Raw genomic sequence first — 114,688 nt, forward strand, 5'->3', positions numbered from 1 at the left:
CTCTCTCGCAAGGGCCGATAAGCGATACCGTTGCCCACAACATGGCACGCAATGGTCTGCTGCAAGCAGCGCGTTGCAATGCCGACTTGCGCCTGCAGGTGCAATCGGCCATTCTTACCGTCGGTGCGTACCTTGTCGTCAGGCAGGAGGCTACGGCCGGGGTCATGATTGTCAGTTCGATAATGATGGGGCGTGCGCTGGCTCCGGTCGATCTGGCCATTTCAAGCTGGAAACCCTTCCTCATGGCGCGCCAGAGTTGGGCGCGGCTGGAGGACCTCTTGGAAAAGGTTCCTGAAACCGCTCCTGTTGTGCCTATGCCTGCACCTGAACGCGAACTGCGCCTCGAAAGCGTGACAATTGTTCCGCCCGGCGAAAGCAAGCCGACCGTGACCGGCATTGCGTTTGCCATTCAGGCGGGAAGCGCACTCGGGGTCATCGGTCCATCGGGCTCGGGCAAGTCGACACTCTGGCGCGCCATTGTCGGCGCATGGACGCCGGTCGCCGGGAAGGTTCGCATCGACAGCGCAAGCCTCGATCAATGGGACCGGGAAGCACTAGGCCGCCATATCGGCTATCTGCCGCAAGGTGTTGAACTGTTCGACGGCACCATTGCCGAAAACATTGCTCGTTTTGAACATGATCCTGACCCTGAGGCTATTGTCGCCGCGGCGAAAGCAGCGGGCACGCACGAACTGATCCTCCGATCTGAGCACGGATACGAAACTCCGATTGGTGAGGTCGGATCGGCACTTTCCGCCGGGCAGCGCCAGCTTATCGGTCTTGCCCGTGCCCTTTATCGAGACCCGTTCCTTGTTGTGCTGGATGAACCCAATATCCATCTCGACGCGGAAGGCGAAGCTGCAGTCGCTAAGGCGATCGCCTCCGTGCGCGAGCGCAAGGGCATTGCGGTTGTTGTCTGCCATCAGCCGAGCGTCATCCGCGCCGTGGATTTGGTGTTGGTGATGGAAGGTGGACGGCAGCGATCATTCGGTGCGCCTTCCAAAGTCCTGAAGGCCATCGAGTCTACACAGGATAACGTGGCAGAGCGCGCTGACATGGAGGATACCGGTGTCCGGCATTGATCAGAACAATGACGTTTCAAGCTCCATTCGCCGCCACCTGGTGGCGGGCTTTCTGGCGAGCGTGATCTTTGTGGGAGGAGCCGGAGCCTGGGCGACCTTCACGAATCTCTCCGGTGCGGTTGTAGCGTCCGGACACTTTGTCGTCGTTTCCTATGTCAAGAAGGTGCAGCACCCGACTGGCGGGGTGGTGGGAGAAATCCTGGTGCGCGAAGGCGATAAGGTAAAAGCCGGCGACATCCTCATGCGGCTCGATGCCACCCAGGCGCGCGCTAATCTCGCCATAGTCACCAAGCGGCTCGATGAGCTGGCCGCCTACCTGGCACGACTCGATGCTGAGCGTGACGATCTCGCGGAAATCCCCTTCCCGGACTGGCTACTCGCCCGAAGAGATGTTCCGGACGTAGCTTCGGCAATAGATAGCGAGACGTTGCTGTTCGAATTCCGCAGGCAATCCCGCGACGGGAAGCAGGCGCAATTGGCGGAACGCATTACTCAATATCACCACGAGATCGAAGGACTCAAGGCGCAGGAAATTGCCTGTGAAAAAATGATCGAGGTTCTCCAAAAGGAAATTGCTGTTCTAAGTGGGCTGCGCAACCAAGGCATTGTCTCGGACCAACGGTTGAACAGCCTGAAGATCCAGGTTGCCACTTTCGGTGGCGAACGCGGTGAGAAGATCGCAGATCAGGCACAGACGGCAGCCCGCATAGCCGAAACGCGCCTGCAGATCCCGCAGATCGATCAGGATTTCAAGTCGGAAGTGGGCCAGGAGCTCAGAGAGGTTCAGGCGCAGGTCGGGGAGTATGTTGAGCGCAAGGTGGCGGTTGAACAGGAACTGCGGCGGATCGATATCGTCGCGCCGCAGTCAGGCACCATTCAACAACTCGCAATTCATACGGTCGGCGGAGTGATCACGCCCGCCGATCCGATCATGCTAATCGTGCCGGAAGGCGACGATCTTGCGCTTGAAGTACGAATCACCCCGAAGGACATCGACCAAATCCAGCTTGGTCACAAGGCCGTGCTGCGGATGTCAGCCTTCAATCTGAGAACCACGCCGATATTGAACGGATATGTCAGCCGGATCGCAGCCGATCTGGCGACGGATGAAAAAAACGGCATTTCGTACTACCTGGTGCGCCTGTCGGTTCCGCAGGCGGAACTGACGAAGCTCAAGGGCCTGACGCTCGTGCCCGGTATGCCGGCCGAAGCGATGGTCCAGACGGGTGAGCGTACGGCGCTTTCCTATTTCGTGAAGCCGCTGTCGGACCAAATCAGTCGGACATTCCGGGAGGAATGAAATAACCCACAGGAATCTATTGTTGCCATTTCTGTTGGTTGTCCGCATGCTATGTGCGTGGTAAGATCTGAAAGCACAGACAATTCTACTTGCCTCTGGGCACCGCTTGTTTCTGTAATATTCAGCTCATGTTGCAACTGAGTATCCTTGGTTTCCAACGGTTTTTACTGGTGCGCGGCTGATGGACGCGACATGAAACGCGACATGAAAAACCCGCCACCAGCCGCAGCGGGCTGTTCGTTTCTCTTCTGCGGAATGAAAGTCAGTCAGTGCCGCGTGGCTGACATCGCCTCGAACATATCCCAAGCCGCATCTCGGTTTCGGTGCTTGCCGGATTGACGGCAGCATTTCTACTCGGCTGCACCGCTTCCGCATACGCTGATTGCTTGGGTGAAAGCGACTACAGGGTCTGCACAGATTCCTATTCCGGTAAAAATGGGGATCAACATGTGAGATCGTAGGATACCGAAGGGAATAACTATTCGATTGACACCGAAACTCTTCGCTTTCCGAACGGAGGCCAAGAGATCACCAGTAGCGATAGCGAAGGAAACTCCACTCCATTCGCTCCTGGACAGACAGCACCGGAACTCATTCCGTGGACACTGAAGGCAACGAATGCACCATCACGCCATCAGGTACTATGATGGGATGCGGGGAATAGGTGCGATGCGATGAAGAAGTTCGGCGTCTTTGGCTGCACTGGTTGCGTAGCCGCCATTATCATAGGGTGGCTGCTCGGTGTGCGCATATTGGTAGTTCAACCGATCGGAGCCATTCCTGAGGGTGTAACTGCCATAGTATATGGGGTTCCGGATCTGCATCTCGTTGACAGTCCGGATGCCATCTGCCAACGAACCCAAGGGGGCGTCAGTCTCCTATGTAGAGGAATGACAGCTGCAATTGCTAACCACGGCAAGATCCTTGCTCGGCTACCCTACAGCGAGATGCTTTTTCGTCTTAGCGGCGCTCCCGTTCTTGACCGGTAAGCCGGACGGCTTTCGATTTGCGCATATGTTGTTGTTGCACATCAGGGTATACTTGGAAGTGACACCAAAGCGTCGGGTTCAGCAGGGTTGCGCTGGGCAGCCCGGTCAGCGTCCGACACTTGCGGACGCTCCGTTATAAGACATTCCCTCTTCCTCTCGGGGGCGCGCGCGCCACTGTTCGACCCGCTCGTCGACCCATCCTACGGATGGAGCCCAGGACTTCGACTTGCTGGCCGTTTATGGACCGGCCGCTGGGTTGCTTTTCGGCATCGGCACACCAAGAAGCTTTGGACGCCTACGAGGTAGTGGCAGCTCGCTGAAGCGCCTAGCGGCTAGGCTAGCGTCGCGATCATCATTCACCTTCCGGCGTGGGGGTCTTGTTGTCAGCCTTCGAACGCATGCACACACACCCCCCGGAACTTTTGCCGGGTCGCCGTGTTCGTTGGTGATGACGAAAATTGTTGACCTTGGACCGCCTAAGCCCGGCAAGCCACATGACGCTGAATGGCCGGAGCATTTCCATGCGTGCCCCATCTGCGGCCAGCAGGTAGACCGACACGACTTCCGGCAGGTGATGTGGCACGAGCAGCCCGATCACGAGCCGCTCGATCTCAACCAATAAAAAGCCTGCCGCCCTTCCGGCCGCGCGGGCTGACGACAGAGACGTCACACCGCAAGCCTCACCAGCAATGGAACAATCGGCCATCACCGTCGTGGCCCTGAGGGTACCCAGCCGCAGAAGGGTCCTAAAGCCGCACAACCTTGTCGAGATGCAGGCGTATCCGCTGGCCTTCTGCGAAGGCCAGTGCGAACGATTCCAGGGCGAATGAGCGTGTAATTTCCTGGTCAGTTTCAATGATGCGGACGACCCATTCGCCACTGGCTCCGACCACTTCCACGCAAGGCGCGGCCTTGCAGATTGGCACCACGTTGCCCATCACGTCCTCCCTACGAAAAGCAATGGCGAGTCGAGTTAAAACCGTCGTAGCCGGTAGATCAATAACAATTGCTTGTTCGGATCGGACGAACCAACCTGGATGGGCAACACGACCGGGGGCTAATGCCACTTCGGTCAGGCGAACCCTCCGGGGAACCTACCGTGAGATAGCCTCTGCTTCAGGTCGTTGGCATTCAGGATGGCGGCCAGCTCTTCGGCATACTCCATGTCGGGAAGGTCGACAGATGGGTGGCCCGCTACAATAGCCGGGAGCCCGGTGAACACGTCGAATACCGTCCACGTCCCATCCGGTTCCTGCCTTTCGTCGTACCGCAGAGTTGCCATGAGGGGATCATATAGTCACCCTTAGGTGTTGGGAATATTTGGTCCACGGAGGCTCGCGATCCGGAGCGCTGATTTCGCCGCTTTGAAGATTGCCGATCTCGTCGACAGAGATCAGGCCGCTCAATCTGCGATCGAACTTTATGGGATGGAAGCACCGACCGCCGTGGCGCACTGCGCTTTGGAGGCGCATTTCGACGGTCGACCAGATGACTACCGCTTTTGGTGCGATGTCTTTCACCAACTGAGAAAACCAAACTGACGGAACTTTGCCGCAGCATCTTGTTCGGTCGCGCATGGCTAGAATAGCCGACCTTGGACCGCCTATCCCCGGCAAGCCACACCAACCGCAGGACTGTGACGATCGATTTCACGCATGCCCGATCTGCGGTCAGCAGGTCGACAAACGCGATTTCCGCCAGGTGATGTGGCACGAGCAACCAGATCACGATCCGCTTGAACTGGATCAGTGAGGCAGGAACAACTTGGCAGCCTTCAGGGCCGCGTCACACTAGGAAGGAAAGCGCGGGCCGGACCCTTTGCCGCCGGCCGGCAGCGGTAAGGCATCCTCACGAGCGCTGCGGTGGACCAACTTTTCCATTTACGCGTTGTTCCTAATGCAAATGAAAGGTCGTGTCCCATCAGGTGGGTGTAGCTCGGCGGTAGCGAAGCCGCTCGCGAGCGCGCCGTTAGTAGCGCTGTAGCCAGCGAGCGGGGTGTGGGTGGTCATCGGCGCTTTCCGGTAGGGTTTGGTTGTTGACGCCAACCCATTTCGGAAGGACCACCGATGACCGACGACATGATGAACCTGCGCACGCTCGTGGAGAAGACCCCGGATGCCGATCTGCTGCGGGAGATGATCGGCTTTGCCGCCGAGCGACTGATGGAAATGGAGGTGGGCGCGGCCACCGGCGCCAGCTATGGCGAGAAGAACCCGCTGCGGCTCGCCCAGCGCAATGGCTACCGCGACCGGGACTGGGAGACGCGGGCCGGCACGGTCGAGCTGCGCATCCCGAAGCTCAGGAAGGGAAGCTACTTCCCAGGTTTCCTCGAACCGAGCCGCATGGCCGAGAAGGCGCTAACCGCCGTCATCCAGGAAGCTTATGTGCAATGCATCTCGACCCGGTCGGTTGACGACCTGGTCAAGGCCATGGGTATGAGCGGCATATCCAAGAGCCAGGTCTCGCGGCTGTGCGAGGAGATCGACGGGAAGGTGAAGGCCTTCCTCGAGCGGCCGATCGAGGGCGATTGGCCATACCTGTGGATCGACGCCACTTACCTGAAGGTCCGCCGCGGTGGGCAGATCGTCTCGGTCGCCGTTATCATCGCCGTCGGCGTCAACGCGGACGGCCGGCGCAAGGTACTGGGCATGGAGATTGGCACCTCGGAGGCCGAGCCGTCTGGACAGTGTTCCTGCGCAAGCTGACACGTCGCGGCCTGCGCGGCGTTAAGCTCGTCGTCTCCGATGCTCACGAAGGCCTCAAGGGGGCCGTCACCAAGGTGCTGTGCGCGACATGGCAGAGGTGCCGCGTCCACTTCATGAGGAACGTGCTGGCCCATGCCGGCAAGAGCGGCCGCAGGGTCGTCTCAGCCTTCATCCCCACCGCTTTCGCCCAGGAAACGCCCGAGGCCGCGTCCGTACAATGGCGCGCCGTCGCCGACCAGATCCGGCCGAAGGTGCCGAAGCTGGCGACAATCATGGACGACGCCGAGCCCGACGTGCTGGCCTACATGACCTTCCCCAAGGAACATCGCGCCAAGCTCCACTCGACGAATCCGATCGAACGTCTCAACGGCGAGATCAAGCGGCGCACCGAGGTCGTCGGAATCTCAGGCCGAAACGATTGTCAACCAGAGGCGCTGAGGGAGCTATACCTCACGTTTGGGTGTTGCTCTTGCGCAATAGCTAAGTCGGCAAAGGAAAGAAGTCGCTCGGTTTTCAATAGCCGGGCGCTCTTGCTCATGGAACAATCAGACTCAGCGCGAGTTTGAATGCGACGATGAGCAAAGATTACGCAATAGAATCATCCGTTTGTATCGAAATGGCACGGTCGCTCCGATCATGTCTGGCGGAAGAGCGAGCGCTCATGCACCATTTCCGGGAGGAACTCGCCTCGGCACGGAGTGACAGTGTTTACTCCCGCCAGGACCGCATCAGATCCGAACAGCAAAAAGCCCCTGCCGTGGGGCTAGGGCTTGATGGGATGGCCCGCGCCTGCTTCCGAGGCTGCGCGGGCCATCCCATGACGAGTGAGGGACGCATCTTGGTCACCGGCACGGACCGCTGAAGAACGAGCCGGTTGTAGCCAAACAGCCTCAGAGCGGGAATGTTCCCGCCTGACGCAAAAACACCCGTGGCTCAGCCGGCGGGCTCTGTTGCAGGGGCACTGTGCACGGGGGCGGCGTCTGCCGTCAATGCAGTTTGCCGACTAGCCGAGCGTATTCGGCTTCAGCCCTGCCATATGACCCATCAGCCAGCGCAATTAGACGCGCGCGATCAAGAATGACTACCTCTCCTCGCATTGAGCGTATCAGACCTTGGCCCTCCAAGGTTTGCAGCGCTATGGTGACGCCGGGCCGCCTGACACCGAGCATAACTGATAAGAACTCGTGCGTAATCGCAAAGCTGTTCCCGTCGACGCGATCATCACACATCACCAGCCATCTTGAGAGCCTGTCGACTATGCCGCCTGCTCGTCATCCGCCGCGCAGCACGCGCCAGATAGACCAACAGGGCGTAACTAAGCGAGGCGAGCGCCGCCGCTGCCAGCCAGTGACGCCCAATGCGCCGAGGCCCATCAACTTCCACCGGGTCACCTCGGCAGAGACCGCCTCCACCTCGGTCATGTCTTCGCTGAGCGATTCACCGCGTCTTCAGTCTCGGCAAAACGCTCCGCCAGCTTATCGGTCTTGGCGTACATCTTCGATTGGCTGGCGGCTGGGCGCTGCTCGGATTGCTCGTAAGAGAGCGCGGCTGAAGCATCGCCGTCCTTTAATGTCGCGCCGAATCTCAGTTGCGTCTCGCTGAACGCCCTCCATGGACGCCCCTCATCGTTGGGCCACCAGGGTCTTTCTTGTTGTTTGAATAGCCGCCTTCGTGCGCGAGCACTTTGGCAGGCGCTTTCTTTTCGCGCGAAATTGCCACCGTTTTAAAGCGGGAGGGTCGGGATGCAGGTTTTCGATGACATCGAGGCGCTGCTGGATGCGGGTGAAGCCTCGACGGCACTTAAGGAAGTGCTGGCGCTGGTGCATCAATTTGGGCGCGGGTCCAGTGTCTTGGCGGGCGCGATCGACGACCTCATTATCGACCTGTCGACGCTATCATTCGTCGCCGATGCTTACGGAGACCGCATCGCGGAGGCGGCGCGCATGCTGGCTCGAAAAAGACTATTGAAGATCAAGTTGCTCGCACCTCGTCAGAGCATCGGAGCGGCCAGCTAGAGATTGGTGGTCGCTACGAAAAACGTGTCGACCTGCTCGGTGCTCCGACGCATCGAAACCTCTCGCCATCATCGGTTCCGTACGGACGAAAGAGCCGCCTGACCCTGCGACCAGATGAAAGCTTGGACTTGCGGCAGACCGCAAGCAGTTGGAGCTTGAATTGCCGACACACTCTCAGGAACCGTTGCCGGGATCGCACTCCATTGGTCGTCGGCCCAGATCCGGCGCGCCTCGCTTAAGGTGCCGGTCGAATATGGCCAGCTTCTCTTCGTAGCCGAGCCGCACTCTGGACCTGCAGCTATCGCATTTGAAACCGGCAATCGTTTTCAGCCAGGATCCCCTTCTCACCATAGGGCGTGAACAGGAGGGGCATTGGAATTCTAAAGGTACGTCGCGCAGTTCGTTTGATAGAGGCACTGTGCATGTTCTCCTCAGCGGCACGGCCACTGCAACAAAGTAGAAGGAGAAATGTTTCCGGCTTCGGCCATTTGCGCGAAAGAATCGGACCTAAGTCTAAATGGTGAGCGGCCTGAAACCCATTCGCCTTGCTATCGGCCTTTGCGTCGGAAAATGAAATAGCGAGGGTGATCGAAGGCGGCCCCGGGCGTGAGGCTGGCAAGTGGGGCCAAGACAGCGGCGGTAAAGCGGAGCCTGTGGCGATCAAATAACCGGTTCGCCCAGAATCTCGTTCACCCAGCTCATAGTTCTCAGCCCGTATGCCATTCCGGCGCAGTCGGCAAACCAGTCGAAGACACTCATGTCACGGCCTGTGACGCATTGAAGGATTTCGATCGCTGCGCCCGTTAAAGCAAGTAGAACCGCCAGCCGGACCACCTGTTGGGGCCAGCCGAGGCTACCCAAAGCCGACAAGGTGGCGAACGCGGCGGCGTGGTTGAGCTTGTCGTGATGAGACGTAAGGGCCAATCCGAGGGCGTGCAGCAAGTGGTCTGGCAATAGCGCGAGCAACAGGACGACCGCCAACGTGGAGAGAAAGGCAGCCCTTGCCATGCGCTGATAAAAGCTCCACTGCGGCAATCTATCCGCAGCACTCCCGGTTCCTAGTTCTCGCTTCCGATACTGGTGCACTAGGCAGAGCTCCAACCTGCATCTGAGCTACGAGCGCGAACAACTGGCATGCTTAACAGGCCTCCTGATGTCATCAGGAAGTTCCATGAAACAGCCTATGTCACTCTGGATGGTTCCATAGGGCGCTGCGAATGTCGCCCTCCATTGTGATGAGGCCGAGGGTTTCCTGCCGAAAAGACGCGGCGGAATAGGCGAGCCATTGGTACCGCTTGCGGCCAGGTGCGATGCGTATCGTGCTGGGCGGGAGCGGAACTCTTCCAGCCTTGGCCCGGCTGTGCAGCCGGGCCGACGCCCTTCTGAATTCAATTATCGCCGGCGTCGCGGCTAACAGACGAAACCGCTGTTTAGTCTGGCCATTCCTGCCTTGGTGATCTCGCCTCTACGTATTCCAATCCTAGACGCTAGGCCAGCAGCGGCCACTCGCGGCTGTCCATCAACAATCCCAAACATCAGGTCGCGGTTATATACAAAAAAGCCGGCCACCTTTCGGCAGCCGGCCAGTGCAAACAAGGAAGGGAACGTTGCACTGATGGGGCAGTGCACCGTCCGAAGCGTTTCCAGGCGACAATGTTCCACCGATGAGAGAACAAAGAAGGCTTCACCGCCAGCGCACAATCCCCTTAGCCGAGCTGTGTTGCCGTCGCCTAGTGTCTAAAGGCCTTTAACCAGCCACGGATCGGTGTCGTATCCGAGGCGCGGCTTTTCCGGCGTTCCACCGGCCGGCAATTTGGCGGTTCCGGTCGGCCTGCAGTCCAGCTCGAGCACCTGCTTCTTGGCCGAGTGCTTCGTAGAGCAAAGGTCCGTGGCGTCACTCACCACCACCTTCTTCTCCTTGGCAACAGCGACACCAGTCACAGCGATCACGATCGCCGCGCAAAACACAGCTGCTCTCATCATACTCCCCACCGTTGCTCCTCCCCAAAAAGGCTGAGCATGACGTTACGGCACATTTAAATTAGCGCAAGCGAATATTAGCTTGGCTAGTCCCCTTCACATCGGCTCTGGTCGCCTCCCCCTTGCTGCTGCGCCTTGCGAAACCGGGAGCGCGATATGGTAGGATGGGCGCATGCCTGCTCATGATCGGAGGGCCGATGTTCATGACTTGAGCTCGACATGGCAGAGGGCTGCAACCGTCAACTTTCCCAAGTCGTCGTGGCGATGAACGATCGCGTCGAGGATCGCTTACTAAGCGGCGTTTACTAGGTTCCGCTGGTGCAGCCCTGCGCGATCACACCATAACCACGTGATGACAAATCAGCCATGTGTGTGGCGCGGCGGGCTTGTTCCGCCTGTGGCCGGCGCCTACCCACCCGGGTTTCCCAACCATGGCGTCGGCCATTTTCGTTCTCTCAGCGATTATAGGCCTTTGCTATCGGCCTATGTGTTGGCCTTGGATGGCGAGATCGCGGTTAGATCGCCTCGTTCGTTTGGATGTTTCGCTGGCGTTGGGAGGAGGCGTATATGTTCGCCAGCCGGCGGATACCACACCGCCCCACCGGTCAGGCCCAGCGCGCCCGCTGCAAAGTCCCGCAGACGGCTGCTGGGCCGCTGGCGGGCAGCGGCTACTTGCTGACGATCCAATCCACCAAGCCAGTTTCGATCAGCTCGAACCAATCGTGCACCAGGGCCTTGGCTAAATCGCGCCATTGACACTCAGGCGTACGGGAGACGGCAACAGTAGAAGGGTCGGCATCTTCCCAGCCCTCGCGCCACGTCATCGCGATGACGTTGACGAAGGCGCATCAGCAAGGTGGCCGTAGTGGCCGCTTGAGCGATATCTATGGGCGTTGCAACCATCGCAGCCTCCCTCAAAGCGATGGCAAACCCCTCACTAGTAAGCCCGCTCAGACTCTCTCTGCAATCAAAAAAGAGTTGTCCTCGCTCCCTGTTCTGTCATCGCAATGAAGGACGACATCTTCGAGCACCCGCAGCACACCTGTCGCATGGAAAAAGCTGTAGGCGTTTATAGGTGCTTGGGGAATCCGCCGTTTGTTTGCGTTGTGGAGCGGGACAAAGCAAGTTACTCACTCAGGCTGGCTACCGTGAAGCGGGGCACCAGCCCGACTTCCACGCGTTGCCGTGGGAAGCTGAACACAGGGCCGTCAAAGAAAGGCAAGGTGGACGCGACGGCGCTCGCTGAACGCATTCGGGCGCCGGCTGCGTTCGCGTTCACACCCGGCGCTATGTCGCTTCTAGGCCCGCTCTGTCGCTACTTTGTGCGCAGATATTGTGGGAACTCTGCCTCGGCCCACGCACTCAGTGGCTGACCAGAACGAGCGCATCATCGGCCTAACCGTTTAGGCTGTAGAATTTGTGTGTGCGCTCGTATCGAGATGCGGGTGATGTCGCAGCCGAAACGCGCTGCTTCCTTCTCGATCCGCCCCATCAGTTTGGCGCCGATACCAGCACTGCGCATCTCGGCGTCGACAACCACATGGTTGGCCTACGCCCACTTTCCGCCCATACCCGTTTTGCTGATAGAGCGGGTAGATAGCCGCGATCTCTTCGAGCTCCATGGCTGAGTGTCGATGCCTATGTCGGCGAGGTGATGAGTGCGGCCTTGCCGCCGAACACCAGCCCCAACTGGGCAGTCGCATCGCTCGACATTACGGGCGATGCAGCCACTGCGAAGGTCGAGGACGAATTTGGAACCACAAGGTTCACCGACTATCTTTCTCTGCTCAAGATCGCAGGAGAATTGAAGATCCTTAGCAAACTCTACCACCTTCACTAATACGACCGTCCAGATCAGAGGCCAAATACCGCAAAACTGACCAACCTGTCGTAGGTCTCCCAGCGCCTTTAGAGCTTGAGCTCAGTCCTTAGCGCGTCGATTCGCTTCGAGGCCTCGGCTTTGCTTAGATCTTCGGCGTAGCTTCTGTCGTCGCCCGCCTGCTCACATAATGTTTTCAAGTAGGAAGCTTGCGACGGAGTCATTGGCTCGTCTCCCGTCGTCCATTCGTCAGGATCCTTGCTGATAGCTTCGCCTTTGGCTCGGGGTGTAGTTTGCATGACGCTCTCCATGTTGGGAACGGCACAACGTATTTGATCTGCTTTTGTTCCACATGCTTGAAGTGTCTGAGATTGCGATGGCAGGGGTGTTCACGAACGCAAGTTTACCCGTGCTGGAAGAATCCGACGAGATTGCTTAGCTTCCGCTCGCGGTCGCCAACGATGAACTCAACGCCAACTCTGCGCGAGACATCGAAAGATCCTCCGCGCCCGCAATTTACCCCAACGGTGAGGAGACGCCCCATGAAAGCAATCGTAGCGACGGACCAGACTGCAGGAACGGCCGGGATGAAGTTGGTGGAGTTGCCCGAGCCTCGGGCGGCAATTAACGACGTGGTCGTACAGGTTCATGCGGCAGGATTCGTCAACACCGAACTGGAGTGGCCCTCGACGTGGGCCGACCGAGCCTTCCGTGACCGGACCTCTTCGATCCTCGGCCACGAACTGGCTGGTGTGGTCACTGCGCTCGGCTACGGCACTACGGGGCTTTCTATAGGTCAGCGGGTGTTCGGCCTCGCGGACTGGCATCGCGACGGCACCCTCGCCGAGTATGTTGCCATGGAGGCCCGTAACCTCGCGCCGCTGCCCGGCGATGTCGACTTTACGGTGGGCGCTAGCCTGCCGATCTCCGGCCTGACCGCATGGCAGGGGCTGTTCCAGCATGGCCGCATCAAGGCCGGGCAGAGCGTTCTCGCGCATGGCGCTGCCGGTGCCGTCGGTTCGATGGTGGCGCAGCTTGCCAGGGAGGCCGGAGCCTATGTGATCGGCACCGGGCGGGCCGCCGACCGCCAGAAAGCGCTCGACTTCGGTGCAAATGAATTCCTCGACCTCGCAAAAGACACCCTTGAAGATGTCGGCGGCGTCGATCTGGTGTTCGATGTCATCGGCGGCGATGTCCAGAAGCGATCCGCAACGCTCGTCCGGGCCGGAGGTATCCTTGTCACAGTCGTCGGACCAACGGATATTCGACCTGCAGACGGCCTGGCGGTTGACTTCGTCGTCGAGGCTGATCGAGCCCAGCTTTCTGAGATAGTGCAGCGGATCCGCGATGGACGACTGCGGACGAACATCGGCAAGGTTTCGAGCTTGCATGATGCCATCGGCACCTTCAACTCAACGGACCGACGCGCGGGCAAGACCGTTGTTCGCGTTCGTCCGTGAGAACTTGGGAGAGAGGCGGGCCCTCGCTCCTTATGGTCGCGTCGGCAGCTGACACGGTGAGGTGCAAATCAGCGCCTGTCGCGGGATTTAGCCATCGTAGGGCGGTGTTTGCGGGAACCTACTTTGTACGTTTCCGACTCTTGCCTTTTTCGGAAAGTGACCCACAGAATAGCTGATTGAGGTTCTATCTCTCTGGGAGGATGGGATGGACATTCAAGCACCTGTTCGGCCTACGCAGCAAACGGCCAAGGAGCTGGTCCGCGAGGTCCTGTTGGGCTCTCAACCCGGCGACATTATTTCCGTCAAAGCGACCATTGTAGCGGTCCGTGAGCGCGGCGGCGATCTTCTCGAAACTGACTGCCAGTTAGTCGAAATGATCGTCAAATCAGCCTCCGTTTGGGGACTGTTCATCGCCTTTGACGTTCGAGAGGCGTGATGCCCCACCGTTGGTTCAACCCTCCGGTTTATGTGAAGACTGAGCGCCCGGGGCTTCGCCTTGGTGTCAACCGGGTTGATGCCGCCGCCGGGGAGCTCCTAAAGTGGTCCAATCGTGGCCCCAAGTGGCGGCTGGCGGCCGAGGCTTGCCTATCTGCGATGGATGGCAAAATGCCGGGTAATGACTTCCGGCTGCTGTTCGAAGCCGCGGCCGATGAAGAGGAGATGCTGCTGCCGGATTAACAACGCTATACGACGAGCCCATTCGGGTCTGTTCGCGTTGCGAATTCACCGGCGCAACGGGCATTTATGCTGTCCGTCTCCGTCGTCAAACTTTAAAGTGAGACACTAACGAGCGACGACCTAGATGGACAGTTTATTCGCCGGTGCGCGTACCATATAGGGCCGCGGGTGACCGATGGAGGTCACATGGTTGATGAAGAGCATCGCCGCGAACGGAGGCAGCGGGTGCTGAAAGGCGCCTCAATCATCAGCGGAATCACAAACTCCGAGATCAGTTGCACCATTCGGAACCAAAACAGTGGCAGAGCTGAGCTCAAAGTCCCGGTGGAATCGCGTGTCCCTGAGCGGTTCGTGGTTTACGTGCCGACCGACGGCGTTGCCTACCAGGCAGTCCTGCGGTGGCGCAGGAACGACCGAATTGGGGTTCAATTTATAGGAACGTTGCCAAAGCCGCGTCTCCACTATGGCTGAGCTTGTGCCCGGGATGCACAGACCGGCGAATTGGACACTCTCCGGCGCTCGGCACGTGTTCCATGGCAGTCGCACTTTAGAGATTACCCCCCGGCGAAACTTCGCTTCAGGTCGACGCGGTCAGAAGGCTTACAAAATCGCGGGAATATTCCCCGTCCAGATATTTAGCCGGAGCGCCCCACGCCTCGGCTGGTTGGCCAGTGAACGCGTCAAACACCGCTCAGGTTTCGTCGAGTCCCTCCTGAGGTCGTATCTTTGAGAAGCCATGCCGTCGCTAGGTAAGTCTGCGGTCCAGTTCTCAAGCGGTGATCGACATTCCTGTTGGAGTGCGGGTTCTACAGGAGATTCGGTTTTGAGGATCGCGAGGGCTCAACGGATCATGAGCGACCCAGCAGGATCAGAAACCGGCACCCGTCTGCGCAGCCCTTTGATGAAGATAGGTAGAGTCAAAATCTGCGGCGCGAACGAGCCCTGCCCAGTCGGTCGCATGAAAACGCGAGCCAACGGTGGATATCAGACCGTCGCGTCTAAGGTCCTGAAGCACTCGGTTCACGTGCACGGTAGAGAGGCCAAGTGCGTCGCCAAGTGCAGCCTGCGTTATGGGGAGATAGGCCACATGATCTTCAATGCGGCCTACCGAGCGAAGGCGAACAATGAGTTCGCAAAGAATGTGAGCCATACGCGAGTAGGCGTCGCGCCTACCGACGTTGGTGACCCACTCTCGATAGATCGCCGCATCGATCACCGTCGAGCGCCAAAACACTCTCGTTATCGAAGAGTGCTGGTCGCAAACGGCGCGAAGTTCGTCGTGCCGCATGAAGCCCACCCTAGCGGGCATGAGAGGGGTGAAAGTGCAATCCATGACCGACAAATGCAAACCATGCAGGTCGGGAATGTCGCCCGGAACAAAAAAGGAGGAGATTTGACGCTTCCCCTCCCCGGTTAGTTTGATCGACCCTATTAAGCCTTCAAGAACGACGAACGAAAGGCTCGGCTTATCGCCCTCGCGCAGAATGTCTTCGTTGGCCTGATATCTCTTCTCCTGAATCGAGATGTTCCCCAAGGTCGCAATGTCTGATTCTGCGAGTTCCGAGATGGCTTGGAGCTTGCGGATCAACATTTTGAAAGAATGATCATGTGCCATCAAGAACCTGTTCGTGTTTGCTCCCAACTTTTAGTTGGCGCTAATGTTCCCGCTGCCTAGAGGAGACGAAGGCCAATGGTCAGTGCGTCGATGATGCGCGCAAAGTTCAGCTGTCCTCAATCCTTTTCGCCTGCCGCAACCTGTTCGAAACGGCTGGATCACAACCTGCTTTCCACCGGATTAACGAGTGCTATTGCGCGCCAGGAACCTTAAGAGTTCGCAGCCGTTCAACTGTTGGGGCGCACGAAGCAGGCTTTCAATGTCATCGGGTTCCGTGCTGATCGTGGAGACGTCGAGAACTCTCTCCGGGAGGCCGGGTTCGAGGTGGTCGCCGGCTTAAAAGGGCCTTCAAGCGATTGCGACTTTCGATCGTGAGCCGGAGCGAGTTGTGGCTCTCCTGAGAGATATCAGACTTGGGGACGGCCCAAGCGGGTGGGATGTGGCCCGGCACCTCCGAGGCGCCGATCCTACTATGCCAGTTATATGACAGCGTTGGTCGATGCCATGGCCTGCTACGCAATTGACCGACATCAAATCGACATCCTGTCTCTCGGCTGCGTTGAATTGGAGTTCGCCTTCACCAAGGGCCAAATCGCCAAGGGCGGTATCAGGCACTGGCGCGAGATCATTTCTGCCGCCATGCGCCTGCAAAGCCAGAATGCACTGGGCCAAGCTGGGCTGCTGGTAGGACGAGACCGTCTACTACGCGTCGACGGAGCACCTATGAAGTCTAATCCGATCGACCTCGACGACTACACCGGTCCGCCGCAGAGTTACCTGTTATTGCTGCCTCACTGGTCAAGCAACATGAGGAACGGCTGGCCGCGCTTTTCGTTGCGCCGCGTCCACCCTACAAAGCGGTGTATGGGCCAAGGTCTCAGGACCCGTAAATAGCCACCTGTTCTTCGCACGATGTCGGCTTTCAGAAACCGCCTAAAGCGATCCCGATATTGAGCGCAATGGCCATCCGTTCTGATTAAGTCGTCTTGGCCAGCCGTGGTCTTCACTCGACCCCGCATGATGAGGTATGACCAAGAAGGATGTAGACTAAACCGGAAGAGACAAGGTGCAGGTGCAAGGCATTGAGAGAAATAGCAGGAACCGAACCAATCCACAGGAATATTTTGTTGGTATTTATGTTGGTATCAGATGCGGCTAACATTCCCCTAAGTATCTGAAAGCAAAACGGGATTTTCTTCACTTGAATTCCGCCTCTGGGCACCATCACCCTAGGGGTCCATTCCGGACACATAGCTGAGCAATGCCTCCGCGCTGCACATCGCGGTGTCAGCGCCGCCAGTGAGTTGAACTCCGCCTGCAGCCATCCGAAACGCCGCGCCGATTAGCGCCGGTTATTTCAGTCCGAACTCGACCGGCGTCGGCTGACCGCCGGCCGGCCCATCGAACAGCAGAAGCACGCGCAGCCTGCCATCGGCCTCGCCGAGCGGCAGCAGCGCTTCCGGCTTGATCTCGGCGCCATAGCCTTCGAGATCGAGAAGCTTATCGGCCTGATCGCCATCGGAGAACACTGAGTAGTCGCCGAGCTTGATGGGCTGGCCTTCGGGCGGGTCGTTGACGGGACCGGCGAGCACGAGCAGCTTTCCCTGATAGGCGAGAAGATCGCGCACGCCGCGCGCATGTCCCTCGCCGTCGACTCCGAGTTCCAGCTTCAGCAGGGTCGCGCCGCCCGGCCCGTGATCGAACAGCATGCCGAGCGGCACCGACAGGATGACGGCCCGGTTGCCCTCCAGAACCGGCCCGCGCAGCCCCGCCAAAAGGGCGCCGTCGCGCACCGCCACGCCCTCTATGGTGAGGCCGTTTTCCTCAAGCGGGCTTTGGGCGAAGGGCGCGAGCTCGGGCTGGGCGCGCACGATTGCCGGCAGTTCCGTCGATCGCCTCTTTTCCGGCTCGGCCATGAGCTTGCCGGTCGTCATATCGATCGAATCGGGCGCAAAGCGAATGCGGAAAATCTCACTGCTCGCCATGACCCTCGCCTCGACCTCGGCGGCGGCGTCGACGCCGGATTCATGGCGCGGCCGGCCATGTGAACCTATGACGTAGAAGGCTCCGCCGGCGAAGGCCACGCCCTCGGCGTCCAGTTCGAGAGGCTTGCCGACGAAACTGTCGTCGATCAGCCGCACGAAATCCCCGGCGATCAGCTTACCGTCCTGCAGGATGATGATCTGTGCCCCTTGCGTCTCGTCATCGGCAATGAGGCAAAGCCGCGGGAAGCCACTTTCCGTCGCGCAGGCAATGCCGCTCACATCCTTGGAATTCTTGCTCTCCGATCCCTCGAGATTCTTCGGCTTGCCTGTCAGCTTGCCCTGGATCGTCCAAGGTTGCGGAGCCTGCGCAAGCGCCGCTCCGCTCCAGCCAACCGCCAGGCACGCAGCCACAAGCGAGGCGCTTAGTTTGCGAGAGTCAATCGACCATGTCATGGCGCTCAATCCATCCGCCCGCCCGTCAAGAACATGCCAAACGCGCGATGCGGCACAGCCGTCGGGAACGGGTGGAGCAGACGATTGACTTGCTTTGTCCGTTTTGAACAGCTTCTTCCGAGCGCGTCGTATTTAAACGGGATCCTGCGACGCACTTCAAGTCTTTGTCTCGATACACGCTCAATTCCTTCCATGGCATTCAGGTATTTTCGAAGACGCTGAAATAGCCACTGGATTTTTACAATAGATCAAAGTAACCTTCTCCTGTCGGCTTCTCACTTTTGAATGATCGTTGTCTATTTTCGTGCGGCGCAGTAGCACTGTGCTGGGCAAATTCTGATATTTATGGAGGCACTGGCATGTCAGGCATTGTGCGCGTGTGGATTTTTGGAATGTCGGTGCTTTTCCCGATCGCCATGAATTCGCCGAGTGCCGCGAAATCGCTCGAATGTACCTATGAGGGGCAGGCTGGCGTCGATGGCAGCCGGCTTATCGAAATCAACACAGAGCATTCGAACTATTCTTACCAGATGGTCGCATCAAACCCCGAAGATCTTGAGGCAGAGGGCAGCACTTCCTCTGACGCCACATTCGTTGAACTGGACGGCGCCCTCGCCGCTCTCGTTCATGTGAAAGGTTTGATGCAAGCGGGCGAAATCACCACCGAGACGCCGGCCCTCACAATTTTTTACGCCGGAGCGGACGGTAAGTTCGTGGAGGTGACGGACGGGGCCATCGCCAAGGGTACCTGCGTGGCCGGCAATGGCGAGGAGGCTGCACGGCAAGAGGCGCCTTCCGATACTTCTGATCCTTTTTCAGCGCCTTGGGAAAATTCGCAGAACGCAATCGTGCTCGATCCGTTCAAGGGCAACGGCATCGTCTGGCACAAAGTAAAGACGGACCGGCGCGTCGCCGCGGTTATTCACAAGGCGACGCAGGGGCTCGGCAGAGATTCCGCATATGCCACCCGCAAAGGCGAGGCAAAGGCGCTCGGTCTCAAATGGGGCTCATACCACCTCCTGACAAAAAGCGACGTTGACCGGCAGATCAGCAACTACCTCCAGGTGGTCGGAAACGATACGACAGAGACCCATGCCGTTGATGTGGAATGCCTTTCCACGTCCTCAGACTGCCAGGATGGAACGTTCAAGGTCACTTTCGTGCAGATCGAGAGCGCGCTTCGCAGGATGAAGTCGGAGACTGGACGGTTTCCGCTGCTCTATGTGAACCATTCCGTCGCCAAAGAGCTCTCCCGCCACTGGCACGGCTCGACCGAGTTCGGCGGCGTCCCGCTCTGGTATGCACGCTTCAAGCGGCACGTAACCGACTTCCCCGAAGGGCCTTGGCACGGCTACACGCTCTGGCAATTCTCCAGCGAGATAAACTGCTCTGCTGCTTCCTGCCCATACCGAGTACCGGGGACCGACCCTGACATGGACCTAAATGTCTACGGGGGGACCGTTGCGGCACTTCAGGCAGCGTGGCCTCTCGATCATTGAGTAGGCCGGGAAGCCACGGCCTGTGCCCCACAGCACGATTTGAACTGACTTGAGCGGTGGCCGCTCAAGCCTAGGCGTCGCGTTCAACGAGGATATCGGCCTCGATCGCCGCATTGACGAAGGCAGCGCGGGCATAGTGCGCCTCTTTCAGGCCTTCGAGAACGCCGAGGCAGGCCTTGCGGGCGGCGACGTGATAGCGGCCCGTCTTCGCGGGCCAGCGGTTCATCAGGATGTCGGCGGCCTGCGCCACGCGCTCCACCTTGTAGATGGTGTTTCCGGACCTGCCGAGCGCCACGCGAACCGGCTCATCGACATGCTGGTCTTGCATGCTTCCCCTCCCGAACGCGATCGCGAGTCAATTCGGCATGCACTGAAATGGTTCCAGAAACGAAAGAAGCCCGCCAGCCTGAGCCAGCGGGCTTTCTGTTGATCAGCAAGTCTCGCGCTCAGTGGAGGTCTATATCAAGTCTCGTCAGTGGATGGCGGAACGTCAATGGTTCCGCCGCCACCTGACGTAGGCGAAGCAACATGCGCCGCAAGTTTGCCCTTCCGGTGCAGGACCGGCTTTTCGTATACTTCTTTCATTGAAATATGCCCCAAGGCCCAAACGCCCGGCGCAACCCGCGCCTCCATCAGCCCAATGTCAAGCAAATACGAAAACCGGCGCAACGCGAATGACAGGCTTGCCGCGATAGGAGATGGCGGCGTCCAACATTTGCCGCCCAATGAAATCACTTTGCGCCCATCGGCCAAATGGCGGATTCGCTTTGCTTGGTGATCCCCTCCACCTAGGGCAAACTGCCTGCCGGGGCTGCAGGAGGAGAAATGCGAGCACGCGCAGCTACGATCGGCGATCTCGAAAGTGTCTTCCGTGATCTGTCCACGCGGATGTCGGACGAGTATGTGGCCGCCGGCAAGGACAGCAAGGTCGCCTACGACAATCTGATGATGAATTTGAAGGAAGGCCGAGCGCACGCGCTGGTCGAGGGCGACAAGACGGTGGCGATCGTCGCCTGGCACGAGAACAGCGACGCCGCCGACACGCTGTTTGCCGCGCAGGAGGGTTTCTTCAGCGCCGCGACGGTCCGCTTCTGCAGGCGCCACATCCGCCACATTCAGGCGCTGGCCGGCAACCTTCCCATCCACTCGCGCAGCTGGCTGCAGCGGGCCGACGTCGGCAAATGGTTCCGTGTCATCGGTTATGTCGAACGCGGCCGAGAGAACGGCGCCACTGTGTTCGAATTGCCGCCGGCACGGGGAGCGTCAGCTGCGCGGGCTGCCTAGGGCTGCGCACCCACGGATGCCATCACGGAAAAGCCCCCGCCAGGATGGCGATGGGCCAATATCGCCTGCAATGGGCTCATATCGGGGGCTCAGATATCGGGCTGATCCAGCGCCTCGAAAATCACCCGTTCCAGCGGACCGAGATCCTCTTCGATCTCGCTGACCTCAAGGCCTAAATGCCGAGCATCCAGGGCAGCTCGCGTGGTCAGGGTTCGAGCCGTTGCCTTGTCGGCAGGCAGTTCGCCCGGCAGGTGCTCGTGGATCCAGCCCTGCAGGAAATCAACGCCGCGCTCGCTCATCGATTTATCCCTTCCCTTATCTGGGGGATCATTCCCCCAGAATGACCCCAGAAGCGACGATCTGAGCCGTCAGGCTGGTGAGCCTGCCTCGCTTCACGAGCGTCGGCTTTTGGTAGATTTTCTTCATGGCGGTGCCTTTCGCGACAAATCGCTCGTCGGCAACAACGTCCGTCGCGGGGCAGCGTTCCATGGCGGGCTGTTGAGCCCGACCCCCTGACACATCGTATTTGAGAACAGCCCCGCTCCCGCGACCCGTGATGTTGATGCCGCGGCAGGTTGCGAAGCCAATGCGGGGCGTGGCATTTGTCGATGCCGATCATTGGGATGGCAAGCAGGACATGGCACGGCCACCAGACATCGCCCGACACCAGGCCGCCAAGGCAGGCGTCAGCCTGAACCGGGCGCTTTCCAAACTCGGCCTGTGTTCGCGCAAGCAGGCCGAGCTGCTGATAGCCGAAGGGCGCGTGCGGGTTGGCGGCAAGGTGGTGCGCGATCCGTCGCTGCGTGTCGATCTCGGCCGCGACCGCATCGCTGTCGACGGCGAGCAGATCGTCGGCGAGGCAAAAGTCTACCTGATGATCAATAAGCCGCGCGGACAGGTCACCACGCGCGATGACCCGCAGGATCGTGGCACCGTCTATGACTGCCTGGTGGAACTGGAGTTGCCTTTCGTGTCGCCGGTCGGCCGCCTCGACAAGGCCAGCGAAGGCCTGTTGCTGATGACCAACGACACGCGCTGGGCCAACCGCCTGCTCGATCCGGCCTCGCATGTCGCCAAGACCTATCATGTCCAGATCGGCACCGCGCCCGACGAAGCGATGCTGGCGCGCTTTCGCGACGGAGCGATCGTCGACGGCGAACTGCTGACCGCAAGTTCGATCGAACTGCTGCGCAGCGGCGGCCGCACTGCCTGGCTGGAAATCGTGCTCGACGAGGGCCGCAACCGCCAGATCCGCCGCCTGCTCGGGGCATTCGACATCGAGGTGCTGAGGCTGGTTCGGGTGGCGATCGGCGGTTTGCAGCTCGGCGAACTCGCCAAGGGCAAGGCGCGGCATCTGACATCGGAGGAATTGGCGGTGCTCGCGCGTTAAGAGGCAGGCTTGCCGCGAACCCTACTTCTGGTTCCACCTGCGTATCACCGGCTCGCTCAGATCGTGCTCATAGCCGAGGATGCTGAGGCTCGCGGTATCAAGTACGAAGTGCGCACCGCCTTCGGGTGGCAGACCGAGCCAGCGCGCGGCCAGCACGCGCAGGAAATGCGAGCTTGAAAACACCAGCACATTGCCCTCGATTGCCCGCAGCCCGGCGATGATCCTGTCGGCCCTGGCGCCAACATCCGCTACCGACTCGCCGTCGGGACAGCCGTCACGGAACAATTGCCAGCCGGGGCGCTGCACAACAATCTCCTTGGTCTTAACGCCCTCATAGGCGCCATAGTCCCATTCCTGCAGGTCGTCCTTCTTGACGGCAGCAGCGCCGAAGCCGGCAAGCGTGCAGGTGCTGAAGGCGCGCTGCGACGGGCTCGACCACACCGCCTGGAAGGACAGATCCTTGAGCCGGTCTGCCACGCCGCGAGCTGCCGCCTCGCCCTTTGCCGTCAACGGTATGTCGGTGCGGCCGGTGTGTTTTCCCGAAGCGCTCCACTCCGTCTCGCCGTGACGGACGAGGTAGATTTCGGGGTACGGATTGCTCATGCGCCGGCCTTTCGGTTTTACGTCCGCACCCTACCCGGGAGGGCCCGGCCAGCGCCAGCCACGTGCAGGCGGAAAAGGAAAGGCCGCAACCGAATCGGCTGCGGCCTTGTGCTCAAACGTCAGTGCCCGGAGCGGTCAAGCGGGCTGCAGATCGCCCGACAGCGCCAGGTCGGCTTCCTCGGACAATGTGCCGGCCATGGCGGCGGCGAACTTGGTCTGGTCGAGTTCGCCTTCCCAGCGCGCCACAACGATCGTCGCCACTGCATTGCCGACGAAGTTGGTCAGCGCCCGGCATTCCGACATGAAGCGGTCGACCCCTAGGATCAGCGCCATGCCGGCAACGGGTACCGTAGGCACGACAGAGAGCGTGGCGGCCAGCGTGATAAAGCCGGCGCCGGTGATGCCGGCGGCACCCTTGGAGCTCAGCATGGCAACCAGCAGCAGCAGAATCTGGTCGCCATAGGTGAGCGGCGTATCGGTCGCCTGGGCGATGAACAGCGCCGCCAGCGTCATGTAGATGTTGGTGCCGTCGAGGTTGAAGGAATAGCCGGTCGGGATGACCAGGCCGACCACCGAGCGGTTGCAGCCGGCGCGCTCCATCTTGGCCATCAGGCCGGGAAGAGCGGCTTCCGAGGACGAGGTGCCGAGCACCAGCAGCAGCTCTTCCTTGATGTAGCGGATCAAGGCGAGGATCGAGAAGCCGTTGTACCAAGCGACAGCGCCGAGCACGACCAGCACGAAGAGCAGCGACGTCAGGTAGAAGGTGCCGATCAGAAAGGCGAGGTTGGCAATCGCGCCGATGCCGTATTTGCCGACGGTGAAGGCCATGGCGCCGAAGGCGCCGATGGGGGCGGCCTTCATCAGGATGGCGACCAGGCGGAAGATAGGCGAGGTCAGCGCCTGCAGGAAATCGACGACCGGGCGGCCGCGCTCGCCGACCAGAGCGAGAGAGATGCCGAACAGCACCGAGAAGAACAGCACCTGCAGGATGTCGCCTTGCGCGAAGGCGCCGGTGATGGTGTCGGGGATGATGTTGAGCAGGAAGCCGACGATGGTCGTGTCATGCGCCTTCTCGGTGAAGGTGGCGACCTTCGAGGGGTCGAGCGTCGCCGCATTGATGTGCATGCCGGCGCCCGGTTGGACGACGTTGGAGACGACCATGCCGACGACCAGCGCCAGGGTCGAAAAGACCAGGAAATAGATCATCGCCTTGCCGGCGACGCGGCCAACCTTTTTCAGGTCGGAGACGCCGGCAATGCCTGTGGTCACCGTCAGGAAGATGACCGGCGCGATCACCATCTTGACCAGCTTGATGAAGGCATCGCCGAGCGGCTTCAGCGAAGCACCGAGTTCGGGATAGAAATGACCGAGCAGGATGCCGGCGGCGATCGCCGTCAGGACCTGCACGTAGAGATGACGGTAAAAGGGTAGCTTGCCGCGCGGTTCGGCGGCAGCGAATGCTGGCTGCATGACGTCCTCCATGGCGCCCCGATCGAAAGCTCGACCTCCCGGGGCAAGTTGTTTCCGCAGCCTCGCGACTGCTGTACTGGTCACTGCAACTGCCGTGCCAGACTGAGCGGCATTACCGTATCCATTGATTTTGTTGGAGATCTTTGTCGACCGAGCTGGTGCGCCGCAACCGCAAGTGCGGACATCCGCATGACTGAATTGTGCTTTGTGCGAAATCATGCACAAATAGGGAATGCTGCAACGCCCTGCCGCGGTCCTGTCGCCGACGCCCGAGCAACTCGGCAAACGCGCGCGTCGCGCCTGGCTGCTGTTTGCGGCGATCGCGCTGGTGATCGTTGCCACGGCGCTCACCGGCGCCGGCCTCTACTCGCGCCGCGCCGAGGTCGCGGCACTGGCGGCGCAAGGCCGCACCGATGCCAATCTGAAGGTTGCGTTGCTGCGCGCCGTGCTGGAAAGCCCGCGGGCGCTGCCGCTGCTCTTGTCCGAGGACCAGCAGGTGCATGACGCCCTGCAGAACAAGGGCGCTGTCACGATCGACGTGCTCAACCGCAAGCTCGAAGGGCTGGTCTCCGGCACCAAGGCTTCGGTGCTTTACGTCACCGGCGTCGACGGGTTTGCGATCGCCTCCAGCAACTGGCGCGAAACAACCAGCTTCGTCGGCAACGACTATGGTTTCCGCGCCTATTTCTCCGGCGCCATGCAATCGAGAACGGCCGAATATTTTGCGCTGGGCAACATCAGCAAGCGCCCGGGCCTCTATATTTCGCGTCGCGTCGGCAATGCGGCGGCACCGCTCGGCGTCGTCGTCGTCAAGATGGAATTCGACCAGCTTGAAGCCGACTGGCATGAGGCCAACCGGCCGGCCTATGTCAGCGACGACCACGGCGTCGTGCTGATCACCAGCGTGCCGTCCTGGCGCTTCATGACCACCGCGCCGCTGACCGGCCCGGTGGCTGCCGCCATCCGGAGCAGCCAGCAATTCGGCAACGCGCCGCTGATCCCCTTGCCGATCACACGCCCCGAGGCATTGAGCCCTGACGTGTCGATGGTGCATGCGATAACACCGGGCGGCAGCGATGCCGAATATCTCAGGCTTTCGACACTGGTCCAATCGACGCCATGGCGGCTCGATTATCTCGTGCCGGTCGAAGCGCCGATCGCGGCTGCGGTGCGTGAGATGCGGCTGCTGGCGCTGGGCGTCGTGGTGCCGTTGCTGGCGCTGGCCGGCTATCTCCTGTGGCGCCGTCAGTCGGCGCAGATGCGCATCGCTGCCGAACAGGCAGCGCGCATCGAGCTTGAGCGCCGCGTCGTCGAGCGTACGCATGACCTCAGCCTGGCGCGCGACCGGCTGCAGGCCGAGATCACCGATCACCGCAGCACCGAAGCCAAGCTGCAGGTCATGCAGCAGGAATTGGTGCAGGCCAACCGTCTTGCTACCCTCGGCCAGGTTGCCGCCGGGGTCGCGCATGAGATCAACCAGCCGGTGGCGACGATCCGCGCCTATGCCGACAATGCGCGTGTGTTCCTGGAGCGCAAGCAGACCGCCTCGGCCGAGGAGAACCTTGGCGCGATTGCCGCGCTGACCGAGCGCATCGGCGGCATCACCGAAGAGTTGAAGGTCTTTGCCCGCAAGGGGCGCACGGCAGCCGAACCGGTCGAATTGCGCGGCGTCATCGAGGGCGCCGTGGTGCTGCTCAGAAGCCGCTTTGCCGGTCGGCTGGACGCACTCGATATCACGCTTCCGCCGGTAACGCTCAAGGTGATGGGCAACCGGCTGCGGCTCGAACAGGTGCTGATCAACCTGTTCCAGAATGCGCTGGAAGCGCTGGACGGGCGCGACGGCGCCAGGGTGCAGGTGTCGGCCCAGGAGACGGCCGACGGCGTGGCGCTTGCCGTCGCCGACAATGGGCCGGGCATTTCGCCTGCCATCCTCAAGTCATTGTTCACGCCGTTCAACACCTCGAAGGAAAAAGGCCTCGGGCTCGGCCTCGTCATCTCGCAGGACATCGTCGCCGACTATGGCGGACGCATCGAGGTGGCGAGCGACCAGGCCGGCACGCGCTTTACCATTCACCTCGCCAGGGCAGCATGATGGACACCGCACCGGTCGTATTGATCGACGACGATAGCGAATTGCGGAGGGCCACGCGGCAGACGCTGGAACTCGCTGGTTTTTCCGTCTCGGCCTTTGCGGTGGCGAACGAGGCGCTGGCCGGGCTCGACGCCAATTTTCCCGGCGTGGTGGTGTCCGACATCCGCATGCCCGGCATTGACGGCCTGCAGCTCTTCGACCGCGTCTTGCAGCTTGATGCCGACATTCCGGTAATCCTGGTCACCGGGCATGGCGACATCGCGGTTGCGGTCAAGGCGATCAAGGATGGCGCCTACGACTTCATCACCAAGCCTTTCGCCGCCGACCGGCTGGCGCAAAGTGTGGCACGGGCGGCGGAAAAGCGCCGGCTGGTGATGGAGAACCGCGCCTTGCGCGAAAGCGCCGAACAGGCGCAGGACGGCCTGCCGCTGATCGGGCAGACGCTGGCGATGGAGCGATTGCGCCGGACGCTGCGGCAAATCGCCGATACCGATGTCGACGTTCTGGTGACCGGCGAGACCGGCTCCGGCAAGGAGGTGGTGGCGAGCCTGCTGCATCGCTGGAGCCGCCGCGCCAGGGGCAATTTCGTGGCGCTGAATTGCGGCGCGCTGCCGGACACGGTCATCGAAAGCGAGCTGTTCGGCCATGAGGCCGGCGCCTTCACCGGCGCACAGAAGAAGCGCATCGGCCGGATCGAGCATTCGAGCGGCGGCACGCTGTTCCTCGACGAGATCGAAAGCATGCCGGCCTCGACCCAGGTGCAGATGCTGCGGGTGCTGGAAATGCGCGAGGTGACGCCGCTCGGCACCAATGAAATCCGGCCGGTCGACCTGCGCGTCGTCGCCGCCGCCAAGGTCGATCTCGGCGACGCCAGCCGGCGCGGCGCCTTCCGCGAGGATCTCTACTACCGGCTCAATGTGGTGACGATCTCGATCCCGCCGCTGCGCGAACGCCGCGACGACGTCGCCCTGCTGTTCTTCTACTTCGCCGAGCGTGCAGCCGGCCGCTTCCGCCGGCAAATGCCAGCCGTGCCTGCCTCAGTGCACCGCCATCTGAGCCAGCACGACTGGCCGGGCAATGTGCGTGAACTCGCGCATTTCGCCGAGCGTTTCGTGCTGGGACTCGAGGAAGCGGCGCAAGCGCCACCTTCCGCCCCGGCGGAGCCGGATGACGCCAGCTCACTGCCGGAACGGCTGGAACGCTATGAAGCCAATGTCATCCGCGAGGCGCTTGGCCGCAATGACGGCGATGTCCGGCGCACGATTGAAGCGCTCGGCATTCCGCGCAAGACCTTCTACGACAAGCTGCAGCGGCACCGCATCGTGCGCAGCGATTTTTCCAGGTAATTCATTTTCCAGGTATTCAGGCGTGTGGACCCGAAAGCAGGTAGATTTTGTGAACCGGCGCAAAAAAACCGTGGCAAGTCGGCATCAGAAAGTGTTGAAGACCGCATCGGCGGCCTTCGGCACGGCGCGATCCGGTTGCGCTCGGCAGATGTTGATGATTTGTTGCCGGTCAGCGGAGAATGAATGATGCGAGAACCTGTCGGTCAAGATGAATATGGATCGACCAACCCGTTCGATCCGGACGATCTGACGAATTTGAACGCGATCGGCCCGGCCATGGGCGGCGGCAACGACTTCGAGAAATACGCCGTTGCCGTGATCATCGTCTTCGGCGCGCTGATCATTGGCGGGCTGATGGCCGCTTCCATGACCTTTGGTCACCGGAACGGCTTCCTGTTTGCGCTTGGCGGCGCAACCGCGGCCTGGATATCGGGCAATGCGCTGCTCCTCGACCGTCCCCGCATCTACGCGGCGTTCGTCGTGATCGCGGCGCTGATGCTCGTCGGGTCGACGCTTACGCTCGTCCTCTGATCAATCTCTTGTTTTGATCAGTAGCCAATCGCCTCGCCGGATGCGGCGCGGCTGTCGATGGCGCCGTTGTAGCGGGCGCCGCCGCCCTTCTCGATTTCCGCCAGGCTCTTGCCGCCGACAAGAATGCCGGCCGCCTGACCCCAGGTAGAATCCGCGAGATCGAGGTGGTAGCCCATGCCGGCCAGCAGTTTTTCAGTGTCGGGCGACAGGCCGAACGGTTCGACATAGATCGTGTCGGGCAGCCATTGATGGTGGATGCGCGATGCGTCGATCGCCTCCTGGATGTTCATGCCGTGGTCGATGACGTTGACGATGGCTTCCAGCGTGATGGTGATGATGCGCGAGCCGCCGGGGCTGCCGATAACCATGAACGGCTTGCCGTCCTTGGCGACGATGGTCGGGCTCATCGATGACAGCGGCGTCTTCTTCGGCTGGATGGCATTGGCCTCTCCCTGGACGAGACCGTAGAGGTTGGGCACGCCAGGCTTCTGGGTGAAATCATCCATCTCGTTGTTGAGCAGGATGCCGGTGCCGTCGGCGACCAGGCCGGCGCCGAACGAACCGTTCAGCGTATAGGTGACCGCGACCGCATTGCCGTCATCGTCGATGATCGAATAGTGCGTCGTTTCCTTCGACTCGCCGAAGCCCTTCGGCATCAAATCCTGCGAGACGCCGGCGCGGAACGGGTCGATCTTGTCGCGGATCTCCTTGGCGTAACCCTTGTCGAGCAGTTTCGAGACCGGATTGTCGACGAAATCGGGATCGCCGAGCGCCGAGTTGCGGTCCACATAGGCGTAGCGCATCGCCTCGACCATGACATGCACGGTCTCGGCCGAGCGGGCGCCGAGATAAGACAGCGGGTAGCCCTCCAGCACGTTGAGGATTTCGCAGATGATGACGCCGCCGGAGCTTGGCGGCGGCGAGGACGTGATCTCATAGCCCCGATAGGTGCAGCTCACCGGTTGCAGCTCGCGTACCTTATATTGCTCGAAGTCTGAGTTGGCCAGAATGCCGCCCTTGGCGCCGCTCGCCTTGACGATGGCGTCGGCGATGGCGCCTTTGTAGAAGGCGTCGGCGCCTTTTTCGGAGATGGCGGCGAGCGAGGCTGCAAGATCGGGCTGGAGGAGACGCTCGCCGGCGCCATAGGGTTTGCCGTCCGGCTTCAGGAAGATGGCGGCGGCGGCAGGGTCCTTCGCCAGCCGTGCGGCATTGCTCGCGAATGAAGCAGCGTCGCCCTGGTCGAGGATGAAGCCATCCTTGGCATAGGCAATTGCCGGCGCCATCAAATCCTGGCGTGGCAGCGTGCCATATTTTTCACGAGCCATCTCGAACCCTGCCACGGAACCCGGTACGCCGACCGCAAGGTAGCCATCAAGGCTGGCGCCCTTCACCGGATTGCCGTCCTTGTCGAGATACATGGTCTTGGTTGCCGCCAGCGGCGCGCGCTCGCGGAAATCGAGGAAGGTCGATTTGCCGTCCTTGAAGCGGATGGTCATGAACCCGCCACCGCCGATATTGCCGGCATTAGGGTAGACGACGGCGAGCGCATAGCCGACGGCGACCGCCGCATCGACGGCATTGCCGCCCTTCTTCAGCACCTCGACGCCGGCTTCCGACGCCAGATGCTGGGCGGTGACGACCATGCCGTGCTCGCCCTTCGCAGGTTGAGGCGATGCGGCATGGAGCGCGCCGGATGGCGCGAGCGCAATTGCGAGCGAAAGGGTGACGCCAATCAGCGTCCGGCGGGTCAAGGGCATGGCGGTGCTCCAAGTGCGGTGTGCCTAGAAGAGCTACATGGAGCGGCCGAGTCCATCATCAATATGAGCGAACACATATTGATGTTCGCCTGCCGGCAGAGGCAAGCTAATCTCCCCCCTGTGGTGGAGATTAGCCAATCTCAAACAATCCCGCCTGACCCGCCCACAACCGCCGGCCGTTCCGCCGCGACCTTCGCCCGGTAGCCCGCCGCGCGATATGCGGCGACTGGATCAATGGCGCCGCCTGTGTTCAGCCGCGCCATGGCAAGGATCGGCTCGACATCGGTGCGGTAGGCAGCTTTCAGCGTCTGCGTCGCCATCAGCGCATCATTGCCGTCTTGGAAACCCTCGAGCGCCTTGCGGTCGACCAGCAGCGCCTGCGCATAGGCGCGCTGCACCTCGACTGCCGACAGCATCAGGCTTTCGATCGGGTCGGTGACGTTGTGGCTCTGGTCGAGCATGTGAGCGGGATCGAAACCCTCGGCGCCGGAAAGCTCGGCATCAACCAGTTCGTTGAAGACCAGGAACAGCCGATAGGGATCGATCGAGCCGGCATCGAGATCGTCGTCGCCATACTTCGAATCGTTGAAATGGAAGCCGCCGAGTTTCTTGAACTGGATCAGCCGCGACACGATCATCTCGATGTTGACGTTGGGCGCATGGTGGCCCAGGTCGACCAGGCAGTAGGCCTTGTTGCCCAGCTCCTTGGATATGAGGTAGTTAGTGCCCCAGTCCTGCACGACCGTCGAATAGAAGGCCGGCTCGTACATTTTGTGTTCGGTGAACAGCTTCCAGTCGGCGGGCAGTCCGGCATAGATCTCCTTCATCGCGTCGAGATAGCGCTCGAAGACTTTGGCGAAATTGACCTGGCCGGGGAAATTCGAGCCGTCGCCTATCCACACCGTCAGCGCTTTGGAACCAAGCGTCTTGCCGATCTCGATGCATTCAAGATTGTGCTCGACTGCCTGCCGGCGCGTGCCGGCATCGGCATGCGACAGCGACCCGAACTTGTAGGACAGTTTTTGGTCCCTGGCATCCGAGAAGGTGTTGGAATTCATGGCGTCGAAGCCGAGGCCGAAGCGCGAGGCCGCCTGCTTCAGCCGGTTCGGATCGGTCTTGTCCCACGGTATATGCAGCGAGACGGTCGGCGTCGCCTGCGTCAGTTGGCTGATGACGGCGCAGTCCTCGATCTTGTCGAAAATGTCGCGCGGCTCGCCGGCGCCGGGAAAACGGGCAAACCGCGTGCCGCCTGTGCCGACGCCCCAGGACGGAATGGCGACGGCGAATTTCTCGACCTTGTCGCGGATGGCATCGATGGCGATGCCGCGGCGGTCGAGGCGTTCGCCGAGAGAGGCGTAGTCGCGCTCGAGGTCGGGTTTGCGCTGGGCGTTGTGGCTGGAGACGAGATCGGCGGCGATGATGGTTTCGGACAAGTGCTATTCCTCCCAATGCGTTCAGTCAGCGCTGCCCCTCATCCGGCCCTTCGGGCCACCTTCTCCCCTTATAGTGACGGGGAGAAGAGAAGCGCTCCGCCCTTAACTCAGCGCGTAAAGCTCTGCGCGTTGCCGGCGTCGACGTTGATGATGTTGCCGGTGGATTTGGCCGACATGTCGGAGGCGAAGAAATAAATCGCTTCGGCAATGTCTTCGGGAAACACCGAGCGCTTCAGCATCGAGCGCGAGCGGTAGTGTTCTTCCAGATCGTCGGTCGACATCTTGTAGGCGGCGGCGCGCTGTTCCTTCCACTCGCCGGTCCAGATCTTCGAACCGCGCAGCACGGCGTCCGGATTGACGACATTGACCCGGATCTGGGCTTCCGCGCCTTCCAGCGCCAGGCAGCGGGCGAGATGGATTTCGGCCGCCTTGGCGGTGCAATAGGCGGCGGCGTTGGGTGACGCGGCAAGGCCGTTCTTGGAGGCGACGAAGACGACATTGCCGCCGATCTTCTGGGCGCGAAACAGCCGGAAGGCTTCGCGCGAGACCAGGAAATAGCCGGTCGACAATATGTCCATGTTCTTGTTCCACAGCGCCAGCGTCGTCTCCTCGATCGGCGCCGAGGAGGCGAGGCCTGCGTTGGAGACGAGAATATCAATGCCGCCGAACTCGACGGCTGTCTGGGCGAAGCCGGAAATCACCTGCTCCTCCGCGGTGACGTTGATCAGCACCGGCCGGACGAAGTCCTTGCCATAGGCTTTCGCCAGTTCGTCATTGGCGCTGGCAAGTGCGGCCTCGTCGATATCGGCCAGCACCACGCAGGCGCCTTCGCGCAGCAGCCGGCTGGCGGTGGCGCGGCCGATGCCGCCGGCGCCGCCGGTGACCAGCGCGATTTGGCCGGCGAGCGACTTCGGCTTCGGCATGCGCTGCAGCTTCAAATCCTCGAGCAGCCAGTATTCGATGTCGAAGGCCTCCTGCGCCGGCAGGCCGACATAGCACGAGACGGTCGAGGCTCCGCGCATGACGTTGATGGCGTTGACGTAGAATTCGCCAGAGATGCGGGCGGTGGCCTTGTCGCCGGCGAAGGTGAACATGCCGACGCCGGGCATCAGGTAGACCACGGCGTTGGGGTCACGGATCGGGGGCGAGTCCGGATGCTTGCAGCTTTCGTAATAGGCCTGGTAGCCGACACGGTACTCAGCAATATCCTCGGCGAGGCGCGCAATCACGGCTTCGACGTCGGGCTTCGCTGGGTCGAACTCGATAACCAGCGGGCGAATTTTTGTGCGCAGGAAATGATCCGGGCATGAAGTGCCGAGCGCCGCCAGCGGGCGCAAATCCCTGGAGTTGACGAATTCGAGCACGGCGGCGGAGTCGTCGAAATGGCCGAGCTTGTGGCTCTTCTCCGAAATCAGGCCGCGTATTCTCGGCATCAGTCTTGCCGCGATGGCGCGGCGCTCAGCCGCGTCGAGCGATTTGACGACTTCGCCGCCGAATATGGCGAGCCCCTCGGAGCGGCGCTCGAACCATTCGATCGCCTGGTTGATGACCGAAATGGTCGTTTCGTAGCATTCCTTGGGTGTGTCGCCCCAGGTGAACAGGCCGTGGCTTTCGAGGATGACGCCCTTGGCCTCGGGGTGTTCGACGCAGAATTTCTCCAGCCACAGGCCAAGTTCGAAGCCCGGCCGCTTCCACGGCAGCCAGCCGATAGCGTCACCGAAGATCTCCTTGGTCAACGCCTTGGAACCCTTGGCCGCGGCAATCGCGATAATGGCATCGGGATGCATGTGATCGACGAACGGCTTCGGCACATAGGCGTGCAGCGGCGTGTCGATCGAGGCCGCGCGCGGGTTGAGATTGAAGGTGCAGTGGGGAAGATAGCCCACCATCTCGTCCTCATGCGCGACGCCGCGATAAAGGCCTTTCAGCGCCTGCAGTTTGTCCATGTAAAGCGTGGCGAAACCGTCCAGCTTGATCGAGGCGCTGTCGCCGCCCGAGCCCTTGACCCATAGCACTTCGACTTCGGCGCCGGAGAGCGGGTCCTTCTGCCGGATCTTGGACGAGGTGTTGCCGCCGCCATAATTGGTGACACGCTTGTCGGAGCCGAGCGTGTTGGAGCGATAGACCAGAAGCTCAGGCTCGCTCAGCCCCTTGGCTTTAGCATCGTCCCAAAGGTTGGCAAGGCGCGAGCCGGAGCGCTTGTCGAGCATGATTATCCTCCCTGGGACGCAAAAGGCGCGGTCCATTTTGCCGGAAATGTCTACGCAAGCATCTCGGTTGTCAATCATAAACGATCAAGATCGATCATATTGCACTGCACAATGAAATTATATGAGCGGAAATGATTGACACTGGTGGTTTTCTAGTGCCTCATGACCATGCAGGGAGGAACCATGCACGAAAAAGAGCGCCACAGGATCATTCTGTCCGCCGTCCAGGAAAAGCCTGTGGTGACGGTGCAGGAGATGGTCGACCTGACGGACTCCTCCGAGGCGACGATCCGGCGCGATATCGCGGCTCTTCATGTGCAAAAGCGCCTGCGTCGCGTGCGTGGCGGCGCCGAGGCGATCTCGCCACCGCAGTTCATCGGCCTCGCCGGCCGGCCCTTTTCCGTCAACGAAACGCTTAACGCTTCGCAGAAGCGCGCGATTGCGCGCGAAGCGGTGGAGCTGTGCAAGGACGGCGAGCCGATCATCATCAATGGCGGCACCACCACCTTCCAGATGGTGCATTTCCTGACCGGACGCCGCATGCCGATCTTCACCAATTCGTTCCCCATCGCCGAGCATCTGCTCAAGCATTCGAAGAACACCGTCATGCTGTCGGGCGGCACCATCTACCGCGAGCAGAACATCATCCTCTCGCCCTTCGACAATGACGTGACGCGTAATTTCTACGCGCGCCGCATGTTCATGGGCGCTCAAGGGCTCGGGCCGCTTGGCCTGATGGAAGGCGACCCGCTGCTGATCCAGGCGGAGCAGAAACTGATCGACCAGGCCGACGAACTGGTGGTGCTGGTCGACTCATCGAAATTCCGCCAGCGCTCGAGCCTGATCCTGTGCGGGCTCAAGCGCATCGCCACCGTCATCACCGATGACGGCATCGAGGATCGCGAAGCCAACATGCTGGAGGCCGCGGGTGTGACGCTGATCGTCGCCCGCAAGTCGGCAAAGGAAGAATCCTCGCTGCAGGCCTGAGGCCAACCGCAGCGACGATGGAATGCAACGCTCAAGGGAGGAAATACGATGAGCTTTCTGAAGAAATTGATGGTGACGGCCGCGTTCTCGGCCGCCATGTTCGTGAATGCCGCCTATGCCGAGAACGTCAAGATCGCGCTGGTGGTGAAGTCGCTCGGCAACGGCTTCTTCGACGCCGCCAACAAGGGTGCCGAAGAGGCGGCCAAGGAACTCGGCGATGTCGACATCATCTACACCGGCCCGACCAAGGCGACCGCCGAAGCGCAGATCGAAGTGGTCAATTCGCTGATCGCGCAGAAGGTCAACGCCATTGCGATTTCGGCCAATGACGCCGACGCGCTGGTGCCGGTGCTGAAGAAGGCGATGGAGCGCGGCATCACCGTCATCTCGTGGGATTCGGGCGTCGCCAAGGAAGGCCGCCAGCTGCACCTCAACCCGTCCGACACCGGCCTGATCGGCGAGACCATCATCAAGCTTGCCGCCGACTATCTGCCGGAAGGCGGCGAAGTCGCCATTCTGTCGGCTTCGTCGACCGCGACCAACCAGAACGCCTGGATCGACGCGGCCAAGAAAATCCTGCCGGAGAAATTCCCCAAGATCAAACTCGTCGCCACCGTCTACGGCGATGACGATTCGGCCAAGAGCACCGACGAAGCCAAGGGCCTGCTGAAATCCTATCCGAACCTCAAGGCGATCATCGCGCCGACCACCGTCGGCGTCGTTGCCGCTGCCCAGGTCGTCACCGACGCGAACCTGATCGGCAAGGTCAATGTCACGGGTCTGGCGCTGCCGTCGGAGTTCAAGAAGTTCATCGACAACGGTTCCAGCCAGGCGGTTGCCCTCTGGAATCCGATCGACCTCGGCTACTCCGCCGTCTACCTCGCTCATGATCTGGCGGTGAAGAAGGAAGAGGCAAAGCCGGGCGCAACGCTGTCGATCGGCCGCGTCGGCAAGGTCACGCTCGATGACAGCAACTCGGCTGCGATGGCTCCGCCCTTCCAGTTCGACAAGTCCAACATCGAAAAGTTCTCCAAGATCTACTGATCTCGGACGTCTCGGACCAAGCGCGGCGGGACCAAAATCCCGCCGCGACTTTAAACGGACCTTGTTTCAGGGCTTGATACGGATATGGACACGACAGCCCAGCACGGCATTGCGAAGGAGGAGCCCACGGGTCCTGCCCCGCGCCTGACGCTGTCCGGCGTCTCCAAAAGCTTTCCCGGCGTGCGCGCGCTGCACAATGTCAGCCTGTCGCTTTACCCCGGCCAGGTTACGGCGCTGATCGGTGAAAACGGTGCCGGCAAGTCGACGCTGGTCAAGATCATGACCGGCATCTACCAGCCCGACGCCGGCACGATCAGCATTGACGGCCAGGCCGTCACCCTGCCCAGCGCGCATGCCGCCTTCGGCCACGGCGTCACCGCCATTCATCAGGAAACCGTGCTGTTCGACGATCTGAGCGTCGCCGAAAACATTTTTCTCGGCCATGCGCCGCGCACGCGGCTAGGCACCATCGACTGGCGCACCATGCGAAAACACGCGCGCGAAGTGCTCGACACCATGCATGCCGGCCATATCAACGCCGATGCGCGGCTGAAAGACCTCGGCATCGCCAACAAGCATCTGGTAGCGGTTGCTCGCGCGATGTCGATCGATGCGCAGATCGTCATCATGGATGAGCCGACCGCAGCCCTTTCGATGAAGGAGATCGAGGAGCTTTTCCTGCTGATCGAATTCCTCAAGGAGGAAGGCAAGGCGATCCTGTTCATCAGCCACAAGTTCGACGAGATCTATCGGATCGCCGATCGCTACACCGTGTTCCGCGACGGCGAGATGGTTGGCGAGGGCCTTATCAAGGATACCGGCCAGAGCCAGATCGTGCGCATGATGGTCGGCCGCTCGGTCGATCACATCTTTCCGCAACGCAAGGCCGAGATCGGCGCGCCGGTGCTGTCGGTCGCTGGCCTTTCGCACCCGACCGAATTCAACGACATCGGCTTCGAACTGCACAAGGGCGAGATCCTCGGTTTCTACGGCCTTGTCGGCGCCGGGCGGTCAGAGGTGATGCAGGCGATATCGGGCATCACCCGCATATCGGGTGGAACGATCACGCTGGAAGGCAAGACGATCACGCCGAAATCGGCGGCGGATTCCATCGAAGCCGGCATCGTCTATGTGCCGGAAGAGCGCGGCAAGCAGGGCGTGGTGATCGGCCTGCCGATCTTCCAGAATGTCTCGCTGCCTTCGCTGAAGCGCACCTCCAAATCCGGCCTGCTGCGATTGTCGGAAGAATTCGCGCTCGCCCGCTCCTACACCGAGCGGCTTGACCTCAGGGCCTCCTCGCTCAGCCAGGATGTCGGCACGCTGTCGGGCGGCAACCAACAGAAGATCGTCATCGCCAAATGGCTGGCGACGGCGCCCAAGGTGATCATCCTGGATGAGCCGACCAAGGGCATCGACATCGGCTCCAAGGCCGCCGTGCACGGCTTCATGGCCGAGCTCGTCGCGCAGGGCCTGTCGGTGATCATGGTGTCGTCGGAACTGCCGGAGATTCTGGGCATGTCCGACCGCGTCGTCGTCATGCGCGAAGGGCTGGTTGCGGCGGTCTACGATAATAAGGGGCTGGACGCCGAAACGCTGGTCCGGACGGCAGCGGGGATCGCGGCATGAAGGCTCTCCTTAAATACCGCGAGATCTGGCTGGCAGCGGCGATCGTCGTTTTGATTGCTCTGATCTCGACGCGTTTCCCGGCCTTTGCCGACCCCGGCAATCTCGCCCAGGTGTTCAACGACACCTCGATCCTGATGATCCTGGCGCTGGGACAGATGGTCGTCATCCTGACCCGCTCGATCGACCTGTCGATGGCCTCCAACCTGTGCTTCACCGGCATGGTGGTGGCGATGCTGAACGCTGCGCATCCGGCGATCCCTATCCCGCTGCTGATCGTCATTGCGCTGGCCGTCGGACTGGTGCTCGGCGCCATCAACGGCCTGCTGGTGTGGCGGCTGAACATCCCTTCGATCGTGGTGACATTGGGCACGCTCACCATCTATCGCGGCGCCACCTTCGTCCTCTCCGGCGGCGCCTGGGTCAATGCCGACAAGATGAGCCCGGACTTCATCGGCTTCCAGCGCGCAGCTTTCCTGGGCATTCCGGTTCTGTCCTGGATCGCCATACTGGTCATCGCGCTGTTCTTCGTGGTGATGACGCGAACCGCGCTTGGCCGTTCGATCTATGCCATCGGCGTCAACCCGACGGCGTCGGTCTATGCCGGCATCGATGTCGGCCGAACCAAATTCATCGTCTTCTGCATTTCAGGCATGATCGGCGGGCTCGCCGGTTATCTCTGGATTTCTCGTTATGTCATCGCCTCGGTCGAGGTCGCCAACGGCTATGAACTCAATATCATCGCCGCCTGCGTCATCGGCGGCATTTCGATTGCCGGCGGCATCGGCTCGGTCGGGGGCGCGGTGCTCGGCGCGCTGTTCCTCGGCATCATCTCCAACGCACTGCCGGTCATCAACATCTCGCCTTTCTGGCAGATGGCGATTTCGGGCAGCGCCATCATCCTGGCCGTCGTGCTCAACGCGCGCGGCGAACGCCAGCAGGGACGGATCATCCTGAGGAAAGCGGAAGCGGCATGACCGACACCCCCGCCCCGCGCCACATTCCCGACCGGCTCGACAAGCCGCTCTCTTCAGCGATCTTTTCCTGGGAAGCGCTGCTGGTCGTCGTGGCCGTCGCCATCTTCGCCATCAACAGTTTCGCCTCGCCCTATTTCCTAGATGCCTATTCGCTGTCGGACCTGACCTTCAATTTCACCGAGAAAGGCCTGATCGCCTTCGCCATGGCGCTGCTGATCATTTCGGGCGAGATCGACCTGTCGGTCGCCGCCATCATCGCGCTCGCCTCGACCATGATGGGCATGGCGGTACAGGCCGGCGCCGACACGCCGGTGCTGGTGGCTATCGGCATCGTCGTCGGGCTCGGTTGCGGCGCCTTCAACGGGCTGTTGGTGACGAGGCTCGGCCTGCCGTCCATCGTCGTCACCATCGGCACGATGAGCCTGTTTCGCGGCATCGCCTTCATCATCCTCGGCGATCAGGCCTACAAAGGCTATCCCGAGAGTTTTGCTTTCTTGGGCCAGGGTTACGTCTGGTGGGTGGTGTCGTTCGAACTGGTGCTCTTCCTCCTCGCGGCCGTCGCCTACTGGTTCCTGCTGCATCGCACCAGCTTCGGCCGCCGTGTCTTTGCCATCGGCAACAATCCGGTCGCGGCACAGTTTTCCGGCGTTCGCGTCGGCCGCATCAAATTCATCCTGTTTTGCATGACCGGACTGATGGCGGGCATCGCCTCGGTGCTGATCACCTCGCGGCTCGGCTCGACGCGGCCGTCAATCGCGCAGGGCTATGAGCTTGAGGTCATCACCATGGTGGTGCTGGGCGGCGTCAGCATTCTGGGCGGCTCCGGCAGCATTGTTGGCGTCGTGCTCGCCGCCTTCATCATGGGGCTGGTGACCTTCGGGCTCGGCCTGCTCAACGTGCCCGGCATCGTCATGTCGATCTTCATCGGCCTGCTCTTGATCGTCGTCATCGCACTGCCGATCGTCTGGCGGCGGCTGCGGTACAGCTGATGCCTGAGAAATACGCCTTCAAGATGCAGCTCAAACCCGGCATGAAAGCCGAGTACAAAAAGCGCCACGATGAGATCTGGCCGTCGCTGGTGGCGCTGCTGAGAGAGGCCGGCGTCGCCGATTATTCGATCCATCTCGATGAAGACACCAACATCCTGTTCGGCGTGCTGTGGCGGCGGGACGACCATGGCATGGCCGACCTGCCGAAGCATCCGGTGATGCAGCGCTGGTGGGCGCACATGGCCGACATCATGGAGACCAGGCCGGACAACCAACCGGTGGCCATCCCCCTGGAAACAATGTTCCATATGGCATGAGTGCGCTGCGCCACATCGCCGTCATCGACATCGGCAAGACCAACGCCAAGGTGGCGCTGGTCGATCTCGTCACGCTGAGCGAGGTGGGGTTGCGCCGCATGGCGAACGCGCCGCTGCGGCAAGCGCCCTATCCGCATCACGATGTCGAGGCGCTGTGGAGGTTCATCCTCAACAGCCTTGCCAGCCTCGACCGCGAACAGCGTATCGACGCGATTTCGATCACCACGCATGGTGCGACCGGCGTGCTGGTCGACGCCTCGGGCGAGCTGGTGCTGCCTGTCCTAGACTATGAGTTAGATGGCCCCGACAGGTTGGCGGCGGAGTATGATGCTGTTCGTCCGCCCTTCGCCGAAACCGGTACACCGCGCCTGCCGGTCGGTCTCAATCTCGGCGCGCAATTCTTCTGGCTTGAGAAGCGTTTCCCCACCGAATTCGCCAAGGCCGCCGCGATGCTGATGTATCCGCAATACTGGGCGCTGCGCCTGACCGGCGTTGCCGCCAACGAGGTGACCTCGCTCGGCTGCCACACCGATCTGTGGAGCCCTTGGGAGGCGGACTTTTCCTCGATGGTCGACAGGCTGGATTGGCGCAGGCTGATGGCATCGGTGCGGCCGGCCAGGGACCAGCTCGGCCCGATCCTGCCGGCGCTTGCCGCGCGCACCGGGCTCGATCCGCAGACCCCGGTTTTCTGCGGACTGCACGATTCCAACGCCTCCCTATTGCCGCATCTTCTGTCCGACGAGCCGCCCTTCTCGGTCGTCTCGACCGGCACCTGGGTGGTATCGATGGCGGTCGGCGGCAGAGAGATTGCGCTCGATGCTGCGCGCGACACGCTGGTCAATGTCAGCGCGCTGGGCGACCCCGTGCCCTCGGCGCGTTTCATGGGTGGCCGCGAGTTTTCCCAGCTGACCAACGACAAGCCGCAGGACTGCAGCGGCAGCGAGGTGCTGGCCGTTCTGACAAAAAAGATGCTGCTTTTGCCTTCTACCCAGCAGGGATCGGGACCGTTCCCGCACCATGCCGCGGCATGGCTTGGTGCCGAGGGCATCAGCAAAGGCGAGCGGTTCGCCGCCATTTCCTTCTATCTGGCACTGATGACGGCGACCTGCCTCGAGCTGATCGGCGCCGACGGCCCGACCACCGTGGAAGGACCGTTTGCTCGCAACCGGCTCTTTGTCGGCATGCTGGCGGCAGCGACCGCGCGCATCGTCATCGCCTCCGAGGCGGCCACCGGCACCAGCATCGGCGCGGCACTGCTCGCATCCGATCAGCCAGTGACGCACGGCAAGGGCGAAAGAATTGAGCCGCAGACCGACCCGGTCTGGGCGGCCTATGTCACCGCGTGGCGCGCGGCAGTCGACGCGCAAGGCTGATCACAAAATCCGCTTGCCAAAGGCCGACATGACGAAGTTCACGGCGTCGGCGCCGATCCGCGGCTCCAGACCGGTGGTCAGCCCGGAAACATCCATCGACAGCAGACCGCCGGACAGCGAGATCGCCTCCATTGCCTGATGCGTCTCGCGCACCGTCAGCCCGCCCGAGCCCGCAGCCCAGCCGGTAAATTCGGTCGCCGTCGGCGAATAGCTGACGTGAAAGCCCTGCGTGCCCGACGTCGCGATGCGGATCGCCTCATGCATGAGGTCGCGCATGCCCATGGCGTCGATGTCGGTCATGGTGAAGGCCGAGACACGCGAATCCTTGAGCACCCTTGCCTCCGCCGGATCGGCATGGCGCAGGCCCACGATGACGACATTTTCCGGCGAAAGCTGCGGCTGCAGCGCGCCGGGCTTGTGATCGAGACCGAGCGCGCGGGCCAGCACCGAGACTTCAGGCATGTCTTCGGCCTCCTCGTCCTCGGGCATCAGGGCGGCGAGGGAATCGATCCAGATCAGGCCGAAGGAATGCGTGGCGCGCGCCGTTGCGGTCAGCGCCTTGTGGGCGATACGGCGATCTGCGCCGGCGGCGAGACGGACGAGGCCCGAGGGCGGCCGCTCGACGTCGGCGAGTTCGACCACGTCGAAATTCATTGCCTCCAGCCGCGCGCCGGTTCCCTCGCGGGCGATAATCCCGCCGGCTTCCGGTTCGGCCGAGATCGACACCATCTTGCGGCCGGAGAAATCCGCGACGTCGTGCATCGGCGCCTTCTCGACATATTCCGAGGTCATCGCCAGAAGCATGGCGCCATAATTCATGCGGAAGGCGACACGGTCGCCGACGGTAGGTCGCGGATCGGCATCCTGCACATCGAGCAGCAGATGGTCGCTGGAAGCGCCGAGCACCCTCACCCCCTTGGCGATCGGCGTCAGCCCTTCGACCAGCACGTCCTCGCGGCCTATATTGGCGATGGCGCGCAGCCGATCGCCCTCGTCGGCGAAGACCGGCTGGTTGCCGAAGGCGTCGTAGCCGGATGTGCCGATCGGCCGCGAAGGCTTGAGTTTGACCTCGATGATGTCGCTGGTCAGCCGGCAGGCATCGGGTTCGAGTACGGGCCACGGCACGTCGCGAAAGGTTTCGACACCGCCTTGCAGGATCGCCTCGCCCACGCGCAGATTGTTGATGCCGGGCGGCAGCTTGCCTTCGAGCAGCAGCGTCAGCGACGACGAGGCGCCGCCGGAAATGAAGTCGAGGCTTTTGCCGGACAGGCGCTCGGTCTTGTAGGCATGGGCGACGAGTTGGCCAAGGTTCTCCGGCGTCGGCATTATGGCGCCGAAGCAGCCGAGATTGGTGCCGATGCCGGCGATGCGCACGCCCTTGAATTCCAGGATCTGCTCGACGGTGGGGATCAGGTCGCTTGGCCAGATGCCTTCGCGGAGATCGCCGAGATCGATCATCAGCATGATGTCGTGGACGCGGCCCATGCGCTCGGCAATGCGCGATATCTCGCGGATGGTGGTCAGTTCCGACTGCAGGCTGATGTCGACGGTGCGCACGACCTCCTCGACGCGCGCCATGGGCGGGCTGCGCAGCAGCATGACCGGCGCATTGATGCCGCTGTCGCGCAGCCGCCGAATGTTCTCAAAACGCGATTCCGCGATGCCGGCAACACCGCCGCGCAGCATGGCCCGCGCCACCTGCGGCATGCCGCATGTGCCCTTGGTGACACCGAATACCTTGATATCAGACAATGCGCAGCGTTCGACGATGGTGCGGGCGTTGCGCTCGATGCGGCCAAGGTCGATAGCGACTTGCGGTCCCGACATCGCTCAGTTCCCGTAGACCAGCCCTTGCGGGTCGATCTCCGGCTTGCGGCCGGCGACGAGGTCGGCCAGGAACTTGCCCGAGCCGCAGGCCATGGTCCAGCCGACATGGCCGTGGCCGGTGTCGAGGTAAAGGTTCTTGTATTTCGCCTTGCCGATGACCGGCACCGAGTTGGGCATCATCGGTCGCAGACCTGCCCACAACAGCGCCTTCTTCTCGTCGAAAGCGCCGGGGAAAAGGTCTTTGCCGGTGCTCAGCATGGACTTGAAGTCGCTGAGCTTGAAGCTGCGGTCGAAGCCGGTGAACTCGGCTGTCGAGGACATGCGCAGGCGGTTTCCGAGCCTGGAGTAACCAACCAGCCGGTCCTCGTCGGCGCCGCCCATGGTCGGTCCCTTGCTCTCGTCCTCCAGCGGGATGGTCGCGCTATAGCCTTTAACCGGATAGACGGGCAGGTCGATACCGTAGCGGCGGCCGATCAGGCCGCTCTCGGGGCCCATGGCGATGACGACGGCGTCGCCCGTCACCGGGCCGGCCGATGTCATGACCGCACGCACCCGATCGCCTTCTATGTCGAGCCCCTCGACCGTGGTGTCGAACAGGAATCTGACGCCGAGCTTTTCGGCGGCATAGGCGGCCAGCCCATCGACGAATATCCTGGAATCGCCGGTCTGGTCGATTGGCGAATAAACGCCGCCGGCGATCTTTTCCTTCACTCCGGCGAGCCCGGGCTCAAGTTCGACCAGCCGGTCGCGGCCGACGATCTCGATCGGCAGGCCATGCTTCGCGAGAAACTGGTAGTTGTCGGTGCCGGTGTCGAGACTGTGCTGCGAGCGGAAGAAATAAAGAATGCCCTTCTTGCGCTCGTCATAGTGGATGCCGGTGGCGTCGGAGAGCGCGTTGATGCAGTCGCGCGAATAGAGCGCCAGGCGCAGTTTGACCTGGCTGTTGGCGCGCAGGCGCGCCACCGTGCACTGGCGCAGGAAGCGCAGGCTCCAGGCGAGGAAATAGGGATCGAAGCGCAGCCTGACCTTGATGCCGAGATCATGGTTCCAGAGCGCGCGCAGGAAGGTCTTCAGCGCCGCCGGGGAGGCCCAGGCGGTGGCGTCGCCCGGCGACACTAGGCCGGCATTGGACTGGCTGGTGCCGCGCGCCGGCGCCGGATGGCGCTCGATAACGGTGACCTCATGGCCGTCGGCGGCCAGATAATAGGCGGCCGCGGTACCGACAACACCGGCTCCAAGCACCGTTATCTTCATGCCACCCCCTCTTCGCGGCGCAGCGCCTCCACGCCGCATCGCCAATGCCTTCAATAGCGCTTCGCTGCGCGCCTTGCGAGCCCTCGGAAGTGCCCGGCTCAGCCCCGCGCGGAGTTCTTGCCGGTGAGGATACGCTCCCAGGCGAGTGCATCGGCGACGATCTGGTCGAGGTCGTCGCGTTGCGGGGTCCAGCCGAGTTCGGCGCGTGCAAGGTCCGAATTGGCAACCACGGCGGCGGCGTCGCCGGGGCGCCGGTCGCCCATCTTGACCTCGAAATCCCGGCCGAAGGCGCGCCGCACGCTGTCGATGACCTCGAGCACCGAATAGCCGTGGCTGTAGCCGCAATTGGCGACGAGGCTGCCGCCGCCGGCGCGCAGGCGCTGCAGCGCCAGCCGGTGCGCCGCGGCCAGGTCGCTGACATGGATATAATCGCGCATGCAGGTGCCGTCCGGCGTCGGATAATCGGTGCCGAACACCTGCATGAAGGGGCGTTTGCCGAGCGCGGTCTCGCAGGCGACCTTGATCAGATGCGTGGCGCCAGGCGTCGACTGCCCCGTCCGGCCCCTGGGATCGGCGCCGGCGACGTTGAAGTAGCGCAGCGCCGTGTACCGCAAGGGATGCGCAAGCGCTGCGTCGCGCAGCATCCATTCGCTCATCAGCTTGGACAGGCCGTAGGGCGATTCCGGCGCCAGGCGGGCATCCTCGCGCACCGGCTCCAGGCCGGCGCCGCCATAGACGGCGGCGGTCGAGGAGAAGATGAAATGCGGCACGCCCTCGTGCACCGCGGTTTCGATCAGCGTGCGGGTCTTGGAGGTGTTATTCTCGTAATAGGCGAGCGGGTCGGCAACCGATTCCGGCACCACGATGGAACCGGCGAAGTGGATGATCGCGTCGACCTCGTTATCCCGGATGATCTGGCCGACCAATTCCCTATCGGCGACATCGCCGACGACAAGCTTGGCTTCCGGCGCTACCGCCCATTCGAAGCCGGTGGAAAGGCGGTCGAGAACGACGACGCTCTCGCCGACATCCAGCAGTTCCCAGACCATGTGGCTGCCGATATAACCGGCGCCGCCCGTTACCAAAACCGTCATCCGTGTCCTCTTTTACTCATGATTTATCGGAAACTGTCTCAATCACCGCCTTACTGGAAAGCCTGCGGCAAGGCCATTAGAAACGCCTGAATGTTAAATCCGTAACAGTCTCACCGGCCTGTGGCATCGTACGGAAACAAAATTGATCCACATCAAGGGAATAGGCCACGATCCGGGGTCGTTAGGAACAGGCTTGGGGCGTGGCATTTTGACCAAAACGGCCCGGTGGACGACGAATGGGCCAACGATTATGATCCCGCGCAAAACTGGGAAGGCGACATGAACTATCAGCGGTTCTTTGAGGAAGCGATCGATCAGCTCCACGCCGAGCGGCGCTACCGGGTTTTCGCCGATCTCGAGCGCATTGTCGGCAAGTTTCCGCGCGCTATCTGGCGTTCCAACGGCCGCGCCGAGGAAATCACCGTCTGGTGCTCCAACGACTATCTCGGCATGGGCCAGAACCCCGATGTCATCGCCGCTTTCCAGAACGCGGCCGGCAAGATGGGTTCGGGCGCCGGCGGCACCCGCAACATTTCCGGCACCTCGAACCCGTTGGTCGAGCTCGAGCTGGAACTGGCCGACCTGCACGACAAGGAAGCGGCGCTGGTCTTCACCTCCGGCTTCGTCTCCAACGAAGCGTCGATCTCGACCATTGCGCGGCTTTTGCCCAACTGCCTGATCATTTCGGACGAGCTCAACCATGCCTCGATGATCGAAGGCGTGCGGCGCTCGGGCGCCGAAAAGAAGATCTTCCGTCACAATGACGTCGCGCATCTCGAAAGCCTGCTACAGGCGGCGGGCCGCGAACGCGCCAAGCTGATCGTGTTCGAGAGCGTCTATTCGATGGACGGCGACATTGCGCCAATCAAGCAGATCGTCGAACTGGCCGAACGCTACAACGCCATGACCTATATTGACGAGGTCCATGCCGTCGGCATGTACGGACCGCGCGGCGGCGGCATCACCGAGCGCGAGGGGCTTGCCGACCGCATCGATATCATCGAAGGCACGCTGGCCAAGGCGTTCGGCACGCTGGGCGGCTATATCGCCGGCAACAGCGCCGTCATCGACGCGGTGCGCTCCTATGCGCCGGGCTTCATCTTCACCACGGCGCTGCCGCCGGCCGTCGCCGCCGCCGCCACCACGTCCATCCGCCACCTCAAGCGCTCGCAGGCCGAGCGCGATGCGCAACAGCACCAGGCGTCGCGGACCAAGGAGGTTCTGTCTGCAGCTGGCCTGCCGGTGATGGAATCGCCGACACACATCGTGCCGGTGCTGGTCGGTGACCCCGAACTCTGCAAGATGGCCAGCGACCGTCTGCTCGGCGTGCACGGCATCTACATCCAGCCGATCAACTATCCGACCGTGCCGCGCGGCACCGAGCGGCTGCGCATCACGCCGACGCCGTTCCATACCGATGCGCTGATTGCGGGACTTCAGGACGCGCTGGTCGAGACATGGGATGCGCTGGGCATTCCCTACGGCTCCGCCGGACGGCCCACTGTCGCCAAGAGCGACCGGATTGTGCCACTGCTGGTGCCGAAGTCGGGCGGCTGAAGCCGCCGCCCATTTATCTCAAACCGTCCTCATCCATCCCGCCAAGCGATGTGCCGCTTCCTCGAGCTGGTCGAGGCGGCGGTGGAAGCACAGGCGCAAAAACGCCTCTCCGCCAGGGCCGAAGGCGGTGCCCGGCGCCAGGCCGACATTGGCCTTGTCGACGATGTCGAAAGCAGCCCGGCGCGGATCGGTGATGCCGTCGACCGTGAAAAACAAATAGAACGCGCCTTGCGGCACGGTGAAGCGCGCTTTGCCGGTTGCGCCGAGAATATCGCAGACCAGGTCGCGCGCTTTCCTGGCGCGCTCCACCTGCTCGACGATGAAGGCATCACCGTGGTCCAGCGCCGCGACGGCGCCGCGCTGCATGAACTGGGCGACGCCTGAGGTCGAATACTGGATCAGGTTCTCGAACACCTGCTGCAGCTCGGGATGGGTCTTGATCCAGCCGACGCGCCAGCCGGTCATCGCCCAGTTCTTGGAAAAGGAGTTGACGAACAGGATGCGGTCTTCCGCGGTCGAAATGTCGAGGAAGGACGGCGCACGGCCGTGGCCGTAGTGGAACAGCGAATAGATCTCGTCGGCGATGATCCACAGACCCTTTTGGCGGGCGAGATTCAGGATCGCCTGCAGCGTTTCCTTATCGGCCGTCCAGCCGGTGGGGTTCGATGGCGTGTTGACGAACAGCGCCTTGGTGCGCGGCGTCACCGCAGCCGCAATCTTGTCGACATCGCAGGACCAGCCATTGCCCGACTGGTCGAGCGTGACCGCAACCGGGGTAGCGCCGGAAATACCGGCGGCGGCGGCGAAATTCGGCCAGGCCGGGGAGAGATAGACCACCTCGTCGCCGCTGCCGGCGACCGCGGCTAATGCCAACTGAATGGCATGCATGCCGGAACCGGTGGCGATGAATTCCTCTTCGGCGAAGCTCTTGCCGAAATGCCTGGCATAGTAGCGAGAAAGCGCTTGCCTCAGCTCCGGAATGCCTTTCTGCCAGGTATAGAAGGTCTCGCCATTGGCGAGCCCCTTGGCGGCGGCTTCCGAAATGAAGGCAGGCGTCGGCAAATCGCCTTCACCGGCCCAGAGCGGGATCATGCCCTCGCGCGTACGGCCGTAATTGACGACGGCGACAATGCCGCTTTCGGGGGCGGCCACCGCTTCGGCGCGCAAGCTATCGATCAGGGTCATGAACAGGTCCGTTTTGATGTCTGCTTTGATGCATGTCATTATCCAGAACCGCTGCGCACTTATGGGCGACATGCATTGGCGGATGCTCTTAGCAGATGCGGCAACAGAAAACCCCGGCCGCGAACGACCGGGGTTTTGGTCCAGAAATCTGGCCTTGTCTATTTCCTGGCGAGGAGATCGCGAATTTCGGTGAGCAAAGCGACGTCGGCCGGTGGCGGAGCCGCAGGTGCGGCCGGCTTCTCCCGCTCGAGCCGCTTGCGCATGTTGTTCACGGCCTTTACCATCAGGAAGATGATGAAAGCCAGGATGACGAAATTCAGCGCCACGGTGATAAAATTGCCGTAGGCGAACACCGCGCCTTCCTTACGCGCGTCGGCAAGATTGGTCGAATGCACTGTTGATGAGAGGCCTATGAAGTAGTTGGAAAAGTCGACGCCACCAAGTGCGCCGATGAAAGGCATGATGATGTCATTGACAAGAGAATCGACGATCTTGCTGAAGGCCGCGCCGATGATGACGCCGACCGCAAGGTCCATCACATTTCCTTTGGAAATGAATTCCTGGAATTCTTTCAGCATACGACCCTCCTTGTCATGACGGACCGCGCTGCCGCCGTCCCTCCGGCGTCGGCCCGTGCGCACCATAACAAAAACCTGCGGCTGCAACAGAAGCAAAAGCTGGAAAACACCGCTTTCTCCTTACCTTGGTTCACGGTTCGACAGGGCGGCGTCGCGACCATGCGCCGAAAGCCGCGATGGACTTGACCTTAGAGCTGTGATTGCCTCTGGGCAGGCCGGGGTGAAAGCTGGCCGAGGAGGATTTTCGGGCCGTGCAGGGCTGGTTCATCGTCATCATTGCCGTCGCCTATGTGACGCTGCTGTTCGCCATCGCCAGCCTTGGCGACCGGCGGTCGACGGCGTCGGGACCCGGCCACGCCCGGCCCTTCATCTATGCGCTCAGCCTCGCCATCTACTGCACCTCCTGGACCTTTTTCGGCTCGGTCGGCCTGTCCTCCGAGCGCGGCCTCGAATTTTTGGGCATCTACACCGGGCCGGTGCTGGTGTTCGTGTTCGGCTTTCCGCTGCTCAATCGCATCGTGCGGCTGGCCAAGAGCGAGAAGATCACCTCGATCGCCGACTTCCTCGGCGCGCGCTACGGCAAGAGCTTTGCCGTCTCGGCGATCGCCACGCTGATCGCCACCATCGGCGCGGTGCCCTATATCGCACTGCAATTGAAGGCGATCTCCGGTTCGGTCGGCCTGATGGTCGAGCATTATACGGGATCGCCGCCCTCCTTCGATCCCTTCGTCAGCGACATCTCGCTGGTGGTGGCCATGCTCTTGGCGCTGTTTGCGGTGCTGTTCGGCACCCGCCATGCCGACGCCACCGAGCACCAGGACGGGCTGGTGCTGGCGGTGGCGGTCGAAACCGTGGTCAAGCTCGCCGCCTTCCTGGCGATCGGCCTGATGGTCACCTTCCTGATCTTCGGTGGCCTGGGCGACATGATCGACAAGCTGGCCGAAAACAGCCAGGTGCGGCAAGCCATGGGCTACAACACCTCGCTCGCCACCTGGCTGGTGCTGACTTGCCTGAGCGGCTTTGCCATCATCATGCTGCCGCGCCAGTTCTACGTCACCATCGTCGAGAACCGCGGCGAGGCCGAACTGCGCACCGCGACCTGGGTGTTTCCGCTCTATCTCGTGGCGATAAACCTGTTCGTGCTGCCGATCGCCTTCGCCGGCCTGGCGCTGGTCGGCGCCAAAACCACCAGTGACCTCTATGTGCTGGCGCTGCCCTTGTTCGGCGGCCATGACTTCCTCGCCATGGCCGCCTTCATCGGTGGGCTGTCGGCGGCGACCGCCATGGTGATCGTCGAAAGCGTGGCGCTGTCGATCATGATCTCCAACGACCTCGTCATCCCGCTGTTCGTGCGCCGCCTGCTCAAGACCACGACCTCTGAGAATGAGGATTGGTCGACGCTGATCCTCAACGTGCGGCGCGGCGCCATCTTCATCCTATTGTTCATCGCCTTCCTCTACTACCGCGAAAGCACCAACTCGGCGCGGCTGTCGTCGATCGGCCTGATGTCGTTCGCGGCAATCGCCCAATTCGCGCCGGCGCTGATCGGCGGGCTGATCTGGCGCGGCGCCAATGGCCGCGGCGCGGCCCTTGGCATGGTCGCCGGCATCCTCGTCTGGGGCTATACGCTGCTTTTGCCGTCGCTCTCGGCAGCCGACGCGGACATCGTCGTGCAGGGGTTGTTCGGTTTCGAGGCGCTGCGGCCGCAGGCTCTGTTCGGCACCGTCGCCGAACCGTTGAACCACGGCGTGCTCTGGAGCCTGTCGGTCAACACGCTGTTCTTCGTGCTCGGCTCGCTGTCGCGCGCGTCAGTGCCGCTGGAGCGGATCCAGGCGTCGATCTTCGTGCCGCGCGAATCCGGCCCGATGCCCAGCCTGCGCCGCTTCCGCACCGCCATCACCGTCAACGTGCTGAAAGACACCATCTCGCGCTACCTCGGCGTCGAGCGCACCGAGCGCTCCTTCCAATCCTTCGAGAAAAGCAATGGCGTCTCGCTGCACGGCAATGAGCAGGCCAGCATGGATGTCATCCGCTTTTCCGAGCAGCTGCTGGCGAGCGCGGTCGGCTCGTCTTCGGCGCGGCTGATCCTGTCGCTGCTGTTTCGCCGCAACGACCGCGAGTCCAAGGACGCCTTTCGCCTGCTCGACGACGCCACCGAAGCGCTGCAGCACAATCGCGACCTGCTGCAGATCGCGCTCGACCAGATGGAGCAGGGCATCACCGTATTCGACCGCGATTTTCGTCTGATCTGCTGGAACAGACAATATCGCGCGCTGTTCGACCTGCCCGACGAGATGGGCCAGGTCGGCGTCTCGCTCGACCGCATCCTGCGCCACCTCGCCGAGCGCGGCGATATTCCGGCCGACCAGCGCGTGGCGATGCTCAACCGGCTGACCAGTTTCGTCAGCCCGTGGCAGATGGAGTTGAAGACCAGCGGCCGCATCCTCGAACTGCGCTCAAACCCGATGCCGGACGGCGGAATCGTCGCCACCTATGCCGACATATCAGGACGCGTCGAACAGGATTTGGCGCTGAAGCGGGCCAATGAATCGCTGGAGCAGCGGGTCAAGACGCGCACCATCGAACTGACTAGAGTCAACGAGGAGTTGACCCGGGTCAATGAGGAGCTGGCGCAGGCGCAGATGCTGGCCGAGGAGGCTAATCTGGGCAAGACGCGCTTCCTCGCCGCCGCCGGCCACGACATCCTGCAGCCTTTGAACGCCGCCCGTCTCTACTGCTCGTCGCTGATCGAAAAAGCCGGCAAGGGGCCGGCGGGCAAGGCTGCCGTCAACATCGAATCCTCGCTCGAATCGGTCGAGACGATCCTGGGCGCCGTGCTCGACATTTCGCGCCTCGACGCCGGCGCAATGAAGCCGGACGACAGCGCCTTCCGCCTGGACGGGCTGCTGCGCCAGATCGGCAATGATTTTCAGCCGCTCGCCGCCGAAAAGAAACTCGATCTGACGATCATAGCCTCGTCGCTCAGCGTGTTGACGGACCGCAACCTGCTGCGCCGGCTGATCCAGAATCTGGTCTCCAACGCCATCAAATACACCCCCCATGGCCGCATCCTGGTCGGCGTGCGACGGCGCGGCGAACTCGCCGAAATCCAGGTGATCGACACTGGCATCGGCATTGCCGGCGACAAGCTGAACACGGTCTTCAACGAGTTCACCCGGCTGGACGAAGGCGTGCGCGAGGCCGAAGGTCTCGGCCTTGGCCTGTCCATCGTCGACCGCATCGCGCGGGTGCTGCGGCTCGAGATCCAGATCTTTTCCAACCCGGGCAAGGGTACGCGCTTTTCCGTTATCCTGCCGGTTGCGGCGGTTGAGGCGCCGCGGCGCGAGGTCGAGCCGAAGGCGCCTGCCCGCACCGCGAATTCGCTGGCCGGCCTGCGCGTCATGTGCATCGACAACGACGCCCGCATCCTCGACGGCATGCGGCTTCTGCTCGAGGGCTGGGGCTGCAGCATCGGCACGTTTTCGGGTTCGGAGGATTTTGGCAGGGCCGATCGTCCCGACATCGTGCTTGCCGACTATCATCTCGATGGCAGAAGCGGCCTCGACATCATCGCCCGCCTGCGTGACATCCATGGTTCCGACCTGCCGGCCGTGCTGGTCACCGCCGACCGCTCCACCGAGGTCCGTGCCGCTGCCGCCGCGCTCGACGTGCCGGTGATCAACAAGCCGCTGAAGCCGGCGGTGCTGCGTTCGATGATGGCAAGGGTCAGGCCGCTGGCGTCGGCGGCCGAGTAGAGTATCTATCTTTTTGTTTTACGCAATTCCCAAGGGAAAGCGCTACGCACTTTTCCTGGAATAGCTTTAGCCCGCCGGCTGCAGCGGATCGCTGCCGATCTTGGACAGCTGGATCACCGCCTGGGTGCGGCTGTCGACGCCGAGCTTCTGCAGGATGGCCGAAACATGCGCCTTGACCGTCGCTTCGGAGACGCTGAGCTCGTAGGCGATCTGCTTGTTGAGCAGGCCTTCGGCAAGCATGCCGAGGACACGCGTCTGCTGCGGTGTCAGCGCCTGCAGCCGCTTGATCAGGTCGGATATTTCGGGGTCGCGCTCGACGCCGAGGTCGATGCCGACGGGTGCTGCGATGTCGCCGGCCAGCACCGTCTGCACGGCGCTGCGGATTTCCTCCATGCTGGCCGATTTGGAGATGAAGCCGGACGCGCCGAGATCGAGCGCGCGCCGGATGGTCACCGGGTCGTCATGTGCCGACACCACCACCAGCGGCACCGCCGGGTGGATGCCGCGCAGCGCGATCAGACCGGACAGGCCGCTGGCGCCCGGCATCGACAGGTCGAGCAGCACCAGGTCGACATCCTCATTGGCCACGACCAGGACCTTGGCGCTTTCGAAATCGCCGGCCTCGTGAATGGCTGCGACATCACCAACGCCGGCAAGCGCCTCTTTCAGCGCGCCGCGGAAAAGCGGATGGTCGTCGGCGATGACGAAGGTGTAACCCGACGGCAAATGTTCCTCCCCAAATCCCTTATTGATTATCGGCTTTTACGGGGACCGGACGATTATGCGGCGAAGCGCTTTGTCTTCATGCGGCAATGGCCGGACGGGGCATTCCCCGCCGGGCAGTTCAGGTCTTTTGCGAATTGAGATTGGCGCCGTCATCCTTGTCCATTTCCTTGACGATGCCCATGAAGCCGCGCAGCATGCGCTCCATATAGCTCATCGTCTTGTCGAAATCCTCCTCGCTCGGCAGCTTCGATTCGAGGCGGGCGGACAGCGAGTTCTCGAGCTTGGCGACGCGTTCGTCCATTGCCTTCATCGAGGCCTGCAAACGGTCGACTTCGTCCTGGAAGGCGGCGCGTTCGTCGGCGGCCATCTTGCAGACGAGCTGGCCGGAGCGCTCCTCGCAGATCGACATGGCGCCGGTCCGGGTGTCCATGCGGACATAACCGTTGGCGGATTTTTCCAGCCGGTAGCGGTCGGTCTCTTCGGACCAGGCCGATGCCGCAACCAGCGAGACCAGTGCGGCGGGGATCAGTATGTGCTGCAGACGCATGTTCCATCCTCCACGAGCCAGTATGCGCAACCTATCACAGCTTTGCGCCGTAAATGCGGACGAGTTGCCCTTCCCCGCATGATCGGTTCGGATTATAGCGCAACCATGTCTCAGATTATCTACAAGATCGCGCCCGAAGCGCTTTGGCGCGAGGCCGAGAAAAACGGCCGTTTCACCGGCGCTCCGATCGATATCGCCGACGGCTTCATCCATTTCTCCACCGCTGATCAGGTCAGGGAGACGGCGGCGAAGCATTTCGCCGGCCAGATGGATTTGCTGCTGATCGCCATCGACGGGGCGCTGCTCGGTGACGCGCTGAAATACGAGGTCTCGCGGGGCGGCGCGCTGTTCCCGCATCTCTATGGCGTGCTCGATATGAGCGCCGTGCTGTGGGTGCGGCCACTGCCGCTCGGGGCCGACGGCGCCCATCAATTCCCGGCGCTGGAGGCCGAATGATCGTGTTCGATCGCATCGGCCAGAAACTGCTGTTCACCTTCGATCCGGAAACGGCGCACGGCATGTCGATCGCGGCGCTGCGATGCGGTCTGCCGGTCGGCGCGCGGACGGTGCGCGACGACAGGTTGAAGCTCAGCCTCTGTGGCATCGCTTTCCCCAATCCGCTCGGCATGGCCGCAGGCTACGACAAGAACGCCGAAGTGCCCGACGCGCTGCTTGGCCTCGGCTTCGGCTTTGCCGAAGTCGGCACCGTGACGCCGCTGCCGCAGGCGGGCAATCCGAAGCCGCGCATTTTCCGGCTGACGGAGGATGATGCGGTGATCAACCGCCTGGGCTTCAACAATGAGGGCCACGAGGCGGCGGAAAAACGCCTTGCCGCGCGCCAGGGACGCGGCGGCATTGTCGGCGTCAACATCGGCGCCAACAAGGACAGCGCCGATCGTGTCCGTGACTATGAGTTGGGCGTTTCCCGTTTTGCGAAATACGCCAGCTATCTCACCGTCAACATCTCGTCGCCCAACACGCCCGGCCTGCGCACCATGCAGGCGCGCGAACAGCTCGGCGAACTGTTGTCTCGGGTCATGGCGGTGCGTGCAGCAGCTTCGGCGCAGCCGCCCCTCTTCCTCAAGATCGCGCCCGATCTGGTCGAGGCCGAGCTGGAGGACATCGCCGCCGAAGTCAGCGAGAAGCAGATCGACGGCGTCATCGTCTCCAACACGACGCTGGCGCGGACCGGATTGCGTAGCACAAGCGGCGAGACCGGCGGGCTCTCGGGAAAACCGCTGTTCGAGCGCTCGACCATCGTGCTGGCCAAGATGCGCAAATTGCTCGGGCCGGAGCGCGCCATTATCGGCGTCGGCGGCGTCGATTCCACTGATGCCGCGCTGGAGAAAATCCGCGCCGGCGCCGATCTCGTCCAGCTCTACACCGGCATGATCTATGCCGGGCCGGCGCTGCCGGGGCGCATCCTTGCCGGGATGGTGCGATTTGCCGACAAGGAGCGGCTGAAATCATTGCGCGAACTGCGCGACAGCCGGCTCGATCAGTGGGCTGCCAGGCCGCTCTAAAACGCCGTGCGCAACCGGAGCCGCAGGATGGCCAGCAGGCTGAAGCCGCGCACCAGCAGGAAAACGTGCAGCGCCGCCCACAGGCCGTGATTGCCGAGAGACGGCGCCAAGCTGAACAATGCGGCGCTGAAGGCCAGGAACGACACCAGCATCATGTTGCGCATGTCGCGCGACCAGGTAGCGCCGATGAAGACGCCGTCCATCTGGAAGGCCAGCACGCCGCTCAGCGGTGTCAGTGCCGCCCACGGCAGATAGATGTCGGCAACAGCACGAACATCCGGCGACGTGGTGATCAACGAAATCAGGCCGGCGCCGCCGAGCCAGAAGATCAGCGTGGCGGTTCCGGCGAGGCCGAACCCCCAGAATAAGGTCAGACGTACCGCCCGGCGGAACGCCGTCTCGGCACGTGCGCCGATCGCGCGTCCCGCCAACTGTTCGGCCGCGGTGGCGAAACCGTCGAGAAAATAGCCGGCGACGAGGAAGAAGTTCATCAGCACGGCATTGGCGGCCAGCGTCAGCGTGCCGAACTGCGCGCCCTGGCGGGTGAACAGCGCGAAAGCGGCGAGCAGCGAGAACGAGCGGATCATGATATCGCGGTTGAGCGACAGCATGCGCAGGAAAGCGGGCATGTCGAGCAGGCGATGCCGCGGCAGGCGGGGTGCGGCCCGGAAGCGCCAGACAACGATGGCGAGACCCAGCAGCATGGCCAGACATTCGCCGGTGACGGTCGCCCAGGCCACGCCGGCGACGCCCCAGCCAAGCTTCAGGCCGAGCAGGATGCAAAGCACGATGTTGATGCCGTTGAGCACCGCCTGCAGCATCAGCCCAAGCCCGCCCTCGCCGCGTCCAAGGACATAGCCGAGGATGGCGTAGTTGATCAGCGTGAAGGGGGCGGCGAGCATTCTGATGTGGATATAGACGCCCATCGCCTCGCCGACGCGCGCTTCGCCGCCGATGAATTTCTGGCCGGCGATGGCAATCAGCGGCGCAAGGACGACAAGCACGATGCCGGCGGCGACCGCGATCAGCACGGCGCGCCAGAACACCGCCTGCTCCTCCAGTTCGTCGCCGCGCCCAAACGCCTGGGCGACGAGGCCGGTGGTACCGGAGCGCAGGAAATTGAAGGTGCTGAAGACCACGTCGAAGACCAGCGCCCCGGCCGCCAGGCCGCCGAGCAGGGCGGCATCGCCGAACTGCCCGACCACCGCCGTGTCGACGATGCCGAGCAGCGGCGTCGTCAGATAGGCGAGCGTCATCGGCACGGCGATGGCGAGCACCGAACGGTTGGTGACGGCGAAGGGTCTCGCGTCGGCTGGGATTGCACCCGTGTCCAGGGGACTGCTGCCTTGCTGATTGCGGCTTGATCGAACAGCCGATGTGCCCCATTTTCCGGCCACCGCGCAATCACTCTTGCCGTGACGGCCAACCGAAATGTTCTTCTGGCGCGAGCCCGCCGGATCCGAGTACTGGTTTTAAGCAATTCCCAAGGGGAAGCGCTACGCGCTTCTCCCGGGAAAACCGCTGCACACTTTTCCTGGAATTGCTTTAGCCATGCCCCTGCAGATCGTCCATCATCCCGACTACGATGCCGGCTTCGCCGTCAATCATCGCTTTCCGATGAGCAAATATCCGCTGCTGATGCAGGCCTTGCATATCAGGGGTCTGATCCATGCGGGGGCGCTGTCGATGCCCGAGCCGGCGCCGGCCTCCTGGCTGAAGCTCGCCCATGCGGCTGATTATGTCGACCAGGTCATCACGTGTTCAGTGCCTGAAAAGATCGAGCGCGAGATCGGCTTTCCCGTGGGACCGCGCGTTTCGCTCAGGGCGCAACTCGCCGCCGGCGGCACGGTGCTGGCGGCGCGACTGGCGCTTATCGATGGCATTGCCTGCAACAGCGCCGGCGGCAGCCACCATGCGCGGCGCGCGCAAGGCGCGGGCTTCTGCACCTTCAACGATGTTGCCGTCGCTTCGCTGGTGCTGCTAGCCGAAGACGCGGTGAAAAACATCCTGATCGTCGATCTCGATGTGCATCAGGGCGACGGCACCGCGGACATCCTGAAAGACGAGCCACGCGCGTTCACCTTTTCCATGCATGGCGAGCGCAATTATCCGGTGCGCAAGATTGCCTCCGATCTCGACGTTGCCCTGCCGGACGGCACCGGCGATGGCGCCTATCTCGAACGGCTGGGTGTCCTCCTGCCGGAGCTCTCGGCCAAGGCGCACTGGGACATCGTCTTCTACAATGCCGGTGTCGACGTGCATGCCGAGGACCGGCTCGGCCGGCTATCGCTCAGCGATGACGGCGTGCGTGCCCGCGACGCCATGGTGATCGGTCATTTCCGCGCGCTGGGCATCCCGGTCTGCGGTGTCATCGGCGGCGGCTATTCGACCGATGTCGCAGCGCTCGCGGCGCGCCACGCCATCCTGTTCGAGGTGGCGTCGGACTTTGCCTGAGTGGCCTTTGGTTTGAGCACAATCTTTTCCGAAAACCGGTTTCCACTTTTCGGGATCGTGGTCCGCTTCACTTCCGGTAGTTCGCGAGCCTGAGCAGGATGAACACCGGCACGACGATCGCGGCGCCGAGCAGGATATAGCCCAAGAAGCGATAGACCGCGTTGAAGCCGAGGTTCCAAAGATCGATGAAGAAACCCTGGATGCGGTAGAAGACGTCCATCGGCGTCCAGCCGAACGCATTCATGACCAGGCCGACCAGGAACGACACGACCAGCAGCTTGACGATCACCCTGACGGGCGAGTCACCGAGAAAGCGCGTCACTGTGGACAAGGGGCCTGCCTCCAGATTGGTGTGCCCGGATTCGGGGTACAAACCCACGAATACGCACTTGCTGCGCCCGCATCAAGGCGGGCGGACGGCGCAATCGGTCGGGTTTCCAACAGCCGTTTCCGAACAGCTGTCCAAGGGCGATTGCCCGAAGCACGCCCATCATGATATCGAGAGGCCGACGCGGGTATGATGTAATGGTAGCTTGTCAGCTTCCCAAGCTGAACGCGAGGGTTCGATTCCCTCTACCCGCTCCAGTTCCTATCCCACTTCCCGCAAGATAAAATCGTGCAGCATCTTGGCTGCCGGCGACAGCACGCGGTTCTTCACCGTGATCAGGCTGTAGGGGCGGACCTCGATGTCGAACTCGGTCTGGACGACATCGATGGCGCCGGCGAGACCGTCGGGGTTCTGGATGAATTTTGCCACCTGGATCGACACCGGGGCGATGGCGTCGGACTGCGCCACCATGACCAGTGTGAGCAGCAGCGACGAGGTGTTGAGGATGCGGTCCGGCAGGGCGATGTTGCGGTTCAGGAAATTGCTCTCCATCGCCTGGCGCAGCGGCGACCCGCCCGACTGGAACACCCAGTCGAAGGCGGCGGTGTCCTCCAGCCTCACCGCCTTCCCATTGTTTAGAGGATGGCCGTTGCTCAGCGGGTGGCCTCGGCGCACGATCAGGCAGGCCTTCTCGACGCCGATGACGCGCGATTCGAACAGGCGCGGATTGAGGTCTTCGGGGACACGGGCGATGATGAAATCATGGCGCGTGGCGATCAGTTCGCGCGCCAGCACATTCGACGTCTCGACCTGCATGGTAATCTCGATGCGCGGATAGAGGCGGCGTATCTCGCGGATCGCCGGGACCGCCAGTTCGATCGCCGGCGCCGTCACCGCGCCAAGGAACACCGAGCCGCCCTTGCCGGCCTTGAGCTCCGATATTTCGCGGTCGGCCTCGCGCATTTCGAGCAGGATCGAGCGCGCGCGCCGGGCCAGCGCCTTGCCGTAAGGGGTGAGTGTGATGCCGCGCGGCAGCCTTTCGCAGAGCTTCACCTCGAGCACCGCTTCCATCTCGGAAATCATGCGCGAGGCCGCCGGCTGCGAGATGTTCATCACCTGGGCGGCAGCACTCACCCGACCGTGATCGTCGAGTGCTGCGATCATGCGCATGTGACGCAGGCTCAAGCCGCTACGCAGAAGTGTCTCGCCATCGCCCGGCAATTCATCGTAACCGCTTGAAATTCCCTGAGGACCTCGTAAAGCCGCCATGCCTTTTCCCGCTTCCGCCACTGTTCCAGCCCGGTTTAGTCATATACCGGTTTTGGTATAGCAACCACCGAAGATCGCATTTGACAGTTATGGCAAAGGGTCACACTTTCGCGCGTCCTCAAGACTTGACGGTCGATGACGAGCAAAATCGTATCGATTTAAATCTGAGGGCCGATTGGGAGGATACCGGAGATCGATTATGACGGCGGCGGCGCTTTGGCGCATCCGCCCGACTGCGCGGCCCGCGAAGCCCCGAGGTGTCGCGTCCATCAACCAGGGAGAGTTTTACGTGAAAATCATCAAGACACTGGCCGCCGTCGCGGCCCTTGGCATCGCTGCCATGACCTACTCGGCGCATGCAGCCGACAAGGGTCTTGTCGGCGTGCTGATGCCGACCAAGACCTCGCAGCGCTGGATCAATGACGGCGATGCCGTCAAGTCCCAGCTCGAAGCTCTCGGCTACACGGTCGACCTGCAGTACGCTCAGGACGACATCCCCAACCAGCTCAGCCAGCTGGAAAACGAAATCACCAAGGGCCCGAAGGCGCTGATCATCGCTTCGATCGACGGCACGACCCTGTCGGACGCGCTGCAGAAGGCCGCTGACGCCGGCGTCGTCGTCGTCGCCTATGACCGCCTGATCAAGAAGACCGCCAATGTCGATTACTACACCACCTTCGACAATTTCGGCGTCGGCGTGATCCAGGCGAACTCGCTGGTCAAGGGCCTCAAGGAGCGCTTCCCGAACACCAAGCCGTGGAACGTCGAACTGTTCGGCGGCTCGCCGGACGACAACAACGCCTTCTTCTTCTACAACGGCGCAATCTCGGTGCTGCAGCCGCTGATCGATGACGGCTCGATCAAGATCAAGTCCGGCCAGACCGGCATGGACAAGGTCGGCACGCTGCGCTGGCTCGCCGCCACCGCCCAGGCGCGCATGGACAACCTGCTGTCGGCCAACTACTCGGACGGCAGCCGCGTCGATGGCGTTCTTTCGCCCTATGACGGCCTGTCGCGCGGCATCACCGCTTCGCTGCGCGCCGTGGGTTACGGCACCGACGCCCAGCCGTGGCCGATCGTGACCGGCCAGGACGCCGAGACTGCTTCGGTCAAGCTGATCATCACGGGCGAGCAATACTCGACCGTGTTCAAGGACACCCGCGAACTGGCCAAGGCCACCGTCGAACTCGTCGACAAGGTGCTCTCGGGCGGCAAGCCGGACGGCCTCGACGAAAAGACCTACAATAACGACGTCAAGGTCGTTCCCTCGATCCTTTTGACGCCGCATGAGGTCGACAAGTCGAACTACCAGGCACTGGTCGTCGACTCCGGCTACATCAAGGCCGACGAACTGAAGTAATCCGTTTAGAAAGACAGGGGTCCTGCGCGACGCAGGACCCCTTTCCGTTCACAAGCGACCCCGGTATTGTTTCTACCGGACTTAGTTTGCGTGCATGTCGTTGTCTCAAACCGCAAGCACTTTGGAGCGACATGCAACAGGAGGAGCTTGCCCTGATGACGACGATTTTGGAGATGCGCGACATCACCAAGACCTTCCCCGGCGTGAAGGCGCTGTCGAACGTCAACCTCAGCGTCGAAGAAGGCGAGATCCACGCCGTGGTTGGCGAGAACGGCGCCGGCAAGTCGACGCTGATGAAAGTTCTGTCGGGCGTCTATCCCGCCGGCACATATGACGGCCAGATCATTTTTCAGGGTCAGGAATGCCAGTTCAAAGGTATCCATGACAGCGAACACAAGGGCATCGTCATCATCCACCAGGAGCTAGCGCTGGTGCCGATGCTGTCGATCACCGAAAATATCTTCCTCGGCAACGAAAACGCCCGATACGGCGTCATCGACTGGGATGCCAACGAGGCGCGCACCGCTGCCCTGTTGAAGAAGGTGGGCCTCAAGGAGGACCCCAAGACACTGATCACCAATATCGGCGTCGGCAAGCAGCAGCTTGTCGAGATCGCCAAGGCGCTGAGCAAGGACGTCAAGCTTTTGATCCTCGATGAGCCGACCGCGTCGCTCAGCGAGAAAGACAGCCAGGCGCTGCTCGATCTTCTGCTCGAATTCAAGCGGCAAGGCATGACCTCGATCCTGATCTCGCACAAGCTCAACGAGATCAACCGGGTCGCCGACAAGGTAACCGTCATCCGTGACGGGCGCACCATCGAGACGTTGGCCAAGAAGGATATCTCCGAAGACCGCATCATCACCTCGATGGTCGGCCGTTCGCTCGACGACCGCTATCCGCCGCGCGAGCCCAAGATCGGCGAAGTCGTGTTCGAGGTGAAGAACTGGTCGGTCTATCACCCGCTCCATGCCGAGCGACAGGTGATCAAGGGCATCGACATCAATGTGCGCAAGGGCGAGGTGGTCGGCATCGCCGGGCTGATGGGCGCCGGCCGCACCGAATTCGCCATGAGCCTGTTCGGCCGCTCCTATGGCCGCCGCATCACCGGCGAAGTGCTGCTCAAGGGCAAGCCGGTCGATGTCTCCTCGGTAAGCAAGGCGGTCCAACACGGCATCGCCTATGTCACCGAGGACCGCAAAACCTACGGCCTCAACCTTATCGACCATATCAAGCATAACATTACGCTGGCCAATCTCGACGGCGTGTCGCGCCACAGCGTGATCGACGACATGCGCGAGCTTGCGGTCGCCAACGACTATCGCAAGAAGACCAATATCCGTGCGTCAAGCGTCTATCAGATGACCGGCAATCTTTCCGGCGGCAACCAGCAGAAGGTGGTGCTGTCGAAATGGTTGTTTGCCGACCCTGACGTGCTGATCCTCGACGAGCCGACACGCGGCATCGATGTCGGCGCCAAATATGAAATCTACACGATCATCGCGCGCCTTGCCTCGGAGGGTAAGGCGATCGTGGTCATCTCCTCGGAAATGCCGGAATTGCTGGGGATTACCGACCGCATCTACGTCATGAACGAAGGGCGCATGGTGGGCGAAATGCCGGCGGCGGAAGCAAGCCAGGAAAAGATAATGCGCGCCATCGTCCGGGGAGAAGGAAAAGCAGCATGAGCACCGAAAGCGCCCCCGCCCCGCAGGGCAACGTCGCCGACGAACAGCGCCCGCGCATCGCCGTCTCGGCGCTGGCGACGAATTTGCGCGAATACGGGCTGATCATAGCGCTGATCGTCATCATGCTGTTCTTCCAGTTCACCACGTCGGGGACGTTGTTCAAGCCGGTCAACCTCAGCAATCTGGTGCAGCAGAACTCCTTCATCATCGTGATGGCGCTGGGAATGCTGCTGGTGATCGTATCGGGCTATATCGACCTCAGCGTCGGATCGGTCGCCGGTTTCATTGGCGCGCTGGCGGCAAACATGATGGTCATCTGGCAACTCGGACCGCTGAGCAATCCGCTGGTGGTTTCGATCGTCTGCCTGGTCGCGGGTGGCCTGATCGGCGCCGCGCAAGGGTATTGGATCGCCTATCACCGGATACCGAGCTTCATTGTCACGCTGGCCGGCATGCTGATCTTCCGCGGCATTTGCCAGGCGTTGCTTGGCGGCGGCTCGTCGGTGGGTCCGCTTCCCGACGACTTCAAGATGCTCAGCTCCGGCTTCATCCCGGATGTGATCGGCCCACTGACGCTCGTCCCGCCGGTCGTGAACGCAGCCGGCAAGACCATCATGGGCAGCGGCGTGACCCTGCACATGACGACGGTCGTGCTGGGGCTGATCGCCGTGCTCGCCTATGCCTATTTCGGGGTCCGCACCCGGCGCAAACGAGAACGCCATGGTTATGAGGCCGAGCCCTTCACCCTGTTCGTCGTCAAGACGCTGGTCGCCAGCGCGCTGGCGCTGTTCCTGGTCTATGAGTTTGCCAGCTACCGCGGCCTGCCCGTGGTGCTGCTGGTCATGGGCGTGCTGATCACGCTGTTCGTCTTCGTCACCAATCGCATGACCATCGGGAGGCGCATCTACGCCATGGGCGGCAATCCCAAGGCGGCGCAGCTGTCGGGCATCAACACCGAGCGGCTGACGCTGATGGTGTTCATCAATATGGGCGTGCTGTCGGCGCTTGGCGGCCTGATCATCGCGGCTCGTCTCGGCCAGGCGGTGCCGGCGGCGGGTCTCGGCTCGGAGCTCGATGTCATCGCCGCAGTGTTCATCGGCGGCGCCTCGGCGATGGGCGGCGTCGGCCAGGTTATCGGGGCGGTCGTCGGCGGCTTCATCATGGGCGTGATGAACAACGGCATGTCGATCATGGGCGTCAATGTCGACTGGCAGCAGGTGGTCAAAGGCCTGGTGCTGCTCGGCGCCGTGATCTTCGACGTCTACAACAAGAACAAGGCCTGACAAGCTTCAGCGAGGCAAGCAGGAGGCATACGGTCGCGGCGCAGCCGGCAAGTTGTCGGCATAAGAAGTCCCCCGAGGGATGGAGCTCGCGAGCGCAATCCGGACGAAGAGTTCAACCCGTGGCGCGGCGAGGTCCGAGCCGCGCAGGTCAAGGTTTGCCAAGGGGCAACCCGGCCAAGGCACATGAGAGAGGATTTCATCATGCTAATCTCCCAGATCCTCGACGACGCCGAGACCATCCGCGTCGTCGCCCGCAATGGCGGCGGCAAGACCAGGATCATCAACGGCGCCCGCAGCGTCTATTCGCTGGCCATGGAAGCCGCGCGCACCGGAACGGGCCTCGCCGCGCTGATCGAGCGCAAGGGGTTCGGTGAAGCGATAGACCTCGACGCCGTCTACAAGAAGGGCCGGCTGGTGTCGCCGATCAACCATCCCGATCCTGCGCATCTGCATCTGACCGGCACCGGCCTGACCCATCTCGGCTCGGCGGCGACGCGCGATTCCATGCACAAGAAGCTCAGCGATGGCGGCGAGGAGCAGCTTACCGATTCCATGAAGATGTTCCGCATGGGGCTCGAAGGCGGCAAGCCGGCCAAGGGCCAGACCGGCGTGCAGCCGGAATGGTTCTACAAGGGCAACGGCACCATGGCGGTGGCGCCGGGCGCCGCACTGATGTCGCCGGCCTTTGCGCAGGACGCCGGCGAGGAGCCGGAAATCGCCGGCATCTATGTCATCGGCGACGACGGCGCGCCGTTCCGCGTCGGCTTCACGCTGTCGAACGAGTTTTCCGATCATGTTACCGAGCGGGTGAACTATCTGTTCCTGGCACATTCCAAACTGCGCAACGCCTCGTTCGGGCCGGAAATCCTGATCGGCGACCTGCCGGCCGACGTCAGGGGCTCATCGCGAATCTATCGCGACAGCAATTTGCTGTGGGAAAAGCCGTTCCTGTCGGGCGAAGCGAACATGTCGCACACAATCGCCAATCTCGAACATCATCACTTCAAATATTCGGCCTTCCGCCAGCCGGGCGACGTGCATGTGCACATGTTCGGCACGGCGACGCTGTCCTTTGCCGACGGCATCAAGACTCAGGCCGGCGACGTGTTCGAGATCGAGGCCGGGGATTTCGGCCTGCCGCTGCGCAACCCGCTGGAGATTGAGCAGCCGGTTAAGGTGGCGGTGAAGGCGCTTTGAGAGCGTAATCTCCCTCCTTGAGGGGGGAGATTGGCAGCGCCCACCGTCAATAAATATCGAAGTCGAAATACTTGGCCTGGATCTTCTTGTAGGTGCCGTCGGCGACGATGGCGTCTATCGCCGCGTTGAGCTTGTCGCGAAGTGCCGTGTCCTCCAGGCGGACAGCGATGCCGGCTTGCGTCTCGGTGCCCTTGACGTCACCGACAAGCTTGCAGCAGCCGTCGCTCGCCTTCTTCAGCCAGTCCATCAGCACGAATTTGTCGGAGATGACGGCGTCGAGACGGCCGTTCTGCAAGTCGGTGATCGCCTCTTCCTGGGTGGGGTAGAGTTTCGCCTCGGCGCCGGCCTTGCCATAGGCGTCCTGCGCATAGTCGGCCTGAGTGGTCGAGGCCTGCGCGCCCACCGTCTTGCCGGCAAGGGCTGCCGGTTCGGTGGAAGTGAGGTCGCTGTCCTTCGGCGCCACCAGCGCCAGCGGCGTCGTGTAGTATTTGTTGGTGAAGGCGACCTGTTTCTTGCGCTCCTCGGTGATGCTCATCGAGGCGATGATGGCGTCGAACTTTTTCGCCTGCAGCGCCGGGATGATGCCGTCCCAGTCCTGGGTGACGATCTCGCACTCGACCTTCATCTGCGCACACAGCGCATTGGCAATGTCGATGTCGAAGCCCTCGATCTTGCCGTCCGCGGTGATGGTGTTGAAGGGCGGATAGGCGCCCTCGGTGCCGATCTTCAATTTCTCCTGCGCCTCAGCCAGCGAGCCGGCCGATATCACCAGCATGGCAGCGCTCGCTGCCGATATGATCCATCTTGAAATCTGCATTTCGGTTCCCCTTGCGCGCCGTTCTCTTGCCGGCCACCGAAAGGCAGCCAAGCATGGTGAGGCAGCGCAGGCAAGTATTTTGCCTGACGGTGATCGAAGGTTCAGCCGGCGGGGCGGAAATGCTTGGAGAGCTTGAGGCCTTGCGCCTGGTAATTCGAGCCGAGATCGGTGCCGTAAAGCGCCTGCGGCCGCTTCAGCATGTGTTCGTAGACCAGCCGGCCGACGATCTGGCCGTGGTCGAGGATGAACGGCACTTCGTGGCTGCGCACTTCGAGCACCGCCCGGCTGCCGGTGCCGCCTGAGGCCGAATGGCCGAAGCCCGGATCGAAGAAGCCGGCATAGTGAACACGGAATTCGCCAACCAGCGGATCGAAGGGCGTCATCTCGGCGGCGTAGAGCGGCGGCACGTGCACGGCTTCGCGGCTGACCAGGATGTAGAACTCGTCCGGGTCGAGCACCAGTTCGCCGGCGCCGCTCTTATAGAGCGGCTCCCAGAAATCGACGGCATCCTGGGCGGCGCGCTTGTCGACATCGACCAAGCCGGTGTGATGCTTGCCGCGATAGCCGACCAGGCCGTTCTGGTCGCCGTCAAGATCGATCGACAGCGCAATGCCGCCGCCGGAAATGTTGGGCGGCTCGGTCGCCACCAGCATCTCGGCGCGGTGCAATTCGTTCAGTTCTGCCTCCGACAACAGCGCGTTGCCGGTGCGAAAGCGGATCTGCGACAGCCTCGATCCGGCGCGTACGACGATCGGGAAGGTGCGCGGACTGACTTCGAGATAAAGCGGCCCGTGATAGCCGGGGGCGATCTTGTCGAACTCATGGCCGCGATCGGTCATCACCCGGGTGAAGATGTCGAGCCGGCCGGTCGAGCTCTTCGGGTTGGCCGAGGCCGACACGTTTGCGGGCAGCGCCAGGCTTTCGAGCAGCGGCACGATGTAGACGCAGCCGGTTTCCAGCACCGCGCCCTCGGCGAGACTGAACTCATGCAATTTCAGCCGGTGAAGCTTGTCGGCCACCAGATGATCGGGACCCGGCAGGAAGGAGGCGCGCACGCGAAAAGCCTTGTCGCCGAGCCTGAGATCGAGGCTCGCCGGCTGCACCTGGTCGACATCGAGCGCGCGCGGCGACTTCAGCGCGCCGGACTGAAACAGCGCGGAAATGTCCTGATCGGGAAGAATGCCTGTCTGCCGCAAAAGGCTGGCTCCGCTCCAAGGTCGGTCTCTTTGTGGCAGGTTCTTGCCGCAAAACCGCTGGATATTATTGCGGAACCTGCCTGGTACAAACCTCTTAATGAAGCCGGCAATTGACGCAAGCGCAGGTGAGGTCTAAAGGGTCGTTATCCCGTGGTGATTTGGCCGGTCGGCTTGCAGCCACGTTAAACAAGTCGCTAAAGGACCGTCGGGCCGCAAGGCCATATGGACCGGTTGCGACTTTCGCGGCCGGTTTTTTTGTGTCTGGAACAAAAGCGATGAGCACCAAGAAGCGTAACTGGAAACCTCAGACCGCACTCGTGCACGGGGGAACGCTGCGTTCCCAGTTCGGCGAGACGTCCGAAGCGATGTACCTCACCCAAGGCTATGTCTACGAGACGGCGCAGGCTGCCGAGGCCCGTTTCAAGGGCGAGGAGCCGGGCTTCATCTATTCGCGCTATGCCAACCCTACCGTCGACATGTTCGAAAAGCGCATGTGCGCGCTGGAGGGTGCCGAAGATGCGCGCGCCACGGCGTCCGGCATGGCGGCGGTGACGGCAGCGCTCCTGTGCAGCGCCAAGGCCGGCGACCATATCGTTGCGGCGCGCGCGCTGTTCGGCTCCTGCCGCTGGGTGGTGGAGACGCTGGCGCCGAAATACGGCATCGAGGCAACGCTGGTCGACGGCACCGACATCGCCAACTGGGAAAAGGCGGTGCGGCCGAACACGAAACTGTTCTTCCTGGAAAGCCCGACCAATCCGACGCTGGAAGTGGTCGACATTGCAGCGGTGGCGGCGCTCGCCACCTCGATCGGCGCCAGGCTGATCGTCGACAATGTCTTCGCCACGCCCTTGCAGCAGAAGCCCTTGCAGCTCGGCGCCCATATCGTCGTCTACTCCGCGACCAAGCACATTGACGGCCAGGGACGCTGTCTCGGCGGCATCATCCTGTCCGACAAGAAATGGATCGACGAGAATTTGCACGACTATTTCCGCCACACCGGCCCGAGCCTGTCGCCGTTCAACGCCTGGACGCTGCTCAAGGGCCTGGAGACGCTGCCGGTTCGGGTGCGCCAGCAGACTGAAAGCGCGGCCAAGATCGCGGATTTCCTGGCAGGACGGCCGGAAATCGCCCGCGTCATCTATCCCGGCCGCGCCGACCACCCGCAGGCCGACATCGTCAAGAAGCAGATGACAGGCGGATCGACGCTGATCTGCCTCGACGTCAAGGGCGGCAAGCAGGCGGCCTTCGCCTTGCAGAACGCGCTCGACATCGTGCTGATCTCCAACAATCTCGGCGACGCCAAGAGCCTGATCACCCATCCGGCGACCACCACGCACAAGAACCTCAGCGACGAAGCTCGCGCCGAGCTTGGCATCGGGCCGGGAACGCTCAGGCTGTCGGTCGGTCTTGAGGATACGGACGATCTGCTGGAGGACGTTGCGCAGGCGCTGAAGGCAGCCGGATAGGCCGCGAGGCGTCACGCTCCCGACGAAACCTCTTCCAGTTCGGCCGTCTTGGTGCCGATGGTCATGATGTTGCCGCGCCAGTCGACGGCGCCGCTCAGCCAGCCGCGCGCCCAGATGGCGGGAAGCATCATGTCGCGCACCATCATCGCCGGGACCATGCGCAGCGACAGGTGCCAGCCCTTGGCCGCGGCCAGCGCGCATTCGGGAATGTAGGCCGCCGTCAGCACGGCCAACACCGTGGCCGGCAGGCTGATGCCGGCACTTGCGGCCGCCACCAGCGCCAACGCCAACGGCACGGCGACGCCGGTCAGGATCTCGGGTGCGAAAAACAGCGGGAAAGTGACGCGGCGCAACCGCGCCCAGCGCGCCTGGCGCGACCAGATGTCGGCAAGTCGGCGCTGCCCCAGTGGTTGCTCGAAAGGCGAGGCAACGAGATTGACGCGCAGGCCCAGTCCGTTGACCAGCTTGGTTGCAGCAGCATCCTCGGCGATCTCGGCGGCCAGCGCGCGGATACCGCCACTGGTATCGAGCATCGGCTTGTTCCACAGCATGCTCTTGCCTTGGGCAAAGCCGAGACCGAGCGCCTCGCCGGCATATTGCCAGCGCGCCTGCAGCGTGTTGAGGAACGCGCATTCGACCTCGGCCCAGAAGCCATCCGGCCGAGAGCCGATCGGCGTCGAGCAGATAAGCCCGGTATTGGTCCGCCAGGCCGCCATCATGTGCTGGACGTAATCCCTAGGCATCAGCACGTTGGAATCCGCGAGAATAACCCAATGATAGAGCGCCGCTTCCCAGCCCTTGACGCAGTTGTTGAGCTTCGGGTTGCTGCTGACGCGGTCGTCGCCGATCAGCAGCCGGGCCGGCACGTTGGGAAACAGGACGATCGCCCTGTTTATCAGTTTGACGACGGGATCGTCGGCGTGAGCGACGCAGAAGATCAGTTCGTAGCGCGGCCAGTCGAGCGAGAAGGCTCGCTGCAGCGTCTCTTGTGTGAACGGCTCCACGCCGCGCGACGGCACGACGATCGAGACCGGTGGCTGCTCGTTGGACGGCGGAGGGATGAGACGGCGCGCTTTCAGCTTCGACGATGCAAGCAGGATGCTGGCGAGATTCGAAAGAAGCAAAGCGGAGGAAGCGAAAGCGGCTGTGAGAGCTGGTTCCATCGAGATCTGGTCACTCCGGAAAGGCCGCTCGCGGCTGCTTCGTCAGTCGACAGATGGGCCTTGAGTCGCCGGCAAGGTTTGCGCACACCAACACTGTCATGTGTCACTTAAATGACATTGTTTGTCGGCACCTCCGCTTTGAGGCTGGCAGGACATGCCGTTGTGCGCGTATCAAACCGCATAGCGCGACAAATGTTCCTTGCCGCGCAACCGGAGCAGCCCATGTATCGCGCCGTCACGCGCAACATCGAAGTGCAGGTCAGACCGTTCTACCTGGAGGACCGCTCGGACCCGGCGGAGAACCGTTATGTCTGGGGCTACCAGGTGACGATCGACAACCAGTCGGACGATTTCGTGCAGCTTATGTCGCGTTACTGGCACATCACCGACGGCAGCGGCCGGATCGAGGAAGTGCGCGGCGCCGGCGTGGTCGGCGACCAGCCTGAGCTCAATCCCGGCGACAGCTATCAATACACGTCAGGCTGCCCGCTCTCGACGCCCTCCGGCTTCATGGTCGGCCACTACACCATGCGCAACAAAAAGGGCGAGACGTTCGACGTCGCTATTCCCGCGTTTTCGCTGGATCTGCCGGGGACGCGGCGGACGGTGAATTAGGGGTTTTCTCCCCATCTCTATACGGGGAGAAATGCCCGGCAGTGCAACGAGGGGCGCCGCCGGACTCATGAGGTTATCTTCCACGCACATGACGTAGGCTATGCGCGGCCATTCACCAAAGTTCGCGCTGCCCCTCATCCGCCCTTCGGGCACCTTCTCCCCGTGAACGGGGAGAAGGAAGAGATGCTACTGAGCTGCAAACTCCGCCGGGTCGAAGTCGTACTGCTTCGAGCAGAACTCGCAGGCGACGTGGATGCCGCCATCTTCGATGCTGTCCTTGATCTCCTGCGCGGAAAACCCCTCGAGGATGCCGCGTATCTTGTCCCTTGAGCAGGAACATTGGTCGGCGACCGGCACGCCGCCGAAGACGCGCACACCATGTTCGTGGAACAGCCTGTAGAGCAGCCGCTCGGCGCCGATGGTCGGGTCGATCAGCTCGGTCGGCTCGATGGTGCCGAGCAGCGCCACCAGCTCGCGCCACGAATTGTCGGCCGGCTCCTGCGTCACGTCACGCGGATCGCCGTCGCCGCCCGAAATGTCCGGCACGCGCATGCGCTCGGGTGACTGCGGCAGGAACTGCGCCAGGATACCGCCGGCGCGCCACTGCTCGCGCGCACCGCCGGGGCCGGGCGTCAGCAGCTTGGCCACCGACAGCCGGAGGTCGGTCGGGATCTGCTCCGACTGGCGGAAATAGGTGCGCGCGGCGTCTTCCAGCGTCTCGCCGTCGAGTTGGACGATGCCCTGATAGCGCTGCGTGTGCGCGCCCTGGTCGATGGTCAGCGCCAAAACGCCGCTGCCCAGCAGCGTCTGCTGCGAGGTCTGGCCTGCGGCCACCAGGGCCTCCAGCCGGTCGGCATCGAAGCGCGCATAGGCGCGCAATGCCGAGGGCGTGGAGAAATCCGCGACCAGCATGTCGACAGGCCCGTCGGTGCGGGTCTGCAGGATGAACTTGCCTTCGAATTTGAGCGAAGTGCCGAGCAGCACCGTCAGCACACAGGCTTCCGCCAGCAGGCGGGCGACCGGCTCGGGATAGTCGTGACGGTTGAGGATGGCGTCGAGCATCGGCCCGAGTTGCACGGTGCGGCCGCGCACGTCGAGCGGGCCGACCTCGAAGGGTACGACATGATCGTCGCCGGCATAGCCGAACTCGCCGAGTTTGGGGTGATGTTCATTCACTTGATGCGTTTCCAACATGACAAAGCTCCAGGGCGCGGCCATGCGGCCCGGAGGGGTGCATGCGTCCAAACGCGCTTGATTTGCGTGATGGGGCGCAAATAGGCATCGCGCCGCCCCGGATCAAGCGCTTGGAGATCAAGCGCCTGGAGATCAAGCGCCCAGACACCAGGCCAAAACCGCCTTCTGGGCGTGGAGCCGGTTCTCGGCTTCGTCGAAGACAACCGAATGCGGACCGTCGATGACCTCGTCGGTGACTTCCTCACCGCGATGCGCCGGCAGGCAGTGCATGAACAGGGCGTCGGGCTTGGCCCTCGCCATCAGCGCCGCATTGACCTGATAGGGCGAGAAGACATTGTGGCCGCGGGCGCGGTGTTCCTGGCCCATCGACACCCAGCAGTCGGTGACGATGCAGTCGGCCTGGTCGACGGCTTCCTCGGGCGAGCGGGTGAAGTGCAGCTTGCCGCCATTGCTCTTCGACCAGTCGATATGCTTTTGCGCCGGCTCGCTGCCTTCCGGCACGGCGACATTGAGGTTGAAGCGGAACCGCGCCGAGGCCTCGAGCAGCGAATGCAGCACATTGTTGCCGTCGCCGGTCCAGGCGATGGTCTTGCCGGCAACCGGACCGCGATGCTCCTCGAAGGTCATGATGTCGGCCATCAGCTGACAGGGATGGGTGTCGTCGGTCAGCCCGTTGATGACCGGAATCGTGGCATTCTCGGTCAGCTCGAGCAGCCGCTCATGCGACGTGGTGCGGATCATGATGGCGTCCACATAGCGCGACAGCACCTTGGCGGTGTCGGCAATGGTCTCGGAGCGGCCGAGCTGCATTTCGGTGCCGGTCAGCATGATGGTCTCGCCGCCGAGCTGTCGCATGCCGACGTCGAAGGACACGCGCGTGCGCGTCGACGGCTTGTCGAAGATCATGGCCAGCACCTTGCCTTCGAGCGGTTTGGTCCGTTCGCCGGCCTTGAGGCGCGCCTTGCGCACCACCGCATCGTCCAGCATCAGGCGCAGATCGCCTTCGGAAACGGCGGAAAGATCGGTGAAATGGCGAAGGCTCATCGGGAATGGTTCTCGGGATTACTTCGCGGCGGCCGCGGCGATGGCGTCGGTCAGGCCCTTGGCAGCGGCGAGGATGCGATCGAGCGCTTCGCCGATCTCGGCGTCGGTGACGGTCAGCGGCGGCAGCAGACGAATGACGTTGTCGCCGGCCGGCACCGCCAGCAGATGCTGGTCGCGCAGCGCCATGTTGACCTTGGTGTTGGGCATGGCGCATTTCAGGCCAAGCATCAGGCCGCTGCCCCTGATGCCTTCGATGACATCAGGAAATTCGTCGGCGACCGCCGCCAGGCCCTGCTTCATCAGCAATGCCTTGCGCTGGACGTCTTCGAGGAAGCCGTCTTCCAGCACGACGTCGAGCACAGCGTTGCCGACCGCCATGGCCAGCGGATTGCCGCCGAAAGTGGTGCCATGCACGCCTGCCGTCATGCCGACGACAGCGTCGTCGGTGGCGAGGCACGCGCCCATCGGGAAGCCGCCGCCAATGCCCTTGGCAATCGCCATGATGTCGGGCGTCACGCCGGTCCATTCATGCGCGAACAGCTTTCCGGTGCGACCGATACCGCACTGGACCTCATCGAAGATCAGCAGCAGGCCATGCTGGTCGCAGAGCTGCCGCAGCCGCTTCAAGGATTGCGTCGGCACCGGGCGGATGCCGCCCTCGCCCTGTACCGGTTCGATCAGGATCGCGGCGGTCTCTGGTGTGATCGCCTTCTCGGCGGCGTCGATGTCGTCGAAGCCGACCTGGTCGAAGCCTTCGACCTTGGGGCCGAAGCCTTCGAGATATTTGTACTGGCCGCCGGCGGCGATGGTCGCCAGCGTGCGGCCGTGGAAGGCGCCTTCGAAGGTAATGACCCGGAAGCGCTCGGGATGGCCCTTGACGAACTGGTAGCGCCGCGCCGTCTTGATCGCGCATTCGAGCGCCTCGGCGCCGGAATTGGTGAAGAACACCTTGTCGGCGAAGGTGGCGTCAGCCAGCCGCTCGCCGAGCCGGGCCTGCCCCGGGATCTCGTAGAGATTGGAGACGTGCCAGAGCTTGGCCGCCTGTTCGGTCAGCGCCGAGACCAGATGCGGATGGCTGTGGCCCAACGAATTGACCGCGATGCCGCCAGCGAAATCGAGATATCGCTCGCCCTTGTCGGTAACCAGCCAGGTGCCTTCGCCATGATCGAAGGCCAAAGGGGCGCGGGCAAAGGTCTCGTAAAGCGCCGAACCGCTCATTATATGCGTCTCCGGTACCGGAAAAATCAAAAAAGCCGCCAAAGCGGCGGCCTTTGCGGCTTATCGTGTTTTTCGGCCATGAAGTCAACGAAAACGTCGTGCAGAGGCGCGTGGCCAGCTCCCGACGAGACGCCGGCTCATAAGCGACCGGGCAAGTTGGGGAAAACCTAAAAAACCGATTCGTGTTGCACCTGGGACTCTTGTCACCGAGTCAACACATGAGGTAATTGTAGTCGGGAAATAACTAGATTTCGTGCGGCGGACCTAATCACCTAATATATGTGGTGTCTGCCCCGGCAAAGATTGCCGGGTCGGGAACGGATTCCGGCTGCCGCACACATAGCAGGAGCGCGGTCTCATGAACTGGACTGACGAGCGGGTCGAACTTCTCAGGAAACTGTGGTCGGAGGGCTTGAGCGCAAGCCAGATCGCCGCACAACTCGGCGGGGTCAGCCGCAACGCGGTCATCGGCAAGGTGCACCGGCTGAAGCTGTCGGGCCGCGGACGCTCGACCGCGACGCCGGCGCGTCAGAAGAAGACAACGCAGGGATCTTCGATCCAGAAATCGGTGCCTCGCGCCGCAACCACGCAGCGCCATGTCACGACTTCGATCGGGGCGAACGCACTGCAGGCGCAGTTCGACGCCGAGCCGGTGGCGCGCCACTACATCCGCCCGGTCGAAAACGTCGTCGTGCCGATCTCGCGGCATCTGCAGCTCACCGATCTCACCGAGCGCACCTGCAAATGGCCGAATGGCGATCCGCTATCGGAAGACTTCAACTTCTGCGGCAACGAGGCGGCTGAAACCGGACCTTACTGCAAGTACCACGCAAGGGTGGCGTTCCAGCCGGCTTCAGAGCGGCGCAGGAGCCGGTAGTTAGGAATAGGGATTGGGGACTGGGCAGTAGGGAATGGGGTAGCGCTCGTGAGGCGCTACCTTATTCTGCCTACTGCCTACTGCCTACTGCCTACCATCACAGCCACCCACTCTTCCGAAATCGCCAATACAAAAACGAGCAGATCAGCGCGATCGAGACCAATACGACGGGATAGCCGTATTGCATCTTCAGTTCCGGCATGTCGTCGAAATTCATGCCGTAAATGCCGGCGAGCGCCGTCGGCACCGCCAGGATCGCCGCCCATGAGGCCAGCTTCTTGGTGTTCGCGGTTTCCTGGCTCTGGCCGACCAGCAGGCTGGCTTCGAAAGCGAACGCCAGAACCTCGCGCAGGCTGTCGATCTTTTCCTGCACGGTCCGGATATGGTCGGTGACATCGCGAAACAGCGGATGCATTGCGGTATGGATCTGCGGCAGTTCGGCGCTGGTCAGCCGGCGGCAGACCTCGACCAGCGGCAGCGCCGCATTGCGCAGGCGCAACAGATCGCGGCGCAGCATATAGAGCCGCTCGATGTCGGGACCGGTCATCGGCTTCAGCAGCACCCTGTCCTCGATCGCCTCGACCTCGTCCTCGATCTGCTCTAGCACCGGCATGTAGTTGTCGACGATGAAGTCGAGGATGGCGTAGAGGACGAAATCCTCGCCCTTGGCCAGTGAGTGCGGACAGCTTTCCCAGTGCTGGCGCACGGCGGCGTATGAGGTCGAGGGACCATGCCTGACGCTGACGATATAGCCTGAGCCGACGAACAGATGCGTCTCGCCGAAGGTGACGCGTCCGTCGATCAGCTGTGCAGTGCGGGCAACGATGAACAGTGCATCGCCATATTGCTCGATCTTCGGCCGCTGGTGCGGATGTTCGGCGTCTTCGATCGCCAGTTCGTGCAGATGAAATTGCGCCTTGACGCGCAGCAGAAGCTCGCGGTCGGGTTCGAGCAGCCCGATCCAGACGACATGGCCCGACTTCTTGGCCCATTCGCCGGCTTCCTCGATCGGTATGTCGGCGATGCGCTTGCCGGCGGTGTAGACGCTCGACGCGATGATGCCGGACGATGCCGGCGCCGGCTTGAACTCTCGGACATATTCCATCGCAGCCTCCTGAGCGCCTGGCCTTGGCCAGGAACCGAGACGCTAACATCCGGGCAGTTTAGCGCAATATGATTAAGCGTTCGAGGGGCGCGATCACTTCACCGGCAGCACCGGCAGGGCAACCTTGTCGGTCTTGTCGCCCTTGGGACGCTCGGCCGGCAACTGCTCGCCGGTGACGATGTAGTAGATCGTCTCGGCAATGTTGGTGGCGTGGTCGCCGATGCGCTCGATGTTCTTGGCGCAAAACAGCAGATGCGTGCACGGCGTGATGTTGCGCGGATCTTCCATCATGTAGGTCAAAAGCTCGCGAAACAGCGAGGTGTACATGGCGTCGATCTGGTCGTCGCGGTCGCGAACGAAGCCTATTTTCTCGACCGAGCGCGAGGCATAGACGTCGAGCACTTCCTTGAGCTGGGTCAAAGCGAGTTCGGCAAGCGTCTCGAGGCCGCGAAACAGGCTGGTCGGCTGGCGGCCGTCAATGACGCTGACCACACGCTTGGCGACATTCTTGGCGAGGTCACCGACCCGTTCGAGGTCGGCCGAAATGCGGATGGCGCCGACGATCTCGCGCAGATCCGTCGCCATGGGCTGGCGCTTGGCGATGATGACGATGGCTTTGTCGTCGATTTCGCGCTGGCCATCGTCAAGCACGATGTCGTCACGAATGACCTTCTGGGCGAGGCCGGGATCGGCATTGACCAGCGCCTGGATCGCCTGCTCGACCATGCGCTCGGCATGGCCGCCCATCGCAGCGATGCGCTTCGCCAGGTATTTCAGCTCTTCGTCATAGGCGCTGACAATGTGTACGGACTGCATGGGCGAAATGCCTTCCTTAAATCTTTGGCCTTTTGAGTCGTTTCCTCGACCCCTGTGCTGATACGCTAGCCGGATGACAGAAAGAAGAAACAGGCAGTTAGCAGATAGTACCGCCTCAGCCTGCCGGCAAATGGACCGTGAACGCCGCGCCCTTGCCAACCTCCGACTTGATCGAAAGCCGGGCGTTGTGGCGCGTCAGAATATGCTTGACGATGGACAGGCCAAGACCTGTGCCTTTCTGCGTGCGGCTGCTCTCCACGTCGACGCGATAGAAGCGCTCGGTAATGCGCGGTATGTGCTCTTCCGGGATGCCCGGGCCGTAGTCCCTGATGGTTACATCGATGCCCGGTTCCGGGCCGGCCTCGCCCCGCGCGATCGACACCGTGACGCGTCCGCCAGGCTGGCCGTATTTGCAGGCGTTTTCCAAGAGGTTCTCGAACACCTGGAACAGCTCGTCGCGGTCTCCGGGCACGTCGAGCGGCCCCTCGGCGTAGTCGCGTTCGATGACGACGCCGTTCTCGCTGGCGAGCGGGGCTAGTGAATCGATGACGCTGTCGATGGTCTGGCGCAGATCGACCTCGGTTCCCGGCCTCAGGTAAGGCTTCATTTCAAGCCTCGACAGCGACAGGAGATCGTCGATGAGGCGCGCCATGCGGCCGGTCTGGTTCTGCATGATCTGCAGGAACTGCTCGCGCGCCGCCGGATCGTTGCGGGCCGGGCCGCGCAACGTCTCGATGAAGCCCGAGATCGAAGCAAGCGGGGTGCGCAACTCGTGGCTGGCATTGGCTATGAAGTCAGCGCGCATGCGGTCGATTCGGCGCGTCTCACTCTGGTCCTTGAATACCAGCACATAGAGATCGGTGGCGTGGCCGACCGAGGACGCGCTGACCCGGTAGGCGCGTTCCACCGGCAGCTTCTCGGTGTAGTCGACGGCATCGGAGGCGACGGCTCCTGACAGTACGCCGTCCAGCAATGCCTGCATTTCCGGGGCGCGGAATTTCAGCGACAGCGACAGGCCGGGCGCGATGCCGCCAAAGGCGGCATAGGCGGCGGCATTGGCGTGGACGATGGTGGCGGTGCGGTCGAAGATGATCAGCGGATCGGCAACGGCAGCCGCAAGATATTCGCCGGAAAGCCGCTGCAGCCCGCTCGCCTCGACCGTGGTAATGGTCTCAGCAGACCGGCTGGCGCCACCGGTTGGCAGAAGCGCGGCGGCCAGCAGCACCGTCAACGCAGCCAGGACGACATAGGCGGAGATACCGGCAAACCCATAAACGGCCATGATGGCGATCGCACCGGCGGCAAGCAGCCATCGGCTGTTCCACAGCCGGCCGGCGACGGCCTGCCCCGTGGTTGTCCGCTCTGCGCCGGTGTCAGCCATTCGTGCTTTCCGTGCTTCTGCGCCGGTCCCGCCGAAACTTCCGCTGGACCGGGTTTGAGGCCCCCCATAGCATGAGTCCGCAAGCTGGAAAGGTTCGTCTCGATGAAAAAAGCCAAGGAAAGTCCCGCCGCAGAGCCGGCAAAGGGGCCGCTGAAGATCAAGGTGGACGGCAAGGAGCGGGAGTTCGACATCGAAAACCCCGAGCTTCCCAGCTGGATCGAGGACCACAAACTGACCGCAGGCGACTACCCCTACGACAAGAAAATGAAGAGCGAGGAGTATGACGAGACGCTGGAGCGGCTGCAGATCGAACTGGTCAAGGCGCAGGCCTGGCTGCAGGCGACCGGCAGCAGAGTGATGTCGCTGTTCGAGGGGCGCGATGCCGCCGGCAAGGGCGGCACCATCTCGGTGCTGCGCCAGTATCTCAATCCTCGAACCGCGCGCAATGTGGCGCTGACCAAGCCGACCCCAACCGAAGTCGGGCAATGGTACTACCAGCGCTACGTCGCCCATTTCCCGACATCGGGCGAATTCGTCACCTTCGACCGGTCCTGGTACAACCGCGGCGGCGTCGAGCCGGTGATGGGCTTCTGCACACCGGAACAGCATGCAAAATTCCTCGACGAGACGCCGCATTTCGAGCGGATGATCTCCAACGACGGCATCTATTTCTTCAAATTCTGGCTCAACATCGGCCGCGAAACCCAGCTCGAACGGTTTCACGACCGCCGCTGGTCTCCGCTGAAGAACTGGAAGTTCTCGCCGATCGATATTGCCGGCATTACCAAATGGGACGACTACACCAAGGCGCGCGACCAGATGGTCGAGTGCACGCACAAGCAGTTCGCGCCCTGGATCATCGTGCGGGCCAATGATAAGCGACGCTCGCGGCTGGCCGTCATGCGGCGCATCCTGTTGTCGCTGCCCTATGATGGGCGCGATCTCGACGCCATCGGCAAGGAAGACAAAAAGATCGTCGGCGAAGGGCCGTCGTTTCTCGAGAAGTAGAGACTGGCCTCGATAGGCAGAGGCTGAAATTACAGAGCCCACCCCCACACGGAGGTGGGCTCTGTGGCCATTGTCTAAAGCGCGTCGCATTTGAACGGATTCACGCGATGCGCTTTAGGTCTTTGTTTCATGCATGTCGTTCTCTCAAAACCGGGGCCACTTTGAGCGACATGCATTAAAGCGCGTCGGGTGAAGACAGTCTCACGACGCCTGCCGCATGCCGAGCATGTGGGGGGTGCCCCTGGCCAACACCGGGGCGTGATGGTTTCGGCGCGAGCGCACGACATCCAGCGTATGCTCGTTGAAGGTCAGCAGTGTGGCGACGACCTGCTGGTTGCCATAGGTGCGCTGGTAACCGAGCGGCGTCGCCAGGAAGTGCAACTGCAGCGTCCGCAGCACCCACACCGGCTCGACCTCGATAATGACCTGATCGACATTGCGAGCAAGGCCCCATTCGACGAAGCCGGCGATCAGTTCGGTGCCGACCGTAGACACGCCGCGCTTGCCATCGCGAAAGCCTGGCGCCACCGCGTAACGGGTTAGCTCCCAGACATTCGGTCCCGAAGGGCGCTTTCCCTCGCAGAGTTCCGGCATCACATCGCTAAGGAGATGCGGCCGTGTGGTCGGCAGCATCCGATGATAGCCTGCAAGCTCGCCATTGCGTATGACAAGGTGGTGTTCGGCCTCATCATGGTCGAATTGATCGATTTCGAGGCCGTCCGGGCGATCGAGATCGGTCCACCGCATCTCATCGACGAAGACCTTGTAACGCAGGCGATGGACGGCCTCCCATAGGTCGGGACGTTCCATCAGTTGTTGAGTGGTAAGGGAAAATAGCATTAGCCGTCTCCTGGGCTTAAGAGGAAGATACGGCCGGGCTTTCCCGAAAAAATTGCGCGAAGGTGTTGGCAAGGATTTCCAGGCTGCCACAGCCGACATGGCTAATATAGCTGCGTCTAAACGCCTCCGCGATGGCGTGCGCCCTGTTGGCGACGCCGAGTCTGCTTTTGGCGTTAAGAAAGCATTAGCCGTCTCAAGAGGACGACAGGGGCCGGTCTTTTCTGAAGATATGACGCCAACAATGCGGCCATAAATTTCGGGCCGCCAGAACCGGCCTAGCTGATATAGCCGTGCCTGACTGCTTCGGCGACTGCCTGCACACGGTTGGCGGCGCCTAGTTTGCTCTTGGCGTTGAGAAGGTGTTTCTCAGAGGTATGCTCCGAGATGCCGAGGATCTGCGAAATCTCCCACTCGGATTTTCCGACCGCCGCCCATTGCAGGCATTCGCGCTCGCGCGGCGTCAATTCAATGTGATCGATAGATTTGCCGGCCGTCGTTTGAAGCTGCATGGCGCGGCCGATGGCATAGGTGGAGGCCAGCGAGACCATTGCGAATTCGGCTTCGGACAGTTCGACCGCCTCACCGCCCAGCGAGACCAGCGCGATCTGGCCTTCGAGCGTGATCAGCGGGAAGGCGAGGCCGTCACGCAGCTTGAACTGGCGGGCGTCGCGCATTACCTCGGCGCTGCTCTTGTCGGCGGGCATGCTTTGAACGGCATCGCGCCATTGGAATGGCGCCCGAAACTGCTTCAAATGGCTGACGACCGGATCGTGGTCGACGTAGTTGCGCGATAAGTAACGCTCCAGCCATTCGCTAGGCCAATCGCAGAGCAGCACATGGTCCTTCGTCTGGCTGCTTGGTGTACCGGGCTGCGGCACCGTTGCGGCTATCAGGGCCGTCAATCCGAAATTCGAGGTGACACTAAGTAGCTGCTCGCACACCGCAGCCGACGTGTCGGCACGCTGCACCCGGTCAATATATTCAAGTGTCCGGTCAAAATAACCCATCGCAACATCTACCCCATGTTGCCTACCGCTCTTGAGACCGATGCTACGTGCCTGCCCCGCACTTAGCCATCAACCCCGGATTGCAAAGCCACATCCTTAGCTTTTCTAACGCCAGCGACCGCCAACCCCGGGCCGACTCTGTGCGGCTATTTGCAACCTCGCCAAAGCATAACCCGAAATTTGCCCTTTGAAATCAAAAACAATTGTGCCTGCGCCGTTTTCGTATCACAAGCCAACGGCCAAGACGGGCGGAGTTTTTTGTGACATCACGCTGGATAACCATCGCCTTGCTGTCGATGCTGATCGGAGTGCAGCCGTTTGCCGGCGCTGTGCGGGCAGCGGAACCGCAGGTGCCGGTGCTTTGGGATGCCAAGGAGCGGCTGCCGAAGCCGGACCTTGCGGCGCTGCCGAGGCTCAGGTTCCTCACCACAACCGATTTCCCGCCCTTCAATTTTCTCGACGGCACGGGCCGACTGTCCGGCTTCCACATCGACCTGGCGCGGGCGATTTGCGCCGAACTCGACATCGCCGACAAATGCCAGATCCAGGCGCTGCCCTGGGCCGAACTCGACGACGCGTTGCAGAAGGGCGAAGGCGAGGCGATCATCGCCGGCATCGCCGCAACGCCGGAGACGCGGGCGAAGTACAGCTTTTCGCGCTCCTATCTACAGTTTCCGGCGCGCTTCATCATGCCGAAGACCAAGGCCTTCGCCGAGCCGATCCTCGACAAATTGCGCTCGAAGCGGGTCGGCGTGCTGGCCGGCTCGGCGCATGAAAAGATGCTGCGCGATTATTTCGGCACCGTGCAGATCATCCGCTTTCAACGGCCGGAAGACCTCTACAGCGACTTGAAGAGCGCCAAGATCGATGCCGCCTTCGGCGACGGCATGCGCTTTTCCTTCTGGCTGGGCGGCACGGACGCCGCCGGTTGCTGCCGCTTCGCCGGTGGACCCTACCTGGCGCCGGAATATCTGGGGTCCGGCATGACCATTGCCACCCGGGCCAGCGACCCAGCGCTGGCCGCAGCCATGGACTACGCGCTGCAGGAGATATCGGTGAAAGGCACCTTCGCCGAATTCTACCTGCGCTATTTCCCGGTCAGTTTCTTCTGATCCGGTTCCCGGTCAGCTTTTTCTGATCCGGTCCCGGTCAGCTTCCTTTAGGGGCTGGATCAGGTCAGCGTGCGCAGGCGGGCCTTCGCCCCGCGCGCGATGGCTGCGGCGGTCAGCGTGTCGAGATCGAGCTCACGCCGGATCAACTGCAGCACCCGCAATTCCTCCATGCGCATTTCTAGATCGACGGCGGCAACCTCGAAGGCCGCGGCATAGGCGGTGTCGTGCAGCCGTTCGGGCAAAGTCTCGGCGACACGCTCGAGCACGCCTTCCAACCCATCCTTTTCATGCAGCATCTTCTGGCAGTCCTGCGCAATGGCGATCAGCCTGTCCTGCTTGAAATCCTCGAACACCGGCCAGCTGCGGACGACGTCGCCGATGCGCGCCAGTTCGATATCGGTCATGTCGCGATCGGAAGCCGAGGTGATGACCATCAGGTAGATCAGGGCTTCATGGGTGGACGGCAACGGCATTCAAAACTCCTTGATAGTGAGGGTCGAAGGTAGGGACGCCACGGCGCCGTCGCAACGAAAACGCCTGATATCGTTGACGCTCCGCCCTGTCGCGCCTAGAGACCCGGTTGAAAATCTTACCAGCCGCGAAAGCCGGCCATGACTGGAACTTTGACATGACGGGATCAAACATCGCCGATCTCAACCCCGAAATGCTTGCGGCAGCCGCCGAAAGCAAGGCCTGGCCGTTCGAGGAAGCCAAAAAGATCATCGAGCGCTACAAGGGCGGCGACTTCCCGGAGATCGTCCCGTTCGAGACCGGCTACGGCCCGTCGGGCCTGCCGCATATCGGCACGTTCGGCGAGGTCGCGCGCACCTCGATGGTGCGCCATGCCTTTCACGTGCTGACCGGGAACAAGGTCAAGACCAAGCTGCTCTGCTTCTCCGACGATATGGACGGCATGCGCAAGATCCCCGACAATGTGCCGGATCGCGCAGCGCTCGAGCCCTATCTGCATATGCCGCTGTCGGCGGTGCCCAATCCGTTCGGCGGCGACTATCCGAGCTTTGGCGACCACAACAACGCGATGCTGTGCCGCTTCCTCGACACGTTCGGCTTCGACTACGAATTCGCCAGCGCCACGCAGTACTACAAGGCCGGCCGCTTCGATGCGATGCTGGTGCGCGCCGCCGAGCGCTATGAGCAGATCATGGCGGTGATGCTGCCGACGCTGGGGCCGGAGCGGCAGGCAACCTACAGCCCGTTCCTGCCGATCTCGCCGAAGAGCGGGCGCGTGCTCTACGTGCCGATGAAGCATGTCGACGCCAAGGCCGGCAACATCACCTTCGACGATGAGGGCACCGAGACCACGCTTTCGGTGACCGGCGGGAAGGTCAAGCTGCAGTGGAAGCCGGATTTCGGCATGCGCTGGGCAGCGCTCGGCGTCGATTTCGAAATGTTCGGCAAGGACCACCAGACGAACGCGGTGATCTACGACCGCATCTGCAACATTCTCGGCGGGCGCGCGCCCGAGCATTTCGTCTACGAACTGTTCCTGGACGAGAACGGCCAGAAGATCTCGAAGTCGAAGGGCAACGGGCTGACCATCGACGAATGGCTGCGCTACGCGCCGACCGAAAGCCTCGGCCTCTATATGTACCAGCGGCCAAGGCAGGCGAAAAAGCTCTATTTCGACGTCATCCCACGCGCCGTCGACGAGTACTACACCTTCCTCAACGCCTATCCGCGCCAGGACTGGAAGGAGCGGCTGGGCAATCCGGTCTGGCACATGCATGACGGCAAGCCGCCTTCCATCGACATGCCGGTGCCGTTCTCGCTGCTGCTCAACCTGGTCAGCGCCTCCAACGCGCAAAACAAGGATGTGCTGTGGGGCTTCATCTCGCGCCATGCATCTGGCGTGACGCCGGCGACGCATCCCGAACTCGACCAGCTGGTCGGTTTCGCCATCCGCTACTTCGACGATTTCGTGAAGCCGACGAAGACCTTCCGGCCGGCCGACGATGTCGAACGCCTGGCGCTGGAGGCTCTTGGCAACGCGCTTGCTGGCCTGCCGGCCGGCGCCGACGGCGAAGCGATCCAGAACGCTTCGCTCAACGTCGCGCGCAAGATCGAACGCTATCAGGACCATTCGAAGAAGAGCCCGGACGGCGGCCCTGGTGTCTCGGGCGCTTTCTTCCAGATGATCTACCAGGTGCTGATCGGCCAGGAACGCGGACCGCGCTTCGGTTCGTTCGCAGCCCTCTACGGCATCGCCGAAACCCGCGCGCTCATTGAGCGGGCGCTGGCTGGTCAGCTGGCGGCGTAATTTCCGTCCCGGCCGGCGGCGTGTCTATCGCCGGGGCATCGAGGATCGGTTGCGACGCCGTCGGTGCCGCAACAGGCGTTGGCGCCGGTGGCAGGCCGCCAAGATCGGGCGCGGCGCCGAAGACGCCCTTCTTGGCGGCGCGCGCCTTGTCGCCCGCTTCGACATAGGGGCCGCCTGCCGTGGCGCGCGCCCAGCCGTTTTCGACCAGCCACTGGCCGACATCCAGCTTGCCGATGCGGCATTCGGCGGCGATCAGCGCACGGTCGGCCTCCGGCGGCACCTTGCAGGCAACGGCCCGGCCGCGCAGGAAAGACCGGAACGCGGTGCGCGCCCTGATACCGCAAGCCCAGGACTTGCCGCCCTCGGTGCAGGTCTCGTCTTGCCTGACGATGTCGATGCCGGAGACCGTCACGGAATAACCATTGGCTTCGATCAGGCCGGCGGCGGCCGCGACCGGCTGGAACAGTTTTGTTCCTCCCCAGTCGTCGACCGCTCTGCGCCCACGCGGCTTGGGCGGCCCGGCCAGCGCCAGGTCGCTCAGCGGCGCGCGTGGCTCAACCCGTTCAAGTTCTTCTACCGGCAGCGGCGGCGGAGCGATGGCCTCGGGATCGATCGCCCTCGAATGCACCTGAGGCGAGTGCATCGGAGGCTTGACGGGCTGGACCTCGGGGATCGCCGACGTCGCCGGCTCCTCGGGCACGGCCTCGGTGTCCGGGTCGATCTGGTCGACAGTAATGGCGGGGCCGTCGCGATGCAGCGCGCGACCGCCGGCGACGACAATGGCGACCATCACCGGGATCGCCAGGAGGGCTATGAGGATTTGAAGCAGACGCACCGCGAGACCTACTGGCTTGCCCAGACGATCCGCGCCACCCATTCGACATCGCGCATCGCGATGTCGCGGTCCGGATGGTCGGGGTTGAGCGAGATCAGCACGATCGATTTCGTCGTCTGGCGGTCGAGCACCTTGGCCATGACTTCGCCGGCATTGGTCTTGACGACGACGCGGTCGCCCTTGCGGGTAGCGGCGCCCGGCTCGACGATCAGCACATCGCCATTGCGGTAGAGCGGCAGCATGGAATCGCCCTGCACCTTCAACGCATAGGAGGTTTCGGTCGCCCGTGCCGGAAGCTCGACAAGGTCCCAGCCCTGGCCGGAGGGATAGCCGGCATCATCGAAGAAGCCGCCGGCGCCGGCCTGGGCAAAGCCGAGCAAAGGCACCGCCGAACGCTGCGCGGCTACCGAGCCCGAAGCGGCCTTGGCACGGCCTTCGACCAGCCCGGTGAATTCGTCGAGCGAGGCGCCGGTCGCCTCGATGATCTTGGCCAGCGATTCGGTCGACGGCCAGCGCGGCCGCCCATCCGAGGACAGCCGCTTCGACTTGTTGAAAGCGGTGGAGTCCAGACCGGCTCGCCGGGCCAGGCCGGAGGCCGACAACGAATAGCGCTCGGCGAGAGCGTCGATGGCTGCCCAAACTCGGTCATGCGAGAGCAATTCGCTCTCCTCAAAACAGGAAAAAATACCTTTTCCTTCTAACGCTCGGTTATCCGATTGTCCACCGGCGCGCGGCCCGATCTCTCAAAAAGCTGCGTGCGGCGAAGTCGTCATGGATGCCTCAAACTGCCTTGGGCAGGCTGCGCAATCCCTGGTGGGAGGTCATGCAAACCCGCTCGGCCTCGGTCGGCGGTCGCGGTTGAACGGAGCGGGCAAGCGTCCTATCGGACGCGCCAAGGACGCTGTAGCATTTTGATTTGGCGCATGATCCTTTCCGAAAATCGATTCCGATTTTCGGGGTCATGCGCGAGGTCGGCGAGCATCATGTAGCGGGCGTTGTTGAGATGGAGGTTGAAGTCGATGTCGGCAGGCAGCGAAAAGCCAGCCGACTTTCGCTGCCGACCGCGTAAGGGTCACGGCGCGCCTTGCCGTGGCCATGCGCGCAAGGCGCCCTCAGACGTACATGGGCGCTAGCTCAAGCGGCCTTCTGCACTTCGCCTTTCGCATAGGGATCGAAGCGCTGGTAGAAGGTCTCGCCCTTCTCCGCCAGGTCGAGCAGCAGCTTGGGCGCCTTGAACTCGGCGCCGTATTTCTTCTGCAGGCCCTTGGCTATTCTGACGAACTCCCCGGCGCCGATGCCGTCGATATAGGACAGCGCGCCGCCGGTGAATGGCGCGAAACCGAAGGCGAGGATCGAGCCGACATCGGCCTCGCGCGGATCGGTGACGATGCCCTCTTCCATCACCCGGGCCGCTTCCAGCGCAATGGTTACCAGCAGGCGCTGCTGCAGTTCCTCATAGTCGACCTCCTCGGCCTCCAGCTGCGGATAGAGATCCTTCAGGCCCGGCCACAGCTTCTTCTTGGCAGGCTTGGCCGGATAGTCGTAAAAACCCTTGCCGTTCTTGCGGCCGAAGCGGCCATGGGTGTCGACCAGCGTGTTGATCAGCGCCATCTGCCTGGGGTCGACAGACTTGTCTCCGAGGTCCCTGATGGTCTGCTTCATGATCTTCTGGGCAAGGTCGATCGCCGTCTCGTCGGTCAGCGCCAGCGGGCCGACCGGCATGCCGGCGGCCTTGGCGGCGTTCTCGATCATCGGCGCCGGAACGCCTTCGATCAGCATCTTGTAGGCTTCCGACATGTAGCGCAGCACGCAGCGGTTGACGTAGAAGCCGCGCGTGTCGTTGACGACGATCGGCGTCTTCTTGATGGCGCGCACGAAATCGATCGCGGTGGCCAGCGCCTTGTCGCCGGTCTTCTTGCCCAGGATGATCTCGACCAGCATCATCTTGTCGACCGGCGAGAAGAAGTGGATGCCGACGAAATTCTTCGGCCGCGCCGAATTCTTGGCCAGTGCAGTGATCGGGATGGTCGAGGTGTTGGAGGCGAAGACCGCTGACGATTTCAGCACGGCTTCGGCCTGCTCGGTGGCAGTCTTCTTGACGGCCGAATCCTCGAACACCGCCTCGACCACCAGATCGCAGCCGGCGAGATCGGCATAGTCGGCCGTCGGCGTGATCAGCGACAGAAGTCTGTCCTTCTCCTCGGGCTTGGCGCGGCCCTTCTTGACCTGATCGGAGATCAGGCTGTCGGAATGCGCCTTGCCCTTTTCGGCCGACGCCATGTCGCGGTCGAGCAGGACGACCGGGATGCCGGCCTTGGCGGTGACAAAGGCGATGCCGGCACCCATGAAGCCGGCGCCGAGAATACCGATCTTCTTGAACTTGGTCTCCGGCACGCCGGCCGGACGGCGGGCGCCCTTGTTGAGCTCCTGCAGCGAGACGAACAGCGAGCGGATCATCGCTGCTGCTTCCTTGGACTGCATGATTTCGGTGAAATAGCGCTGTTCGATCCGCAGACCGGTGTCGAACGGCACCAGCAGGCCTTCATAGACGCATTTCAGGATCGCCGCGGCGGCCGGATAATTGCCGTAGGTCTCGCGGCGCAGGATGGCGATGGCCGGCGGCCACAGATTGAAGCCGGCCGGCGTATAGATTTGGCCGCCAGGCAGCTTGAAGCCCTTCTCGTCCCAGGGCTGGACGGCTTTCAGGCCGTTCCTGATCATCGCCTTGGCGGTCTCGATCAGCTTGCCGGGTTCGGCGATCTCGTGGATCAGCCCCATCGCCTTGGCTTCCTGCGGCGACAGCGTCTGGCCGGTGGTCAGCATCTGCAACGCCTGCTGCTGGTCGGTCAGGCGCGGCACGCGTTGAGTGCCACCGGCGCCGGGGAAGATGCCGACCTTGACTTCCGGCAAGGCCATCTTGACCTTTTCGGAGTCAGCGGCAACGCGGCCATGACAGGCCAGCGACAGCTCGAACGCGCCACCCATGCAGGTGCCGTTGATCGCCGAGACCCAAGGCTTGCCCGACGTTTCGAGCTTGCGCCACAAGCCACCCATGCGGCCGGCATTGTCGAACAAAAGCTGTGCCGCCTTCTCCGGGTCCTTGGTCTTCTCCTTGGCAAATACGGCCAGCATCTTCTGCAGCATGGTCAGGTCGGCGCCGCCGGAGAAGCTGTCCTTTCCCGAGGTGATCACCGCGCCCTTGATGGCGGCGTCGGCCACCACCTGGTCGATGATCTTCTCGAGCTCGTTCATCACCTCTTCGGTGAAGACGTTCATCGAGCGGTCCGGCATGTTCCAGGTGACCAGCGCGATGCCGTCTGCGTCGGTGTCGACCGTGAAGTTTGTATAAGTCATGTCTCTCTCCTTCCGGCCGAAAATCAGACGCGTTCGATAATCGTTGCGGTGCCCATGCCGGCGCCGATGCAGAGCGTCACCAGAGCGGTGTTCAAATCGCGGCGCTCGAGCTCGTCGAGCACCGTGCCCAGGATCATCGCGCCGGTGGCGCCGAGCGGATGGCCCATGGCGATAGCGCCGCCATTGACGTTGATCTTGTCGTGCGGGATTTCGAATGCCTGCATGTAGCGCAGCACCACCGAGGCGAAGGCCTCGTTGAGCTCGAACAGGTCGATATCCGACAGCTTCATCTTGGCGCGCTTCAGAAGCTTCTCGGTGACGTCGACCGGACCGGTAAGCATCAGCACCGGCTCGGAGCCGATGTTGGCAAAGGCGCGGATGCGGGCGCGTGGCTTCAGGCCCATCGTCTTGCCGGCCTTCTTCGAGCCGAGCAGTACGGCGGCCGCACCATCGACGATGCCGGACGAGTTGCCGGCATGGTGGACGTGGTTGACCTCTTCGACTTCCGGATGCTTCTGTACGGCGACCGCGTCGAAGCCGCCCATTTCGCCAGGCATGACGAAGGACGGGTTGAGCGAGGCCAGCGACTGCATGTCGGTCGACGGCCGCATATGCTCGTCATGATCGAGGATGGTGAGGCCGTTCTGGTCCTTGATCGGTATGACGGAGTTCTTGAAACGGCCATCGGCCCAGGCCTTGCCGGCGCGCTTCTGGCTCTCGACCGCATAGGCATCGACGTCGTCGCGCGAAAAACCATATTTGGTGGCGATCAAATCGGCCGATATGCCTTGCGGCACGAACCAGCCGGGCAGGCCGACGGACGGGTCCATGAACCAGGCGCCGCCCGAGGCGCCCATGCCGACGCGCGACATCGATTCCACGCCGCCTGCAATGACGATCTCGTCGGCGCCTTGAGCGATCTTGGCGGCGCCGAAATTGATGGCGTCGAGGCCTGAGGCGCAGAAGCGCGAGATCTGCATGCCCGGCGCCTTGTTGTCGTAGCCGGCCTCGAAGGCGGCGGCACGCGGAATGACGGAGCCGGCTTCGCCGACCGGATCGACGCAGCCGAAGATGATGTCGTCGACGTTTGCAGTGTCGAGGCCGTTGCGGTCGCGCAACGCTTCAAGCGTCCTGGCCGCAAGCCGCACCGCCGGCACCTCGTGCAGCGAGCCATCCTTCTTGCCCTTGCCGCGCGGTGTGCGCACGGCGTCATAGACATAAGCTTCAGCCATTTGCTTGCTCCTTGCTTTGCCGACGTCGCTCTCAGAGAGAGCGGCCGATCAGCAATTTCATGATCTCGTTGGTGCCGCCGTAGATGCGCTGGACGCGGGCGTCGCGGAACATGCGGGCGATCGGATATTCATTCATGTAGCCATAGCCGCCATGCAATTGAAGGCATTCGTCGACGACTTTTCCCTGCAGGTCCGAGAGCCAGTATTTCGCCATCGACGCCGTCACCGGATCCAGCCCGCCATTGATGTGGCGGGTGACGCAATCATTGTAGAAGACGCGGCCGATGGTGGCCTCGGTCTTCAGTTCGGCGAGCTTGAACTGGGTGTTCTGGAACTCGATGATCGCTTTGCCGAAGGCCTTGCGATCCTTGACGTAGTCGATGGTCAGCGCCAGGGCGCGTTCGATCATGGCGATCGCGCCGGTGCCGATCTGCAGGCGCTCCTGCGGCAATTGCTGCATCAGCTGGATGAAGCCCTGTCCCTCTTCGTGGCCAAGCAGGTTCGAGGTCGGCACGCGCAGATCATTGAAGAACAGCTCCGACGTGTCGTTGGCCTTCAGGCCGATCTTGTCGAGGTTGCGGCCGCGTTCGAAGCCTTCGGCCTCGTCGGTCTCGACGACGATCAGCGAGGTGCCCTTGGCGCCTTTGGCCGGATCGGTCTTGGTGACGACGATGATGAAATTGGCCAGCTGGCCGTTGGTTATGAAGGTCTTGGAACCGTTGATCTTGTACTGGTTGCCGTCCTTCTCGGCCCGCGTCTTGACGCCTTGCAGGTCGGAGCCGGCGCCCGGCTCGGTCATGGCGATGGCGCCGATCAGTTCGCCGGTCGCCAGTTTCGGCAGCCATTTCTTCTTCTGCTCTTCCGAGCCGTAATGAAGGATGTAAGGGGCAACGATCGCATTGTGCAGGCCGATGCCGAAACCGTCGACGCCGACATGGCCGATCGCCTCGATGATGGCGCTCTCATGCGCGAAGGTGCCGCCGGAGCCGCCATATTCCTCCGGCATCGAGGCGCAGAGCAGGCCGGCGGAACCTGCCTTGCGCCAGCTCTCGCGGTCGACCATCTCGTTCTTCTCGAACTCGTCGTAGCGCGGCGCGATCTCTTCCGACATGAAGCGATGCGCCATGTCGTAGAGCATGCCGACTTCGTCCGCCGCCCAGGCTGGCTTCGGCAAAGAGAGCACTTCTGATGGATTTGTCATGCCGTTTCTCCCGCGCCAACGTCCCCCTCCCCCTTGAGGGGAGGGTGGCCGCGAAGCGGTCGGGTGGGGTCGCCGATGACGTGCTCGACCTTATCTTCGGAATTGACGCGGGTTTGGGGCATTGCGATCATCTCCTACCAAAGCGCCAACCAGCCGGCGCACTGCACGCAAGGACCCCTCCCGGCCCTTCGGGCCACCCTCCCCTCAAGGGGGAGGGGGACGCCAGCCATTTCTAGAACGCTTCCGCAGGCAGCGCCATTAGCGTGTCCGCACCACTGGAAATGCGGGCGAGATGTGCCGACGTCTCGGGCATGATCCGCTCCATGAAGAAGCGCGCCGTCACCACCTTGTTGTCGTAGAAAGCCCCATTTTCGTGGACAGATTGGGAGCCATTGGCGCCGGTCTTGCCGAGCGCGGCCTTGGCCATCTGCGCCCACATGTAGCCCAGCGCCACCAGGCCGAAGAGATGCATGTAATCGGTCGAGGCCGCACCGGCATTGTCGGGCTTGGCCATGCCGTTCTGCACCAGCCACATCGTCGCCGCCTGCAGATCGTTGAGGCCTTTCTTCAGCGCCTTGGTGAAAGGCGCCAGCTTCTCGTCGGCGCGGTTCTCCTCGCAGAACTCGCCGACGTCCTTGAAGAAGGCCTGCACGGCGCGGCCGCCATTCAGACCAAGCTTGCGGCCGACGAGGTCGAGCGCCTGGATGCCGTTGGCGCCTTCATAGATCATGGCAATGCGGGCATCGCGCACGAACTGGCTCATCCCGTGTTCTTCGATATAGCCGTGGCCGCCGAACACCTGCTGCGCCATGACGGCATGGTCGAAGCCCTTGTCGGTGAGCACGCCCTTGATCACCGGCGTCAGCAGGCCTGTATAGTCGTCGGCCGCCTGGCGATCCTTGTCGTCGGCGGAGCGGTGCGCGATGTCGGACTTGATCGCCGTCCACAGCGCCAGCGCGCGGCCGGCCTCGTTGAAGGCCTTCATGGTCATCAGCGAGCGGCGGATGTCGGGATGAACGATGATCGGATCGGCTTGTCTGTCCGGCGCCTTGGCGCCCGACAGCGAGCGGCCCTGCGGCCGGTCCTTGGCGTAGGAGACCGCGTTCTGGTAGGCGATCTCGGACAGCGACAGGCCCTGCAGGCCGACGCCGAGGCGGGCTTCGTTCATCATCGTGAACATCGCCTTCAGGCCGCCATTGGCCTCACCGAGCAGCGTGCCTTCGGCCTCGTCATAATTCATGACGCAAGTCGAATTGCCGTGGATGCCCATCTTCTCCTCGATCGAACCGCAGGAGAGCGTGTTCTTCTCGCCCGGATTGCCCGAGGCATCGAGCTTCAGCTTTGGCACGATGAACAGCGAGATGCCCTTCACGCCTGCCGGCGCACCTTCGATGCGGGCCAACACGAGATGGACGATGTTTTCCGACATGTCGTGCTCGCCGGCCGAGATGAAGATCTTCTGGCCTGAAATCTTGTAGGTGCTGTTGCCGTTCGGCACCGCCTTGGTGCGCAGCAGGCCGAGATCGGTGCCGCAATGCGGCTCGGTCAGGTTCATGGTGCCGGTCCAGGACCCCTCGACCAGCTTCGGAAGCCATGTCGCCTTCTGCTCGTCGGTGCCGTGGGTGATGATCGCCGCGATCGCGCCTTGCGTCAGGCCGGGATACATCATCAGCGCCATGTTGGCCGAAACCATGTATTCGGCAACCGCGGTGTGCACGGCATAGGGCAGCCCCTGGCCGCCGAACTCGACGGGCGCCGCCAGTCCCATCCAGCCGCCTTCGCGATACTGGTCGTAGGCTTCCTTGAAGCCCTTCGGCGTCGTCACCGAGCCGTCCTCATGGCGCACGCAGCCTTCCATGTCACCGACGCGGTTCAGAGGATGCATAACGTTTTCGGCGAGCTTGGCGCCTTCGGCGAGGATCGCCTCGACAACGTCGGGCGTCGCGTCGGCAAATCCGGGAAGGTTGGAGTAGCGCTGATAACCCAGCACCTCGTTGAGCACGAACAGCGTGTCCTGGACCGGCGCCCTGTAGATCGGCATGTGTTTCCTCCACCATGCGGGTCTTGGCCGCGAGATCGAGCCCCGAAACATGAGGTTGGGGCGGCATGCGGGCCAATGTTGAAAGCGGGATAGCAAAAATTGACGTTTGCGTAAACGTCAATTTTGTCGCCGGGACAAATTTACCGATGCCAGCCTATCGGCACGAGCGGTGCATGGCTTTGTGCAAAGCGAGGGGGGTCAAACAAAAAGAGCCGCGCGGCGGCCGCGCGGCTCTTAAGTTCAAAGCTTTCGCCGGGAGCTGCGGAGCAAAATCAGCTGGCGGCGCTGGCCGGGGCCGAACGCTCGGACAGCATCTGGCGCACGGCCGACATCGAGCCGCTCAGCTCGTTGATGGCGTCGTCGATCAGCGCGCGCTGCTTCTGCAGGCGGGCTAGCTGCTTCTCCGACTTGTCGAGAGCCAGCCGCAATTGCTTGGTGTTGGATCCCGTGGGATCGTAGAGATCCATCATCTGCTTGACGTCGCGCAGCGAGAACCCGACCTTGCGGCCGAGGAGGATCAGCTTCAGCCGCGCCTTGTCGCGGCGCGTGTAGAGGCGCGTTGCCCCATCGCGTTTCGGATTGAGCAGGCCCTTGTCTTCATAGAAACGCAGCGTGCGCAGCGTCACGCCGTATTTCTTGGCCATCTCGCCGATGCGCACGAGCTCCTCACTGGCTTCGGCAGACATATTGTTGGTGTTGGCCGCGGCTTCGCCGGGCGAAACAAGTTTCATAGTCACTGGCTTTCCCCTGTCGTGGCATCGCGGTCTCGGACCTTGCAACGCCTGAGTGGAAGCGGGGGCATGCTTCCAGTCGTGGTTTCAACTAATTCATCGCAAAAGGCACGAACGGCGCCCCTCTTACGTTTACGTCAATTCTATAACGATAGCCGCCGCATGACGCAAGGGCGTTCTGGGATTGCGAAACCTTATGCCGCACCCCCGGCGCCGGGTCCGAACGGGCACCGCCTGTATTTCAGCAATGCCGTAACTTCTTAAGCTTGGTTAACACCTTGTTTACCACGATGGGTGAAATGTGCGGATGTCGGTCACCCGTGTTTATCCTGTAGCGAATTTTTCACGGTTTTTCGGAGAGCGGGCCTGGCCCGGGAAGCTCGTCTTCCGCCGCAGCAGTGCCGCGCGGCCGCCTTCGTTCCCGACAAGGACTTGGGAAACTGGCAGCAAGCCGGCCATTCTGAAAAACGGACGCATCGATGAACAGCAAGCGGTCCTATCTCGATACACTCAACGCCGGCAGGCCGCGCAGGCCGAACACCACGCTTGACGAATTGAACCGCTCGCTGGAAACGCTGGAGCAGCGGCTGGAACGCAAGCGCGAGGACGCCGCCGAGCGCTTCGATCCGCGCCGGCCCGCTCCGGAGCCGCGCTACGCAAGTGCCCAGCCCTACGCCCCGCCGCCGCGCTGGTACGAGGACCCGCAGCCCACGCCGCGGCCGAAAGGAGCGGCGCCGGCCGGCTTCGACCAGAACTATCAGGCGATCGCGCGCGACATCGACCGCGTGCGCGGTCAAGAAGACAGCGTCGCCGTGGTCGGCAAGATCGCCGGCGAATTGCGTGGCCTGCGCGAGGAACTGCGCCATCAGATGACGGCCGGCCTGCAGCGCGAATTCGCCGCGTTGCGCAAGGACATCGAACGGGCCTTCCAGGCGAGCAACCAATCAGGTGGTCAGGCAGGCGGCTTGCCCGGCAAGGGCAGCGCCGAACTCGGCGTCGAATTCGAGCGGCTGTCCGGCGCCATCCAGACGCTGGCCGAGAAGAGCGACGACCGAAGCGTCAACATGCTGCGGCTCGAGCTCGAGCAGGTCAAGACGGCGCTCGACACATTGGCGCGCGAGGAAAGCGTGCTGAAGGTCGACCGCCGCTGGGACGATTTCGACCGCCGCTGGAGCGCGTTCGAGGATCGTGTCGACGCCGACCAGCGCAACCGCGCCGACGGCCCCGGATTTTCGGCCCTGACCGACCGGCTCGAACAGATAAGCAATGCGGTCCACAATCTGCCGGAATCGCTGTCGCTGCGCTCGATGGAAGAAAAGGTCCGCACGCTTGCCGGCGCCGTCGATCATTTCGTCAGCCAGCAGAGCAACCGCGGCGGCGACACGCTCGGCCTGATCGACGAACGGCTCGACGAGATTTCGCGCGCCATCGTCGCCTCGACCGTCGCCGCACAGGCCAATTCCTTCGACCCCGAACCGTTCGAGCGCATCGAGAAGCGGATCGCCTCGCTGGCGCAGCAGATCGAGGAAGTCGTGCAGGTTCGTCCGAGCGGCGAGGTTCTCGACCGTCTCAGCACGCTGTCGAACAGGGTCGACGAGCTTGCCGGCCGCGCCAATCTGCCGGAACAGGCGATGGAGCGCCTCGGAAAGCAGATCGCGATGATCGCCGACAAGATCGACCGCGCCCCGGCCATGCCCGACGCCGACTATATCTTCCAGGGTCTGGAACAGCGCTTCGACGTGCTGTCGGGCATGATGGAACGTCGGCAGGGCGATGCCATCGAACAGGGCAACATGCTGTTTCGCGATCTCGAGCGGCGGCTGGACGAGGTTGCCGACCGGCTGGACCAGCGCCAGCCGCAGGCTGACAGCGCCGGCATCATGGACGCCATCGACGCACGCTTCACCGCGCTCGCCCAACGCATGGAGACGCGCATTCCCGATCCTGCCAACGAGGCGGCGATCCGTGGCCTGGAAAGCCGGCTCGAAGACATTTCAAGCAGGCTGGAATCGTCGGCCGCGCAGGTCGCCGGCATCGATCCGGCACTGATCCGCAGCCTCGAGGCGCAGGTCTCCGGCCTATCGGCTCACCTGTCGAAGCCCGGCACGCCGCTGCCGGAATTCGAGGACATCAGCCCGCGCCTCAACGAAATCGAGAAGTCGCTGGCCGGAACCCGCGAATCCATCATGGGCGCGGCACGCGAAGCAGCCGAGAGCGCCGTGCGCTCGCTGGCAGATTCCAACGCCAACACCGCGGCCGTTACCGGCCTTGCCCAGGATCTGAAGACGCTGGAAGCGCTGACGCGCCGTTCGGACGAGCGCAATTCACGGACATTCGAGGCTATCCACGACACGTTGCTCAAGATCGTCGATCGTCTGGGCTCGCTGGAGACCAGCGAACCGGCCGAGGCGGTGAGCGAGCTTCTGGATGCCCAGGCCGAGCCGGCGCGGCGGGCCCGCGCTGCACGCGCCCCCAAGATTTCGGTGCAGGACGCGCCGTCGATGGATATCGACCAGCCGCTGCCGCTGACCGGAGACATGGCCGACCTGGACGGCCGCGCCGCCGCCATCATGCGCAGCGATCCGGGTACGCGTAGCGACCCGGTCATGGGCAGCGAACCCGTGCGGCGCTCGCCAGCCGAGGCTGCCGCGGCCGCTGCCCAGGCAGCGCTCGGTTCCGACAGGATTGCCGAGAAAGGCGAAGGCACGGCCAAGAAGTCGCTGTTCGGTGGATTGGCGCGCGCCTTCAGGGGCAAGAAGCCGGCTGACTTGCCGCCGCTTGCCGGCTCGGGGCCTAATGTCGACATGCCGAGCGTCGATCTCGACGAGCCGCTCGATCCGAAGCTCGCCAACCGGCCGTTGGAGCCGGGCTCCGGCGCGCCCGACCTCAACGCCATCATGAAGCGCGTGCGCGACGAGCGCGGCCCGCCGGTGCGCCAAAACTCCGGCGATGCGTCGAAATCCGACTTCATTGCCGCTGCCAGGCGCGCGGCGCAGGCAGCGGCCGCCGAGGCCGACGCGTTGAAACGCCAGTCCACCATGAAGGGCCCGGTCAAGGCGCTTCGTATCGGCGACCTGCTCAAGGCGCGGCGCAAGCCGATCCTGATGGGAGCGGTCGCGATCATGCTGGCGCTTGCCGGCCTCCAGTTGGGCAAGGCCTTCTTCGCCGACCCGGTCGAGGTCGCAAGCAACGATACAGCGCCGATCGTCGCCTCGCAGCCGGTCGAGACTGCCTCGGTCAACGCTGCCAGCCAACCCAAGGCAGAACAGCAGGTGGCCGTGCAGGACTTGCCGGCCCGGATCGTCAGGCAGGCGGAGCCCACGGAACCGGCAGCTGGCAACGATGCGCCAATGAATGCGGCCTCGGTCGCCGCGCCCGAAGTGCCGGCGGTGGAGCCCGCGCCAGCGCCGATGGCTTTGGCCGATCCGGCCCCCGCGCCAAATGCAATGCTGCCGACCACCGCCACTGCGGAACCGGCGGCTGCCGACGCGCAGCCTGCGGCCGCCGTCATGGCGCCCTCGGCCTCGGATACGACGGCCTCGGATACTACCGGCGCCGTTCCGCCGGCTGATGCCGCGGTAGCACCTGTCGTGGCCAAGATAGACGTTCCGGCCGATGCCGGCCCGCAAGCCTTGCGCGACGCGGCTGCCGGCGGTGACGCCAAGGCGCTGTTCGAGCTCGGTTCGCGCTATGCTGAATCGCGCGGCGTCAAGGAAGACATGGCGGCAGCGGCCAAATGGTACGAAAAGTCGGCCGAGCTCGGCTTCGCACCGGCGGAATACCGCATCGGCAATTTCTACGAGAAGGGCATCGGCGTCACGCGCGACGTCAAGAAGGCAAAGACCTTCTACCAGCTCGCCGCCGCGCAGGGTAATGCCAGCGCCATGCACAATCTGGCCGTTCTGTTTGCCATGGCCGCCGACGGCGTGACCGACAATGAATCGGCCGCGCACTGGTTTCAGGCGGCGGCCGATGTCGGCGTCAAGGACAGCCAGTTCAATCTCGGCATCCTGGCGGCAAAGGGCGTCGGCATGAAGCAGAGCCTGGAGGAATCCTACAAATGGTTCGCGCTCGTCGCCAAGACCGGCGACAAGGATGCGGCTGCAAAGCGCGACGAAGTCGCCACTGCGCTGCGCCCCGAACAGCTGGAGCGGGCGCGCGCCGCCACGGAACTGTGGAAGCCGAAGCCGCTCGACCCGGCGTCCAACTCGGCCGACATTCCTGAATCCTGGCAGGAAGGCACGCCGCAGACCACCGCCAGCGTCGACATGAAGAAGGCGGTCAAGAACATCCAGCTCATCCTCAACAAGAACGGCTACGATGCCGGCGGCGCCGATGGCGTGATGGGCGGCAAGACCAAGACCGCAATCATGGCTTTCCAGACCGACAACAAGATGCAGGCGACCGGCGAAATCGACGAAAAGCTGGTGAAGGCGCTGCTGGCGCACAAATAACGGCAGATGCGTCGCTAACGCGACGCCCTTGCCATACATTTGCCTGTTAACTGCTTGAGATGTTTTTTGTTTCGGTAGGGCGACGGGGTTTGATCCCACTGCCCCGGCGGTGCAAGAAAGAATTGGCTTTTCGGTGCGACAATGCCCTGGAATGGCTGCAATCGCCGACAGGCAAACTGATCGAGACTGACGGGTGGGCATCTATCTCCCGATCGCGGAAATTTCCGTCAACGTCTTCGTGCTGCTGGCAATGGGCGCGGCGGTGGGTTTCCTGTCGGGCATGTTCGGGGTCGGTGGCGGCTTTCTGATCACGCCGCTCTTGATCTTCTACAACATCCCGCCGGCAATCGCCGTTGCTACCGGTGCCAACCAGGTTATCGCCTCCTCCTTCTCCGGCGCGCTGTCGCACATGAAGCGCGGCACGCTCGACTTCAAGCTCGGCGGGGTGCTGCTGGCCGGCGGCATCGTAGGCTCGACCGGCGGTATCTTCGTCTTTGCCTTCCTGCGTCGGCTCGGCCAGCTCGATTTGTTTATCTCACTGCTTTACGTCGTGCTGCTTGGCACCGTCGGCGGGCTGATGCTGGTCGAGAGCGTCAATGCGCTGCGCGCGACGCGCAGCGGTGCGGCGCCGGTCTTGAAGAAATCCGGCCAGCACAACTGGATCCACCGGCTGCCGCTGAAGATGCGCTTCAGGGCCTCGAAGCTGTTCGTCAGCGTCATTCCGGTGCTGGGGCTCGGCGCCGGCATCGGCTTCCTGTCGTCGATCATGGGTGTCGGTGGTGGCTTCATCATGGTGCCGGCGCTGATCTACCTCCTGAAAGTGCCGACCAACGTCGTCATCGGCACCTCGCTGTTCCAGATCATTTTCACCTCGGCCTACACCACGCTGGTCCACGCCACCACCAACCAGACGGTCGACGTCATGCTTGCCTTCCTGCTGATGGCGGGCGGCGTTGCCGGCGCGCAATATGGCGCCAAGGCAGGACAGAAGCTGCGCGGCGAACAGCTCAGGGCACTGCTGGCGCTGCTGGTGCTGGCGGTTGCCATCCGGCTTGCCATCGATCTCTTCGTCACGCCGCCAAACCTCTATTCGCTGACCGCCGCGGGCCTGAACTGATGCCGCGGTGGGGGATTTTTTCGGCCGCCGTTTTGCTTTTCGCCCTCGCTCTGCCGGCGGCAGCGCAATCGCCGAACCCCTTGCCGGAAGGCATCCAGATCGGTCTCTCCACCGACGCGGTGTCGATCACCGCCGGCTTTTCCGGCGCCGACCTGACCATTTTCGGTTCGCTGGAAAATCCCGACCCGCTGGTCGCGCGACAGGGGCGCTACGACGTCATCGTCGTGCTCGAAGGCCCGCCGCGGCCGGTGGTGGTGCGCCGCAAGGACCGGGTGCTCGGCGTCTGGGTCAATCTGGAATCCGAGACCTTCGAGAACGTGCCGGTATCCTACTCCGTCGCCACGACGCGGCCGCTGCAGGACATCACCGAACCCAACAGCTACAAGCAGCTGTCGCTCGGCGCCTCCAACCTTTACATGCAGCCGGCCGAGGTAACCGACAGTCCGGCGACGATCGAGGAATTCACCGTGGCGCTGCGCGAGCGCAAGGCGGCGACCGGCCTCTATAGCGAGAATGTCGGCGGCGTGCAGTTCTTGTCGCAGAACCTGTTTCGCGCCACGGTGCGGCTGGCGCCCAACGTCCCGGTTGGAACCCATAAAGCCCGCGCGTTCCTGTTCAAGAGCGGTCTGTTCCTCAAGGAAAGCTCGGCCCAGCTCGAAATCCGCAAATCGGGCTTCGAACAGTCGATCTTCCGCGTCGCGCATGATTACTCGTTTCTCTACGGCGTCTTCTCCGTGTCGCTGGCCATGATCACCGGCTGGCTGGGCAGGCTGATTTTCCGCAGGGATTGACGCGCAGGACCCATTTCCGGGGAAAAGGGGTTCCCCTTTTCTCAGTCTTGCGATAGACCGCCGCCTCCCAACCCTCGGGTAACACGCACAATCATTCGGCAGAGCGGTCAGGCCTCTGGACGGCGCGCGTCTTGCGGACGCCTGCCACAGCGACGACCCAATGACAGGAGGCTGCAATGCACCAGGCATTTGGCGGCATCGATTTCGGCACGTCCAATTCTACGGTGGGCGTGATCCGCAACGGCCAGGCACGGCTGGTGGCGCTGGAAGGTGAACAGCCGACATTGCCAAGCGCGGTTTTCTTCAACTTCGAGGACGGTCACACCTATTTCGGCCGCCGCGCCATTGCCGACTACACCGATGCCATCGAAGGCCGGCTGATGCGGTCGCTGAAGAGCGTGCTCGGCAGTTCGCTGGCGCATGAGAAGACGCGGATCAAGGCCCGGCAGATCGGTTTCATCGACATTGTCGGCATGTTCGTCGGCCATTTGAAGAAGCGGCTTGAGGAAGATGCCGGCGCTCCGGTGGAGAACGTTGTGCTCGGCCGGCCGGTGCAATTTGTCGACGACGATGTGGAAGCCGATGCCAAGGCGCAAAGCGAGCTTGAAAAGGCGGCGCGCGCGCAAGGCTTCAAGCACATCGCCTTCCAGTTCGAACCGATTGCGGCAGCACTCGACTATGAGCAGGACGTGAAGCGCGAGGAACTGGCGTTGATCGTCGACATGGGCGGCGGCACGTCCGACTTCTCGATCGTGCGCGTTTCGCCGCAACGCGCCCGCTCACGCGACCGCAAGGACGACATCCTCGCCAACCGAGGCATTCATATTGGCGGCACCGATTTCGACCGGCTGCTCAGCATCGCCCATGTCATGCCCAAGCTCGGCTATCTCTCGCCCACAAAAGACGGCAAGCGCAACCTGCCGGCGAGCTATTTCATTGATCTCGCGACGTGGCAGCGCATCAACCTCGTCTATACTGCCAAGGCGATGACGCATCTGAGGCAAATCCGCTTCGAGGCCGTCCGCGCCGACCTTGTCGACCGCTTCATCCATATTGTCGAGCACCGTTACGGCCATGCGCTGGCCGGCCTCGTCGAACGAGCCAAGATCGCGCTGACGGATCAGGCTTCGGCCGATGTAACGGTGGCGCTGCCTGGCGCGCATTTCGCCGCCGAGATCTCGCGGACCGGCCTGGAAGAGACCATCGCCGCCGACATCGAGCGGGTGTCCGCTACGGTGCGGCAGACGATTGCCGATGCCGGCATAACGGCCTCTGCGATCACCGCCGTATTCCTCACCGGCGGTTCGACCGCGATCCCGCTGGCACGGCGTGAAATCCTGTCGCTGGTGCCGCAAGCCGCCGTTATCGAGGGCGACATGTTCGGCTCGGTCGGCCTTGGCCTGGCGCTGGATGCGCAGCGGAAGTTCGCCTGATCGCTTACGCCGGATTGCTGACGGCTTCAGCGCCGAGATGCGCCTTGAGCGCCATCTGGGCCAGGCTTGCCTGGCGGTCACGATGGGTGATCATGGCGAAGTCACGCTTCGGCAGTTCGAGCGGCACCGACCGGAGACTGCCCTCGGCGACGGCGCGTCCGACGACGAGGTCCGAGATGATGGTGGCGCCGGCGCCGGCCTCGACCGCCTGGCGAACCGCCTCGTTGCTCGGCAGCACCAGAAATATCTGCAGGTCGCCAAGCGATATCCCCTCGCGGCGGGCCAGGTCCTCCAGCACCTCGCGCGTGCCCGAACCACCCTCACGGATGATCCAGCGCAGCCCTGTGATATCCGGGCGGCCCGGCGCGATCTCGGCGATTTCGGGATGCGAGGCGGCGACGACCAGCATCAACCTGTCGACGTCGACCTTGGTGCGGCGGAGGATGTCTGACTCGGTGCGCCCCTCGACCAGACCGAGATCGGCGGTGCCGTCGAGCACATTGGCCTCGACCTGCCTGGTGTTGCCGATGCTGACGCTTAAGCGCACCGCCGGGTAGGCTTCATGGAAAGAGGCCAGCCTGCGCGGCAGCCAGTAGCTGGCGATGGTCAGGCTGGCGGCGATCGACAGGCTGCCGGCGACCGTCTGCGAGACATGCTCCAGCACATTTCGGGCGGCGGCGGCGCGTTCCAGCACCGCCTTGGCCTCGGGCAGGAAACGGTGGCCGGTCTGAGCCAGCTCGATGTTGCGGCCGACACGGTTGAACAGATGAACGCCATGCTGCTCTTCCAAAGCGCGGATGGCCGCCGACGCCGCCGACTGGGAGATGCCCAAAAGCTCCGCCGCCTTGGTCATATGGCCGCGTTCGGCAACGGCAACGAAAATGCGCAACTGGTCCAGCGTCATGTGTGCATTAAGAACCAATTCCGATCGAATTTACAAGAACAACTGATTAGACGGATCGATAGCTTTATTCTACTTTTTCAGTCGAAGTTAGAAAAAATTCGCCAACAAATCGCGGCCAACAAAATGATCGGGCGGTTCAGATCCCTTTTTGCGCATTGGACCCGTGGCCTCAGGCGGCGGCTGGCCGGCGATCGATATCATCCTGAAGAACACTATATGCGTGGCCCCGGACCGAAGACGCGGGCCAAATTCGCAGGTAGCAAAAGCACGCCGGCATCATGAATCCAGCTGCGCCGCGCGGGGCCAATTCCGCACCGTCGCAACGGCCGCTTCCCAATACACGCGCGCCTGATGAAGGCGACGGTGTCGACACCTCGCCAACCGTTTCCGACAGCATCGCCAAGACCACCTGCTATATGTGCGCCTGCCGCTGCGGCATCGACGTCCACATCAAGGACGGCAAGGTGCGCTACATCAACGGCAACAAGGACCATCCGGTCAACCGCGGCGTAATCTGCGGCAAGGGCAGCTCCGGCATCATGCAGCATTACAGCCCGGCGCGGCTGAAGAAGCCGCTGCTGCGCAGCGGCCTGCGCGGCTCGGGCGAATTCCGTGAGATCGAATGGGAGGAAGCCCTTTCGATTGCGACCGGGCGGCTATCGCATATCCGCCGGACCGATCCCAAAAAGCTTGCCTTCTTCACCGGGCGCGACCAGTCACAATCGCTGACCGGCTGGTGGGCGAGCCAGTTCGGCACGCCGAACTTCGCCGCCCATGGCGGTTTCTGCTCGGTCAACATGGCCGCCGGCGGGCTCTACACGATCGGCGGCTCGTTCTGGGAGTTCGGCGAGCCCGACTGGGACAATACGAAATACTTCATGCTGTTCGGCGTCGCTGAAGACCATGATTCCAACCCAATCAAGATCGGCTTGGGTAAACTCAAGGCGCGCGGCGCCAAGGTGGTGTCGATCAACCCCTGCCGCACCGGCTACAACGCCATTGCCGACGACTGGATCGGGATCCGGCCCGGCACCGACGGCCTCTTCGTCTTCGCCCTCATCCACGAACTGCTCAAGGCGGGCCGCGTCGATCTCGATTATCTGCTCCGCTACACCAACGCCCATGTGCTGGTCATCCAGGAGCCGGGTGCGGCGGACGACGGGCTATTCCTGCGCGACAGCGACAACAATCTTCTCGCGTGGGACAGAGTGGCGAAGACAACCGTCAACGCAGCCGATGCGGATGCGAAGCCGGCGCTGACCGGCAGCTTCACGTTCGCCGGCCGCCGCTGCGTGCCGGTGTTTCGGCTTATCGCCGACCGCTACATGGACGACAGCTACGCACCCGATGCGGTCGCGGCACGATGCGGCATTCCGGCCGACACCATCCGCCGGATCGCCGCCGAACTCGCCCACGTCGCCTTCGAACAGACGATCGAACTGCCGGTTGCGTGGACCGACTGGGCCGGGCGGCGGCACGAGACGATCAAGGGACGGCCGGTGTCGATGCATGCCATGCGCGGCATCTCGGCCCACTCCAACGGCTTTCACTCCTGCCGTGCCATCCACCTGCTGCAGGTGCTGCTCGGCACGGTGGACGTGCCCGGCGGCTTCCGTTTCAAGCCGCCCTACCCTCGCTCGGCGCCGCCGGGACCGAAGCCGGCCGGCAAGGTGGTCAGGCCGATGACGCCGCTCGACGGCATGCCGCTCGGCTTCGTCTGCGGGCCGGACGATCTCCTGGTCGACGAGGCCGGCACGCCTTTGCGCATCGACAAGGCTTATTCCTGGGATGCGCCGCTCGCCGCGCATGGGCTGATGCATACGGTCATCCGCAATGCGTGGGCCGGTGACCCGTACCCAATCGACACGCTGATGATGTACATGTCGAACATGGCTTGGAATTCCTCGATGAACACCGTCGAGACCATTGCCATGCTCACCGACCATGACGAAGCGGGTAACTACAAGATCCCCTTCATCATCTATTCCGACGCCTATTATTCCGAGACGGTGCCGTTCGCCGACCTGGTGCTGCCCGACACCACCTATCTCGAACGTCACGACTGCATCAGCCTGCTCGACCGGCCGATCAGCCATGCCGACGGGCCGGGCGACGCGATCCGCCATCCGGTGGTCGAACCGGACCGAGAGGTCAGGCCGTTCCAATCGGTGCTGATCGAACTTGGCGCTCGGCTTGGCCTGCCCGGCTTCGTCGAGGACGATGGCTCGGCCAGATATGCCGACTATGCCGACTACATCGTCAATCACGAACGCACGCCCGGCATTGGCCCGCTCGCCGGCTGGCGCGGCAAGGACGGCACGTCTGTCGGCAAGGGCGAAGTCAATCCCGACCAGCTGCAGCGCTACATCAACAATGGCGGCTTCTGGCACCAGGATTTTGCTGAGGACCAGCGCTATTACAAGATGGCCAACCGCCCCTATCTCGACTTCGCAGAGCAGATGGGGTTCATCCCCAAGGCCGAGCCGATCGTGTTCCAGCTCTATTGCGAACCGATGCAGCGCTTTCGCCTCGCCGCGCGCGGTCATGGTCGCGTCCAGCCGCCCGAGAGCGAACGCCAGCGCATCGAGACCTATATGGATCCGCTGCCGTTCTGGTTTACCCCGTTCGAAGAGGCCGCGGTCGATCCGCAGAAATACCCGCTGCATGCGCTGACGCAGCGGCCTATGCACATGTATCATTCCTGGGGCTCGCAGAATGCGTGGCTGCGGCAAATCACCAGCCAGAACCGCCTGTTCGTGCACCACCAGACCGCGGCAGTTCTCGACCTGGCCGACGACGACTGGGTGTGGATCGAAAGCATCAACGGCCGAGTGAAGGGACAGATCAAGCTGGTCGACGGGGTCAATGCGGATACGGTCTGGACCTGGAACGCCATCGGCAAAAGGCGCGGCGCCTGGGGTCTGAAGGACAACGCTGCCGAGAGCAACCGCGGCTTCCTGCTCAACCACATTATCGGCGACCAGACCTCGGCCGATGCGAACGGTAAACGCTATTCGAATTCCGATCCGGTCACCGGCCAGGCGGCGTGGTTCGACCTCAGGGTACGCATTGTCAAATGCTCTGATGAGGAAGCCGGCTTCACCGAGCCGCAATTCGAGCGTTTCAGCCAGCCGCCAAATGTCGAGCCATCGCCCGACATCCTTCGCTTCGGCGCCGAGTTCCGCGTCCATAGGGAAGCTGTGGAATGACCTGCCTTCCCGCCCATACAGACAAGAAGCTTGGCCTGGTCATCGACCTCGACACCTGCGTCGGCTGCCAGGCCTGCGTCACCGCCTGCAAGGAGTGGAACACCGGCGGCCACATGGCGCCACTGACCGACATCGACCCCTATGGCGGCCATGTCGACGGCGTCTGGTTCAACCGCGTGCACAGCTACGAGCACACGACCGAGGCGGGCGGGCGCACGGTCAACTTTCCGCGCTCCTGTCTGCATTGCGAGACGCCTGCCTGCGTCACTGTCTGCCCGACCGGCGCGTCCTACAAGCGGGCGTCGGACGGCATCGTGCTGATCGACGAAAGCAAATGCATCGGCTGCAAACTGTGCAGCTGGGCGTGCCCCTATGGCGCGCGCGAATTCGACACCGATGTCGGCGTGATGAAGAAATGCACGCTTTGCGTCGATCGCATCTACAACGACAATCTGGCCGAGGAAGACCGCGTGCCGGCCTGCGTTGCCGCCTGCCCGACCAGCGCCCGGCATTTCGGCGATCTCGGCGATCCCTCGTCGGCTGTCTCGCAACTGGTGGCGGAGCGTGGCGGCGTCGACCTGATGCCGGAGATGGGCTACAAACCGACTAACAAATATCTGCCGCCGCGCGCCCAGCGCGCCGCATCGGTGCCGGCGCCAAGGCTCGAGCCAGTCACGGCCGAAGGCGGTTTTCTCGGCTGGATCGACCGCATGCTTTCGAACTGACCAATGCATCCAGCCTTTTCCGTCGTCTTCTTCACAACTGCCACAGGAGCGGGCTACGGACTGCTGGCGCTGCTTGGCGTGCTTGGCGGACTGGGTTTTATCCCGGCCCATTTCTGGCCCGGCCTTATCGGCATGGGCCTGGCGCTTGGCCTGATTGCTGCCGGCCTTTTGTCGTCGACCGGCCATCTTGGCCGGCCCGAACGCGCCTGGCGCGCCTTTTCGCAATGGCGTAGCTCCTGGCTGTCACGCGAGGGTGTATCGTCGGTCGCGACCTTCATTCCCGCCGGGCTGTTCGGCATCGGCTGGGTGTTTTTTGGCCGCACCGGAGGCTGGATGGCCATCGCCGGGTTTCTCGCAACTATCGGCGCAATCGTCACCGTCTGCACCACCGGCATGATCTATGCCTCGCTAAAGCCGATCGCGCAGTGGCATAGCCCGTATACGCTGCCGGGCTATCTCATCTTTTCGGCGATGACCGGCAGCGTGCTGTTGAACGCGCTGCTGCAGGCTTTCGCCATCAGCCCGACCGCCGTTGCGGTAGCCGCCCTGCTGCTGACCTTGCTCGGCTGGGGCTGGAAGCTGGCGACGTGGCGATACAATGACGCGCTGGAGATCGCGACCACCGCCAACACGGCGACAGGCCTCGCCGGAGGGACGGTGCGCTCGCTGGAATGGCCGCACACCGAGGAGAACTACCTGCTCAAGGAAATGGGTTTTCGGATCGCGCGCAAGCATGGCGCAAAGCTGCGGCTGATCACGCAGTTGCTGGCTTTCGCCTTGCCTGCCCTGCTGCTGCTTTCTGTCTTATTCGCTTTGCCCTGGCCATTCGCAGCGGTGATGTCGGTGCTTGCGGCAATCGTCCAGTTCGCCGGCATGCTGGTCGAGCGCTGGCTGTTCTTCGCCGAGGCCAAGCACACCGTCACCCTCTATTATGGCCGGTAGAGCGTCCCGCCGTCAGGCGGCCCGTGCTCGTGGCGCCGCCGGCAAATCCTTAAGCAGGATTTCGATCGCGGCATCGATTGCAGCTGTCCTGCGGTCGTGCGCGTAAAGGCCGTATTGGACCGTGAGCGGCTCGGGCAGGCCGGCTGACGTCTTCAGCACCCGCATCGAAGCGGTGCGCACGGATTCGGGCGGAAGCAGTCCAACGCCCAGTCCGTTCTCGATCGCGGCCTGAAGGCCGGTGACGCTCTGGCATGACAAGGCGATCCGGTGCTCCCGGCCGGCGGCGACCAGCGCCTCGATCATCCGCCTGCGCCAAGGGCAGGTTGCGCCGAAGGCGGCGAGATCGAGTGGCCGGTCATGGTCCAGCACATAGTCCTGGGCGCAGACCCACTGCAGTTCGACGTTCCATGTCGTCACGGCATCGGCCGCGACGACGGATGTCGGGGCAATCATGACATCCAGCGCATCCTCGCTCCACAGCCGTCCCAGCGCGACGCTGTGCTCGACCATCGCGTCGAGGCTGATGTCGGGATAGGTGCGATGCAGCCGCCCAAGCGCGGCCGAAAGCGCGGCCGTGGTGACCTCTTCGGCAAGACCAATACGCACGCCGCCGCCAATGCTAGCCTGCTGCAGACGCGCCACCGCTTCATCGCCGAGAGCGAGGATGCGGGTCGCGTATCCCAGAAAGAGCTCTCCCGCCGCAGTCGGTACGACACCGCGGCCGGTGCGCTGGAACAAGTGCCGTTGGAGCAGGCCCTCCAGCCGGCGCATCTGCATGCTCATCGCCGATTGGGTCTTGCCGGTCTGCGCGGCGACCCTGCTCAGGCTACCTTGCCGGCAGACCGCGACATAGGTGCGGAGAAGGTCGAGGCCGATCTGCTCAGATATCATTTTGTTTGAACTCTGATGTCATAGGTATCAGTCTACAATGTATCTCGCCACGCGCTATCTCACACTCAAGAGAACAGCGCAGGGGAGAAAACCATGAAAGCGATCCGTGTTCACCGCCATGGCGGGCCAGATGTGCTCGCCTACGAAGATGTCGACATCGGCCAGCCCGGACCGGGCGAGGTGCGCGTGCGCAACCGGGCGGTCGGTCTCAACTTCGTCGACATCTATTTTCGCACCGGCGAATACGCGCCGCCCGCTCTGCCATTCATTCCCGGCAATGAAGGCGCCGGCGAAATCGTCGCCGTCGGTGAAGGCGTCAGCGGCTTCGCGCCTGGCGACCGAGTCGCCTATGTCGAGACGCTCGGCGCCTATGCCGAAGAACGCATCGTGCCGGCGCATTTCGTCGTGCATCTGCCCGACGCCATCGATTTCGAGACGGGCGCGGCCATGATGCTGAAGGGGCTGACGGCGCAATATCTGCTGCGTCGCACGTTTCGCGTCGAGGCGGGCCATACAATCCTGGTGCATGCCGCGGCGGGCGGCGTCGGCCTCATCCTGACGCAATGGGCAAAGCATCTCGGCGCCATCGTCATCGGCACGGTCGGTTCACCCGAAAAGGCCGAACTTGCGCGCGCCAATGGCTGCGACCATGTCATCGACTACAGCAAAGAGAATTTCGCCGCACGGGTGAAAGAGGTCACCAACGGCGAAGGCTGCCACGCCGTCTATGACGGCGTCGGCAACGCGACCTTCCCGGCCTCGCTCGACTGCCTGCGGCCGTTCGGCACCTTCGTCAGCTACGGCACAGCGTCGGGGTCGATCCCGCCCTTCGACATCATGCTTTTGATGCAAAAGGGTTCGCTGTTCGCCACCTGGCAGTTGCTGTTCCATCATCTCGCCAGGCGTGAGGACGTTGTCGCCATGAGCGAGGATCTGTTCAGCGTCGTCCTCAGCGACGCAGTGAAAATCCCGGTGCACACAAGCATGCCGCTTGCCGAAGTGGCGGAGGCGCATCGCCGGCTCGAAGCACGGCAGACGACAGGCGCAACCGTGCTTATACCGTAGAAACTTAGCCCGGCCGCAGCATCGAACCGGAAATGGCGAAGATGCGCGCGGCGCCCATCATATAGGCTATCAACGTCTCGCGGCGGAACAGCCCGGCATAGGCGCGGTCGAGCACGTTGAGCGAACCGGTATAGGCGCCGAAGGCCGGCATGATCATGCGGCCGCCATCGCCGGCAAAGCAGCGCCGCCGAACCGAGCGGCCCTGCTGGACGATGCGGGCGCAAGGGTGAAGATGGCCGGCAACTTCGCCCTCGGTTCTTACCTTCGACGGCTCGTGGCGGAACAGCAGCGAGCCGATGGCGAGTTCGCGCACCGTCTCGCCGGGCAAATCCGCCGGCGCTTCCGGGTCATGGTTGCCGGCGACCCAGAACCAGTCGCGGCCGGCCATCAGCGCTTCCAGCAGCTCGCGAAAACTCGCATGCATGCGCTCGGCACCGCCGCCGTCGTGGAAGGAGTCGCCCAGGCTGATGACGATGGCCGGCTGGTAGTCGGCGATCACCGCTTGCAGCCGCAGCAGAGTGGCGCCGGTGTCATAGGGCGGGATCAGCGCGCCGCGCCTGGCGAAGGACGAGCCTTTTTCCAGATGCAGGTCAGAGACCGCGAGCAGCCTCAGATCGGGGAAATAGAGCACGCCGCGCGAATCACAGACCGCGCGCTCGCCCGCGATGCCGACAAAGTCGGCCTCGGCGATCAGCGATGCCCGCGCCAGCGAAAAATTCATTCCTCAACCATCCCAGGACCCATGGCTTCCTCGACCAAAGTCGCGGCATCCATCAGCAGCGTTTCGTCGGCCTCGCCATTCACCGGCATCTTGCCGATTTCGAGCATGATCGGCACGGCCAGCGGCGATATCTGTTCGAGTGCCTTATGCACGATTCGACCCTGGATACGCGAGAGCATGTCGGCAAGTCTGCTGACATCGAGCAGACCGGTCGCCGCGTCGGCGCGCGTCGCCTGCAGCAGGATGTGGTCGGGCTCATGGCTGCGCAGCACGTCATAGATCAGATCGGTCGAGACGGTGACCTGACGGCCGCTTTTCTCCTGGCCGGGGTGGCGCTTCTCGATCAGGCCTGAAATCAGCGCGCAGTTGCGGAAGGTGCGCTTGAGCAGCCAGCTGTCGGCCAGCCAAGCCTCGAGGTCGTCGCCCAGCATGTCCTGGTCGAACAGAGCGCCAAGCGAAGGTTTCCGCGATTTGAACATCGCGCCCATATCGCCCAGCGACCAGATGGCCAATGCGTAGTCGGTGGCGACGAAGCCAAGCGGCCTGGCGCCGGCCCTGTCCAGCCGGCGGGTGAGCAGCATGCCGAGCGTCTGGTGCGCCAGCCTGCCCTCGAAAGGATAAGCGACGAGATAGTGACGGTTGCCGCGCGGAAAGGTCTCGATCAAGAGGTCGTCGCGTTTGGGCAATACCGATTTGTCGGCCTGGAACCGCAGCCAGTCCGATACCTGCTCGGGCAGCTTCTTCCAGCGCTGCGGGTCGTCCAGCATGGCGCGCACCTGCTCGGCGAGGTAAGTCGAAAGCGGAAATTTGCCGCCGCCATAATAAGGAACCTTGGCGTCGCTTCCCGGCGCATTCGAGACGAAGCATTCGTTCTCGCGGATGCCTTCGAAGCGCAGCACTTTGCCGGCAAACATGAAGGTGTCGCCATGCGTCAGCGTTTCGAGGAAGGCCTCCTCGATCTTGCCCAGAGCCCGGCCGCCGTGCGAAGCCGAGCCTTTGCTGCCGGCCTTGACGTAACGCACATTGAGCGCCGGCACCTCGATGATGGTGCCGACGTTCAGCCGATATTGCTGCGCGACGCGGGGATTGGAGACCCGCCACATGCCGTCCTTGTTGAGGCGGATGCGGGCGTAGCGCTCGTAGTTCTTCAGTGCGTAGCCGCCGGTGGCGACGAAATCGATGACGCGGTCGAATGTCGGCCGGTCGAGGCTGGCATAGGGCGCTGCTGTCAGCACTTCCTCGTAGAGATCGTCGGCGCGAAACGGCGCTCCGCAGGCGCAGCCCAGCACATGCTGGGCCAGCACATCGAGCCCGCCATTGACCAGCGGCGGCGTATCCTGGGCGCCCAGATAGTTGGCGTCCAGCGCTGCCCGGCACTCCAGCACCTCGAAACGATTGGCCGGGATGAGGATCGCCTTCGACGGCTCGTCCATGCGGTGGTTGGCACGGCCGATGCGCTGCGCCAGCCGGCTGGCGCCCTTGGGCGCCCCGACATGCACGACCAGATCGACGTCGCCCCAATCGATGCCGAGATCGAGCGTCGAGGTGGCAACGATGGCACGTAAGGCATTGTCTCCCATCGCCTTCTCGACGCGGCGGCGCTGGGTGACATCGAGCGAGCCGTGATGCAGCGCGATCGGCAAGGTATCCTCGTTGACCCGCCACAATTCCTGAAACAGCAGCTCGGCCTGGCTGCGGGTGTTGACGAACAGCAGGGTGGTCTTGTGGCGCTTGATCTCGCGGTAGATTTCCGGCGTCGCATAGCGCGCCGAATGGCCGGCCCATGGCACGCGCTCTTCCGAATCGAGGATCGAGATTTCGGGCTTCGCGCCGCCGGTTACGACGATGAGCTCAGACATATCGGGACTTGCCAGGCCTTTGGGCGGATTCTGGCTCACCAGCCAGCGCCGCAACTCGTCGGGCTCGGCCACCGTTGCCGACAGACCGATCGTCTGCAGGCCGGGCACGATGCTGCGCAGCCGCGCCAGCCCGAGCGCCAGCAGATGGCCGCGTTTCGATGTCACCAGCGAATGCAACTCGTCGAGCACGACATAGCGCAGATCCTCGAAGAAGCGCCCGGCATCGCCGGCCGCAATCAGCAGCGCCAATTGCTCGGGCGTGGTGAGCAGGATATCGGGCGGCGCCAGCTTCTGGCGCTGCCGCTTGTGGGAAGGCGTGTCGCCGGTGCGCGTCTCGATGGTGACGGGCAGGCCGATCTCCTCCACCGGCTTGCCGAGGTTGCGCTCGATGTCGACGGCCAGCGCCTTCAGCGGCGAGATGTAGAGCGTATGGATGCCGCGCCGTGCCATACCGGCTTTGCGTCTGGGGCGGTTGGCCAGTTCGGTCAACGATGGCAAGAAGCCGGCCAGTGTCTTGCCGGCGCCGGTCGGTGCGATCAAGAGCACCGATTGCCCGGCTTGAGCCTTCGCCAGCAGCTCGATCTGGTGAGCGCGCGGCGACCAGCCTTTTTCGCCAAACCATCTGATGAATGGCTCGGGCAGAAGGACGGCGGCATTTTGTTTGGCAAGGCGCGGCTGCTCGGTCACGCGAAAGAGGTAGCGCGACGGCGCGCGATCGCCAAGGAAAATCGGAACAAAAGGTGATCGGGTGAGTTGCCCTCACCCCGTACGGGGAGAGGATGCCGGCAGGCACGTGAGGGACAGCGCGAGCTTTCAATCGCTGGCGCCGCCCCTCATCCGCCCTTCGGGCACCTTCTCCCCGTGAACGGGGCGAAGGAAGAGGCGCTAAGGCCGCCGAAACCCAGTCGGCCCGCCATAGAGATACCCAATCCGATCAACCGCATCCTTCAGCCCTTCGCGCGAGACCAGCATGGTGTGGCCGTTGGCGTGGATCATGGTCTCGGCGTCGGTCATAACGGCGACATGCCCCTTCCAGAACACGAGGTCACCGCGTTTTAGCCCGGCATAATCGGATCCCGGATCGAGCGGCTCGCCCAGGCCTGCCGCCTGCATGTCGGAATCTCGAAGCACATTGCGGCCGGCCATGCGCATGGCCAGTTGCACGAGGCCAGAACAGTCGATGCCGAAGCCGGAGGTGCCGCCCCAGAGATAGGGCGTGCCGATAAACATCTCGGCGACCGAGACATAGTCGGCGGCGATATCGCTGACCGGGCGCACATGGCCGGCGATCAGCGCCTCGCCGGAAGGCAACAGCGCATAGTGCGTGCCGCGCGTTTCGGCAGCGCCCCTCACCGTCACCGTCGAGCCCATCGACAATTGCCCGCTGATCGGAAAGCGCAGATCCGGGCCTGGATAGAGAAAAGTGCGCGGCGCCGTGACGATGTGGGTTGGCGCATGCTCGCGTGCGCCCAGCATGGTGGCGCCGACGTAGCCGACATAGCCGTCGCGTTCGGCCTGGACCCAGGCCCAGCCTTCGGCTTCCTCGAAGACAAGCACATCGTCGCCGAACAGTACCTGCGTGTTGACGCCGGCATCCGGGCGCGGTGCCTTGCGCACGTCAGCCACGGAGGCCGTGATCCGAGCCCGACGGCCGGTGACGAAGCGATCGGCCGAAACCTCCCCTTTCAGCCTTGCATCGGCGAGGTCGGAACGGAAGGCGTGGAGGCGGGCATCCCTGGCAGTCAAATCGGTACTCGTTCTAATTCATGGATTGATCAGATGGGCAGTTCATGAGCCCTGGCAACGATACCATCCCCGAAGCGCTCGACAAAGAGCGCGCCTTCGACCGTGCGCCGGATCAGCACATTGCGCTTGTCGAGCTCGTCGCGATGGCGTGACACCAGTTTCAGCGCACCCATAGTGTCGAGGGCGCGGGTGATGACCGGCTTGGTGACATTGAGGCGGGCTGCCAGGCCGCGCACCGTGTGCGGCGGCGGGTCGAGATAGATCGTGAACAGGATCGCCGTCTGGCGCATGGTGAGATCTGGCGCGCCGGCGCGCACCTGCGACAGCATCACCTGCTGCCATAGTCGCATCGCCTGGCTCGGACGCATCGAAATCGACATCGCGCGAGCATGACGGCAAATTGTTTCGGTTCCGTTTCAGTTTAGAGGCAGTGTGCTTTGCTCACGACCCTAGGCATAGCGCCTCGAAATGACCCGCTCCAGTGCACGGATGCCTTGCGCCTCGCCGCCGGCGGGTCCATAGGGGCGATCGGACGGGTTCCAGGCGAAGATGTCGAAATGCGCCCAGCCCGTTGTCCGTTCGACAAAGCGCTTGAGGAACAGCGCCGCGGTGACCGAGCCGGCGAAACCGTCCGTGGTGACGTTGTTGATGTCGGCGATCTTCGACGCCAGCCTGGCGTCATAGGGCCGCCACAACGGCATGCGCCACAACGGATCCTCGACGGCCACCGAGGCCGCAGCCAGTTCGGACGCCAGCGCTTCGTCGCCAGTGTAGAAAGGCGGCAGATCGGGACCGAGCGCGACACGCGCTGCCCCGGTCAGCGTCGCCATGTCGATCAGCAGTTCCGGCTCCTCGTCATCGGCCAGCGCCAGCGCATCGGCCAGCACCAGCCGCCCTTCGGCGTCGGTGTTGCCGATCTCGACGGTAATGCCCTTGCGGCTGGTCAGTACATCTCCAGGCCGGAAAGCGTTGCCGGCAATCGAATTCTCGACCGCCGGAATCAGGACGCGCAGCCGGATCTTCAGCCCGGCAGCCATGATCATCGAGGCCAGGCCCAGCACATTGGCGGCGCCGCCCATATCCTTCTTCATCAAGAGCATGCCCGACGACGGTTTGATGTCGAGGCCGCCAGTGTCGAAACAGACACCCTTGCCGACCAGCGTCACCTTCGGCGCGCCTTCCGGTCCCCAAACCATGTCGATCAGTCGCGGCGCTCCGACCGAGGCCCGGCCGACCGCATGGATCATCGGGAAATTCTGCTTCAGGAGATCATCCCCCTTGATCACCGACACCTCGGCCTTGTGAGTGGCCGCCAGGGTCCGCACGGCCTTCTCCAACTCGTCCGGTCCCATGTCGCTGGTCGGCGTGTTGACGAGGTCGCGCGCCAGGAAGACGCCGTCGGCGATGCGCCGGACGCGTCCTGCATCTACGCCGAGCGGCAGCGCAAAACGCAGCGTCTTGCCTGATTTCTTTCCGTAGCGAGTGAAGACGTAACCGCCGAGCACCAAGGCTATGGCCGCGAGTTCCGGCTCGGCTGGAGCGGCGGCAAAATGCCAGTCGCCTTCCGGCAAGGCTCTCGCCAGCATGCCGACCGCCAGCGCGCCCTCGCCATCACCGACGCCGAACAAGGCGCCGGCAAGGGAACCGTTGTCGCCGGGGACGGCGAGCGTCC

101 protein-coding genes, 1 tRNA gene, 2 pseudogenes and 1 riboswitch (1 of these 105 cut by a window edge) are annotated in these 114,688 nt (G+C 62.7%); of the genes and pseudogenes, 48 read left to right on the forward strand and 56 right to left on the reverse strand.

The annotated features are described in order from the left end of the window. Window positions 1–1,082: type I secretion system permease/ATPase (locus NKI96_RS15740; RefSeq protein ID WP_352805117.1), on the forward strand; the 1,082-nt coding region annotated here is incomplete at its 5' end. Then, window positions 1,069–2,382 (forward strand): HlyD family type I secretion periplasmic adaptor subunit, encoded by a 1,314-nt coding sequence (locus tag NKI96_RS15745; protein WP_023698296.1) that lies wholly within the window; start codon window positions 1,069–1,071, stop codon window positions 2,380–2,382. The genes NKI96_RS15740 and NKI96_RS15745, both read left to right, overlap by 14 nt. Before the next feature lie 1,341 nt (window positions 2,383–3,723). On the opposite strand, the gene NKI96_RS15750 is transcribed toward NKI96_RS15745, so the two are convergent. The 3 genes from NKI96_RS15750 to NKI96_RS15760 all read right to left on the reverse strand — a co-directional run bounded on the left by NKI96_RS15750 (window position 3,724) and on the right by NKI96_RS15760 (window position 4,653). Beyond that, a complete protein-coding gene (locus NKI96_RS15750; protein WP_352805120.1) occupies window positions 3,724–4,077 on the reverse strand; it encodes a hypothetical protein in 354 nt (117 codons plus the stop codon). A 40-nt stretch (window positions 4,078–4,117) separates the two neighbouring features. Next, window positions 4,118–4,309: a hypothetical protein gene (locus NKI96_RS15755; protein WP_023672259.1), complete on the reverse strand. Its 192-nt coding sequence runs from the start codon at window positions 4,307–4,309 to the stop codon at window positions 4,118–4,120. Window positions 4,310–4,443: 134 nt separating this feature from the next. Then, window positions 4,444–4,653 (reverse strand): hypothetical protein, encoded by a 210-nt coding sequence (locus tag NKI96_RS15760; protein WP_023672260.1) that lies wholly within the window; start codon window positions 4,651–4,653, stop codon window positions 4,444–4,446. 25 nt (window positions 4,654–4,678) lie between these two features. On the opposite strand from NKI96_RS15760, the gene NKI96_RS32515 reads away from it, so the two are divergent. Together NKI96_RS32515 and NKI96_RS15765 are read left to right on the forward strand one after the other, a co-directional pair. Then, complete coding sequence (locus NKI96_RS32515) at window positions 4,679–4,912, forward strand: Y4oE-related protein (RefSeq protein ID WP_023699541.1); 234 nt, start codon at window positions 4,679–4,681, stop codon at window positions 4,910–4,912. A gap of 525 nt (window positions 4,913–5,437) precedes the next feature. Next, a pseudogene (locus NKI96_RS15765) lies at window positions 5,438–6,480 on the forward strand (IS256 family transposase); the annotation flags it as partial. Window positions 6,481–7,062: 582 nt separating this feature from the next. Here NKI96_RS15765 and NKI96_RS15770 read toward each other — a convergent pair. The 3 genes and pseudogenes from NKI96_RS15770 to NKI96_RS15780 form a co-directional block, all read right to left on the reverse strand. Beyond that, window positions 7,063–7,329: pseudogene (locus tag NKI96_RS15770) on the reverse strand (Crp/Fnr family transcriptional regulator); the annotation flags it as partial. A gap of 18 nt (window positions 7,330–7,347) precedes the next feature. Beyond that, a complete protein-coding gene (locus NKI96_RS15775) occupies window positions 7,348–7,497 on the reverse strand; it encodes a DUF1515 family protein (RefSeq protein WP_245265671.1) in 150 nt (49 codons plus the stop codon). Between the two features lie 163 nt (window positions 7,498–7,660). Continuing rightward, entirely contained in the window at window positions 7,661–7,876 is a 216-nt protein-coding gene (locus NKI96_RS15780; protein ID WP_352805122.1) for a glycosyl hydrolase 108 family protein, read from the reverse strand. Here NKI96_RS15780 and NKI96_RS15785 point away from each other — a divergent pair. After that, entirely contained in the window at window positions 7,819–8,091 is a 273-nt protein-coding gene (locus NKI96_RS15785; RefSeq protein ID WP_023698300.1) for a hypothetical protein, read from the forward strand. The two genes, NKI96_RS15780 and NKI96_RS15785, sit on opposite strands and share 58 nt — an antisense overlap. Window positions 8,092–8,751: 660 nt before the next feature. On the opposite strand, the gene NKI96_RS15790 is transcribed toward NKI96_RS15785, so the two are convergent. From NKI96_RS15790 to NKI96_RS15800, 3 genes are all read right to left on the reverse strand, one after another. After that, entirely contained in the window at window positions 8,752–9,099 is a 348-nt protein-coding gene (locus NKI96_RS15790; protein WP_023686079.1) for a VanZ family protein, read from the reverse strand. A 729-nt stretch (window positions 9,100–9,828) separates the two neighbouring features. Further along, on the reverse strand, window positions 9,829–10,074 hold the full coding sequence (locus NKI96_RS15795) for a hypothetical protein (protein ID WP_352805125.1): 246 nt from the start codon (window positions 10,072–10,074) through the stop codon (window positions 9,829–9,831). A 1,384-nt stretch (window positions 10,075–11,458) separates the two neighbouring features. After that, a complete protein-coding gene (locus NKI96_RS15800; protein WP_352496840.1) occupies window positions 11,459–11,611 on the reverse strand; it encodes a GNAT family N-acetyltransferase in 153 nt (50 codons plus the stop codon). Window positions 11,612–11,695: 84 nt separating this feature from the next. On the opposite strand from NKI96_RS15800, the gene NKI96_RS15805 reads away from it, so the two are divergent. Continuing rightward, window positions 11,696–11,911 (forward strand): nuclear transport factor 2 family protein, encoded by a 216-nt coding sequence (locus NKI96_RS15805; RefSeq protein WP_280790541.1) that lies wholly within the window; start codon window positions 11,696–11,698, stop codon window positions 11,909–11,911. A gap of 68 nt (window positions 11,912–11,979) precedes the next feature. Here NKI96_RS15805 and NKI96_RS15810 read toward each other — a convergent pair whose 3' ends face one another. Beyond that, window positions 11,980–12,189 carry a DUF3072 domain-containing protein gene (locus NKI96_RS15810; RefSeq protein ID WP_031193277.1) on the reverse strand — a complete coding sequence of 70 codons (210 nt, stop codon included), beginning with the start codon at window positions 12,187–12,189 and terminating at the stop codon, window positions 11,980–11,982. Between the two features lie 243 nt (window positions 12,190–12,432). Between NKI96_RS15810 and NKI96_RS15815 the strand changes: the two genes are divergently transcribed. From NKI96_RS15815 to NKI96_RS15825, 3 genes are all read left to right on the forward strand, one after another. Then, window positions 12,433–13,350, forward strand: coding sequence for an NADP-dependent oxidoreductase (locus NKI96_RS15815; protein WP_352805128.1), 918 nt, complete (start codon window positions 12,433–12,435; stop codon window positions 13,348–13,350). A 205-nt stretch (window positions 13,351–13,555) separates the two neighbouring features. After that, complete coding sequence (locus NKI96_RS15820) at window positions 13,556–13,786, forward strand: hypothetical protein (protein WP_023669678.1); 231 nt, start codon at window positions 13,556–13,558, stop codon at window positions 13,784–13,786. Next, complete coding sequence (locus NKI96_RS15825) at window positions 13,786–14,028, forward strand: DUF982 domain-containing protein (protein WP_352805131.1); 243 nt, start codon at window positions 13,786–13,788, stop codon at window positions 14,026–14,028. Before NKI96_RS15820 ends, NKI96_RS15825 begins: the two co-directional genes overlap by 1 nt. Window positions 14,029–14,896: 868 nt before the next feature. On the opposite strand, the gene NKI96_RS15835 is transcribed toward NKI96_RS15825, so the two are convergent. Beyond that, window positions 14,897–15,643, reverse strand: a complete 747-nt coding sequence (locus NKI96_RS15835; protein WP_023699539.1) for a Crp/Fnr family transcriptional regulator — start codon at window positions 15,641–15,643, stop codon at window positions 14,897–14,899. 483 nt (window positions 15,644–16,126) lie between these two features. Between NKI96_RS15835 and NKI96_RS15840 the strand changes: the two genes are divergently transcribed. Continuing rightward, window positions 16,127–16,537, forward strand: coding sequence for a patatin-like phospholipase domain-containing protein (locus tag NKI96_RS15840; protein WP_023669676.1), 411 nt, complete (start codon window positions 16,127–16,129; stop codon window positions 16,535–16,537). A gap of 458 nt (window positions 16,538–16,995) precedes the next feature. Here the strand turns inward: NKI96_RS15840 and NKI96_RS15845 are convergent, their stop codons facing one another. Further along, window positions 16,996–18,081 carry a DUF3616 domain-containing protein gene (locus NKI96_RS15845; RefSeq protein ID WP_352805133.1) on the reverse strand — a complete coding sequence of 362 codons (1,086 nt, stop codon included), beginning with the start codon at window positions 18,079–18,081 and terminating at the stop codon, window positions 16,996–16,998. A gap of 359 nt (window positions 18,082–18,440) precedes the next feature. Here NKI96_RS15845 and NKI96_RS15850 point away from each other — a divergent pair, with 359 nt between their 5' ends. Next, the gene (locus NKI96_RS15850) at window positions 18,441–19,580 is read left to right on the forward strand and encodes a glycoside hydrolase family 25 protein (protein ID WP_023703407.1); all 1,140 of its coding nucleotides are present in this window, start codon (window positions 18,441–18,443) and stop codon (window positions 19,578–19,580) included. Window positions 19,581–19,650: 70 nt separating this feature from the next. Here NKI96_RS15850 and NKI96_RS15855 read toward each other — a convergent pair whose 3' ends face one another. After that, on the reverse strand, window positions 19,651–19,908 hold the full coding sequence (locus NKI96_RS15855; RefSeq protein ID WP_023703408.1) for a DUF982 domain-containing protein: 258 nt from the start codon (window positions 19,906–19,908) through the stop codon (window positions 19,651–19,653). A 497-nt stretch (window positions 19,909–20,405) separates the two neighbouring features. On the opposite strand from NKI96_RS15855, the gene NKI96_RS15860 reads away from it, so the two are divergent. Further along, entirely contained in the window at window positions 20,406–20,864 is a 459-nt protein-coding gene (locus NKI96_RS15860) for a hypothetical protein (protein WP_023669674.1), read from the forward strand. Between the two features lie 89 nt (window positions 20,865–20,953). On the opposite strand, the gene NKI96_RS15865 is transcribed toward NKI96_RS15860, so the two are convergent. Together NKI96_RS15865 and NKI96_RS15870 are read right to left on the reverse strand one after the other, a co-directional pair. Next, on the reverse strand, window positions 20,954–21,163 hold the full coding sequence (locus tag NKI96_RS15865) for a DUF768 domain-containing protein (RefSeq protein WP_023669673.1): 210 nt from the start codon (window positions 21,161–21,163) through the stop codon (window positions 20,954–20,956). Window positions 21,164–21,191: 28 nt separating this feature from the next. Continuing rightward, a complete protein-coding gene (locus NKI96_RS15870) occupies window positions 21,192–21,353 on the reverse strand; it encodes a hypothetical protein (RefSeq protein ID WP_023669672.1) in 162 nt (53 codons plus the stop codon). A gap of 148 nt (window positions 21,354–21,501) precedes the next feature. Here NKI96_RS15870 and NKI96_RS15875 point away from each other — a divergent pair, with 148 nt between their 5' ends. Next, a complete protein-coding gene (locus tag NKI96_RS15875; protein WP_023669671.1) occupies window positions 21,502–22,254 on the forward strand; it encodes a pseudouridine synthase in 753 nt (250 codons plus the stop codon). 21 nt (window positions 22,255–22,275) lie between these two features. Here the strand turns inward: NKI96_RS15875 and NKI96_RS15880 are convergent, their stop codons facing one another. Together NKI96_RS15880 and NKI96_RS15885 are read right to left on the reverse strand one after the other, a co-directional pair. Further along, entirely contained in the window at window positions 22,276–22,857 is a 582-nt protein-coding gene (locus NKI96_RS15880; RefSeq protein WP_023669670.1) for a histidine phosphatase family protein, read from the reverse strand. A gap of 135 nt (window positions 22,858–22,992) precedes the next feature. Further along, entirely contained in the window at window positions 22,993–24,327 is a 1,335-nt protein-coding gene (locus NKI96_RS15885) for a dicarboxylate/amino acid:cation symporter (RefSeq protein WP_023669669.1), read from the reverse strand. Window positions 24,328–24,559: 232 nt separating this feature from the next. Between NKI96_RS15885 and NKI96_RS15890 the strand changes: the two genes are divergently transcribed. From NKI96_RS15890 to NKI96_RS15900, 3 genes are all read left to right on the forward strand, one after another. Beyond that, window positions 24,560–26,419, forward strand: a complete 1,860-nt coding sequence (locus NKI96_RS15890) for a sensor histidine kinase (RefSeq protein WP_023669668.1) — start codon at window positions 24,560–24,562, stop codon at window positions 26,417–26,419. Continuing rightward, window positions 26,416–27,765: a sigma-54-dependent transcriptional regulator gene (locus NKI96_RS15895; RefSeq protein ID WP_023669667.1), complete on the forward strand. Its 1,350-nt coding sequence runs from the start codon at window positions 26,416–26,418 to the stop codon at window positions 27,763–27,765. Before NKI96_RS15890 ends, NKI96_RS15895 begins: the two co-directional genes overlap by 4 nt. A gap of 183 nt (window positions 27,766–27,948) precedes the next feature. Beyond that, the gene (locus NKI96_RS15900; RefSeq protein ID WP_032885862.1) at window positions 27,949–28,296 is read left to right on the forward strand and encodes a hypothetical protein; all 348 of its coding nucleotides are present in this window, start codon (window positions 27,949–27,951) and stop codon (window positions 28,294–28,296) included. A 17-nt stretch (window positions 28,297–28,313) separates the two neighbouring features. Here the strand turns inward: NKI96_RS15900 and ggt are convergent, their stop codons facing one another. The 3 genes from ggt to NKI96_RS15915 all read right to left on the reverse strand — a co-directional run bounded on the left by ggt (window position 28,314) and on the right by NKI96_RS15915 (window position 33,696). Continuing rightward, window positions 28,314–30,053, reverse strand: a complete 1,740-nt coding sequence (ggt, locus tag NKI96_RS15905) for a gamma-glutamyltransferase (RefSeq protein WP_352805138.1) — start codon at window positions 30,051–30,053, stop codon at window positions 28,314–28,316. Between the two features lie 140 nt (window positions 30,054–30,193). Beyond that, window positions 30,194–31,486, reverse strand: a complete 1,293-nt coding sequence (rhaI, locus tag NKI96_RS15910) for an L-rhamnose catabolism isomerase (RefSeq protein WP_023692509.1) — start codon at window positions 31,484–31,486, stop codon at window positions 30,194–30,196. A 107-nt stretch (window positions 31,487–31,593) separates the two neighbouring features. Further along, window positions 31,594–33,696: a bifunctional rhamnulose-1-phosphate aldolase/short-chain dehydrogenase gene (locus NKI96_RS15915; RefSeq protein WP_023692510.1), complete on the reverse strand. Its 2,103-nt coding sequence runs from the start codon at window positions 33,694–33,696 to the stop codon at window positions 31,594–31,596. Window positions 33,697–33,879: 183 nt separating this feature from the next. Between NKI96_RS15915 and NKI96_RS15920 the strand changes: the two genes are divergently transcribed. From NKI96_RS15920 to NKI96_RS15950, 7 genes are all read left to right on the forward strand, one after another. Beyond that, window positions 33,880–34,683: a DeoR/GlpR family DNA-binding transcription regulator gene (locus NKI96_RS15920; RefSeq protein WP_023669662.1), complete on the forward strand. Its 804-nt coding sequence runs from the start codon at window positions 33,880–33,882 to the stop codon at window positions 34,681–34,683. 48 nt (window positions 34,684–34,731) lie between these two features. Further along, entirely contained in the window at window positions 34,732–35,727 is a 996-nt protein-coding gene (gene rhaS, locus NKI96_RS15925) for a rhamnose ABC transporter substrate-binding protein (RefSeq protein ID WP_023669661.1), read from the forward strand. Window positions 35,728–35,811: 84 nt separating this feature from the next. Then, entirely contained in the window at window positions 35,812–37,353 is a 1,542-nt protein-coding gene (locus tag NKI96_RS15930) for a sugar ABC transporter ATP-binding protein (protein WP_023708171.1), read from the forward strand. Beyond that, the gene (locus NKI96_RS15935; protein WP_023745314.1) at window positions 37,350–38,327 is read left to right on the forward strand and encodes an ABC transporter permease; all 978 of its coding nucleotides are present in this window, start codon (window positions 37,350–37,352) and stop codon (window positions 38,325–38,327) included. Before NKI96_RS15930 ends, NKI96_RS15935 begins: the two co-directional genes overlap by 4 nt. Then, a complete protein-coding gene (locus NKI96_RS15940) occupies window positions 38,324–39,316 on the forward strand; it encodes an ABC transporter permease (RefSeq protein WP_352805142.1) in 993 nt (330 codons plus the stop codon). The genes NKI96_RS15935 and NKI96_RS15940 overlap by 4 nt, the downstream gene beginning before the upstream one ends. Beyond that, window positions 39,316–39,633, forward strand: coding sequence for an L-rhamnose mutarotase (gene rhaM, locus NKI96_RS15945; RefSeq protein ID WP_023681927.1), 318 nt, complete (start codon window positions 39,316–39,318; stop codon window positions 39,631–39,633). The genes NKI96_RS15940 and rhaM overlap by 1 nt, the downstream gene beginning before the upstream one ends. Continuing rightward, on the forward strand, window positions 39,630–41,006 hold the full coding sequence (locus NKI96_RS15950; RefSeq protein WP_352805145.1) for an FGGY-family carbohydrate kinase: 1,377 nt from the start codon (window positions 39,630–39,632) through the stop codon (window positions 41,004–41,006). Before rhaM ends, NKI96_RS15950 begins: the two co-directional genes overlap by 4 nt. Here the strand turns inward: NKI96_RS15950 and NKI96_RS15955 are convergent, their stop codons facing one another. From NKI96_RS15955 to galE, 3 genes are all read right to left on the reverse strand, one after another. Further along, the gene (locus NKI96_RS15955) at window positions 41,007–42,833 is read right to left on the reverse strand and encodes an alanine racemase (protein WP_352597375.1); all 1,827 of its coding nucleotides are present in this window, start codon (window positions 42,831–42,833) and stop codon (window positions 41,007–41,009) included. It abuts the gene before it with no gap. A gap of 3 nt (window positions 42,834–42,836) precedes the next feature. Continuing rightward, the gene (locus NKI96_RS15960; RefSeq protein WP_023692518.1) at window positions 42,837–44,087 is read right to left on the reverse strand and encodes a D-amino acid dehydrogenase; all 1,251 of its coding nucleotides are present in this window, start codon (window positions 44,085–44,087) and stop codon (window positions 42,837–42,839) included. A 98-nt stretch (window positions 44,088–44,185) separates the two neighbouring features. After that, entirely contained in the window at window positions 44,186–45,181 is a 996-nt protein-coding gene (galE, locus tag NKI96_RS15965) for a UDP-glucose 4-epimerase GalE (protein ID WP_023730982.1), read from the reverse strand. A 279-nt stretch (window positions 45,182–45,460) separates the two neighbouring features. On the opposite strand from galE, the gene hemA reads away from it, so the two are divergent. Further along, on the forward strand, window positions 45,461–46,738 hold the full coding sequence (gene hemA / locus NKI96_RS15970) for a 5-aminolevulinate synthase (RefSeq protein WP_023738225.1): 1,278 nt from the start codon (window positions 45,461–45,463) through the stop codon (window positions 46,736–46,738). 18 nt (window positions 46,739–46,756) lie between these two features. Here the strand turns inward: hemA and NKI96_RS15975 are convergent, their stop codons facing one another. Further along, a complete protein-coding gene (locus NKI96_RS15975) occupies window positions 46,757–47,923 on the reverse strand; it encodes a pyridoxal phosphate-dependent aminotransferase (protein WP_023669650.1) in 1,167 nt (388 codons plus the stop codon). A gap of 158 nt (window positions 47,924–48,081) precedes the next feature. Continuing rightward, window positions 48,082–48,501 (reverse strand): large conductance mechanosensitive channel protein MscL, encoded by a 420-nt coding sequence (gene mscL / locus NKI96_RS15980; protein ID WP_023681933.1) that lies wholly within the window; start codon window positions 48,499–48,501, stop codon window positions 48,082–48,084. A gap of 251 nt (window positions 48,502–48,752) precedes the next feature. On the opposite strand from mscL, the gene NKI96_RS15985 reads away from it, so the two are divergent. Beyond that, window positions 48,753–52,256, forward strand: a complete 3,504-nt coding sequence (locus NKI96_RS15985) for a PAS domain-containing hybrid sensor histidine kinase/response regulator (RefSeq protein WP_352805148.1) — start codon at window positions 48,753–48,755, stop codon at window positions 52,254–52,256. Window positions 52,257–52,322: 66 nt separating this feature from the next. On the opposite strand, the gene NKI96_RS15990 is transcribed toward NKI96_RS15985, so the two are convergent. Both NKI96_RS15990 and NKI96_RS15995 read right to left on the reverse strand, forming a co-directional pair. Then, the gene (locus tag NKI96_RS15990) at window positions 52,323–52,982 is read right to left on the reverse strand and encodes a response regulator (RefSeq protein ID WP_023669647.1); all 660 of its coding nucleotides are present in this window, start codon (window positions 52,980–52,982) and stop codon (window positions 52,323–52,325) included. Between the two features lie 118 nt (window positions 52,983–53,100). Next, the gene (locus NKI96_RS15995) at window positions 53,101–53,529 is read right to left on the reverse strand and encodes a hypothetical protein (RefSeq protein ID WP_023740730.1); all 429 of its coding nucleotides are present in this window, start codon (window positions 53,527–53,529) and stop codon (window positions 53,101–53,103) included. Window positions 53,530–53,634: 105 nt separating this feature from the next. On the opposite strand from NKI96_RS15995, the gene NKI96_RS16000 reads away from it, so the two are divergent. Further along, window positions 53,635–53,985 carry a DUF952 domain-containing protein gene (locus NKI96_RS16000; protein WP_023669645.1) on the forward strand — a complete coding sequence of 117 codons (351 nt, stop codon included), beginning with the start codon at window positions 53,635–53,637 and terminating at the stop codon, window positions 53,983–53,985. Next, window positions 53,982–55,052 carry a quinone-dependent dihydroorotate dehydrogenase gene (locus NKI96_RS16005; protein WP_352805151.1) on the forward strand — a complete coding sequence of 357 codons (1,071 nt, stop codon included), beginning with the start codon at window positions 53,982–53,984 and terminating at the stop codon, window positions 55,050–55,052. Before NKI96_RS16000 ends, NKI96_RS16005 begins: the two co-directional genes overlap by 4 nt. Here NKI96_RS16005 and NKI96_RS16010 read toward each other — a convergent pair. Next, window positions 55,049–56,386 carry an MATE family efflux transporter gene (locus NKI96_RS16010; protein ID WP_023696686.1) on the reverse strand — a complete coding sequence of 446 codons (1,338 nt, stop codon included), beginning with the start codon at window positions 56,384–56,386 and terminating at the stop codon, window positions 55,049–55,051. The genes NKI96_RS16005 and NKI96_RS16010 overlap by 4 nt on opposite strands. Window positions 56,387–56,603: 217 nt before the next feature. Here NKI96_RS16010 and NKI96_RS16015 point away from each other — a divergent pair, with 217 nt between their 5' ends. After that, window positions 56,604–57,506 carry a histone deacetylase family protein gene (locus tag NKI96_RS16015; RefSeq protein ID WP_023827396.1) on the forward strand — a complete coding sequence of 301 codons (903 nt, stop codon included), beginning with the start codon at window positions 56,604–56,606 and terminating at the stop codon, window positions 57,504–57,506. A 67-nt stretch (window positions 57,507–57,573) separates the two neighbouring features. On the opposite strand, the gene NKI96_RS16020 is transcribed toward NKI96_RS16015, so the two are convergent. Next, window positions 57,574–57,837, reverse strand: coding sequence for a DUF6460 domain-containing protein (locus NKI96_RS16020; protein WP_023696688.1), 264 nt, complete (start codon window positions 57,835–57,837; stop codon window positions 57,574–57,576). A 180-nt stretch (window positions 57,838–58,017) separates the two neighbouring features. Here NKI96_RS16020 and NKI96_RS16025 point away from each other — a divergent pair. Then, window positions 58,018–58,091 (forward strand) — tRNA-Gly (locus NKI96_RS16025). A gap of 4 nt (window positions 58,092–58,095) precedes the next feature. Here NKI96_RS16025 and NKI96_RS16030 read toward each other — a convergent pair. Beyond that, entirely contained in the window at window positions 58,096–59,103 is a 1,008-nt protein-coding gene (locus tag NKI96_RS16030) for a LysR family transcriptional regulator (RefSeq protein WP_023681942.1), read from the reverse strand. Between the two features lie 289 nt (window positions 59,104–59,392). On the opposite strand from NKI96_RS16030, the gene chvE reads away from it, so the two are divergent. The 4 genes from chvE to araD1 all read left to right on the forward strand — a co-directional run bounded on the left by chvE (window position 59,393) and on the right by araD1 (window position 64,628). After that, entirely contained in the window at window positions 59,393–60,463 is a 1,071-nt protein-coding gene (gene chvE, locus NKI96_RS16035; protein ID WP_023681943.1) for a multiple monosaccharide ABC transporter substrate-binding protein, read from the forward strand. A gap of 152 nt (window positions 60,464–60,615) precedes the next feature. Continuing rightward, window positions 60,616–62,148: a multiple monosaccharide ABC transporter ATP-binding protein gene (mmsA, locus tag NKI96_RS16040; RefSeq protein ID WP_027049369.1), complete on the forward strand. Its 1,533-nt coding sequence runs from the start codon at window positions 60,616–60,618 to the stop codon at window positions 62,146–62,148. Further along, entirely contained in the window at window positions 62,145–63,431 is a 1,287-nt protein-coding gene (gene mmsB / locus NKI96_RS16045) for a multiple monosaccharide ABC transporter permease (RefSeq protein ID WP_352805155.1), read from the forward strand. Before mmsA ends, mmsB begins: the two co-directional genes overlap by 4 nt. Before the next feature lie 201 nt (window positions 63,432–63,632). Continuing rightward, a complete protein-coding gene (gene araD1, locus NKI96_RS16050; protein ID WP_023669636.1) occupies window positions 63,633–64,628 on the forward strand; it encodes an AraD1 family protein in 996 nt (331 codons plus the stop codon). A gap of 46 nt (window positions 64,629–64,674) precedes the next feature. Here araD1 and NKI96_RS16055 read toward each other — a convergent pair whose 3' ends face one another. Beyond that, complete coding sequence (locus NKI96_RS16055) at window positions 64,675–65,445, reverse strand: ABC transporter substrate-binding protein (RefSeq protein WP_023699518.1); 771 nt, start codon at window positions 65,443–65,445, stop codon at window positions 64,675–64,677. 101 nt (window positions 65,446–65,546) lie between these two features. Continuing rightward, window positions 65,547–66,641 carry a 2'-deoxycytidine 5'-triphosphate deaminase gene (locus NKI96_RS16060; protein WP_023699517.1) on the reverse strand — a complete coding sequence of 365 codons (1,095 nt, stop codon included), beginning with the start codon at window positions 66,639–66,641 and terminating at the stop codon, window positions 65,547–65,549. 140 nt (window positions 66,642–66,781) lie between these two features. Continuing rightward, window positions 66,782–66,859, forward strand: a riboswitch (SAM riboswitch). 57 nt (window positions 66,860–66,916) lie between these two features. Between NKI96_RS16060 and NKI96_RS16065 the strand changes: the two genes are divergently transcribed. Continuing rightward, window positions 66,917–68,107: an O-succinylhomoserine sulfhydrylase gene (locus tag NKI96_RS16065; protein WP_023669633.1), complete on the forward strand. Its 1,191-nt coding sequence runs from the start codon at window positions 66,917–66,919 to the stop codon at window positions 68,105–68,107. An 11-nt stretch (window positions 68,108–68,118) separates the two neighbouring features. Here NKI96_RS16065 and NKI96_RS16070 read toward each other — a convergent pair whose 3' ends face one another. After that, window positions 68,119–69,270 (reverse strand): ceramide glucosyltransferase, encoded by a 1,152-nt coding sequence (locus NKI96_RS16070; protein ID WP_352805158.1) that lies wholly within the window; start codon window positions 69,268–69,270, stop codon window positions 68,119–68,121. A 222-nt stretch (window positions 69,271–69,492) separates the two neighbouring features. Between NKI96_RS16070 and apaG the strand changes: the two genes are divergently transcribed. Continuing rightward, window positions 69,493–69,885, forward strand: coding sequence for a Co2+/Mg2+ efflux facilitator ApaG/CorD (apaG, locus tag NKI96_RS16075; RefSeq protein WP_023681948.1), 393 nt, complete (start codon window positions 69,493–69,495; stop codon window positions 69,883–69,885). Window positions 69,886–70,071: 186 nt separating this feature from the next. On the opposite strand, the gene NKI96_RS16080 is transcribed toward apaG, so the two are convergent. The 3 genes from NKI96_RS16080 to NKI96_RS16090 form a co-directional block, all read right to left on the reverse strand. After that, a complete protein-coding gene (locus NKI96_RS16080; RefSeq protein ID WP_031198230.1) occupies window positions 70,072–71,103 on the reverse strand; it encodes an Hsp33 family molecular chaperone in 1,032 nt (343 codons plus the stop codon). Window positions 71,104–71,211: 108 nt separating this feature from the next. Continuing rightward, the gene (gene argF / locus NKI96_RS16085) at window positions 71,212–72,123 is read right to left on the reverse strand and encodes an ornithine carbamoyltransferase (protein ID WP_023669629.1); all 912 of its coding nucleotides are present in this window, start codon (window positions 72,121–72,123) and stop codon (window positions 71,212–71,214) included. Window positions 72,124–72,141: 18 nt separating this feature from the next. Beyond that, window positions 72,142–73,341 carry an aspartate aminotransferase family protein gene (locus tag NKI96_RS16090; protein WP_352805161.1) on the reverse strand — a complete coding sequence of 400 codons (1,200 nt, stop codon included), beginning with the start codon at window positions 73,339–73,341 and terminating at the stop codon, window positions 72,142–72,144. 358 nt (window positions 73,342–73,699) lie between these two features. On the opposite strand from NKI96_RS16090, the gene NKI96_RS16095 reads away from it, so the two are divergent. Further along, complete coding sequence (locus NKI96_RS16095) at window positions 73,700–74,218, forward strand: GcrA family cell cycle regulator (RefSeq protein ID WP_023669627.1); 519 nt, start codon at window positions 73,700–73,702, stop codon at window positions 74,216–74,218. A 97-nt stretch (window positions 74,219–74,315) separates the two neighbouring features. Here NKI96_RS16095 and NKI96_RS16100 read toward each other — a convergent pair whose 3' ends face one another. From NKI96_RS16100 to NKI96_RS16110, 3 genes are all read right to left on the reverse strand, one after another. Beyond that, window positions 74,316–75,323: a magnesium and cobalt transport protein CorA gene (locus tag NKI96_RS16100; RefSeq protein WP_023692534.1), complete on the reverse strand. Its 1,008-nt coding sequence runs from the start codon at window positions 75,321–75,323 to the stop codon at window positions 74,316–74,318. Window positions 75,324–75,416: 93 nt separating this feature from the next. Then, window positions 75,417–76,139 (reverse strand): phosphate signaling complex protein PhoU, encoded by a 723-nt coding sequence (gene phoU / locus NKI96_RS16105; protein WP_352805164.1) that lies wholly within the window; start codon window positions 76,137–76,139, stop codon window positions 75,417–75,419. Window positions 76,140–76,254: 115 nt separating this feature from the next. After that, entirely contained in the window at window positions 76,255–77,520 is a 1,266-nt protein-coding gene (locus tag NKI96_RS16110) for an ATP-binding protein (RefSeq protein WP_352805167.1), read from the reverse strand. Window positions 77,521–77,622: 102 nt separating this feature from the next. Between NKI96_RS16110 and ppk2 the strand changes: the two genes are divergently transcribed. After that, a complete protein-coding gene (gene ppk2 / locus NKI96_RS16115) occupies window positions 77,623–78,528 on the forward strand; it encodes a polyphosphate kinase 2 (protein ID WP_352768390.1) in 906 nt (301 codons plus the stop codon). 201 nt (window positions 78,529–78,729) lie between these two features. Here ppk2 and NKI96_RS16120 read toward each other — a convergent pair whose 3' ends face one another. Both NKI96_RS16120 and NKI96_RS16125 read right to left on the reverse strand, forming a co-directional pair. Beyond that, a complete protein-coding gene (locus NKI96_RS16120; RefSeq protein ID WP_023681954.1) occupies window positions 78,730–79,368 on the reverse strand; it encodes an acyl-homoserine-lactone synthase in 639 nt (212 codons plus the stop codon). Between the two features lie 275 nt (window positions 79,369–79,643). Beyond that, a complete protein-coding gene (locus tag NKI96_RS16125) occupies window positions 79,644–80,375 on the reverse strand; it encodes a helix-turn-helix transcriptional regulator (RefSeq protein ID WP_023669621.1) in 732 nt (243 codons plus the stop codon). A 296-nt stretch (window positions 80,376–80,671) separates the two neighbouring features. Here NKI96_RS16125 and NKI96_RS16130 point away from each other — a divergent pair, with 296 nt between their 5' ends. Then, complete coding sequence (locus tag NKI96_RS16130; RefSeq protein ID WP_050586840.1) at window positions 80,672–81,487, forward strand: ABC transporter substrate-binding protein; 816 nt, start codon at window positions 80,672–80,674, stop codon at window positions 81,485–81,487. A gap of 59 nt (window positions 81,488–81,546) precedes the next feature. Here NKI96_RS16130 and NKI96_RS16135 read toward each other — a convergent pair whose 3' ends face one another. Beyond that, window positions 81,547–81,960: a tellurite resistance TerB family protein gene (locus tag NKI96_RS16135; protein ID WP_023688697.1), complete on the reverse strand. Its 414-nt coding sequence runs from the start codon at window positions 81,958–81,960 to the stop codon at window positions 81,547–81,549. A gap of 155 nt (window positions 81,961–82,115) precedes the next feature. On the opposite strand from NKI96_RS16135, the gene NKI96_RS16140 reads away from it, so the two are divergent. Continuing rightward, a complete protein-coding gene (locus tag NKI96_RS16140; RefSeq protein WP_352805170.1) occupies window positions 82,116–83,765 on the forward strand; it encodes a lysine--tRNA ligase in 1,650 nt (549 codons plus the stop codon). Here NKI96_RS16140 and NKI96_RS16145 read toward each other — a convergent pair. The 7 genes from NKI96_RS16145 to NKI96_RS16175 form a co-directional block, all read right to left on the reverse strand. After that, on the reverse strand, window positions 83,728–84,600 hold the full coding sequence (locus NKI96_RS16145; protein WP_352805173.1) for a thermonuclease family protein: 873 nt from the start codon (window positions 84,598–84,600) through the stop codon (window positions 83,728–83,730). The two genes, NKI96_RS16140 and NKI96_RS16145, sit on opposite strands and share 38 nt — an antisense overlap. A gap of 8 nt (window positions 84,601–84,608) precedes the next feature. Then, window positions 84,609–85,259: a S24 family peptidase gene (locus NKI96_RS16150; RefSeq protein ID WP_023681959.1), complete on the reverse strand. Its 651-nt coding sequence runs from the start codon at window positions 85,257–85,259 to the stop codon at window positions 84,609–84,611. Between the two features lie 475 nt (window positions 85,260–85,734). Continuing rightward, entirely contained in the window at window positions 85,735–87,954 is a 2,220-nt protein-coding gene (locus tag NKI96_RS16155; protein ID WP_352805176.1) for a 3-hydroxyacyl-CoA dehydrogenase NAD-binding domain-containing protein, read from the reverse strand. Between the two features lie 23 nt (window positions 87,955–87,977). Beyond that, window positions 87,978–89,186: an acetyl-CoA C-acetyltransferase gene (locus tag NKI96_RS16160; protein ID WP_023669613.1), complete on the reverse strand. Its 1,209-nt coding sequence runs from the start codon at window positions 89,184–89,186 to the stop codon at window positions 87,978–87,980. Between the two features lie 31 nt (window positions 89,187–89,217). Next, window positions 89,218–90,387 (reverse strand): acyl-CoA dehydrogenase family protein, encoded by a 1,170-nt coding sequence (locus NKI96_RS16165; protein WP_023821551.1) that lies wholly within the window; start codon window positions 90,385–90,387, stop codon window positions 89,218–89,220. 232 nt (window positions 90,388–90,619) lie between these two features. Beyond that, entirely contained in the window at window positions 90,620–92,428 is a 1,809-nt protein-coding gene (locus NKI96_RS16170) for an acyl-CoA dehydrogenase (protein WP_023821550.1), read from the reverse strand. Window positions 92,429–92,700: 272 nt separating this feature from the next. Then, window positions 92,701–93,159 (reverse strand): MerR family transcriptional regulator, encoded by a 459-nt coding sequence (locus tag NKI96_RS16175; RefSeq protein ID WP_023669610.1) that lies wholly within the window; start codon window positions 93,157–93,159, stop codon window positions 92,701–92,703. Window positions 93,160–93,638: 479 nt separating this feature from the next. Here NKI96_RS16175 and NKI96_RS16180 point away from each other — a divergent pair, with 479 nt between their 5' ends. The 4 genes from NKI96_RS16180 to NKI96_RS16195 all read left to right on the forward strand — a co-directional run bounded on the left by NKI96_RS16180 (window position 93,639) and on the right by NKI96_RS16195 (window position 100,954). Beyond that, complete coding sequence (locus NKI96_RS16180; protein WP_352805180.1) at window positions 93,639–97,613, forward strand: peptidoglycan-binding protein; 3,975 nt, start codon at window positions 93,639–93,641, stop codon at window positions 97,611–97,613. A gap of 193 nt (window positions 97,614–97,806) precedes the next feature. Beyond that, entirely contained in the window at window positions 97,807–98,730 is a 924-nt protein-coding gene (locus tag NKI96_RS16185) for a sulfite exporter TauE/SafE family protein (protein ID WP_023669608.1), read from the forward strand. After that, window positions 98,730–99,521: a TIGR02186 family protein gene (locus tag NKI96_RS16190; RefSeq protein ID WP_023669607.1), complete on the forward strand. Its 792-nt coding sequence runs from the start codon at window positions 98,730–98,732 to the stop codon at window positions 99,519–99,521. Before NKI96_RS16185 ends, NKI96_RS16190 begins: the two co-directional genes overlap by 1 nt. Before the next feature lie 176 nt (window positions 99,522–99,697). Beyond that, on the forward strand, window positions 99,698–100,954 hold the full coding sequence (locus NKI96_RS16195; RefSeq protein ID WP_023669606.1) for an Hsp70 family protein: 1,257 nt from the start codon (window positions 99,698–99,700) through the stop codon (window positions 100,952–100,954). Between the two features lie 4 nt (window positions 100,955–100,958). Here the strand turns inward: NKI96_RS16195 and NKI96_RS16200 are convergent, their stop codons facing one another. Then, a complete protein-coding gene (locus tag NKI96_RS16200; RefSeq protein WP_023669605.1) occupies window positions 100,959–101,858 on the reverse strand; it encodes a LysR substrate-binding domain-containing protein in 900 nt (299 codons plus the stop codon). Window positions 101,859–102,136: 278 nt separating this feature from the next. Here NKI96_RS16200 and NKI96_RS16205 point away from each other — a divergent pair, with 278 nt between their 5' ends. The 3 genes from NKI96_RS16205 to NKI96_RS16215 are packed head-to-tail and all read left to right on the forward strand — an operon-like array spanning window position 102,137 to window position 106,734. Further along, window positions 102,137–105,067, forward strand: a complete 2,931-nt coding sequence (locus tag NKI96_RS16205; protein WP_352805183.1) for a molybdopterin oxidoreductase family protein — start codon at window positions 102,137–102,139, stop codon at window positions 105,065–105,067. After that, entirely contained in the window at window positions 105,064–105,792 is a 729-nt protein-coding gene (locus tag NKI96_RS16210; RefSeq protein WP_023738199.1) for a 4Fe-4S dicluster domain-containing protein, read from the forward strand. The genes NKI96_RS16205 and NKI96_RS16210 overlap by 4 nt, the downstream gene beginning before the upstream one ends. 3 nt (window positions 105,793–105,795) lie before the next feature. Then, complete coding sequence (locus NKI96_RS16215; RefSeq protein ID WP_352805185.1) at window positions 105,796–106,734, forward strand: dimethyl sulfoxide reductase anchor subunit family protein; 939 nt, start codon at window positions 105,796–105,798, stop codon at window positions 106,732–106,734. 12 nt (window positions 106,735–106,746) lie between these two features. Here the strand turns inward: NKI96_RS16215 and NKI96_RS16220 are convergent, their stop codons facing one another. Next, a complete protein-coding gene (locus NKI96_RS16220) occupies window positions 106,747–107,625 on the reverse strand; it encodes a LysR substrate-binding domain-containing protein (protein WP_352805188.1) in 879 nt (292 codons plus the stop codon). Window positions 107,626–107,718: 93 nt separating this feature from the next. On the opposite strand from NKI96_RS16220, the gene NKI96_RS16225 reads away from it, so the two are divergent. After that, window positions 107,719–108,690: a quinone oxidoreductase family protein gene (locus NKI96_RS16225; protein ID WP_352805191.1), complete on the forward strand. Its 972-nt coding sequence runs from the start codon at window positions 107,719–107,721 to the stop codon at window positions 108,688–108,690. Window positions 108,691–108,694: 4 nt separating this feature from the next. On the opposite strand, the gene pdeM is transcribed toward NKI96_RS16225, so the two are convergent. Both pdeM and NKI96_RS16235 read right to left on the reverse strand, forming a co-directional pair. Then, window positions 108,695–109,411 (reverse strand): ligase-associated DNA damage response endonuclease PdeM, encoded by a 717-nt coding sequence (pdeM, locus tag NKI96_RS16230; RefSeq protein WP_023681974.1) that lies wholly within the window; start codon window positions 109,409–109,411, stop codon window positions 108,695–108,697. Then, a complete protein-coding gene (locus NKI96_RS16235) occupies window positions 109,408–111,912 on the reverse strand; it encodes a ligase-associated DNA damage response DEXH box helicase (RefSeq protein WP_245263045.1) in 2,505 nt (834 codons plus the stop codon). The genes pdeM and NKI96_RS16235 overlap by 4 nt, the downstream gene beginning before the upstream one ends. Between NKI96_RS16235 and NKI96_RS16240 the strand changes: the two genes are divergently transcribed. Continuing rightward, a complete protein-coding gene (locus NKI96_RS16240; RefSeq protein ID WP_245260071.1) occupies window positions 111,820–112,014 on the forward strand; it encodes a hypothetical protein in 195 nt (64 codons plus the stop codon). The genes NKI96_RS16235 and NKI96_RS16240 overlap by 93 nt on opposite strands. Before the next feature lie 141 nt (window positions 112,015–112,155). Here the strand turns inward: NKI96_RS16240 and NKI96_RS16245 are convergent, their stop codons facing one another. From NKI96_RS16245 to NKI96_RS16255, 3 genes are all read right to left on the reverse strand, one after another. After that, window positions 112,156–113,016 (reverse strand): C40 family peptidase, encoded by an 861-nt coding sequence (locus NKI96_RS16245; protein ID WP_023681976.1) that lies wholly within the window; start codon window positions 113,014–113,016, stop codon window positions 112,156–112,158. 29 nt (window positions 113,017–113,045) lie between these two features. Further along, complete coding sequence (locus tag NKI96_RS16250) at window positions 113,046–113,396, reverse strand: MarR family winged helix-turn-helix transcriptional regulator (protein WP_023669596.1); 351 nt, start codon at window positions 113,394–113,396, stop codon at window positions 113,046–113,048. Window positions 113,397–113,465: 69 nt separating this feature from the next. After that, a protein-coding gene (locus NKI96_RS16255) for a leucyl aminopeptidase family protein (protein ID WP_023726845.1) crosses the window boundary here: on the reverse strand, window positions 113,466–114,688 show its 3' portion. The gene runs 139 nt beyond the window's last position; 1,223 of the gene's 1,362 nt are visible here — the last part of the coding sequence; its start codon lies beyond the right edge, outside the window — the gene reads right to left on this strand; its stop codon occupies window positions 113,466–113,468.

Source organism: Mesorhizobium sp. M0292, from assembly GCF_040321695.1.
In the GTDB taxonomy this organism is placed as follows: domain Bacteria; phylum Pseudomonadota; class Alphaproteobacteria; order Rhizobiales; family Rhizobiaceae; genus Mesorhizobium.

Bases quoted from the DNA above. Each gene is read 5' to 3' on its own strand.
- NKI96_RS15750 (WP_352805120.1), bottom strand. From the start codon at position 4,077: ATGGCCGATTGTTCCATTGCTGGTGAGGCTTGCGGTGTGACGTCTCTG.
- NKI96_RS15755 (WP_023672259.1), bottom strand. From the start codon at position 4,309: ATGGGCAACGTGGTGCCAATCTGCAAGGCCGCGCCTTGCGTGGAAGTG.
- NKI96_RS15760 (WP_023672260.1), bottom strand. From the start codon at position 4,653: ATGGCAACTCTGCGGTACGACGAAAGGCAGGAACCGGATGGGACGTGG.
- NKI96_RS15775 (WP_245265671.1), bottom strand. From the start codon at position 7,497: ATGACCGAGGTGGAGGCGGTCTCTGCCGAGGTGACCCGGTGGAAGTTG.
- NKI96_RS15785 (WP_023698300.1), top strand. From the start codon at position 7,819: ATGCAGGTTTTCGATGACATCGAGGCGCTGCTGGATGCGGGTGAAGCC.
- NKI96_RS15790 (WP_023686079.1), bottom strand. From the start codon at position 9,099: ATGGCAAGGGCTGCCTTTCTCTCCACGTTGGCGGTCGTCCTGTTGCTC.
- NKI96_RS15795 (WP_352805125.1), bottom strand. From the start codon at position 10,074: ATGATGAGAGCAGCTGTGTTTTGCGCGGCGATCGTGATCGCTGTGACT.
- NKI96_RS15810 (WP_031193277.1), bottom strand. From the start codon at position 12,189: ATGCAAACTACACCCCGAGCCAAAGGCGAAGCTATCAGCAAGGATCCT.
- NKI96_RS15815 (WP_352805128.1), top strand. From the start codon at position 12,433: ATGAAAGCAATCGTAGCGACGGACCAGACTGCAGGAACGGCCGGGATG.
- NKI96_RS15820 (WP_023669678.1), top strand. From the start codon at position 13,556: ATGGACATTCAAGCACCTGTTCGGCCTACGCAGCAAACGGCCAAGGAG.
- NKI96_RS15825 (WP_352805131.1), top strand. From the start codon at position 13,786: ATGCCCCACCGTTGGTTCAACCCTCCGGTTTATGTGAAGACTGAGCGC.
- NKI96_RS15835 (WP_023699539.1), bottom strand. From the start codon at position 15,643: ATGGCACATGATCATTCTTTCAAAATGTTGATCCGCAAGCTCCAAGCC.
- NKI96_RS15840 (WP_023669676.1), top strand. From the start codon at position 16,127: ATGACAGCGTTGGTCGATGCCATGGCCTGCTACGCAATTGACCGACAT.
- NKI96_RS15845 (WP_352805133.1), bottom strand. From the start codon at position 18,081: ATGACATGGTCGATTGACTCTCGCAAACTAAGCGCCTCGCTTGTGGCT.
- NKI96_RS15850 (WP_023703407.1), top strand. From the start codon at position 18,441: ATGTCAGGCATTGTGCGCGTGTGGATTTTTGGAATGTCGGTGCTTTTC.
- NKI96_RS15855 (WP_023703408.1), bottom strand. From the start codon at position 19,908: ATGCAAGACCAGCATGTCGATGAGCCGGTTCGCGTGGCGCTCGGCAGG.
- NKI96_RS15860 (WP_023669674.1), top strand. From the start codon at position 20,406: ATGCGAGCACGCGCAGCTACGATCGGCGATCTCGAAAGTGTCTTCCGT.
- NKI96_RS15865 (WP_023669673.1), bottom strand. From the start codon at position 21,163: ATGAGCGAGCGCGGCGTTGATTTCCTGCAGGGCTGGATCCACGAGCAC.
- NKI96_RS15870 (WP_023669672.1), bottom strand. From the start codon at position 21,353: ATGGAACGCTGCCCCGCGACGGACGTTGTTGCCGACGAGCGATTTGTC.
- NKI96_RS15875 (WP_023669671.1), top strand. From the start codon at position 21,502: ATGGCACGGCCACCAGACATCGCCCGACACCAGGCCGCCAAGGCAGGC.
- NKI96_RS15880 (WP_023669670.1), bottom strand. From the start codon at position 22,857: ATGAGCAATCCGTACCCCGAAATCTACCTCGTCCGTCACGGCGAGACG.
- NKI96_RS15885 (WP_023669669.1), bottom strand. From the start codon at position 24,327: ATGCAGCCAGCATTCGCTGCCGCCGAACCGCGCGGCAAGCTACCCTTT.
- NKI96_RS15890 (WP_023669668.1), top strand. From the start codon at position 24,560: ATGCTGCAACGCCCTGCCGCGGTCCTGTCGCCGACGCCCGAGCAACTC.
- NKI96_RS15895 (WP_023669667.1), top strand. From the start codon at position 26,416: ATGATGGACACCGCACCGGTCGTATTGATCGACGACGATAGCGAATTG.
- NKI96_RS15900 (WP_032885862.1), top strand. From the start codon at position 27,949: ATGATGCGAGAACCTGTCGGTCAAGATGAATATGGATCGACCAACCCG.
- ggt (WP_352805138.1), bottom strand. From the start codon at position 30,053: ATGCCCTTGACCCGCCGGACGCTGATTGGCGTCACCCTTTCGCTCGCA.
- NKI96_RS15915 (WP_023692510.1), bottom strand. From the start codon at position 33,696: ATGCTCGACAAGCGCTCCGGCTCGCGCCTTGCCAACCTTTGGGACGAT.
- NKI96_RS15920 (WP_023669662.1), top strand. From the start codon at position 33,880: ATGCACGAAAAAGAGCGCCACAGGATCATTCTGTCCGCCGTCCAGGAA.
- rhaS (WP_023669661.1), top strand. From the start codon at position 34,732: ATGAGCTTTCTGAAGAAATTGATGGTGACGGCCGCGTTCTCGGCCGCC.
- NKI96_RS15930 (WP_023708171.1), top strand. From the start codon at position 35,812: ATGGACACGACAGCCCAGCACGGCATTGCGAAGGAGGAGCCCACGGGT.
- NKI96_RS15935 (WP_023745314.1), top strand. From the start codon at position 37,350: ATGAAGGCTCTCCTTAAATACCGCGAGATCTGGCTGGCAGCGGCGATC.
- NKI96_RS15940 (WP_352805142.1), top strand. From the start codon at position 38,324: ATGACCGACACCCCCGCCCCGCGCCACATTCCCGACCGGCTCGACAAG.
- rhaM (WP_023681927.1), top strand. From the start codon at position 39,316: ATGCCTGAGAAATACGCCTTCAAGATGCAGCTCAAACCCGGCATGAAA.
- NKI96_RS15950 (WP_352805145.1), top strand. From the start codon at position 39,630: ATGAGTGCGCTGCGCCACATCGCCGTCATCGACATCGGCAAGACCAAC.
- NKI96_RS15955 (WP_352597375.1), bottom strand. From the start codon at position 42,833: ATGTCGGGACCGCAAGTCGCTATCGACCTTGGCCGCATCGAGCGCAAC.
- NKI96_RS15960 (WP_023692518.1), bottom strand. From the start codon at position 44,087: ATGAAGATAACGGTGCTTGGAGCCGGTGTTGTCGGTACCGCGGCCGCC.
- galE (WP_023730982.1), bottom strand. From the start codon at position 45,181: ATGACGGTTTTGGTAACGGGCGGCGCCGGTTATATCGGCAGCCACATG.
- hemA (WP_023738225.1), top strand. From the start codon at position 45,461: ATGAACTATCAGCGGTTCTTTGAGGAAGCGATCGATCAGCTCCACGCC.
- NKI96_RS15975 (WP_023669650.1), bottom strand. From the start codon at position 47,923: ATGACCCTGATCGATAGCTTGCGCGCCGAAGCGGTGGCCGCCCCCGAA.
- mscL (WP_023681933.1), bottom strand. From the start codon at position 48,501: ATGCTGAAAGAATTCCAGGAATTCATTTCCAAAGGAAATGTGATGGAC.
- NKI96_RS15995 (WP_023740730.1), bottom strand. From the start codon at position 53,529: ATGCGTCTGCAGCACATACTGATCCCCGCCGCACTGGTCTCGCTGGTT.
- NKI96_RS16000 (WP_023669645.1), top strand. From the start codon at position 53,635: ATGTCTCAGATTATCTACAAGATCGCGCCCGAAGCGCTTTGGCGCGAG.
- NKI96_RS16005 (WP_352805151.1), top strand. From the start codon at position 53,982: ATGATCGTGTTCGATCGCATCGGCCAGAAACTGCTGTTCACCTTCGAT.
- NKI96_RS16015 (WP_023827396.1), top strand. From the start codon at position 56,604: ATGCCCCTGCAGATCGTCCATCATCCCGACTACGATGCCGGCTTCGCC.
- NKI96_RS16030 (WP_023681942.1), bottom strand. From the start codon at position 59,103: ATGGCGGCTTTACGAGGTCCTCAGGGAATTTCAAGCGGTTACGATGAA.
- mmsB (WP_352805155.1), top strand. From the start codon at position 62,145: ATGAGCACCGAAAGCGCCCCCGCCCCGCAGGGCAACGTCGCCGACGAA.
- araD1 (WP_023669636.1), top strand. From the start codon at position 63,633: ATGCTAATCTCCCAGATCCTCGACGACGCCGAGACCATCCGCGTCGTC.
- NKI96_RS16055 (WP_023699518.1), bottom strand. From the start codon at position 65,445: ATGCAGATTTCAAGATGGATCATATCGGCAGCGAGCGCTGCCATGCTG.
- NKI96_RS16065 (WP_023669633.1), top strand. From the start codon at position 66,917: ATGAGCACCAAGAAGCGTAACTGGAAACCTCAGACCGCACTCGTGCAC.
- NKI96_RS16070 (WP_352805158.1), bottom strand. From the start codon at position 69,270: ATGGAACCAGCTCTCACAGCCGCTTTCGCTTCCTCCGCTTTGCTTCTT.
- apaG (WP_023681948.1), top strand. From the start codon at position 69,493: ATGTATCGCGCCGTCACGCGCAACATCGAAGTGCAGGTCAGACCGTTC.
- NKI96_RS16080 (WP_031198230.1), bottom strand. From the start codon at position 71,103: ATGGCCGCGCCCTGGAGCTTTGTCATGTTGGAAACGCATCAAGTGAAT.
- argF (WP_023669629.1), bottom strand. From the start codon at position 72,123: ATGAGCCTTCGCCATTTCACCGATCTTTCCGCCGTTTCCGAAGGCGAT.
- NKI96_RS16090 (WP_352805161.1), bottom strand. From the start codon at position 73,341: ATGAGCGGTTCGGCGCTTTACGAGACCTTTGCCCGCGCCCCTTTGGCC.
- NKI96_RS16095 (WP_023669627.1), top strand. From the start codon at position 73,700: ATGAACTGGACTGACGAGCGGGTCGAACTTCTCAGGAAACTGTGGTCG.
- NKI96_RS16100 (WP_023692534.1), bottom strand. From the start codon at position 75,323: ATGGAATATGTCCGAGAGTTCAAGCCGGCGCCGGCATCGTCCGGCATC.
- phoU (WP_352805164.1), bottom strand. From the start codon at position 76,139: ATGCAGTCCGTACACATTGTCAGCGCCTATGACGAAGAGCTGAAATAC.
- NKI96_RS16110 (WP_352805167.1), bottom strand. From the start codon at position 77,520: ATGGCTGACACCGGCGCAGAGCGGACAACCACGGGGCAGGCCGTCGCC.
- ppk2 (WP_352768390.1), top strand. From the start codon at position 77,623: ATGAAAAAAGCCAAGGAAAGTCCCGCCGCAGAGCCGGCAAAGGGGCCG.
- NKI96_RS16120 (WP_023681954.1), bottom strand. From the start codon at position 79,368: ATGCTATTTTCCCTTACCACTCAACAACTGATGGAACGTCCCGACCTA.
- NKI96_RS16125 (WP_023669621.1), bottom strand. From the start codon at position 80,375: ATGGGTTATTTTGACCGGACACTTGAATATATTGACCGGGTGCAGCGT.
- NKI96_RS16130 (WP_050586840.1), top strand. From the start codon at position 80,672: ATGCTGATCGGAGTGCAGCCGTTTGCCGGCGCTGTGCGGGCAGCGGAA.
- NKI96_RS16135 (WP_023688697.1), bottom strand. From the start codon at position 81,960: ATGCCGTTGCCGTCCACCCATGAAGCCCTGATCTACCTGATGGTCATC.
- NKI96_RS16140 (WP_352805170.1), top strand. From the start codon at position 82,116: ATGACGGGATCAAACATCGCCGATCTCAACCCCGAAATGCTTGCGGCA.
- NKI96_RS16155 (WP_352805176.1), bottom strand. From the start codon at position 87,954: ATGACTTATACAAACTTCACGGTCGACACCGACGCAGACGGCATCGCG.
- NKI96_RS16160 (WP_023669613.1), bottom strand. From the start codon at position 89,186: ATGGCTGAAGCTTATGTCTATGACGCCGTGCGCACACCGCGCGGCAAG.
- NKI96_RS16165 (WP_023821551.1), bottom strand. From the start codon at position 90,387: ATGACAAATCCATCAGAAGTGCTCTCTTTGCCGAAGCCAGCCTGGGCG.
- NKI96_RS16170 (WP_023821550.1), bottom strand. From the start codon at position 92,428: ATGCCGATCTACAGGGCGCCGGTCCAGGACACGCTGTTCGTGCTCAAC.
- NKI96_RS16175 (WP_023669610.1), bottom strand. From the start codon at position 93,159: ATGAAACTTGTTTCGCCCGGCGAAGCCGCGGCCAACACCAACAATATG.
- NKI96_RS16180 (WP_352805180.1), top strand. From the start codon at position 93,639: ATGAACAGCAAGCGGTCCTATCTCGATACACTCAACGCCGGCAGGCCG.
- NKI96_RS16190 (WP_023669607.1), top strand. From the start codon at position 98,730: ATGCCGCGGTGGGGGATTTTTTCGGCCGCCGTTTTGCTTTTCGCCCTC.
- NKI96_RS16195 (WP_023669606.1), top strand. From the start codon at position 99,698: ATGCACCAGGCATTTGGCGGCATCGATTTCGGCACGTCCAATTCTACG.
- NKI96_RS16200 (WP_023669605.1), bottom strand. From the start codon at position 101,858: ATGACGCTGGACCAGTTGCGCATTTTCGTTGCCGTTGCCGAACGCGGC.
- NKI96_RS16205 (WP_352805183.1), top strand. From the start codon at position 102,137: ATGAATCCAGCTGCGCCGCGCGGGGCCAATTCCGCACCGTCGCAACGG.
- NKI96_RS16210 (WP_023738199.1), top strand. From the start codon at position 105,064: ATGACCTGCCTTCCCGCCCATACAGACAAGAAGCTTGGCCTGGTCATC.
- NKI96_RS16215 (WP_352805185.1), top strand. From the start codon at position 105,796: ATGCATCCAGCCTTTTCCGTCGTCTTCTTCACAACTGCCACAGGAGCG.
- NKI96_RS16220 (WP_352805188.1), bottom strand. From the start codon at position 107,625: ATGATATCTGAGCAGATCGGCCTCGACCTTCTCCGCACCTATGTCGCG.
- NKI96_RS16225 (WP_352805191.1), top strand. From the start codon at position 107,719: ATGAAAGCGATCCGTGTTCACCGCCATGGCGGGCCAGATGTGCTCGCC.
- pdeM (WP_023681974.1), bottom strand. From the start codon at position 109,411: ATGAATTTTTCGCTGGCGCGGGCATCGCTGATCGCCGAGGCCGACTTT.
- NKI96_RS16250 (WP_023669596.1), bottom strand. From the start codon at position 113,396: ATGTCGATTTCGATGCGTCCGAGCCAGGCGATGCGACTATGGCAGCAG.